The 115,343-nt window shown below is 32.8% G+C and carries 107 protein-coding genes; 62 read left to right on the top strand and 45 right to left on the bottom strand.

Annotated elements, in window-relative coordinates:
* The first annotated feature begins 140 nt into the window (after positions 1-140).
* The 11 genes from DMA14_RS05080 (at position 141) to DMA14_RS05130 (ending at position 6,650) form a co-directional block, all read left to right on the top strand.
* Positions 141-614, top strand: coding sequence for a Dps family protein (locus DMA14_RS05080; protein WP_111423674.1), 474 nt, complete (start codon positions 141-143; stop codon positions 612-614).
* 144 nt (positions 615-758) lie between these two features.
* On the top strand, positions 759-944 hold the full coding sequence (locus DMA14_RS05085) for a CsbD family protein (protein WP_095929846.1): 186 nt from the start codon (positions 759-761) through the stop codon (positions 942-944).
* Between the two features lie 158 nt (positions 945-1,102).
* Complete coding sequence (locus DMA14_RS05090; RefSeq protein WP_111365181.1) at positions 1,103-1,654, top strand: helix-turn-helix domain-containing protein; 552 nt, start codon at positions 1,103-1,105, stop codon at positions 1,652-1,654.
* A gap of 21 nt (positions 1,655-1,675) precedes the next feature.
* Entirely contained in the window at positions 1,676-2,125 is a 450-nt protein-coding gene (locus DMA14_RS05095; protein ID WP_111375939.1) for a response regulator, read from the top strand.
* Positions 2,126-2,138: 13 nt separating this feature from the next.
* Complete coding sequence (locus DMA14_RS05100; protein WP_111423676.1) at positions 2,139-3,926, top strand: sensor histidine kinase; 1,788 nt, start codon at positions 2,139-2,141, stop codon at positions 3,924-3,926.
* 242 nt (positions 3,927-4,168) lie between these two features.
* The gene (locus DMA14_RS05105) at positions 4,169-4,630 is read left to right on the top strand and encodes a DUF4142 domain-containing protein (protein ID WP_238989919.1); all 462 of its coding nucleotides are present in this window, start codon (positions 4,169-4,171) and stop codon (positions 4,628-4,630) included.
* A 32-nt stretch (positions 4,631-4,662) separates the two neighbouring features.
* Positions 4,663-5,310, top strand: a complete 648-nt coding sequence (locus DMA14_RS05110; RefSeq protein WP_111423679.1) for a porin family protein — start codon at positions 4,663-4,665, stop codon at positions 5,308-5,310.
* A gap of 36 nt (positions 5,311-5,346) precedes the next feature.
* Positions 5,347-5,499, top strand: a complete 153-nt coding sequence (locus DMA14_RS05115) for a lmo0937 family membrane protein (RefSeq protein ID WP_111365189.1) — start codon at positions 5,347-5,349, stop codon at positions 5,497-5,499.
* Positions 5,500-5,556: 57 nt separating this feature from the next.
* Positions 5,557-5,841 (top strand): YtxH domain-containing protein, encoded by a 285-nt coding sequence (locus DMA14_RS05120; protein ID WP_111423681.1) that lies wholly within the window; start codon positions 5,557-5,559, stop codon positions 5,839-5,841.
* A gap of 47 nt (positions 5,842-5,888) precedes the next feature.
* On the top strand, positions 5,889-6,248 hold the full coding sequence (locus tag DMA14_RS05125; protein ID WP_008462338.1) for a hypothetical protein: 360 nt from the start codon (positions 5,889-5,891) through the stop codon (positions 6,246-6,248).
* A gap of 27 nt (positions 6,249-6,275) precedes the next feature.
* Positions 6,276-6,650: a hypothetical protein gene (locus DMA14_RS05130; RefSeq protein WP_111423683.1), complete on the top strand. Its 375-nt coding sequence runs from the start codon at positions 6,276-6,278 to the stop codon at positions 6,648-6,650.
* A gap of 423 nt (positions 6,651-7,073) precedes the next feature.
* Here the strand turns inward: DMA14_RS05130 and prfA are convergent, their stop codons facing one another.
* On the bottom strand, positions 7,074-8,150 hold the full coding sequence (gene prfA / locus DMA14_RS05135) for a peptide chain release factor 1 (protein WP_111365195.1): 1,077 nt from the start codon (positions 8,148-8,150) through the stop codon (positions 7,074-7,076).
* 462 nt (positions 8,151-8,612) lie between these two features.
* On the opposite strand from prfA, the gene DMA14_RS05140 reads away from it, so the two are divergent.
* Positions 8,613-9,701 carry a hypothetical protein gene (locus DMA14_RS05140; RefSeq protein ID WP_111423685.1) on the top strand — a complete coding sequence of 363 codons (1,089 nt, stop codon included), beginning with the start codon at positions 8,613-8,615 and terminating at the stop codon, positions 9,699-9,701.
* Between the two features lie 241 nt (positions 9,702-9,942).
* Here DMA14_RS05140 and DMA14_RS05145 read toward each other — a convergent pair whose 3' ends face one another.
* Positions 9,943-10,056: an IS3 family transposase gene (locus DMA14_RS05145; protein ID WP_394336008.1), complete on the bottom strand. Its 114-nt coding sequence runs from the start codon at positions 10,054-10,056 to the stop codon at positions 9,943-9,945.
* Between the two features lie 190 nt (positions 10,057-10,246).
* Here DMA14_RS05145 and DMA14_RS05150 point away from each other — a divergent pair, with 190 nt between their 5' ends.
* Together DMA14_RS05150 and DMA14_RS05155 are read left to right on the top strand one after the other, a co-directional pair.
* Positions 10,247-10,756 (top strand): hypothetical protein, encoded by a 510-nt coding sequence (locus DMA14_RS05150; protein ID WP_111423688.1) that lies wholly within the window; start codon positions 10,247-10,249, stop codon positions 10,754-10,756.
* Positions 10,757-11,141: 385 nt separating this feature from the next.
* Complete coding sequence (locus DMA14_RS05155; protein ID WP_111423689.1) at positions 11,142-11,645, top strand: hypothetical protein; 504 nt, start codon at positions 11,142-11,144, stop codon at positions 11,643-11,645.
* An 89-nt stretch (positions 11,646-11,734) separates the two neighbouring features.
* Here DMA14_RS05155 and DMA14_RS05160 read toward each other — a convergent pair whose 3' ends face one another.
* Entirely contained in the window at positions 11,735-12,058 is a 324-nt protein-coding gene (locus DMA14_RS05160; protein ID WP_111423690.1) for a hypothetical protein, read from the bottom strand.
* Between the two features lie 140 nt (positions 12,059-12,198).
* Between DMA14_RS05160 and DMA14_RS05165 the strand changes: the two genes are divergently transcribed.
* The 6 genes from DMA14_RS05165 (at position 12,199) to DMA14_RS05190 (ending at position 15,685) form a co-directional block, all read left to right on the top strand.
* Complete coding sequence (locus DMA14_RS05165; RefSeq protein WP_111423692.1) at positions 12,199-12,552, top strand: hypothetical protein; 354 nt, start codon at positions 12,199-12,201, stop codon at positions 12,550-12,552.
* A gap of 124 nt (positions 12,553-12,676) precedes the next feature.
* Positions 12,677-13,171 (top strand): hypothetical protein, encoded by a 495-nt coding sequence (locus tag DMA14_RS05170; protein ID WP_111423694.1) that lies wholly within the window; start codon positions 12,677-12,679, stop codon positions 13,169-13,171.
* Between the two features lie 104 nt (positions 13,172-13,275).
* Complete coding sequence (locus DMA14_RS05175; RefSeq protein WP_111423696.1) at positions 13,276-13,656, top strand: hypothetical protein; 381 nt, start codon at positions 13,276-13,278, stop codon at positions 13,654-13,656.
* Positions 13,657-14,084: 428 nt separating this feature from the next.
* On the top strand, positions 14,085-14,900 hold the full coding sequence (locus DMA14_RS05180; RefSeq protein ID WP_111423697.1) for a DoxX family membrane protein: 816 nt from the start codon (positions 14,085-14,087) through the stop codon (positions 14,898-14,900).
* A 35-nt stretch (positions 14,901-14,935) separates the two neighbouring features.
* Complete coding sequence (locus tag DMA14_RS05185) at positions 14,936-15,430, top strand: SRPBCC family protein (protein WP_111423699.1); 495 nt, start codon at positions 14,936-14,938, stop codon at positions 15,428-15,430.
* A gap of 15 nt (positions 15,431-15,445) precedes the next feature.
* On the top strand, positions 15,446-15,685 hold the full coding sequence (locus tag DMA14_RS05190; RefSeq protein WP_111423701.1) for a hypothetical protein: 240 nt from the start codon (positions 15,446-15,448) through the stop codon (positions 15,683-15,685).
* 4 nt (positions 15,686-15,689) lie between these two features.
* On the opposite strand, the gene DMA14_RS05195 is transcribed toward DMA14_RS05190, so the two are convergent.
* From DMA14_RS05195 to DMA14_RS05205, 3 genes are all read right to left on the bottom strand, one after another.
* Entirely contained in the window at positions 15,690-16,388 is a 699-nt protein-coding gene (locus DMA14_RS05195) for a DUF5995 family protein (RefSeq protein WP_238989920.1), read from the bottom strand.
* Between the two features lie 201 nt (positions 16,389-16,589).
* Positions 16,590-17,576, bottom strand: coding sequence for a hypothetical protein (locus DMA14_RS05200; RefSeq protein WP_111423703.1), 987 nt, complete (start codon positions 17,574-17,576; stop codon positions 16,590-16,592).
* Between the two features lie 185 nt (positions 17,577-17,761).
* Positions 17,762-18,133: a GreA/GreB family elongation factor gene (locus DMA14_RS05205; RefSeq protein ID WP_111423987.1), complete on the bottom strand. Its 372-nt coding sequence runs from the start codon at positions 18,131-18,133 to the stop codon at positions 17,762-17,764.
* 417 nt (positions 18,134-18,550) lie between these two features.
* On the opposite strand from DMA14_RS05205, the gene DMA14_RS05210 reads away from it, so the two are divergent.
* The 6 genes from DMA14_RS05210 (at position 18,551) to DMA14_RS05235 (ending at position 23,949) form a co-directional block, all read left to right on the top strand.
* Positions 18,551-18,976: a copper resistance protein NlpE N-terminal domain-containing protein gene (locus tag DMA14_RS05210; protein WP_111423705.1), complete on the top strand. Its 426-nt coding sequence runs from the start codon at positions 18,551-18,553 to the stop codon at positions 18,974-18,976.
* Between the two features lie 5 nt (positions 18,977-18,981).
* The gene (locus DMA14_RS05215; RefSeq protein ID WP_111423706.1) at positions 18,982-19,398 is read left to right on the top strand and encodes a lysozyme inhibitor LprI family protein; all 417 of its coding nucleotides are present in this window, start codon (positions 18,982-18,984) and stop codon (positions 19,396-19,398) included.
* 10 nt (positions 19,399-19,408) lie between these two features.
* On the top strand, positions 19,409-19,912 hold the full coding sequence (locus DMA14_RS05220) for a hypothetical protein (protein WP_111423708.1): 504 nt from the start codon (positions 19,409-19,411) through the stop codon (positions 19,910-19,912).
* A 97-nt stretch (positions 19,913-20,009) separates the two neighbouring features.
* Positions 20,010-22,319, top strand: a complete 2,310-nt coding sequence (locus tag DMA14_RS05225; RefSeq protein ID WP_111423709.1) for a type IA DNA topoisomerase — start codon at positions 20,010-20,012, stop codon at positions 22,317-22,319.
* Between the two features lie 380 nt (positions 22,320-22,699).
* Positions 22,700-23,176: a DUF6265 family protein gene (locus DMA14_RS05230; RefSeq protein WP_111423711.1), complete on the top strand. Its 477-nt coding sequence runs from the start codon at positions 22,700-22,702 to the stop codon at positions 23,174-23,176.
* Positions 23,177-23,211: 35 nt separating this feature from the next.
* Positions 23,212-23,949 (top strand): protein phosphatase 2C domain-containing protein, encoded by a 738-nt coding sequence (locus DMA14_RS05235; protein WP_111423713.1) that lies wholly within the window; start codon positions 23,212-23,214, stop codon positions 23,947-23,949.
* A gap of 38 nt (positions 23,950-23,987) precedes the next feature.
* Here the strand turns inward: DMA14_RS05235 and DMA14_RS05240 are convergent, their stop codons facing one another.
* Positions 23,988-25,148 carry an MFS transporter gene (locus DMA14_RS05240; RefSeq protein ID WP_111423715.1) on the bottom strand — a complete coding sequence of 387 codons (1,161 nt, stop codon included), beginning with the start codon at positions 25,146-25,148 and terminating at the stop codon, positions 23,988-23,990.
* Positions 25,149-25,365: 217 nt separating this feature from the next.
* On the opposite strand from DMA14_RS05240, the gene DMA14_RS05245 reads away from it, so the two are divergent.
* The 4 genes from DMA14_RS05245 to DMA14_RS05260 all read left to right on the top strand — a co-directional run bounded on the left by DMA14_RS05245 (position 25,366) and on the right by DMA14_RS05260 (position 31,901).
* Positions 25,366-27,684, top strand: a complete 2,319-nt coding sequence (locus DMA14_RS05245) for a TonB-dependent receptor (RefSeq protein WP_111423717.1) — start codon at positions 25,366-25,368, stop codon at positions 27,682-27,684.
* Between the two features lie 145 nt (positions 27,685-27,829).
* Positions 27,830-28,555 (top strand): DUF4198 domain-containing protein, encoded by a 726-nt coding sequence (locus tag DMA14_RS05250; protein WP_111423718.1) that lies wholly within the window; start codon positions 27,830-27,832, stop codon positions 28,553-28,555.
* Between the two features lie 233 nt (positions 28,556-28,788).
* Positions 28,789-31,080 (top strand): TonB-dependent siderophore receptor, encoded by a 2,292-nt coding sequence (locus tag DMA14_RS05255; RefSeq protein WP_111423720.1) that lies wholly within the window; start codon positions 28,789-28,791, stop codon positions 31,078-31,080.
* 197 nt (positions 31,081-31,277) lie between these two features.
* Positions 31,278-31,901 (top strand): GyrI-like domain-containing protein, encoded by a 624-nt coding sequence (locus DMA14_RS05260; protein ID WP_111423722.1) that lies wholly within the window; start codon positions 31,278-31,280, stop codon positions 31,899-31,901.
* Positions 31,902-31,961: 60 nt separating this feature from the next.
* Here DMA14_RS05260 and DMA14_RS05265 read toward each other — a convergent pair whose 3' ends face one another.
* On the bottom strand, positions 31,962-34,595 hold the full coding sequence (locus DMA14_RS05265) for a valine--tRNA ligase (RefSeq protein WP_111423723.1): 2,634 nt from the start codon (positions 34,593-34,595) through the stop codon (positions 31,962-31,964).
* Between the two features lie 288 nt (positions 34,596-34,883).
* Here DMA14_RS05265 and DMA14_RS05270 point away from each other — a divergent pair, with 288 nt between their 5' ends.
* Positions 34,884-35,264 carry a DUF1573 domain-containing protein gene (locus DMA14_RS05270; protein ID WP_111423725.1) on the top strand — a complete coding sequence of 127 codons (381 nt, stop codon included), beginning with the start codon at positions 34,884-34,886 and terminating at the stop codon, positions 35,262-35,264.
* A gap of 342 nt (positions 35,265-35,606) precedes the next feature.
* Here DMA14_RS05270 and DMA14_RS05275 read toward each other — a convergent pair whose 3' ends face one another.
* The 5 genes from DMA14_RS05275 to DMA14_RS05295 all read right to left on the bottom strand — a co-directional run bounded on the left by DMA14_RS05275 (position 35,607) and on the right by DMA14_RS05295 (position 43,447).
* A complete protein-coding gene (locus DMA14_RS05275) occupies positions 35,607-36,092 on the bottom strand; it encodes a hypothetical protein (protein WP_203418266.1) in 486 nt (161 codons plus the stop codon).
* Positions 36,093-36,230: 138 nt separating this feature from the next.
* Entirely contained in the window at positions 36,231-38,360 is a 2,130-nt protein-coding gene (locus DMA14_RS05280; protein WP_111423988.1) for an OmpA family protein, read from the bottom strand.
* A gap of 10 nt (positions 38,361-38,370) precedes the next feature.
* The gene (locus DMA14_RS05285) at positions 38,371-39,297 is read right to left on the bottom strand and encodes a PorP/SprF family type IX secretion system membrane protein (protein WP_111423728.1); all 927 of its coding nucleotides are present in this window, start codon (positions 39,295-39,297) and stop codon (positions 38,371-38,373) included.
* A gap of 31 nt (positions 39,298-39,328) precedes the next feature.
* Positions 39,329-41,965: a gliding motility-associated C-terminal domain-containing protein gene (locus tag DMA14_RS05290; protein WP_111423730.1), complete on the bottom strand. Its 2,637-nt coding sequence runs from the start codon at positions 41,963-41,965 to the stop codon at positions 39,329-39,331.
* A gap of 150 nt (positions 41,966-42,115) precedes the next feature.
* Entirely contained in the window at positions 42,116-43,447 is a 1,332-nt protein-coding gene (locus DMA14_RS05295) for a PDZ domain-containing protein (RefSeq protein ID WP_111423732.1), read from the bottom strand.
* Between the two features lie 123 nt (positions 43,448-43,570).
* Here DMA14_RS05295 and DMA14_RS05300 point away from each other — a divergent pair, with 123 nt between their 5' ends.
* The 6 genes from DMA14_RS05300 (at position 43,571) to lgt (ending at position 48,995) form a co-directional block, all read left to right on the top strand.
* Complete coding sequence (locus DMA14_RS05300) at positions 43,571-44,767, top strand: pyridoxal phosphate-dependent aminotransferase (RefSeq protein ID WP_111423734.1); 1,197 nt, start codon at positions 43,571-43,573, stop codon at positions 44,765-44,767.
* Between the two features lie 204 nt (positions 44,768-44,971).
* Positions 44,972-45,643 carry a GTP cyclohydrolase I FolE gene (folE, locus tag DMA14_RS05305; RefSeq protein WP_111377955.1) on the top strand — a complete coding sequence of 224 codons (672 nt, stop codon included), beginning with the start codon at positions 44,972-44,974 and terminating at the stop codon, positions 45,641-45,643.
* Positions 45,644-45,731: 88 nt separating this feature from the next.
* Complete coding sequence (locus DMA14_RS05310) at positions 45,732-46,097, top strand: four helix bundle protein (protein ID WP_111423735.1); 366 nt, start codon at positions 45,732-45,734, stop codon at positions 46,095-46,097.
* 63 nt (positions 46,098-46,160) lie between these two features.
* Complete coding sequence (cysS, locus tag DMA14_RS05315) at positions 46,161-47,642, top strand: cysteine--tRNA ligase (RefSeq protein WP_111423737.1); 1,482 nt, start codon at positions 46,161-46,163, stop codon at positions 47,640-47,642.
* Positions 47,643-47,749: 107 nt separating this feature from the next.
* A complete protein-coding gene (gene yidD, locus DMA14_RS05320) occupies positions 47,750-47,998 on the top strand; it encodes a membrane protein insertion efficiency factor YidD (protein ID WP_008462282.1) in 249 nt (82 codons plus the stop codon).
* A gap of 64 nt (positions 47,999-48,062) precedes the next feature.
* On the top strand, positions 48,063-48,995 hold the full coding sequence (lgt, locus tag DMA14_RS05325; protein WP_111423739.1) for a prolipoprotein diacylglyceryl transferase: 933 nt from the start codon (positions 48,063-48,065) through the stop codon (positions 48,993-48,995).
* A 64-nt stretch (positions 48,996-49,059) separates the two neighbouring features.
* On the opposite strand, the gene DMA14_RS05330 is transcribed toward lgt, so the two are convergent.
* The 17 genes from DMA14_RS05330 to DMA14_RS05415 form a co-directional block, all read right to left on the bottom strand.
* Positions 49,060-49,290 carry a hypothetical protein gene (locus tag DMA14_RS05330; protein WP_111423741.1) on the bottom strand — a complete coding sequence of 77 codons (231 nt, stop codon included), beginning with the start codon at positions 49,288-49,290 and terminating at the stop codon, positions 49,060-49,062.
* 193 nt (positions 49,291-49,483) lie between these two features.
* Entirely contained in the window at positions 49,484-50,764 is a 1,281-nt protein-coding gene (locus tag DMA14_RS05335) for an SH3 domain-containing protein (RefSeq protein WP_111423743.1), read from the bottom strand.
* A complete protein-coding gene (locus DMA14_RS05340; protein WP_111423745.1) occupies positions 50,757-52,910 on the bottom strand; it encodes a DUF5675 family protein in 2,154 nt (717 codons plus the stop codon). The genes DMA14_RS05335 and DMA14_RS05340 overlap by 8 nt, the downstream gene beginning before the upstream one ends.
* Positions 52,911-52,925: 15 nt before the next feature.
* On the bottom strand, positions 52,926-53,405 hold the full coding sequence (locus DMA14_RS05345) for a DUF4280 domain-containing protein (RefSeq protein WP_111423747.1): 480 nt from the start codon (positions 53,403-53,405) through the stop codon (positions 52,926-52,928).
* Positions 53,406-53,420: 15 nt separating this feature from the next.
* Positions 53,421-54,284, bottom strand: a complete 864-nt coding sequence (locus tag DMA14_RS05350) for a hypothetical protein (RefSeq protein WP_111423748.1) — start codon at positions 54,282-54,284, stop codon at positions 53,421-53,423.
* Between the two features lie 11 nt (positions 54,285-54,295).
* The gene (locus DMA14_RS05355) at positions 54,296-55,294 is read right to left on the bottom strand and encodes a TssN family type VI secretion system protein (protein WP_111423750.1); all 999 of its coding nucleotides are present in this window, start codon (positions 55,292-55,294) and stop codon (positions 54,296-54,298) included.
* Between the two features lie 229 nt (positions 55,295-55,523).
* Positions 55,524-56,135 (bottom strand): acyloxyacyl hydrolase, encoded by a 612-nt coding sequence (locus tag DMA14_RS05360; protein WP_111423752.1) that lies wholly within the window; start codon positions 56,133-56,135, stop codon positions 55,524-55,526.
* An 86-nt stretch (positions 56,136-56,221) separates the two neighbouring features.
* Entirely contained in the window at positions 56,222-59,212 is a 2,991-nt protein-coding gene (gene secDF, locus DMA14_RS05365; RefSeq protein WP_111423753.1) for a protein translocase subunit SecDF, read from the bottom strand.
* Positions 59,213-59,437: 225 nt separating this feature from the next.
* Entirely contained in the window at positions 59,438-60,373 is a 936-nt protein-coding gene (gene mdh, locus DMA14_RS05370; RefSeq protein WP_111423755.1) for a malate dehydrogenase, read from the bottom strand.
* A 111-nt stretch (positions 60,374-60,484) separates the two neighbouring features.
* Entirely contained in the window at positions 60,485-62,425 is a 1,941-nt protein-coding gene (gene gyrB / locus DMA14_RS05375; RefSeq protein ID WP_111423756.1) for a DNA topoisomerase (ATP-hydrolyzing) subunit B, read from the bottom strand.
* Positions 62,426-62,770: 345 nt separating this feature from the next.
* A complete protein-coding gene (gene asnB / locus DMA14_RS05380) occupies positions 62,771-64,384 on the bottom strand; it encodes an asparagine synthase B (protein WP_111423758.1) in 1,614 nt (537 codons plus the stop codon).
* A gap of 310 nt (positions 64,385-64,694) precedes the next feature.
* Positions 64,695-66,371 (bottom strand): asparagine synthase B, encoded by a 1,677-nt coding sequence (asnB, locus tag DMA14_RS05385; RefSeq protein ID WP_111423760.1) that lies wholly within the window; start codon positions 66,369-66,371, stop codon positions 64,695-64,697.
* A gap of 653 nt (positions 66,372-67,024) precedes the next feature.
* Positions 67,025-67,474, bottom strand: coding sequence for a hypothetical protein (locus DMA14_RS05395; RefSeq protein ID WP_111423989.1), 450 nt, complete (start codon positions 67,472-67,474; stop codon positions 67,025-67,027).
* A 67-nt stretch (positions 67,475-67,541) separates the two neighbouring features.
* Entirely contained in the window at positions 67,542-68,072 is a 531-nt protein-coding gene (locus DMA14_RS05400; protein ID WP_111423764.1) for a GNAT family N-acetyltransferase, read from the bottom strand.
* Positions 68,073-68,203: 131 nt separating this feature from the next.
* Positions 68,204-69,955, bottom strand: a complete 1,752-nt coding sequence (locus DMA14_RS05405; RefSeq protein ID WP_111423765.1) for a TonB-dependent receptor — start codon at positions 69,953-69,955, stop codon at positions 68,204-68,206.
* A 139-nt stretch (positions 69,956-70,094) separates the two neighbouring features.
* Entirely contained in the window at positions 70,095-70,958 is an 864-nt protein-coding gene (locus tag DMA14_RS05410) for a PhzF family phenazine biosynthesis protein (RefSeq protein WP_111423767.1), read from the bottom strand.
* A gap of 83 nt (positions 70,959-71,041) precedes the next feature.
* Positions 71,042-74,056: a tetratricopeptide repeat protein gene (locus tag DMA14_RS05415; protein WP_111423768.1), complete on the bottom strand. Its 3,015-nt coding sequence runs from the start codon at positions 74,054-74,056 to the stop codon at positions 71,042-71,044.
* Between the two features lie 242 nt (positions 74,057-74,298).
* Here DMA14_RS05415 and DMA14_RS05420 point away from each other — a divergent pair, with 242 nt between their 5' ends.
* The 3 genes from DMA14_RS05420 to DMA14_RS05430 are packed head-to-tail and all read left to right on the top strand — an operon-like array spanning position 74,299 to position 76,808.
* Positions 74,299-74,982, top strand: a complete 684-nt coding sequence (locus DMA14_RS05420) for a cell division ATP-binding protein FtsE (RefSeq protein WP_111423990.1) — start codon at positions 74,299-74,301, stop codon at positions 74,980-74,982.
* Positions 74,982-75,866 carry a glycosyltransferase family 2 protein gene (locus DMA14_RS05425; protein WP_111423769.1) on the top strand — a complete coding sequence of 295 codons (885 nt, stop codon included), beginning with the start codon at positions 74,982-74,984 and terminating at the stop codon, positions 75,864-75,866. Before DMA14_RS05420 ends, DMA14_RS05425 begins: the two co-directional genes overlap by 1 nt.
* Before the next feature lie 6 nt (positions 75,867-75,872).
* Positions 75,873-76,808 carry a glycosyltransferase family 2 protein gene (locus tag DMA14_RS05430; RefSeq protein WP_111423771.1) on the top strand — a complete coding sequence of 312 codons (936 nt, stop codon included), beginning with the start codon at positions 75,873-75,875 and terminating at the stop codon, positions 76,806-76,808.
* Here DMA14_RS05430 and DMA14_RS05435 read toward each other — a convergent pair.
* Both DMA14_RS05435 and DMA14_RS05440 read right to left on the bottom strand, forming a co-directional pair.
* Positions 76,795-77,208, bottom strand: coding sequence for a sugar 3,4-ketoisomerase (locus tag DMA14_RS05435; protein WP_111423772.1), 414 nt, complete (start codon positions 77,206-77,208; stop codon positions 76,795-76,797). The genes DMA14_RS05430 and DMA14_RS05435 overlap by 14 nt on opposite strands.
* Positions 77,195-77,980 carry a glycosyltransferase family 2 protein gene (locus DMA14_RS05440; RefSeq protein WP_157957671.1) on the bottom strand — a complete coding sequence of 262 codons (786 nt, stop codon included), beginning with the start codon at positions 77,978-77,980 and terminating at the stop codon, positions 77,195-77,197. The genes DMA14_RS05435 and DMA14_RS05440 overlap by 14 nt, the downstream gene beginning before the upstream one ends.
* Positions 77,981-78,139: 159 nt before the next feature.
* Between DMA14_RS05440 and DMA14_RS05445 the strand changes: the two genes are divergently transcribed.
* Positions 78,140-79,273: a glycosyltransferase family protein gene (locus DMA14_RS05445; RefSeq protein WP_111423775.1), complete on the top strand. Its 1,134-nt coding sequence runs from the start codon at positions 78,140-78,142 to the stop codon at positions 79,271-79,273.
* Between the two features lie 7 nt (positions 79,274-79,280).
* Here DMA14_RS05445 and DMA14_RS05450 read toward each other — a convergent pair whose 3' ends face one another.
* The 8 genes from DMA14_RS05450 to DMA14_RS05485 form a co-directional block, all read right to left on the bottom strand.
* Positions 79,281-80,726: a lipopolysaccharide biosynthesis protein gene (locus tag DMA14_RS05450; protein ID WP_111423777.1), complete on the bottom strand. Its 1,446-nt coding sequence runs from the start codon at positions 80,724-80,726 to the stop codon at positions 79,281-79,283.
* Positions 80,727-80,739: 13 nt separating this feature from the next.
* Positions 80,740-82,095 (bottom strand): bifunctional cytidylyltransferase/SDR family oxidoreductase, encoded by a 1,356-nt coding sequence (locus tag DMA14_RS05455; RefSeq protein ID WP_111423778.1) that lies wholly within the window; start codon positions 82,093-82,095, stop codon positions 80,740-80,742.
* A 23-nt stretch (positions 82,096-82,118) separates the two neighbouring features.
* On the bottom strand, positions 82,119-83,435 hold the full coding sequence (locus DMA14_RS05460) for a CDP-glycerol glycerophosphotransferase family protein (protein WP_111423779.1): 1,317 nt from the start codon (positions 83,433-83,435) through the stop codon (positions 82,119-82,121).
* A gap of 15 nt (positions 83,436-83,450) precedes the next feature.
* A complete protein-coding gene (locus DMA14_RS05465; protein ID WP_111423780.1) occupies positions 83,451-84,551 on the bottom strand; it encodes a DegT/DnrJ/EryC1/StrS family aminotransferase in 1,101 nt (366 codons plus the stop codon).
* Between the two features lie 12 nt (positions 84,552-84,563).
* Complete coding sequence (locus DMA14_RS05470) at positions 84,564-85,538, bottom strand: GNAT family N-acetyltransferase (RefSeq protein WP_111423781.1); 975 nt, start codon at positions 85,536-85,538, stop codon at positions 84,564-84,566.
* Between the two features lie 2 nt (positions 85,539-85,540).
* Entirely contained in the window at positions 85,541-86,143 is a 603-nt protein-coding gene (locus DMA14_RS05475; protein WP_111365280.1) for a trimeric intracellular cation channel family protein, read from the bottom strand.
* A gap of 85 nt (positions 86,144-86,228) precedes the next feature.
* Positions 86,229-87,080: a hypothetical protein gene (locus DMA14_RS05480; protein WP_111423782.1), complete on the bottom strand. Its 852-nt coding sequence runs from the start codon at positions 87,078-87,080 to the stop codon at positions 86,229-86,231.
* A gap of 109 nt (positions 87,081-87,189) precedes the next feature.
* A complete protein-coding gene (locus tag DMA14_RS05485) occupies positions 87,190-87,933 on the bottom strand; it encodes an RDD family protein (RefSeq protein ID WP_111377933.1) in 744 nt (247 codons plus the stop codon).
* A 20-nt stretch (positions 87,934-87,953) separates the two neighbouring features.
* On the opposite strand from DMA14_RS05485, the gene DMA14_RS05490 reads away from it, so the two are divergent.
* From DMA14_RS05490 to DMA14_RS05580, 19 genes are all read left to right on the top strand, one after another.
* A complete protein-coding gene (locus tag DMA14_RS05490) occupies positions 87,954-88,931 on the top strand; it encodes a stage II sporulation protein M (RefSeq protein ID WP_111423783.1) in 978 nt (325 codons plus the stop codon).
* On the top strand, positions 88,931-89,887 hold the full coding sequence (locus DMA14_RS05495; protein WP_111423784.1) for a hypothetical protein: 957 nt from the start codon (positions 88,931-88,933) through the stop codon (positions 89,885-89,887). Before DMA14_RS05490 ends, DMA14_RS05495 begins: the two co-directional genes overlap by 1 nt.
* On the top strand, positions 89,880-90,653 hold the full coding sequence (locus tag DMA14_RS05500; RefSeq protein WP_111423785.1) for a DUF4129 domain-containing protein: 774 nt from the start codon (positions 89,880-89,882) through the stop codon (positions 90,651-90,653). The genes DMA14_RS05495 and DMA14_RS05500 overlap by 8 nt, the downstream gene beginning before the upstream one ends.
* On the top strand, positions 90,646-91,848 hold the full coding sequence (locus DMA14_RS05505) for a DUF4350 domain-containing protein (protein WP_111423786.1): 1,203 nt from the start codon (positions 90,646-90,648) through the stop codon (positions 91,846-91,848). The genes DMA14_RS05500 and DMA14_RS05505 overlap by 8 nt, the downstream gene beginning before the upstream one ends.
* 215 nt (positions 91,849-92,063) lie before the next feature.
* Entirely contained in the window at positions 92,064-93,077 is a 1,014-nt protein-coding gene (locus tag DMA14_RS05510; protein WP_111423787.1) for an AAA family ATPase, read from the top strand.
* Between the two features lie 113 nt (positions 93,078-93,190).
* Positions 93,191-93,802: a hypothetical protein gene (locus DMA14_RS05515; protein ID WP_111423788.1), complete on the top strand. Its 612-nt coding sequence runs from the start codon at positions 93,191-93,193 to the stop codon at positions 93,800-93,802.
* Between the two features lie 118 nt (positions 93,803-93,920).
* Entirely contained in the window at positions 93,921-95,156 is a 1,236-nt protein-coding gene (locus DMA14_RS05520; RefSeq protein WP_238989921.1) for a DUF58 domain-containing protein, read from the top strand.
* A 64-nt stretch (positions 95,157-95,220) separates the two neighbouring features.
* A complete protein-coding gene (locus DMA14_RS05525; RefSeq protein WP_111423790.1) occupies positions 95,221-96,366 on the top strand; it encodes a transglutaminase-like domain-containing protein in 1,146 nt (381 codons plus the stop codon).
* A gap of 113 nt (positions 96,367-96,479) precedes the next feature.
* Positions 96,480-97,565 (top strand): alkaline phosphatase family protein, encoded by a 1,086-nt coding sequence (locus DMA14_RS05530; RefSeq protein WP_111423791.1) that lies wholly within the window; start codon positions 96,480-96,482, stop codon positions 97,563-97,565.
* Positions 97,566-97,704: 139 nt separating this feature from the next.
* Positions 97,705-98,493 (top strand): TrmH family RNA methyltransferase, encoded by a 789-nt coding sequence (locus DMA14_RS05535; RefSeq protein ID WP_111423792.1) that lies wholly within the window; start codon positions 97,705-97,707, stop codon positions 98,491-98,493.
* 232 nt (positions 98,494-98,725) lie between these two features.
* A complete protein-coding gene (locus DMA14_RS05540) occupies positions 98,726-100,945 on the top strand; it encodes a RelA/SpoT family protein (protein ID WP_111423793.1) in 2,220 nt (739 codons plus the stop codon).
* An 88-nt stretch (positions 100,946-101,033) separates the two neighbouring features.
* Complete coding sequence (locus DMA14_RS05545) at positions 101,034-101,498, top strand: Fur family transcriptional regulator (protein ID WP_008462215.1); 465 nt, start codon at positions 101,034-101,036, stop codon at positions 101,496-101,498.
* Between the two features lie 97 nt (positions 101,499-101,595).
* A complete protein-coding gene (locus DMA14_RS05550; RefSeq protein ID WP_111423794.1) occupies positions 101,596-102,867 on the top strand; it encodes an adenylosuccinate synthase in 1,272 nt (423 codons plus the stop codon).
* A 50-nt stretch (positions 102,868-102,917) separates the two neighbouring features.
* A complete protein-coding gene (locus DMA14_RS05555) occupies positions 102,918-103,502 on the top strand; it encodes an NUDIX domain-containing protein (RefSeq protein WP_111423795.1) in 585 nt (194 codons plus the stop codon).
* 14 nt (positions 103,503-103,516) lie between these two features.
* Positions 103,517-104,089, top strand: a complete 573-nt coding sequence (locus DMA14_RS05560) for a hypothetical protein (RefSeq protein ID WP_111423796.1) — start codon at positions 103,517-103,519, stop codon at positions 104,087-104,089.
* 90 nt (positions 104,090-104,179) lie between these two features.
* Positions 104,180-105,064 carry a L,D-transpeptidase gene (locus DMA14_RS05565; RefSeq protein WP_111423797.1) on the top strand — a complete coding sequence of 295 codons (885 nt, stop codon included), beginning with the start codon at positions 104,180-104,182 and terminating at the stop codon, positions 105,062-105,064.
* A 297-nt stretch (positions 105,065-105,361) separates the two neighbouring features.
* Positions 105,362-105,952, top strand: a complete 591-nt coding sequence (locus tag DMA14_RS05570; protein ID WP_111423798.1) for a TetR/AcrR family transcriptional regulator — start codon at positions 105,362-105,364, stop codon at positions 105,950-105,952.
* A gap of 102 nt (positions 105,953-106,054) precedes the next feature.
* The gene (locus tag DMA14_RS05575) at positions 106,055-107,194 is read left to right on the top strand and encodes an FAD-dependent oxidoreductase (protein WP_111423799.1); all 1,140 of its coding nucleotides are present in this window, start codon (positions 106,055-106,057) and stop codon (positions 107,192-107,194) included.
* A 68-nt stretch (positions 107,195-107,262) separates the two neighbouring features.
* Entirely contained in the window at positions 107,263-107,634 is a 372-nt protein-coding gene (locus DMA14_RS05580; protein ID WP_111423800.1) for a DUF6547 family protein, read from the top strand.
* A gap of 221 nt (positions 107,635-107,855) precedes the next feature.
* On the opposite strand, the gene guaB is transcribed toward DMA14_RS05580, so the two are convergent.
* The 4 genes from guaB to DMA14_RS05600 all read right to left on the bottom strand — a co-directional run bounded on the left by guaB (position 107,856) and on the right by DMA14_RS05600 (position 112,410).
* A complete protein-coding gene (gene guaB / locus DMA14_RS05585; protein WP_111423801.1) occupies positions 107,856-109,328 on the bottom strand; it encodes an IMP dehydrogenase in 1,473 nt (490 codons plus the stop codon).
* Between the two features lie 194 nt (positions 109,329-109,522).
* Positions 109,523-110,917: a DUF5723 family protein gene (locus DMA14_RS05590; RefSeq protein ID WP_111423802.1), complete on the bottom strand. Its 1,395-nt coding sequence runs from the start codon at positions 110,915-110,917 to the stop codon at positions 109,523-109,525.
* On the bottom strand, positions 110,914-111,465 hold the full coding sequence (locus DMA14_RS05595) for a hypothetical protein (RefSeq protein ID WP_111423803.1): 552 nt from the start codon (positions 111,463-111,465) through the stop codon (positions 110,914-110,916). Before DMA14_RS05595 ends, DMA14_RS05590 begins: the two co-directional genes overlap by 4 nt.
* A 78-nt stretch (positions 111,466-111,543) precedes the next feature.
* The gene (locus DMA14_RS05600; protein ID WP_111423804.1) at positions 111,544-112,410 is read right to left on the bottom strand and encodes a hydroxymethylglutaryl-CoA lyase; all 867 of its coding nucleotides are present in this window, start codon (positions 112,408-112,410) and stop codon (positions 111,544-111,546) included.
* Between the two features lie 374 nt (positions 112,411-112,784).
* Between DMA14_RS05600 and DMA14_RS05605 the strand changes: the two genes are divergently transcribed.
* The gene (locus DMA14_RS05605; protein WP_111423805.1) at positions 112,785-113,396 is read left to right on the top strand and encodes a hypothetical protein; all 612 of its coding nucleotides are present in this window, start codon (positions 112,785-112,787) and stop codon (positions 113,394-113,396) included.
* Positions 113,393-114,100, top strand: a complete 708-nt coding sequence (locus tag DMA14_RS05610) for a DUF3307 domain-containing protein (protein WP_111423806.1) — start codon at positions 113,393-113,395, stop codon at positions 114,098-114,100. Before DMA14_RS05605 ends, DMA14_RS05610 begins: the two co-directional genes overlap by 4 nt.
* Here DMA14_RS05610 and DMA14_RS05615 read toward each other — a convergent pair.
* Complete coding sequence (locus DMA14_RS05615; RefSeq protein WP_111423807.1) at positions 114,095-115,129, bottom strand: quinone-dependent dihydroorotate dehydrogenase; 1,035 nt, start codon at positions 115,127-115,129, stop codon at positions 114,095-114,097. The two genes, DMA14_RS05610 and DMA14_RS05615, sit on opposite strands and share 6 nt — an antisense overlap.
* Positions 115,130-115,343: the final 214 nt, after the last annotated feature.

The raw sequence follows: 115,343 nt of genomic DNA on the forward strand, positions 1-115,343 counted from the left end.
CGCTTCGCTCAAGTTACATTAATCATACTTTATTCTAAATTATCTAATTAACATTGAATTCTATAACATCTATCAAAAATTGTGTAATTGAAAAATTGGAATCAAAAGTAACTTTGAAATAAACCATTAAAAAGACAATTATGAGCCCAAATATCGGAATTACACCAAAAAACTTAAAAAAGAGCGCTTCTATACTAGCTACGATTTTATCAAACGAAATGACTTTGTATGTAAAAACGAGAAAATTTCATTGGAATATTTCTGGAAACAGTTTTATGGAACTGCACAAATTATTTGAAGAGCAATACCGCGTTCTTGAAGCTCAAATTGATGAAGTTGCAGAACGCATTAATCAATTGGGAGAAAAAACAATTGGAACAATGAAGGAGTTTATTGATAATTCGACCTTGAAAGAATCTCCAAAAGAATATGCTTCACAAAAAGACATGCTTTCTGAACTTTTAGAAAATCACGAACAGCTGGTAACAGAATTTAGAAATTATATTCCGGTTTTTGAAAATGAAACCAACGATGCTGGTTCTGCCGATTTTGTTACAGGATTACTTCAAGAGCATGAAAAAATGGCTTGGATTCTGAGAAGATATCAGGTTTAGTTATGAGTTATGAGTTGCAATTCTTGACTCTTCAATTTTCATTATAAAATGAAAATTATACAACAGAAGGAAAGATAAATGTAACACGGAGCCGATTTATAATTTGCAATTTTACAATACAATAAAAAACTTAAAAGAGACATCATGAATACCACCGAGATAAAAGGAAACTGGAACGAGTTGAAAGGTAAACTGAAACAAAAGTTTGCAACGCTAACAGATGACGATTTGATGTTTGCTGAAGGAAAAGAAGACGAAATGTACGGAAGACTTCAGCAGAAACTGGGAAAAACAAAAGAGGAATTTCATCAAATCCTGTCAGAATTGTAACCCTTTGCAACTCAATCAGGGAAATACCGTCTAGTAAAAAATATTAGACGGTATTTTTTTGAAAATTTTATTTTAAAATCGTATTTTGACGTAATTCTGTGCCATTTAAAAGCAAAAACACCAAATAAATTAAGTATCTTTAACCAAATTTCTATAAAATGAAACTATTTATAAAGTTCGACATTAATACAATTTGCTCTCTTTATTTAAAACAAAATCTGGAACAAAACAATGTAAATTTTACAACTCTGGGATTTGGCGAAATTGAGATTGAAGACAATCTTGATGCCGAAGCTTTGGAGAATTTAAAAAGCAAATTGGCTCCATGCGGTTTTGAAGTAGTTGAAAATCAAAAAAGTGTATTGGTCCAAAAAATAAAAGATGCCATTATCGAGCTTGTATTTATGGACGACAACAATAATTACAAAAGTTCTGTGTTTTTGGCAGAAAAGCTAAATCACAGTTACGGATATTTATCTAATGTTTTCTCTGAAGTAACATATTCTTCTATAGAAAATTTTATTATTTTACAGAAAATTGAAAGAGCAAAACAATTGATTATTATCAATGAAATGAGTTTGACCGAAATTGCTTTTTTACTCAATTATTCGAGTGTTGCGCATTTGAGTACGCAGTTTAAAAACACAACTGGAATTACTCCTTCTGCTTTTCAGAGAATTATTAAGAAACGTAGAGAAAATTTAAAATAAAAACCCAAATACCACATTACAATGCAAAAAAACGCATTACACATTTTATTGGCCGATGATGATGAAGATGACCGTCTTTTCTTTAAAGATGCTTTTGAAGAAATAAAAATTCAAACTAATGTAAGTTTTGTTCATGACGGTATGCAACTTATGGATCATTTAATGAACACAGACAATAAACTTCCAGATATTTTGTTTCTAGATTTAAACATGCCTAAGAAAACAGGTAAAGAATGTTTGATTGAAATCAAAAAAACGGATCATTTAAAAGATATAATTATTGCCATTTATTCTACTTCTTCCTCCGAAGAAGATATCGAAGATACCTTTATTCAAGGTGCCAATATTTATATCAAAAAGCCAAGCGATTTCAATACACTCAAAAAAATAATTAATGAAGTCGTGACTGTAAATTGGCATTATCATACTTCAGGTTTAAACCGTGATAATTTCTTGCTGCGACTAAAATAAAAGCATACCAATAATGAAGTGGATACCAAATTTTAATTCTTCAAACTCTTTGAGAGTTATTTTTGTAATCGCAGTTTTCATTCTGTTATTTCTTTCTTCAATTGCTTACAAACATAACCAGGACTTGAATGAATCGAGCAAACTGGTTATGCATACGTACGAAATCAACATCCAGCTCGAACGGTTAATGTCGGCTATTAAAGATGCAGAAACGGGCCAGCGAGGATACATTATCACTCGCAATGCCCGTTTTTTGACTCCGTATATTTATTCTCGAGACAAGGTAAATACTTCTTTTATTACCTTAAAAAAACTGACTGCCGATAATCCGATACAACAAGAAAATCTCCAAAAGCTTTTTAAACTCATTACCCAGCGTTTTGTTTCTTTTGAAAACTGCCTAAAATATAGCGATCCAAAAACCTACGATAAAAGAAAACTAGACAATCATATGTTTGGCGGTCGTATTCTAATGGAAAATATCCGCTTTAAGGTCGATGAAATGAACGATATCGAGAAGGATTTCTTAAAGAAAAGACTTAAAATTTACGATTCAGAAATTTCTTTGAGTCCGTTGTTTTCGATTTCACTATTTCTGGTGGCTTTGAGTTTTATTTTATTGGCATATCGTCAAATTAGCCGCGATTTTGAACGCTTGAAAGTATTCAATAAAAAACTTCTTATTTCTACCGGTTTAATTTCTGAGTCTGAAAATATTGGTAAATTCAGCACTTGGCAATGGGATTTGGATTCTGACAAAATTGACTTTTCAGACAACCAATTCCGATTATTAGGCCTCGAGCCAAGATCCTTTGCACCTAATAAAACCACACTCATCAAATATGTTCACCCTGACGACAAAGAATCTGTCGCTAAGGCAATAGACGGAATTGTAGATAAAAAGCACCTCCCGTTTGTGTATTATAAAATTGTACGTCCAGATTTTGAAGTGCGCTATTTTAAAACTACAGGTAAATTGGTAACTGACCAGCAAGGCAGTAAAATTTTGCTCGGAATTAATTTTGACATTACAGACGAACATCTTTTGAATATCGAACTTCAGGAACGAAATAAAGAGCTGGAGAAAAGCAATAAAGAACTGGCTTCTTTTAACCATGTTGCTAGTCACGATTTACAAGAACCGCTTAGAAAAATACAGACTTTTATTTCTAGAGTTTCCAGCGCAGATAAAGAAGTTATGTCTGAAAGCGGTAAAAATTACATCACAAAAATAGAAAGCTCGGCAAAAAGAATGCGTGTTTTAATAGACGATCTTCTTTTATTTTCAAGAACGAATACAACCAAAAAGGAATTCATTAAAATGAACCTTAACGAACTTTTGGACAATGCCGAATCTGAATTGGGTGAAGTAATTGAAGAAAAGAAAGCGGTAATTCAGCGTATTGGCAAACTTCCGAAGCTTTCTGTTATTCCGTATCAGATCGAACAGCTGTTTATCAATTTAATTGGAAATTCATTAAAATATAGTCAGCCCGATGTAAATCCTGAAATTTCTATTTCGAGCGAAAAAGTATTTTCAGCCGATTATCCAGAAATACTAGAACAGTCGATAAAGAAGTTTCATAAAATCACTTTTACGGATAACGGAATGGGATTTGACCCTCAGTTTAAAGAAACCATTTTTATTCTTTTTCAGCGTCTACATTCCAAAACAGATTATCCCGGAACCGGAATCGGATTGGCAATCTGCAAGAAGATTGTAGAGAACCACAAAGGCCATATTGTAGCCGATAGTACTTTAGGAAAAGGCTCAGTATTTACGGTATTTTTACCCGATTAAACTTCATTAAAAAAGCACATAAAAAGCGTTATATAAATCCATTATGGGAATTATATAACGTTTCTTTTTTATGCTGTAAAGCAAAATCTTTCATTCGTTGCCATCTTTGTAATGTAATACTTTAGGAAGTAATAATGAAAGCAATTCCCCCCTTAAAAGCTTCAATTTTTAAAGTTCTTTTTTCATTCCTTTTAGTTTTATGCATCACGTCTTGCAGAAAAATTAATCCGATTGAAAATACTTTGAAAAACCAAGCTTTTGCAAAAAATGACAGAGAAGAAACAGAGGTTTTCTTTTTTATATCTACGGCAAATGTAAGTAAGTCCATTATTTCCAAAAGTCAAATTGCACAACAAAAAAGTTCAGATGTAATTGTTCAGGAATTAAGCAAAAGAATAGAAGTTCAAGAGAGCCAATTGCTGGAAGCAATAACCAAAATGGCCACATCAAAGCTCATTGTCATTACTGAAATAAATGCCACGCACAAAAGAGACCTGTACAACCTCATTGACGCAAGCAACAACAATTTTAACAATATCTATTTAGACGCCATGACAGAAGCGATCTGTGACCAGATTGAGCTACTCGAAACCATTTCTAGAGAAACAAATGATAAAGAAATTCTAGAGCTCGTTCTCCGCTTTCTGCCACAACAATACAGACTCTTACGCGAGACTGAACGAATAAAAAAACAAAATGAATAAACGCCTATTATCTATTAACTAATTTTTTTACTATGAAATTACAAGCCAATTTTTTATGCGCCTTAACACTTTTTTTAACAGCATCATTCGGAATGCTGCACGCTCAGGACAATAATGTAAATACCGAATACGGTGTAAAAGGAGGATTCAACATGTCTAACCTATATGGTAGCGGAGATGATGTAGATGACAACAATATTTTATACGGATTTAATGCTGGAGTTTACGCTACACTTCCTATCTCAGATTTTGTAGCCATTCAACCAGAGCTTTTGTTTACCACAAAAGGTTCAAAATTAGAGTACAATAGCGCTTTTGCAAGTGGGGATGCAAAATTTAGACTTAATTATATCGAACTGCCACTTTTAGTGAGAGTTAATGTTACTAAAAACTTTAACATCCATGCCGGTGGTTATGCGTCTTATCTAGTAAGTTCTAAAGTAAGTGGCAACGGTACTGTTGATTTTGACCAAAATATTGACACAGACGATCTAAACAAATTTGATGCAGGTTTATCTGCTGGTGTTGGAGTCGATTTTAATCCAATCAGCATCGGATTACGTTACAATTATGGTTTAACTACTGTAGGGAAAGAAAGAACCGTTGCAGGAACTACCTACACGTTTCCAGATGCCAAAAACAGTAATCTTTCATTATACCTTTCGTATAAGTTAAACTAAACGAGAAATTGATTATTAACCACTAAAATAAAAGCCATGTCAAACTTATTATATACCATCGCAGTGATTCTGGTGATACTTTGGGCTCTTGGGTTCTTTGTTTACAGTTTCGGAAGCATTATTCATATTCTGCTCGTAATTGCCATTATTGCTGTATTGCTTCGCTTAATTAAAGGTCGCGAAGTCTAAAAATCACATTTATTAAATCAACAAATTATTAAATATTAATCCATTAAATTATTTATTATGAAAACTAGTAGCACAATTTTAGGAATTTTAGGAGCCGCAGCCGCGGGAGCATTCATAGGTGTTTTATTTGCACCAGACAAAGGATCAAATACAAGAAAAAAAATCAAAGACAAATCAAGAGATTATAGCGATAACTTGAAAACAAAATTTGATGGCGTTGTAAACAAAATCACTTCAAACGGTAAAGAAATTATCGAAGAAGGAAAATCTAAACTTAACCAAGTTAAAGAAGATTACAACACGCTAAAAGACGATGTTAAAACAGTAAAATCAAACTATTAATATCAAATATTAATTAGTGAAATTTTCAAACCATAAAACCTTATATCATGGAACCAAATGCAACAACAAACGAGAATTTAAATCTTTATGAAAAGGCAGAGAACTATGCTAAAACAAGTTTAGAATTACTTAAACTAAAAACAGTATGTTCTGTTGCCGATGGTGCTTCATCATTAGCTTCAAAGATAGCGATTGGTATTGTTGTTGCATTTTTTACTTTGTTCCTGAATATCGGGATTAGTTTATGGATTGGAAAAGAACTTGGAGAGTATTACTACGGTTTTTTTATCATGGCGCTATTCTATCTTATTCTAGTAATTGTTGTGGTAAAATCACACCATAAATTGATAAAAACGCCAATTGGAAATACCATTATCTCCAGTATTCTTAAGGAAACAAAGAACTGATTTAATTCATTAATAATATAAAAGACTATGGAAGCCATTTACAATATTGATCAGTTAAATCGAAAAATTGAGGAATTAGAAATTCGCCAAGATAAAGAATGGTGCGACATAAAAGACGAAATTGACGAGATTAAGAACAATTTAAAACCCATTAATCTCATCAGAAACACAGTCGAAGAAATCAACGAAACTGTAGGCTTTAAAAGCCATATCGCTCAGTCTGCAATCAGTATCGGAATTGGTTATCTCGCCAAAAGATTTATTGTCGGAAAAGGCGATTCGATGTTCAAAGGAATCCTTGGATCTATCGTTCAGCTTATTGTAACCAATCTCGTTTCGAAACCTCATCATGAATCTTCTGAACATGAAGAAGATTCTCAATACGAACCGTCTAGAGAGTAATTTGTCTAACTTAATTTAATTATTATGGAAAAGTTTAGCGAAATAGTAATAAAAAATGGTGTATACGTTTACTCGAATCTATATAAATGTTTTGAATATACGAGAGTATTTTTAGGAGTATAGCCTTTTTTAAGGTACAAAGTCACAAAGGTTCAGAGGTGCAAAGTTTAAAAGCTTTGTGTCTCTGAATCTTTTTTTTAGCCTTTCTCACTTTTATCCCAATACTTTGCGTTCAAGCGGTTGAAACCGCTGGCTATGTTTTTTTGAGTTGCTAAGCTTCTGAGATACTAAGATTCTAAGCTTTTTCCAATCTTTTTTTTGGCACAAAAAAAGCCGAACAAATGTTCGGCTTAAATATATTGAGTTCAAAGAGAAAAAAACCTCTGAACCTTTGTAACTATGTCCCTTTGAACCTGTGTACAATTAGTACACCTCCGAAGCTTCCTTCAATTTCTCCATATTATTAACCAACTGAAGCTCAGAAACGATTTTCTGAATATCACCATTCATGATGTTTCCTAAATCGTAAAGCGTTAAACCAATACGGTGATCGGTTACACGACCTTGCGCGTAGTTGTACGTACGGATTTTTGCCGAACGGTCTCCAGAACTTACCTGAGAACTACGTTTTTTAGCATCTTCTTCCTGCTTTTTGGCCAATTCCATTTCGTACAAACGAGAACGTAATACCATCAAAGCTTTATCTTTATTCTTGTGTTGTGATTTCTCATCCTGACATTGCGCCACCAAACCTGTTGGAATGTGCGTTAAACGTACAGCCGATTTCGTCGTATTTACTGACTGTCCTCCAGGTCCCGATGAACAGAAGAAATCTACACGAACATCGTTCATATCTACCTGAACATCAAACTCCTCTGCTTCTGGCAAAACCATAACCGTTGCAGCCGATGTATGCACACGTCCTTGAGTTTCTGTCTGCGGAACACGCTGTACACGGTGAACACCCGCTTCAAACTTCAAAGTTCCGTATACATCTTCTCCAGTAACTTCAAAAATAACCTCTTTGAAACCTCCAGAAGTACCCTCATTCATATCTACAACAGATGATCTCCATCCCATAGATTCGCAATATTTCGTGTACATTCTGAATAAGTCACCTGCAAAAATACTTGCTTCGTCCCCACCCGTTCCGGCGCGGATCTCCACCATTACGTTTTTCGCGTCTTCAGGATCTTTAGGAATAAGCATAAATTTGATTTCCTCCTCCAATTCTGGCAGACGTTCTTTTGCTTCATCCAATTGCATTTTGGCCATTTCCACCATTTCAGCATCACTTCCGTCAGCAATAATTTCGTTTGCTTCGTCAATATTTGCTAAAATTATGATGTACTCTTCTCTCTTTTCAACAAGCGCTTTTATCCCTTTATATTCTTGGTTAAGCTGCTTATAACGTTTTTGATCAGAAATAACATCCGGCTGAATAATCAAATCCGAAATCTCATCGAAACGTTGCTTTACATATTGAAGTCTATCTAACATTTTCTAATTCCTTTTATTGGACGGCAAAATTACAAAATTTTTATCGAAAATTCTAGTGTTCATTTTTTGTGGAATTTAAGTTGAATATTTAGTGGAATTACATTGGTTTTTAGGAGCTGTTTCCTGCTATCCGCTATATCTTTTTAGGCAGAAAGTTTACGGTCTAATAAGCTCTTTTTTGTTTGCCTAAAAAAATTTTTTGATTTATTTATTGAGCTTACGGATTCACGTAAGGATTTTGATTTTAAACCAGTTAGTTTTGAAAAAAAAAAAAAAAAACTAATCCATTTACATAATTTATAACAGCAATAAATCAAAATTAAGAAGCAATTAAATTTAAATTCATAAAACTAAATACTTATCCGAGAAAAACAACTTTTAATTTCATTATTAACAAAAATGCTTAACAAGCCAGAGCATTGTATAAGTAGATTATTAACTTTAAAAACCAAAAACTAAAAAATGAGAAAAAAAATTAAAAATGTGCTAAAAGTAATTCTTATTTTCAGCATTGCGATGACGCTAACAAATTGTGAAAATGAAAGTACTGAAGTAAGCAATCAAGACCCCTCAGTTGTCAATGCTAAAAATTGGTTTCAACAGACCAATCCCGAGCTATCGATTCTAAAATACACCAAAAAAGTAGATTGGGAGCAAGCAATAGTTACTGATGGAGAAAAAGGAAAAGTAGTTGAAGTCCCTCTAATTTTGGAGGACAAAATTGCTGTAAAAAATAATGACGAATCACTGAAAACATATAATAGATTAGTTTTTGTCGTAGATAAAAACGATATGTATAAATTATCTCATGTTGTAATTTCAACTAACGAAAGTGATTTTGCTACAAATGATAAGAGCTTCAACTTTTATAATGTAAAATCGAATTTTGAAGGATTTATTACTGTTTTAGATTCTCAAAATAAAATTTCTTATTTTAGCATTCGCGGAAATAAAACAATATCGTCTTCAATAAGTAGCAAAATAAAACTTGAGGATGAAACTTGTCTTTATTTGGTTAAAACCTATGATGATGGTAGTTACGAGATAATATATTTGATTTCTTGTGGTGGCGGTGGCAGTGGCGATGGCAGTGGCGGCGGAGGATATGGTGGTGGTGCTGATGGAAGTGGCGCTGTAACATCAGATGGACAATTATTACAAACCATTAATGCAAGTGACCCATCGGCTTTTAGTATGACTTTTTTTGAATTAACACAAGAGCAGAAAAACCAAGTTTTGGCCAAGGCGAATTTTTATCTTCTTCCATGGGCAGGAATTACGGTCAATATAGTTCAGAATAAAAATATTGGAAAACCTTTTTCAATAGATTCGGTAACAACTGATAGTTGGGGGCTCACATTGGGTTATACTTGGCATCAAACAACGTATCGCCAAAACACTGTTGGAAATAAAACAACTATAACGCTCGAAGGTAAAATTACATATGGAACTGGTATAGAAGGAATTGGTGATGTATATGGTCAACTTGTCACTTACGAAATTGTTGTTAATAATACAAATGGACATATTGAATCGGGAATCAGGAATTAGTCATTAAAATTAAAAATTTATGGAAAAGACATTTTACGATTTTAGCTTATCAGTAGGGATTTGGCAAATCATTGTAGTTATATTTAATTTATTTATCTTGTATATGATATACTTGTTATTTAAATTTTTAAACCAAAACAAACCAAAAATAATATAAAATAGCCCCGCTTCACAAAGCGTTCAACTTAAAAACTACGCAAATGTCTCTAGGCTGCACCCAAAAGTTTGGACGAATTTATAATTAATTTTTATGATAATGAGCTCGATATTGTATCGGGCTCATTCCTTTTAAATTAAGTTTTAATCTGTCGTTGTTATAATAGACAATATATTCGATTATTTCCCTCCGCTCCACGAAGTCTTCAACTGAAAAGCTACGCAAATGTCTCTGACTTTGCGTTTTTTTGTTTCTTATAAATCCGAAAACCTCTCAAAAGTCTCCCGACTTTTTACGAATCGTTCTAAAATGATTATTTTTATAAGCACGATTGATGTAAAGTCAGAGACTTTGAGGCGTTTCTGTTTTCAAATTAACGATAGCAAAAATGGCGCAAAGTCAGAGACATTTGCGTAGCACGGGGATTGTCGATGATAACAAACTTCAAGATTCTCTGACTAATAAATATACTATTTTTTTTGTAAATGGAGATGAATTTATTAAACCTCGAAAGTTAAGCTATACTTCCTATTATCCAAGACGTGATAAAGATTGGAATGTCGTTCAAAATAAAATAAAAGATACGCTTTATTTTAAACTCGATAATGAATATGTATATCAATCAAAAGTTAACCCCAAATGGTATTTAATTAAAGATAGCAATGACAAACAACATCTATTTTTTGAAAAACAAGACATCCAAAAAGGTTCTGCAATAAACAAGTTAATTAATTTTAAAGAATTTGTTGAGTCCTCTAGATTTTATAATAAAGATAGAAAGCAAAAATTGTATGAAACCAGTTTAGTCAATTTCCTTGGCAATTATGTTGTCTACTTTGTTAAAACAGATGAACGTGAGCTCATTAAAGTAAATGTTGGCGAGGTAGTTTATGATTAACATTTTAACAATATTCTTACTGCGACGAACGCCTCGCTCGTAAACATACATTTTGAATTCAGAAGCCCCCCACTCCCCAAGGTCTTCAACTAAAAAACTGCGCAAATGTCTCTGACTTTGCGTTTTTTTTTGTTTATTATGAATCGCAAAGCCTCTCAAAAGTCTCCGACTTTTTACGAATCGTTCTAAAATGCTTATTTTTATAAGCACAAGTGATATAAAGTCAGAGGCTTTGAGACGTTTCTGTTTTCAAATTAACGATAGCAAAAATGGCGCAAAGTCAGAGACATTTGCGTAGCACGGGTTTACTAAACCTATATTAAAAACATAATTCACAACTTTTTTATTCATAAATTTGATAAATAAAAAGAGTTTTTTGCCTTTAATGAAAAATAAATTTATTCGCAGTTACCAATTAACAAAGTGGAATATCATCACTATTTGTTCTTATTTATTGCTTTCTATTTTCTTATTAAGTTATGGTGCAATAAACCAAATTCATCTAAAAGGAGTATTGTCTTTCTACGGATTCGGAACTCAATTTTTTATTTACAGTTCTCAATATCGAGCTCTTCGTAATTTCAATTATTTTTTAATTTGGACTGTAATTGGAATAATTCATTTTTGCATTTTTCTTTCTATCAAAGATTCGGTAGAATTAGCATTCGTCAATGGCCATGCTTCTCTTGGCTTAAGAAGCACATTAATTACATTATTACTTTTTCAATTTTTAAGATACTTAAGTTTAAAAATTCAAGGAAAGGAATTAGTTGTTCCTGCAAAAAACGGTAAAACCGATCTTCTAGACGAGCGAAAAATTACTGTAGCTGATACAATCTTTTTTTTTATTTTTATTGGTGTAACCATGTTTTTTCTTGTAACAAAATAAATTTCAAAAAAAGAAACCCACTTCTCTTCTAAGAGTTCATTCTAAACGTACCCAAGTGTCTCCGACTTTGTGCTCTTTTTTTATCAATACTATAGATGAAACCTACACAAATCATCCAGCAACTCCATTTCATCTTCTGGCAATAACTGCAAGGCAATTTCAAGCAAAGTCATTACATTGACATTATTGTCTTTTGTAAAACTCGACAAACCGTTTGCATCAGGATTAAGCAAAATAATACTTGCCTTTAGCAAATCTGAAACCATTAGATTTAATTCGTTATAAGAAGATACTTTTAGCGGTATTGTATACGAGTTGGTCTCTTTTGGAACTGGTTTTAGTTTGCTGAAGTAGCTTCCTTTATTTATCAATTCTAACAATTCTTCGGTTCTTTCTTTATTTTGTGTTTCCATGATTTTCTGTTTTTTATTTCAAAAACGAAATTAGAAATAACAGATTATTTTTAAGTGATTGTAAACAATCAGGCGTATACAACCGAATTTAAAACTTACATGAAATATCTTATATTTGATAAAAACTAAACCTATCTAAAATGCATAAACTAATTAAACTAAATCTTATTGGAGTGATTTTATTTCTTACTTCTTGTACTTCTATGACTCCACTTCAAGTACACAATACACTTCCTACTTTAACAAAATCAAAATATATTACGCAATCAGAAATAGAAACGAGTACTTGCAAACCCTTAACAAAAAACAGAAGCTACGTTGCTCCCATTGGAATGACACCAAAAAACGATTTGACAAATGCTGCAAAAGGAATAGATGAATGGGTTAAAATTGATGGAGGAAATGCCTATGTTTTAAGAAATTTCAATTGGGTTAATATTGACCAAGATACAAGTCAACTTCATGTTGATTTTGATACTTTGTTGTGTGAGTAAAATTGCACAAGCTTTAAAAATTCATCCAAGCGAATTGATTAAGGATTTGTAGACTGCTCCAATATTACAGATTAAAACTTAATCAAACATTCTAGTAGAAAGAATACTTAACCATTAACAAAAAATGAAAAGCATCTTACAAATGATTATTGTTATCACTGTTATTTTTAATGTAATGGCCTCTTTAATTGTAACAGTCGTAGACATTTGTTCTGATAGATATTTTGCAGAATATGAAAATATAAAAAGCTTTAAGAATAAAAAATTATACATGACTGATGATTTTTTATTTATAGAAAGTGGCACTCAAGATACAGGAGCAGATAACGGAATAGGACATTTTGTTGTCGAAGGAAGATTATTGAGTAATAATTCTAAAATAAGACTAATAGCAGGCAAAGAAGAGTATCTTGATTTAAATTTAAATAAACAACCACTTTACAAAAGTAGTTTAACCAATGACTTTTTCTTGAGAGATGCTCCTGCAGAATATTATCGAGATAAATTTATTTCTTTTTATTTAGGAATTTATTTTAAAGCATCTTTTTATCTTATAATAAGTTTTATAATTTATTTCATTTTAAGATATATAAAGATACGCAGATATCGATTATTATAACCCGATGGCAAACAACTAAGCTAATAATATCCCCCGCTAGCGCGAGCGTACCCCTCGTGCACGCAATCTTCACAAATTGAATACACTCATGAACAATGTACTAAATGAAAATAGAAATTAACAAAAAGTATCAGTCAAGTTTAATCGCAAATACTGATCTTCATGCAGGTGGTTTGTTTTTTTGTATAATCTACCAAAATCAATTGGAGTTTTTTAAGAATGGTAAAGTTGAGCTAACAAAAAAGATCGTTGATGCCTTTCGTCCTATGGATGAGCTCGATATTGAACATTTACAAAATTATAAGATTGTTGGAGATTACTCATTTAATGATAGAGGATATTTGGTTTGTACGTTTGAGGATTTATTTTGGACATTTACCGGATTGTCTACCGAAAAAGATAGTTCAATTATTCCCTTCAACATTTATGATAGTCGCTTACTAAATAGATGGGGAGAAGTTTACAAACTTGAAGAAGTTATTTAGTGACAATCCTGAGGTGGCGCGAGCGTCCTGCTCGTGAACGCAATCTAAGTAGGAAGTCTATTTTCTCATTCTATTTCCTTCTAGTTTTGTCATTTCGACGTAAGGAGAAATCTTCGCGAGTAACTCTACAAAGATTGGCAAGTATACTTTGCGGAATTTCTCGTGTGATTTGCTTCGCCAGTTCGCTAACGCTCGGGTCTCCTTACGTCGAAATGACAATACTTTGTGGTTACAATATTGAAAATTGTTGCGGAGCTACTTGCGAAGATTTCTCGTTCCTCGAAATGACAATACTGTGTGGTTACTACGCGGATAAACTGGCGAACGACAAACCGCAAAAAACCAACCCTCATTAAATCAGTATTTTAGCAATAAATTTATATATTTGGTTATACCAAAAACAAATTTACTATCTAAAACCACTATTAATGAAAGGACTTATTAAACTCGGCCGTTTATTTTACGGTATTGGCATTATTACTTTAGGAGTACATCAGCTTATTATTAAAGATTTTCGATCTGAAATTTTATCACCTTTTCCCGCTTGGGCGCATCAATATCCTGTTTTTTCTATCCTTACGGGAATTGTTTTAATATTGGCAGGAATTATTATTTCGGGAATCGTTACCATTAAATTTATTGACACCAGAAAAGTCTGTCTTTATTTAGGTTTTGCTTTTCTTGCCGCTTTTATGGTTTCTCATCTTCCGTTTATTTTCATTTTTAATACCGATAAAACCAACGCCACACAAATTTGGATCAATGCTATTGAAGAACTCACGTATAGTGGTGGAGCGTTTGTATTGGCAGGTTCCTATAGTGCGAACAAAAGCGAAAGCAAATTTGACAAATTTCTAGAAAAACTTATTCCGGTTGGGCGAATTTTCTATTCGCTTTTAATGCTTTTGTTTGGTTTAAGCCATTTTCTTTTTGCCGAGTTTGTGTCTACAATGGTTCCAAAATGGTTGCCAGGAACTATGTTTTGGACTTATTTTGTAGGCGTTGCGCTTATTTGTTCGGGCATTTCGATTATTTTTAAGCTTTGGATAAAACCTATTTCGCTACTTTTGGCTTTAATGCTTTTACTTTTTGTACTTTTCTTCCATATTCAAGATGCTGTTGCAAATCCAACTGTTGGTAGCGGAAATGAAATTGTACGTGCCATTATTGCTTTACTTTTCTGCGGAATCGCATTGGTAATTGCACTAACAAACGATTCTAAAAAACAGGTTTTGGCGAGCTGAGATAATTTAGAAAAACTAAACTAAAAATTAACCCCATGGAAAACTTCGATTGGACTTCTTTCACAAAAAAAATAGCCGTTAAAGCTCCGCTCAGCGACATTTACAACGCTTGGACAATTGCTAACGAACTGGAAAAATGGTTTCTAGAAAAGGTATCTTTTTTTGATGCTAACGAAGAACCAATCAGCAAAGATCAAAATGTTTCTGGAGGCAATGCTTATGAATGGCTTTGGTATTTGTATGATGATGCCATGAAAGGAAAAATAACTTCTGTCAACGGAAAAGACCGATTGCAGTTTACGTTTGAAGGAACGTGTCTCGTAGATATAAAATTGAGTGAAGAAAATGGTTATACAATTGTAGAACTTCGCCATCATAACATTCCAACAGATGATAATTCGAAACAATATATCAGACTAGGCTGTTCCAACGGCTGGCATTTTTACTTGACCAATCTGAAATCGGTTTACGAAGGCGGGTTGGATTTACGTAATAAAGATGAGAATTTGAATCCTATGATTAATAATTAAACTAAATCGCTTAAAATGGATCTTGAACAGATAATAGCGGGTCGTATTATTCTGGAGTTTTTAGGAGCTTCAGTACGATTTCTTGGCTACAATTTATGGACTCTTTCCAACGACAATGATTTCAGGACATTTGCAAGTTTCTGGTCACCAAGCGGAAGTAATCAGAAAAAAGATGATAATAGTAATCGAAATCATATGATTGGAGTTCTTTGCTTGGGAGGTTTCGTAATGTTGCTGATTGTTTTTAACACCTAATTCATCACGCCACAACACATTCCATGTTTTTTTCTTCCATAATCTGCATGTCTATTATTTTTTGAGCAACAGTTCCTCTTTCAAATAAACGAATGAATTTGAAAACAGCGCTGACAAAATATCCTGGATTCGAAACCAATCGCGCAATTTCTGTTATTCTCTGATCTCTTAATTGCGTACAGGCTTCTCTTTCATTTTCTGGAACTGCTACAAATTCGTTAGCAAATTTCCATGCGCCGTTTCTTGCCGTTTCCATACTGAAATCTATAAAGAAGTTGTCTACTTTGCCCGTAAACTTTAATATCCACGTAAGCGTTGGCCAAATTTTGATGAGGCATTTTTCGACACCTCCAACGAGATTGCTCAAAATGAAGTTTATTTTATCAAAATCGGCTTTTAAATCTTCGATATCTTCAACTGTAGAAACTTCTGCTGAAGCAATTCCTAAATCGAGATTAATATGTGCATTAATTCCAAGAAGCAAATGCTGTAAAACTATTGGCCAGAAATTTTCGGCTTGTTCAAAAGCAAATGCCCAACATTCAGACGGTTTTTCTTTGGCTTGATATTGATAATACGCTTTCAAATATCGATTGGCAAAAATAACATCGAGTTTTTCCATTCGCTCCCCGTTCTGGAAAGAACCTGCCAGAATGCCTTCCTTTACTCTTAAAGTAACTTCGCGATATAAAATGGCAAACAAACCTAAATTACTCTGGTCTATTTTTGATTTTTCTATTATCTGATCCCAATAACAGAATTACCTCGTCTATAGTTTCAGCTTGTTTCATACTCATTTATAATTGGTTATGCTTAAATTGAGAAGAACGAATTTAATTATTTTAACCGTTCATTGAACGGATTCTATCAACTGTGTGTATTGAAAATCAAAACGAAAAACTGCTTATTTCGGTGCAAATCGATTATGGTCGTATAGTTTTTTCTCTGTGATGTAATACAAAATAAGATTCTTTGTCTGTTCGGCCGTCAAATCCTGATTATAGTTTTTTGCAACTACAACTCCCAATCTGTTTTTTTCATCGTTTGAGAGATTTTCAAAATAAGAAAGTATTTCCTCTTTATTTTCAAGTTCGTTAATATCAAAACTTGGAATGGTTTGCTGCACAGCGATTTCTTTCTTTCTATATGAAACGTTTATTTTCTCTACTTTTTCAGCTTTATTTTCAGAGAAAGTTTTAGCAGGAGCATAATTAACCGCAACTTTAGGTTCTGGCTCAGACGGCAAATCTGCAGGATTCATTTTAGAAACTTCCATAAAAATATTTCCTAAAACTACAATCAAAACTATTTTTGGCAAAAACACAATGATATCGCTGTTAATGACTTTTACCATTTGAAGCGCCGAAACGACTCCATAAACTATAAACGAAAAACCTAAGATTTTAAAGTAGTCTTTCAAGACAATATCAATTTTTCTAAGACGGTTTCCTAAAATAATATCAATTACGATTAGCACTACACTCGATAACATTAACAGTATGGCACTCGAAATAGAACTTGCACCAAAAGAGAGTAATGCATTTGCATCGTCGGAAGAAAAATATACTTTTAATGCCTTAAAAAAAACTATCCCAACAGAATAAACTCCTATTGCTAAAAAAATGAAAGAAACATTTATTAAAGAATTCGCTTTATTGTATTGGAATGTTTTATTCAAAAGAACTTTAAGTACAATAAGAAGTCCTATCCAGATTAGATTGCTGAAAACAGAAAAACCATTGACTGTTAAACCATGAAGCCAAGTTTGGTCGACATAAATGAAATCTTTGTAAATTGAAAAAACTAGCATTAAACCAGCATATACAAATGCTAATATTGCAGCGGTATTATAAATTTTAGGCAAATTTGCTTTTGAGAAAAAGTCGTTCATAGAATGGTTAGTTTGTTAATTGGGATTGGTGGTTGTGCCGTCAAAAATATAAAAATATAATTACAAAATTGATTTAACATTTAACACATTTGAGTCTGTTTTTGGCAAAACTAATTTCATAAAAAAATCCCAAAAGAAAACTCTTTTGGGATTGTTACTAAACTTAAAACGAAACGGGATTGTACCTACTCTTCTACTTTCAAAATCTCCAATTTAAGATTTCCTTTTTTAGCAGGCCATTCAACAATATCACCTTCCTTGTAGCCTATCATTGCAATTCCTTCATCTGAAAGAACCGAAATCTTGTTTTTACTCACTTTTGCTTTTTCTGGACCAACTAGAAGAATTGTTTTTTCTTCGTTATTGATGTGGTCTTTATATGTGACTTTTCGATCTATAGAAACTACATCTTCTGGAAGATTTTTTCGCAATACCTGCGTGGCATGTTTTAGCTGCCCTAATAAAAGTTCTTCTTCTTGAGCGGTTACTTTTTTTCTTCTTACGTGATCTTTAATTAAATCGTAGGTTCCTGTAGTTAAAATTATATGTTGTGACATGACTTTCTTGTTTGCTTCATTATTTCTAAGATATGACACAACTCTACAGTGAACAGCGCGCAAAACGGCATATTCAACGATATCATATCCTGAATAAATGAGATTAAATAATAAAAATTAAATGGTAAAATATCCCCTGCCTAGAGTTGTGACAGGGCAAAAGAAATAAACTCTTTTGAGCTTTTCAAGAAAGTATCGTCATGCAAATACAGCAATGTGCACATTAAGCACATCAGACAGCTTTTTATTAAATAAAAATTTGCAGTGATCATTATAATATTAATTGTAATATGTTAGCAAGATAAGCTTATTTTCTGACAATAAAAAAATTATAACTTTACGAATATGGTTTTACGTAAGGATTTTGATTTTAAACCATTTACTTTTGAAAAAACTCTTAAACTATCCTAAAAACAAATGAAACTAATAATCACCACATTACTTTTAATTTTAAAATTAAATTTGTTTGCACAGTCCAATCAATTTGCTGGTGATTACACTCGTTCTCTTTCTAGCGAAAATCATAAACTTGAATATGCACTTACTTTAAATCAAGACGGAACATTTGAGTTTCATTACTATTCCAATATACAAGGCGGAACTCCGCAAGAAGTCAATAAATATGGAAAAGGAAAATGGAGCGAAAAAGACAATCTGATTACTTTCTCTTCTGATAAAACAACAGATTTAAACGAAAAATATACTTTAGATTTTAGCCATTCTACTGCAAGATTTGTCACTAAAAATCCGAGGGATAAAAGTGATAAAATAGTGAAGACAAAACTTCAATTTTTAGAATCGGAAATCTTATGGATGAGAAGAATTGATATTTTTAAAGTATAAATGAAATGAAAAAAATATTTGTTTTGATTTTTCTTCTTCTTCTATCAATTGTAGCATTTTCACAAACCAAAAAAGAGAATCCAATTGATGTTTTAGAATCAAAATGTCTTAATAAAGACAACATTTCTAATGCCGACATGTGCAATTGCACCATACAAGCTCGTGAATCTTGGGACAAAGAATTGAACAAATATTACAATTTACTGAAAACGAAACTCCCAAAAGAAGCCTTTGAAACTTTGAAGGAATCTCAAAAGCAATGGCTTGTTTATCGCGACAAAGAATATAGCTTTATTTCGAAATACTTTTACGAAGTAAAGCAAGGAACCATGTGGTATGCTGTTGCCGAAAATAAAAAGAAAGAAATTGTAAAAGCAAGAGCAGTCGAATTGGAAGTATATTACAAAATGTTAGAATATTAAAAAATTAGAAATGAATCATTCTCTTATAATTGTTTTAAAAAAATATACTCCAATCTTTTCTATCGTTTTCTTTTTCGTGAGTGCATTTTTGATATATTATGACATATTCTATTTTTTATTACTATTAGGTGTTTTACTCTTATCAGTATCAATCTTAGTTCTTAATTTTTTAAGTGACATTGATAAAACAGGAATCGAAATTTTCGAAAAAATCGTTGCTTACGACTCAGATGAAGATGGTCATAAAACCCCTATAATTGAGTTTCAAACTTCTGACGGAAAGTTTTTTAAAGGAACTCCACTTATTCATTCCTCATCAGACGTAGATAAATTTCGGTCGTATCAGGAAAATATAAATAAAAAAGTCAAAATACTTTACAGTGCAGATTGTCCTGAAAATTTTATTATAAAAGGAAAAACTTATATCTTTTTTTTGAACCTCGTGGCTATTGTTAGTTTGGCATTTATAATTTGTTCAATTGCAAAACTTTTGGGATATAATATAATCTTCTAAAATCATTTTTCGAATTTGCACGAACAACTTAGAATCTTAGAGCCTTTGCCCCTTTCTTCAAAATTCCTTAATTTCGCTACAAATAAGAAAAGGAAAAATGAAGGTCTGTATTGCTGAGAAACCAAGTGTAGCACGCGAAATCGCATCTGTTTTGGGCGCGAATACCAAACATGACGGATATTATGAAGGCAATGGCTACGCTGTGACCTACACTTTTGGGCATTTATGCACCTTAAAAGAACCCAACGATTATAAACCGCACTGGAAAAGCTGGGATTTGAACAATCTTCCTATGCTTCCTGAGAAATTTGAAACCAAAGTCGTTCAAAATTCCGGAATTCAGAAACAGTTTAAAATTATTAAAAGCCTTTTCGAAAAAGCCGATGTGGTTATAAACTGCGGGGATGCTGGACAAGAAGGAGAATTGATTCAGCGTTGGGTGATGAATGAAGCCCATTATAAAGGTGAAATTCAGCGCTTATGGATTTCATCGCTTACTACAGAAGCTATTAAAGAAGGGTTTGAAAACCTAAAACCTTCTTCTAATTACGATAATTTATTCTATGCTGGATTTTCTAGAGCCATTGGAGATTGGCTTTTAGGAATGAATGCAACGCGTTTGTATACCGTAAAACATGGCGGTTATAAACAGGTTTTATCGATTGGCCGTGTGCAGACACCAACGCTGGCAATGGTTGTGGATCGTTTTAGAGAAATAGAAAACTTTAAACCTCAACCGTATTGGGAATTGCAGACTTTGTACAGAGAAACGCTTTTTAGTTATGAAGAAGGTCGGTTTCTAAAGAAAGAAGACGGAGAAATTATAGCGGCAAAAGTTAAAGAAAGTGATTTTGAAATTGTTTCTGTAGATAAAAAAAACGGAAACGAATATGCTCCAAAGCTTTTTGACTTAACAGGTTTACAGGTGTATTGCAACCAGAAATTCGGATTTTCAGCAGAGGAAACGTTGAAAATTGCACAAACTTTATACGAACAGAAAGTAATTACATATCCCAGAGTAGATACGACTTTTTTACCTGGGGATATTTATCCTAAAGTGCCGGGGATTTTGCAGAAATTGACCAATTATGCCGAATTGACTCAGCCTATTTTGGAGAAAAAAATCAAGAAATCGCCAAAGGTTTTCAACGACAAAAAAGTAACCGATCACCACGCGATTATTCCAACTGGAGTTCAAAACAATCTGCCTCATAACCAACAGCAGGTTTATGATATTATTACAAGACGTTTTATTGCTGTTTTTTATGATGATTGTTTGGTTGCCAACACAACCGTAATCGGAAAAGCAGCTGATGTAACTTTTAAAGCAACAGGAAAAGAAATCTTAAAAAAAGGTTTTCGTGTTGTTTTTGAAGATCCAAATACAAAGGAAAAAGAACCCGATTTATTGCCAAGTTTTACTGTAGGCGAAAAAGGTCCGCATGAACCTTCTTTCCTTCAAAAAGAAACCAAACCGCCCAATCAGTTTACAGAAGCAACTTTATTGCGCGCCATGGAAACGGCTGGAAAACAGGTTGACGATGAGGATTTGCGCGAATTGATGAAAGAAAACGGAATCGGACGTCCCTCAACTCGTGCGAATATTATTGAGACGCTTTTCAAACGTCAGTATATTGTTCGAAATAAAAAACAGGTTTTACCAACTTTAACAGGAATTCAATTGATTGATACGATTCAGAATGAATTGGTAAAATCGGCTGAACTTACGGGAACTTGGGAAAAACAATTGAAAGATATTGAAAAAGGAACTTTCACCGCTGCGGCTTTCATTAGAAACATGAAACGCATGGTTGAAGCTTTGGTTTACGAAGTTCGAAGCGAAACCAAACATGCCAATATTTCGCATGCGGCAACGATACAAAAACCAGTTGTAAAAGCAGAAAAAGAGAAAAAGAAAGCTGCTGGAATTTCGGCAGAAACTTGTCCGAAATGCCAAAAAGGAAATATACTAAAAGGAAAATCAGCTTTTGGTTGCAGCGAATACAAATCGGGCTGTGATTTTGTACTGCCTTTTGTTTTTCATGATAAAAAAATTACGGAAAGCCAATATTTAAGATTGGTACAAAAAGGTTCTACAGTAAATATAAAAGGCTTTAAAACTGATTCTGGAACTGTTGAGGGTTTAATTCGTTTTGAAGAAAATTACAAACTGAAACTAGAGCCAAAGAAAACAGATAAAAAAGCTGAAGCAAAAGAAAGTTCGGATGCTTTGACTTGTCCGAAATGCAAAAAAGGAACGATTCTAAAAGGCAAAACGGCTTATGGCTGCGCCGAATACAAATCAGGCTGTGATTTTAAAGTAACTTTTGATGAAGTTCGTGCAAAATTAAAAGACCAAAAACCTACAAAGGAATTGGTTTATTCTATTTTGAGTGAAAGCGTTTAAAAGTTTTTTTGGCCACGAATTTCACAAATTTCCGCGAATTATTTTTTGAAAATTACTGTGTCTATAATATTTGCCACAGATTAAAATGATTAGCACAGATTTATTTTTTTTGCCACGAATTACACTAATTTATTTCACGCAGATTTTGCAGATTTGTGCAGATTAATTAGATTTTATTAATCTAAATATGCATGGATCAGCTTAAATCTTTTTAAATCTGCGTGAAATAAAAAAAGAAAACTTGTGCAAAACACACAGGAAAAAAATCATTTTAATTCTTCTAATCTGTGGCAGGCATCAAAAAATTAATTCGCGAAAATTAGTGCAATTTGTGGCAAACATTTTTTTCATACATTAGTGCTATCAAAAACCTAATAAATATGTTTCAGAAAATTACTCTTTTTGCTCTTGTATTGGCCGCAGTTTCTTGCCAGAAAAAAGAAACCGTTGAAAAAGATAAAATCAAAAAAGCCGACTGGTTAATCGGGAACTGGGAAAACAAAACTCAAGATGGAGTTTTATCTGAAAACTGGCAAAAATTAAACGATAGTACTTTTAGTGCTGTTTCTTATTTTATAAAGGGAAAAGATACCATTCATTCTGAAAGTATTATTTTGGCACAATTAGGCGAAACGTTGACTTATAAAGCAACCGTAAAAGGTCAAAACGACGATAAACCTGTTTTCTTCCCATCAACTTCTGAAACAGAACAAAAATTGGTTTTCGAGAATCCAAAACACGATTATCCTCAAAAAATTACGTATACAAAAGGTGCCAATAATACTTTGACAGCTGAGATTTCTGGAAATCTGAACGGAAAACCGAGCTCTGAGAAGTTTGTTATGACGAAGAAGTAAGCAAATAGAAATTTAGTAATCCTATTTAATATTAGATGAGAATATATTCATCGCTTCAAATTGGCGATTACCATCAAAATAATTGTGAAGATCATTTATTTGTTGGCGAATATGGTAAAAATAAAATTCTTTGCGCTGTGATGGATGGTTGTACCACTGCTTTAGAAAGTCAATTTGCTTCCTTACTAGTTGGGAAAATTCTAAAAAAAATCTGCATAGAAAAAGGTTATAAAGAATTTATTGAAAAAAAGTCAGAACCTATTCTTCCAGAAGAAAATCTAAAGCTTATTTTACAAGATTTATTAAGTGAGCTCCGTATTGTCAAAAATCAGCTGCTAATTGATGAAAAAGAATTACTGACAACGCTAATAATTCTTGTATTTGACAAAGAACAAGAAAGTGGTATTGTATTGGTAATTGGTGATGGTCTAGTAAATATAAACGGAAAAATAACGGAGTTTGAACAAGACAACAAACCCGATTATTTAGGTTTTCATCTTACTGAGGATTTTCAAACTTTTTACAATTTACAAAACCAAAAAATCACATTCAATACACTAGACGATATTAGTATTTCTACTGATGGCATTTTTACTTTCGAAAAATTGCTACCAAAGAAATCTAAAGAAGAAATTGATGTAATTCAATTTTTGACAATTGACAAAGTAAACTCTGAAAAGGATGATATGTTTGCTTTTAAACTAAAAATATTAGAAAATGAGTTCGGGTTAAAACCAACAGATGATTTCTCAATTATTAGAATAATTAAATAAATGAATTTATAAAGTATTTTTATTCGCTGCAAAAAAAATCACTCATTCTCCCCAATCTTATTCACCATAAAAATCATCAGAATACCTAAAAGCGCCATTACGAAAAAAGCCCATTTCATGCTTGAATATTCAGAGATAAAACCAACCATTGGCGGAACTAGTAAAAACCCAAGATAGCCAATTGTAGATATTGAAGTTAAAGCAGAACCACTGCTTAATTTTGAAGATCTTCCTGCAATACTAAACACTAACGGAACTACGCAAGAAACTCCAAATCCGATTAAAACATAACCGAAAATAGTTGGATACGCATAAGGCAAAATAAAACAAAGACCGAAACCAGCTGTTATTAATATTCCGCTGTAAAGCAGGATTTTTTTTGTTCCAAATTTCATTACACCATAATCTCCAAAAATACGTCCTAAAGTTACAGCCGAAGCAAAAAATACAAACGCAGCGCTGGTTAGTTTTGGTGAAGCTTTTAATATATTTTCGAAATAAATTCCGCTCCAGTCGTACATTGTATTTTCGCAAGCCATAGAAACAAAACAAATCAGAGAAAATTTTACCAGATTCTTTTCTGGCATTGAGAAGAACTTCTTTTTAACCGGAACAGGTTCGTTGTGAATGCTCATCGGGTAAAAACAAGCCGTCAACGCCAGCATAAAAACACTCACTCCCAATAAATGATGTGATGGCGCAATTTTCTGCGTTACCATTACATAACCTAATCCCGCTCCCGAAAAAACGGCAATACTCCAAACGGCATGAAAACGCGTAATAATCGATTTTGGATATAATTTCTGCACTTCTAGAGATTGTGCATTTATAGATAAATTAAAAATATTACGAGAAGCTCCAAAGAACAAAAGTATAATAACTAACTGCCAAACAAATGCTGCCAAACCTGGCAAAGAAAGCGCAACATTGAACATAACCGCACCAAGCAACATAATATAACGGCTACTGTATTTGTTTAACAGTTTTCCTGTAAAAGGCATCGTCAACATTAAACCGATTGGAAAAGCAAATAAAACAGCTCCAAATTCAGCTTCAGATAATTTTAATTGGGCTTGTATATGTGGGATTCTCGAAACCCAAGAAGAATAACCAAAACCAGAGAGAAAGAAAAAAACTGTGTTGGCAATGCGATATCCTCGAGGCGTATTTTGAATCTTTTTAAAGAATGGTAAAATCATGAAGTCGTTTTTCAGACTGCAAAATTAAGTCTTTTTAAAGTTTATGTCACTACAACTTCTAATAAGAATTTTGATTAAATGCTCTAAAATCAACATTTAACAATTTCGATACTAAATGAGAAAAAAATAAAATTGTTAAAGTTATTTTAATTTCTACATTTGCATTGTTTTTATTTATTCTAAATAAAATTAATTATAAACCAAATTCAAAATAATAATGAATTACCTCCATTTGAAAACTACGCGTTTTCTATTTTCAGTCAGTCTTCTATTTTCGTTTTTATCTGCCTTTGCACAAAACCACGGAAAAATTAAAGGAACAATCACAACATCTGATGGCGATGCCGCTGCCGGTGTCAATATTATTCTTAAAAACACAAAATATGGCACCGTTTCTAATGACGACGGTAGTTTTGAATTTAACAGAGTAAAACCAAGCACTTACATTATACAGGTATCTCTATCGGGCTACGAAACGCTTGAAAGAGAAATAATTGTCACTGAATATGAAACCATTACTACTAATTTACAATTAAAGGTCTCCAATAAGGAGCTGAATGAAGTGGTCGTAAATGGCAAGAAAAGCAACTTGTCAAAAAAGACCGATTATGTCGCTAGAATGCCATTAAAGAACCTAGAAAATCCGCAGGTTTACAATGTTATCCATAAAGAACTATTACAAGAACAAATTGCGGTAGACATAAGAAGCGCAGTTCAAAATGCTACTGGCGCAATCTCAAAAATATATCCTTCTGGCGGACTTGAAATTAGTTTTAGAGGATTCAGTACAGGTGTAAACGCACGAAACGGAATGGAAACTCTTTCTGGACGAAGCTCAATCTCAATTGATAATGCCGAGCGAATTGAAGTGCTAAAAGGTCCTTCTGGAACTTTGTTTGGTTCTTCTGTTTCTTCATTTGGAGGAGTTGTAAACCTAGTTACCAAAAAGCCTTTTGAGACTAGCAAAACAGAGATATCTTATACTGGAGGTAGCTTCGGACTGCAGCGCGTTGCGGTAGATTTTAATATGCCTTTGACTCAGAATAAAAAAGTTTTGTTTAGAATGAACGCTTCGGCAAATACAGAAAATAGTTTCTTAAATTATGGTTTTAATAAAACTGTCTTATTTGCACCAAGCCTTATTTATAAAGCAACCGACAGATTAACCCTGAGTTTAGACACCGAGATTTTCAACACCAATAACACTCGCCCTACTTACGGACGTTCTTATGCGGCAGGGCTTACCAACCCAACAGATCTAAAAGTAGATTACAGAACAAGCTTATTTGCCGATGATCTTGATGCGAAAACAAGTTCTCCTAAAATATTTGCTCAGGCAGAATATAAATTTTCTGATAATTGGAAATCTACAACGTTGTTCTCACTAGTAGACGAACGTGTAGATCATAGTTACCAATACTACACTGCATGGAAATCTCCAACAGAAGTTCAAAGAATGGTATCTCGTTTTGGCCCAATTCATAATAACTTCACCAATTTTCAAGAAAATATTAATGGTGAATTTTCTACAGGAAGCATCAAACATAAACTCTTAGCGGGTGTTAATTACAGATTTACAAAAGGCACATTTAAATATGCAACAACACAAGTTTTAAATGTAATTGATGTAACGACAGCTTTCGAACCAATTCGAAAAAGCGATGTAGACCCGAAATTGAAGGAAATGCAATTTGGCGTTCCAAATGAGCAGACTTTTAGTGTTTATGCTTCAGATGTAATTAGTTTTACAGATCGTTTATCGGCAATGTTAAGCCTTCGTCTAGATAACTTTGTTCAGAAAAAATTGGAAGATACAGATGGATACAACCAAACTGCTTTGTCTCCAAAATTAGGCTTAGTTTATGAACTGGTTAAAGAACAGGTTTCTTTATTTGGAAATTATATGAATGGTTTTCAAAATGCTGGACCTGTAAATCAACCAGATGGATCTATATTAATTTTAAAACCAATTTATGCTAATCAATATGAAGGTGGTGTAAAAGTAGAAGCATTCAATAAAAAATTAAGCACAACACTTAGCTACTACAACATTACAATTGATAATGCTACAAGAACAAATCCTGATGGTTATAGCATTCAGGACGGAAAACAAGTAAGTAAAGGAATTGATTTCGAATTTATTGCTAATCCGATAAACGGCTTAAACTTGACAGCTGGTTATGCTTATAATGACAATCGTATCGTTAAATCATCTGATGCTTCCATTGAAGGCAACAAGGCTAGCGGTGCACCAGAAAATGTTGTTAATTTTTGGGTTTCATATAAATTTCAAAACACACTAAAAAATTTAGGATTTGGTTTTGGAGGAAACTATGTAGACAAACAGTATAAATTTGAAGATGAAAGTTTTTATGCTCCTTCTTATTCAATTTACAGTGCAACTATATTTTACGACAGACCAGTATGGAGACTTGGCGTTAAATTTAACAACCTGACAAACACAAAGTATTGGGATTCTTATGGAATGGCTCAAACTCCTGCAAACTTCTTAGTAAACCTAACGATAAGACTTTAGTTTTTTTACTCAACTACTTCTAAAACCTCGAAATCTATGCATATGAAATAGGTTTCGAGGTTTTTCTAAAGTTTTTATTTTTAATTATTCTAAATAAAACTTATGTTTGTAAAAAATATCATTTTAATAATTTAAACTTGATCTTATGAAATCAAATACTTTAAAAACACTAAGCTTTTTATTTTTAATGCTTTTTGCTGCACCTCAACTTTTTGCTCATGCTCTTTGGATAGAAACTAAATCAACAGGAACAAAAGGGAAAGCTCAGGAAATTTCTGTCTACTTTGGAGAGTTCTCTGATAATGACATTACAAAAGCTGACAAATGGTTTTCTGATTTAAAGGATTTCTCTTTAGTCGTAATTTCTCCATCAAAAAAAGAGACTAAATTAACGTCTAAGGCTTTAGATAATAAATACCAAGCCTTCTTTACACCAGATGAAGATGGTGTTTACACCATTGTAATGCACCACACGGTAAAAGATGTTTATGGCACTATGAAATTAGATTACAATTCTAGTGCAACTGTTGTGGTTGGAAATAAAGCTGCAGGAAACACTATCGCTTCTAATACTAATAAAATTGCTGTATTTTCAGAAAACGCAGATGTAGCTAAAAAAGACACTAAAATTACTGGTGTTGCTTCTTATGATGGAACTATCGCAAAAGAAACTAAAATTAAAGTAATTGCACCAAATGGATGGGAAAAAGAATTATGGACAAATGATAAGGGAGAATTCTCTTTCACTCCAATCTGGTCTGGAAACTACATGATAGAATATGCTCACACAGATAAATCATCTGGTGAACATAACGGTAAAAAGTATGACGAAATCTGGAAAATGGCTACTTACCAAATTTCAGTAAAATAATGCCCTAAAATTTCATTCTTAGAGTTTAATTTCAATTTAAAATCCTTGCTGGTTAGCAAGGATTTTTTGTTACTATTTATACTAAATTAAAATAACATTAGAAAATTCTTAAGCAAATCTTAAGAAAACAATAAGTAAGTTTTAATAAAGAAAATCACTTCATAATTTCTTGTTAAAGAGTCTGTATATTTATATTTGCACTCGATAATTTTTATTGAATCTAAATAAATACCATGAAATATAATTTACTATTTGCACTTGGATTATTAAGTTTTGCTTCTTACGCTCAAGATTACTCAAGCAACGAAACTACATCTTCAGTTACTGATACTGTAAAAAATAAAAAAGGTGAAATTCTAAACGAGGTTGTAGTTACTAAAACAAAAGAGCCAAAACCAGTAACAGCAGTTCGTTCTGGATTAAAACCAATGGATAATCCGCAATCGATACAAGTTATCGGTTCTGAAGTTATCGAACAACAGCAAGCCATCAGATTAAGTGAAGTTCTTAAAAATGCCAATGGTGTTTATGTAAGTTCTGCACGTGGTGGAGCTCAGGAGTCTTTCTTCTCAAGAGGTTATGATATGTCTGCAAACAACATGTTCAAAAACGGATTCCGTTATAATTCAGGTTCTATTCCTGATGTTTCAGGTTTAGAGAAAGTAGAATTTCTAAAAGGTAGTTCTGCATTATTATTTGGAAACGTAGCGCCAGGGGGAATTTTAAACTTAGTAACCAAAACGCCTCAATTTAAAAGCGGAGGAGAAATCTCAATGCAAATGGGAAGTTATGCTTACTACAAACCAGCATTTGATTTTTATGGAGGCCTTAATAAATCAATCGCCTTTAGAATTAATGGTTCTTACGAGAATTCTGAAAGCTTTAGAGATGTGGTGAAAAACAAACGTTTTTACATTAACCCATCTTTACTTTTTATCATTAATCCAAAAACTCAAATTACAGTTCAGGGAGATTATTTAAGTGCAGATTGGACACCTGATTTCGGAACTGGAATTATCGGAAAAGAAATTTTAGATCTTCCAAGAAGTGCTTTCTACGGATCTCTTTGGTCAAATGGAACAACTAAATCTTCTAGTGCATCGGTATTATTAAATCACGATTTTAATAAAAACTGGAAATTAAACTTCAATAGTTCTTATCAAACATACGATAGAACACAAAAATCTACAGCTCAACTATCAAATTTAGATGACACTAAAATATATCCAATTCCAGGTTACTGGAACAGAGGATTAACTCAGGGACAAAACTTAGAGCAAATTTTAGGAGATCAATTGAGCATTCAGGGGAACTTTAATACTGGATCTGTAAAACATCAAATTTTTACTGGTGTAGATTGGGAAAATTCGTTTGCAACTGCTTATACTTATGCTTTTAGCGAAGAAAAAGTAAAAGTAAATGGTAAGTATGATCCAAGTCTTTATGACACTATTTATCTTTTTGATTTTGATCCGGCAACACAAAGAAATGACATTCCGAACGCAAGAGCTACTCAAATTACAAAAACAGATACAAATCGTTTTGGAGTGTATTTCCAAGATTTTATTTCTATCACAGATAAATTTAAGGTTTTGGCAGGTATAAGATGGTCTTGGCAAGAAGCTGAAGTTAGCACATACAAAGAAACTAAAACTGGCGCTGGAAATCCTCAAGATGCAGTTCCAACAGTTACTCCAAAACGTTTAGATAATGCATTTTCTCCAAAAGCTGGATTAGTGTATCAACCAACAAAAGATGTTTCGATATTCGGAAGTTACTCTACTTCTTTCACGCCAAATACAGGAACAACTGTTGATTTACAGCCTATCGAAGCTTCAATTATTGATCAATACGAAGTTGGTGTAAAAACAGATTTCTTTAAAGGTTTGTTAAGCACAAATGTTACTGTTTACCAAATTACAAATAGCAATTTGGCACAGATGGCGCCAACAAAAGCAGATGGAAGTGATAATTTTGACGCAAACATTAAAATGTTAAGTGGAGAAACTAAAAGTAAAGGTGTTGAAGTTGATGTTACAGCAAGACCTGCAGATGGTTTAAATATTATTGCTGGATATAGCTATAATGATATGCGTTACACTAAAACTTCAGGATTAAACGGAAGTTTTGTTGAAGGAGACCGTGTAGCAAGAACTCCATTAAACACAGCTAACTTAAGTTTCTTCTATACTTTACAGTCTGGATTCTTTAAAAATGTTTCTTTTGGAGCAATCGGAAACTATGTTGGTGATCGTTTAGGCGGATGGAATGATGATTATGTTTGGACAGAAAACAAACCTTCAACTAATCCAAAAACGTACACGGTTACAATCAGAGATCGCGACATTCCGTTAGAAGGCTACGTTACAATTGATGCTTCTGTAGGATATACTTGGAATAAATTCTCTATTCTTTGCAAATTATCGAACATTACAAATACATTAAATTACACAGTTCACGAAAACTACAGTGTGAACCCAATCGCTCCTCGTCAGGTTATGACAAGCTTGAGATACAAGTTCTAAAATATTGAATTAGATGTTTTTTTTTATCCCGAGATTTTCTGTTTCTCTCGAAACAGAAAATCTCGGGATTTTTGTTTTGAATCTAATTCAAATCTATACAAAAAATAATCTGCAACAAAACATCTTCAAGTCTAACTTCTACTGACATACCCTTGTCACTTTAACCTATTTAATTTGCATTATAAAACACAAAAAAGATGAGCAAATTAGATTTAACTAAAACAGACAAAACCTACTATAATGCTAAAATCAACCCTGAAATTGTCTTTATAGAAAAAGCAAATTATATATCGCTTACAGGTCAAGGTGATCCTTCTGGAAAAGATTTTTCAGAAAAAATTCAAGCGTTATACACCACCGCTTATGCCATTAAATTTATGCTGAAAGCTATGAACAACGATTTTGTTGTTCCTAAACTAGAAGCATTGTGGAGTTTTGATAATAAAAAATACGCATCCATCTCAATGGATGAAGCTCCGCTGAAAATTCCTCGTTCTGAATGGAATTATAGAATCATGATTAGAATGCCCGATTTTGTAACGAAAGAACAAACCGAAGAAGCTATTGCCATTGCCGTCAATAAAAAACAAAATGCATTAGCCAAAACAATTGAATTCTTTGAAATGGAAGAAGGCAAAGTTATTCAGGTTCTTCACATTGGTCCTTTTGAAACTGAACCTCAAACACTGAAAAAAATTCAAGAATTTAGTATAGAAAACAATCTATTACAAAATGGATTACATCACGAAATTTATCTCTCAGACTTCCGTAAAACAGCTCCAGAAAAACTAAAAACAATACTTAGAGAACCTGTAAAATAAAAAACCCGACAGATTTTCTAAATCTGTCGGGTTTTGTTTTATAATCTCTAGTCTGCTTTCTTATTTCAAACCAGCCAAACTCTGCTCGATTGTAGCAATTTTTGCTAAAGCATCGGCTTGTTTTTGTTTTTCTAAATTAAGAACTTTCTCTGGAGCTCCGTTTACGAATTTCTCGTTAGAAAGTTTTGCTTCTACAGATTTCAAGAATCCTTTTGTGTAATTTAATTCTTCTGTCAGTTTTGCAATTTCAGCCTCAACATCAATATTTCCTGTAATCGGAATGAAATATTCATTTGATTTTACACGGAAAGACAATGCGCCGTCTACTTTTTCAGAAACATATTCGAAAGCAGAAACGTTTCCTAATTTTGTTATAATTGAATCAAAATAAGTAGAAACATTTTCGCTGTTGATTCCTTTTAATTCGATTGCATCTTTAAACGGAATATTTTTATCTTTTCTGATCGTTCTAATTCCAGAAATTACTTCAATTGAATTTTCGAAATCAGCAATCAATTTAGCATCAGACGCTTTTACTTCTGGCCAAGTAGAAACAATTAAAGCCTCTTCCGGAGTTCTTTCAGCAATTAACTGCCAGATTTCCTCTGTCAAGAAAGGCATAAACGGATGCAATAACTTCAAGTTGTTTTCTAACATTTCGATCGCTTTCGCGAAAGTTACGCTGTCAATTGGCTGTTGGTAAGCTGGTTTGATCATTTCTAAGAACCAAGAACAAAAATCATCCCAAACCAATTTATAAATTGCCATCAATGAATCTGAAATTCTGTATTTCTCAAAATTATCTTCGATGTCAACTAAAGTCTGCTGTAATTTCGCTTCATACCATTCGATTGCTACTTTTGATGATTCTGGCTGTGCGATAGTTTCTGAAACTTCCCATCCTTTAATCAATTTGAAAGCATTCCAAATCTTGTTTGAAAATGCTTTTCCTTGATTGCACAATTCTTCGTCAAACATGATATCGTTTCCTGCAGAAGCACTTAAAAGCAATCCTACACGAACTCCATCTGCACTAAATTTATCGATCAAATCTAAAGGATCAGGAGAATTCCCTAATGATTTAGACATTTTACGACGTTGTTTATCACGAACTAAACCTGTCAAATATACATTTGTAAATGGTTTTTCGCCTGCATATTCGTAACCAGCAATAATCATTCTCGCCACCCAGAAAAATAAAATATCTGGACCTGTAACCAAGTCATTTGTTGGATAATAATATTTAAAATCTGGACTTTCTGGATCCATGATTCCACCAAAAACTGACATTGGCCATAACCAAGAAGAAAACCATGTATCTAAGGCATCAACATCTTGTTTCAAGTTGTCGGTTGTTAGTTGTTGGTTGTTGGTTTTTTCTTTTGCTAAAGCTAAAGCATCTTCGATATTTTCAGCAACTACGAAATCTTCTTTTCCGTCTCCATAATAATAAGCTGGAATTTGTTGTCCCCACCATAATTGACGAGAAATATTCCAATCACGAATGTTGTTTAACCAATGCGCATAAGTGTTTTCGAAACGTTTTGGATGTAATTTAATATCTCCTGTTTCTAAAACTGACTTAATTGCTGGTTTTACCAATTCTTCCATTTTCAAGAACCATTGGTCAGATAATCTTGGTTCGATTACCGCTTTAGTTCTTTCAGAAGTTCCTACTTTATTTAAGTGGATTTCTGTTTTTGCTAAAGCTCCAATTTCTTGAAGTTCTTTTTCAATTTCTTTACGAACCACAAAGCGGTCTTTTCCTTGATAGTGTAATCCGAAACTGTTTAATGTCGCATCTTCATTAAAAATATCAACAATTTCAAGGTTGTGTTTTTCACCTAATGTTTTATCGTTCATATCGTGCGCAGGCGTTACTTTCAAACATCCTGTTCCGAATTCAACATCTACATATTCGTCTTCAATAATTGGAATAACTCTTCCGCAAATTGGAACGATTGCTTTTTTACCTTTTAAATGTGTAAAACGCTCATCGTTCGGATTGATACAGATAGCAGTATCTCCAAAAATAGTTTCTGGACGTGTTGTAGCAATCGTCAAGAAATCTTCTGAACCTTCAATTTTATATTTTAAGAAAAATAATTTTCCTTGCTGTTCTTCATAAATTACTTCTTCGTCAGAAAGAGTAGTTTTTGCTTCTGGATCCCAGTTTACCATTCGGTATCCTCTGTAAATTAATCCTTTATTGTATAAATCAACAAACGATTTAATTACAGATGCAGACATATCTGGATCCATTGTAAATTTAGTGCGTTCCCAATCGCAAGAAGCACCTAATTTCTTAAGTTGCTCTAAGATTGTTCCACCGTATTTATCTGTCCATTCCCAAGCATGCTTAAGGAATTCTTCTCGGGTCAAATCGTTTTTATTGATTCCTTCTGCTTTTAATTTTGCTACTACTTTTGCTTCAGTAGCGATAGAAGCATGATCTGTTCCTGGTACCCAACAAGCGTTGAAACCTTTAAGACGCGCTCTACGAATTAAAACATCCTGAATCGTATTATTCAACATATGTCCCATGTGAAGGACTCCAGTGACGTTTGGCGGCGGAATTACAATGGTGTACGGTGTTCTATGATCTGGTTCTGAATGAAAATAGTTGTTTTTCATCCAGTAATCATACCATTTACTCTCAATCGTCTTAGCGTCAAATTGTGCTGGAATTGTCATTTACTAGGGTTGTTTAATCGTTAATTTGTTTAACCGTCTAATCGGTTTTGATCATCGAATTTCAAATTGATTTACTTTCTTGTTTATTGTTTAAAAAAATCATTTATAAATCAATCTCAACGATTAAACAAATAAACGATTAAACAGTTAAACAAAAAAATGGTTCAATTTTTGTATTTATAACTGACAGCAAAAGTAAATAATTAAGTAGACTATAAAAAGAGAAATAATAATTTGTGTGTTAATTAAAAGAATGTATATTTACTTACAATTAAAAAAAGATTTCATATGAAAAATGCAGCCTCTTTTATTGCAGTCTTATTGTTTAGTACAATAAGTTATGCGCAAAATGGCCCAAAAATTGAATTTGCAGCCCCTGATAATACAATTGATTATGGAAAAATTTCTAAAAGTGACAACGGACTTCGTTCCTTTGAATTTACCAACACTGGAGATGCTCCATTATTAATTACAGGTGCAGAATCTACAGTAAGTTCAATCATTGTAACTAAACCTGCGGCAGCAATTTTGCCGGGCAAAAAAGGAAAAATCGATGTAAAATATAATATGGTCGCAGGACCTATTCGTAAAACAATTACTGTTGAAACAAATGCAGTAAATTATCCTGACGGAAGAGTAGCTCTTAAAATTAAGGGTGAAGTTCAATAAGAATTTAAAATCTAAAAATAACAAAAATAGCTGTCTCAAATGGACGGCTATTTTTTTTTAAAAGCTTCAGAGAAGCAAAATATTTATAGAAAAAGAATAAATGATTACAACATCAAGCTCCAGAGGAGCGTCATATATTAAGTCTACAGAAAAAATATGTCGCTCCTCTGGAGCTTTATCCATTTTTGATATTACCACTTCTGTAAATATTTCACCCCGCTGGGGTTTTTACAGATCAAAAAAATGTTCTAAATATTTGTGTCCAATAAAAAAACTGTCCTTTTGAGACAGCTTCGTTTTATTTTTGAAGAGAAACATCTTGACTCTCAAATCTTTCTTCTTTTATTTCTTCTCAGCGCATTCAGCAGTATCAAATTTGTACTTTACGCTTTCAAAATCAATTGGTTTGTCTTTTACTAAATAGGTCACTCCCATTGTAGTCTGCATAGTTCCATTTCCTAAAATAAGCTGATTATTACGTTTTAAAAGCGCCATCGGATTCTTAAATGTTTTTTCTCCGTTTACATTGTCTTTAAAAGTATAATCTACAAAAAGCGTATCTCCATGAAACTCTCCTGCAACTTCTCCTGTTCTAACAGTTGAAGGTGCCACTCTCATAATCATATCTCCAGTTAATTTTCCGTTTTTTAAAGTATTCAATTTTAAATCTATCGTATCCTTTTCATAAATTGCTTTATAGCATGCAGTGCTTACTACTGTTTCACCTTCAGCTTTTGCTGCTTCAGTGGCCTTTTGTTTTTCTTCATTTTTACAGCTTTGCAATCCGATGAAGGATAAAAGCAAACAAGATAAGGTTAGATTTCTCATAATATTTTTCATTTTGTTGATATAACTATAAAATTAAAGAAAAAAGGTTTTAGCAAAAAGGTTTTGGCAAAGTTTTTCTGTAAAAATGAAACCCGACAGGTTTTAAAAACTTGTCGGGTTTACTATATTTCATAAAAATTATAAATTTTTGATTACAAATTCAGATCTTCTATTCAATTCGTGTTCTTCTTCAGAACAAGATTCATCGGTTTTACATTTTACAATTGGCACTGATTCGCCATAGCCTTTTGCAGAAACTCTTTTAGCTTCAATTCCAGATTGAATAATAAACTCCCTAGTTGAGTTTGCTCTTTTCTGAGATAAATCAGCATTGTATTTTTCATTTCCTCTTGAATCGGTATGCGATCCAATTTCGATTACCATGCTAGGATATTTTTTCATTAATTCTACAACTCTGCCTAAAATCACTTTGGATTCTTTACGAATATACCACAAATCATAATCGAAGTAAATCGGATCTGTTTTAATGATTAAACGGTCTTTATCTTTTACGACATCTTTTTCTTTCGCTAAAATCTCTTTTACTTTTTCCTGCTTTTTAACTTCAGCTGCAACAATTGCGGCTTCTTTGGCTTTTTTCTCTTTTTCTTTTAATGCAACTGCAGCCAAAGCTTCTTTTTTCTTGTTTTCTTCTTCAATAATAATTTCCTGCTTTCTCTTATTTTCAGCAATTTGTTTTTCTTCTTTTTTGATTGCTTCTAAAGACCTCAAAGCCAAAGAACCATCATTTACTCTATCTCTTGTTTTATCTAAAGTCAGTATTTTTGAGGCGTTAGTATAATTTTCTTTGAAAGCGCTAATTTTATATGAAGCCTCGCAAGCAACTGTAAAACTGAATTTTCCGTCAGCAGAAGTTGTAATTGTATTTAAGGTTTTATTTTCTGAATCTTGCAATAATACCGTCGCGTTTTCTAGAGCCAATTGTGTATCTATATCTGTAATGATTCCAGTAATAAACTGTTTGCAATCTTCTACAATCAAATCTTTTGTTTCTTTGAATTGATAAATATCATCGCTCCCCTTTCCTCCTTCTCTATTTGAAGCAAAAAAACCTTCTTTGGTACTCGAATCGATATTAAATGCAAAATCATCTAAATTAGAATTTAATGGAAGTCCAATATTTACTGGTTTTGAATAGTCATTTCCGTTTATTTCGGAAACAAAAACATCTAATGATCCGTAACCTAAATGTCCGTCTGATGAAAAATATAATTTATTATCTGCCGAGGCAAAAGGAAACTGCTCTCTCTTATCGGTATTGATTTCTGGGCCTAAATTCTTTGGAGTATCAAATGCTCCTTTATTTATGTTTACCGAATAAATATCAAATGAACCTAAAGAACCCGGCATATCTGAAGCAAAATACAATACTTTTTCATCTGCACTCAAAGCTGGATGCTCAACAGAATAATTCGGACTGTTGAATGGAAGCGATGTAATATTGGTCCATTTTCCTTCTACCCATTCTGCTTTAAAAATCTGAAGATTGGAGATTTTCTTGTCGTCTTTTTTCTTTTTGCCGTTTTTAGAATTGTTTCGCGTAAAATACATCGTTTTGCCATCTTTTGTAAAAACAGCATTCGATTCGTGCATTCCAGTTTTCAATTCTTTAGCAAAATAATGAACAATAGAATCTGCCGAATTGATGTTTTTTAAAGGAATTGAAACTAAATTCAAATAGGTTTCGTTATCCCATTTGTATTTTTTATCGAATAAACCAGGCTTCAATTTAACTCCTGCAAAAACTAGATTTTCTTTGTATTTAACTGCTCCAAATTCTGAATTTGGCGTATTTATAGCAAGGTTTTTAATTTCAAAACGCTTACCAATCGCGGTAACATTTTCTAAAGTTTTAAGCTCTTTTTCAAAATTGGCAAGATCTTCAGAATTAACAGATTTAGAATAATATTCCTTTAAATTGGCATTTGCATCATCACTACTATTTGTTGCTTTTAAAGTCTGTGCATATCTAAAATAATATTCTCGGTCTAAATTATTACTGTAACTCGAAATCAAAAGACGGTAATAGCGCTGTGCTTTTACCAAATCATTAGTATAGAAATAAGAATCAGCCAAGTTTTTAATCACTTCTTGCGAAGGTCTTTCGTCAGCTAGTTTTTGGTATAAAATAATAGCTTCACTGTAGTATGTTTTATCAAAAAAACGTTTTGCTCTAATCAATTCCTGATCCTGTGCATTTATAAACTGTATTGAAAATACGAATATAATAACGAGTAATTTTTTCATATTTTTCATTTTAGAAGAATCTTGGTGATTTATCAAATCCTTTTCCTAACAAGTCCAGATCGAACAACAGCATGATTTCGTGTGTTCCAGAATTAAACTGACCAAAGTTTGTTAATGTATAATCATAAGCATATCCTACTCTCAATGTCGACGTGACATTAATATTGAATAAAGCACTTACCGAATCATCAATTCTATAGGCAGCACCAAATTCAAACTTTTCATTATACAAAACATTAGCTGTAACGTCTAAAGTAATTGGTGCTCCTTTTACAAATTTTGACATAAATGCTGGTTTCAATTTCAATTTATCATTGACTTGAAAAACATAACCAGCCGTCAAAAAAGTGTGTATTTCTTCAGAACCAAAAGCATTAATTCCAGATTTTTCTTCAATGTATTTTGATTTCAGCAGATTGGGTGCAGATAATCCAACATACAGATTATCTCTAAAATAATAGGCTCCAACTCCAATATTTGGCTTTGTTGCATTTATATTTTCTGAAAAAGCAAAATCTGTCTGCGGATCTGTAAAACGAAATCCGTTAAAATTGGTTTGCATAGATGAAAATCCTGCTTTTAAACCTAGAGACAGTTTATTTTTTCCGCCTAATTTTAAAACATAGGCAAAATCCGCGTAGACATTATTTTCTTTTTTGGCTCCGTCTCCAATATCATCTGAAATAAAAGAGATACCAGCTTCTATTTTATCATTAATTGCTGTATGTCCAAAAAATGTAAATGTTTTTGGAGCACCATAAGCGCCTACCCATTGCGTTCTGTACAATCCACCAAAATTCATCATAGCAGGAACGCCTGTCGCGTAAGCAGGATTGACAACACTCATATTGTACATATAATGCGTGTATTCTGGATCTTGCTGAGCAGAAATGGATAAACAGAAAAGGAAATTTATAAGGAGTATTATTTTTTTCATTTGAAAATTAAATTAAAATGTAAAAAGAGATTTAGCGATTTAAATAAAGACGGCCTTGTTTTGGCGGTTTATTGTCTTTATTGAAATGCAATACATAAAAATAAACTCCGTTGGGTGCTATACCGCTGGCGATACCGCTCTTTTCATAATTTTTACCATCCCAAGCTGGTTTACTATTATCTCCTTTATACATTCCGTTTCCGTATCTATTATAAATTTCAAGTGTATAATTTGGATATAAAAATTCAATATCTTTTATCACAAATGAATCATTTATTCCATCTCCGTTTGGCGAGAATCCGTCTGGAATAAAAAACTCGTACTGAGCAACCTCGCAGTCCTGAAGCGAGACTTTTACTTCTCTATAACTTTCAGACAAACATCTTGTTGCTTCATTTAAATCATATCCATAATAAGTCGCATTATGGACTAATAATGTGGATGAAGGCAATAAATTTCCGTCTACTGCATCATACCAAGCAACTGTTGTTGGAACATTGGTTTTACTAGAAAGATCACTTATTTTCGGATTTGCCAATCCGCAAAAATCTGGTGTTTCTGTCATTTCTGGTGCTGGCGTATCGTATATAATTACCGAAACTTTAGCTGGTTCTGAAGTACAGCCCGCAGCAGAAGTTTCTCTAACGAAATAATCTTCTGTTTTTAAAACATAATTGGCTGCAAGTGGTGTTGTTGCTGTTGCAGAATTATACCATTTATATTGTGCTCCTTTTGGTTCTAAATTGGCTATTGCCGCTTCATCCACTTTACAAAACTGCTGATCTGCAACAACTGGTGCTGGCGGAATTGGATTTATTATGAAATCGTCTGCAACATTGATTAAGTCTACATCACAGTTTGTAACCGTATTGGTTAAATTTAGCAATGTGATTTTTGTTGAACCAGCATTTAAAAGCAGTTCTGCAGGAATTATAAAATCTAATTTACCATTTGTAACCGCCTTGCTGATGTTTTGCACTGCAGAAATATTACTTTCTGACAAGGCATAAGAAATATTGACATTAGTTAAAGTTTCTAATCCTGAAACTGTAACTGTAACAGGCGCATTCAAACAATAATCTTTAACAGCAGCTTTTACAGTTAATGCATTGGGTAACGGATTTATATAAAGATTTCCTGCAACATTTGCTGTATTGGTACATTGTGGTGAAGGATTAGTAATATTCGTTATGCTATAAATGGTAATTACTGATAATCCACTTCTTCTACTCAGGCTTCCTGGAACTACAAAAGATGCCTTTCCGCCAACAGACTGCATTTCTGCTGTTTCGCCAAGAGCGAGATTGTCTCCATTTATATTGTAAGAAATTCGATAATTACCATCGAGTAAATTGGGTGCAGTAATTTGAACTATTGCATCATCATTTTGACAAACTGGAATTGCAGATAATGTCGCATTAGTCAAACGTGGTAGCGGATAAATCGTTAAAATAGTTGAAAACGGATTAAAAATATTTACACACGTTCCTTTACTTGTTGTAGAAACTATCCCTGTAACTGTTATTGTATACTCGCCTACTTGCTTAAAATAAGATGATTGTATTGGAAAATTAAATACTCCATTCACAAAATTTCCCTTCACATTTTGAGATGCTGATATTCCCGGCCCAACAACACTAAAACTAATATTATATGTACCATCAGGAATAGCATTTGCTCCTTGAGTAATTTTTGCTGAATAAGTCGCTGTTGAAATTTCAGATTCGCAAATATCTTTACTGGCTTCAATTTTTGATCCTGTAAAATCAAGTCTTTTTTCGAGAGTTATATTTACTGTTGCATTTTTATTTGGACAGATACTATTACCCGGAACTGCTAAAACAGTATAGGTATAAGAATAAACTCCAGGTCCATTTGTATCAAACAATTCTTGAAGATTAATATTATGATCTGTAGGAGAAGTCAACCCCATACCTGTCCAAGTACCTCCTTTGTCCCCTGCACCTAGCTGGTCAAATAAATTTAAATTGGTGTATGCTGCTAAATCTGTATCGCCGCATAACTCCAAATCTTGTGGCTCACCAATTTTCGGAGCTATATAAATGGTTACTTGTACATTGGTCGACTTTGGATTAGGAGAACACGCAACCACTGGCGGTACAGTGTAAATGAAATTAAGCGTAGTTTTGGTTGTATATTGTCCAATCGGTATTGTAGACTGTACAGGTTCTCCTGCAGTAGTTGTAAATTTCCCATTTATATGTGGTCCCATTACTTTACTATCGAAAGCTGTAAAAAGATTAAAAAAATCACTTTCGTTACAAACTGTTGCTTGAGATCCAACTCCTACATATGCACCTATTGTAATCGTGACTACAGCCTTGTTATCTGTACAGCCCGAAGTTGCTGGAGCTGTGTAAGTATAGTGATATTCTCCTCCGCTAAGGATAAATTGAGCATTTAACATACCCGTAGAAGGATCTAGGCCTTGTAGATTATTATCATCTGTCCATGTTCCGCCTGGAACTGGAGAACCTCCTAACAAAGAAAATAAGTTTACAGATTGATAAATTGGATTAGAAACATCACAAATCAATTCGTTTGTATTATCAATGCCAGCACACTGTGCAGTTAGTTTTGAAGAAAATAGAGTAAAAAAAATAAAAAACAATACAAAATGGTGGTAGCTAATGTAGTTTTTTGCCATAGACTAATTTTTTGCTAAACATAAGAAAATATTTAACAAAAAATGTAATTTTTAGTAAACTTATTTTCACAAAAAAAACACATATCCTCAATACAACATTGTAGAACGTAGTTTTATCATAAACTAGAAAAACTGAAATTCAATATTCCTTTATAATTCATCTTCCAATTTAAATCTAAATTTTAAGACTACACTATTTCGTTCTACTTCAAGATTTATCCAAACGTCATCTTCAGATTTTAAAAGATTATTAATCTGTTGAAGAGTATATCTGTATGGTTGTGTATTATTAATACTGACAACAATATCTCCTTTACGCAATCCGCATTTTTCGGCTGCAGAATTCTTGCGCACATTTACAATTTCATAAACAGGCTTAAGAGCAAATTTATATTTAAAATTATTATTGTTTTTGTCTTTGTCTTTTTCCTGCAATTCATCCATTGAAGTAGCAACTCGTACAGTTTCTAAATGCACAGTTTCCTGTACCCATTGGAGACCATTGTGCTGAATCGTAATTCCGCTCTTATTATATGTAAATGGTTCTCCATATTTACTGTTTTTTTTCAGGTACAGCTTTTTCCCTTTATAATCCAAAACCAAAGTAAATCTTTTTAAGACTTCACCTCCTACAGATCCGATACGTCCTGGAACCATCTTAACGTTACGAATTGAAGCAGAATCAGGAAAAGACACAATCGGTTTTTTGAAATCAAATTCATCAATTGAGAATTTATCAATTTTGGCACGATGCCCTTCAATGTCTCCGCTAAATCCTTTTCCTAAAAAGTCTGGAAAGTTTTTGTTTGGAAGTTTAATTTTATCATTTTCAAAAATCCAAAAAGCATCACTATTTCCAATATCAATTAAAAGCTTTGCCGGAATTTCTTCATTATTTACAGTTGCGGTTGTCATGATATAGGGCTTTGCTTTTTCTACTGTTATCGGAATCATCCTAAATTGCTTGTTTAGTTTTTCCTCATATTTATCACTTTTAGCATGAACTATTATTTTCTTTTTCTGATAATTGACTTCGACATAGTTATTTCTAAAGAATTTATGACCGATAATTCCGTTAACAGGAATTCCGATATGAGAAGATAAATTGAAGCTTTGATCTAAAATAATAAAAACCATATGGTCGTTTGATTTAAGACCATGCGTTTCTAAAATATTTTTTGTCGATTTTAGACCTTCTATTTCTTCTTCACTTCCTAAGCCACGAAGTTTGATTTTTTCAACATTGTTAAAACTCACTTCCTGCTTTTCTTCCATACTAAACAGAATTGTTTCTTCAACTCCAGAATCTAAAAGGAAATTTAACTCAACTCCATTTACTTTTATAGGAATAAAAACGAGGTTATTTATCAATTTAAAAGGTATTGTAGCCTTTGTTGCATTGTTTTCCAATAAAAAATCGCCTTGTCCAAAAAGCAAAAAAGGTAAGAATAACCCAAAAAACAATACTATATATTTTTTCATTGACAATATTTTATTATAAAATTAGTAAATATATTTATTATTGTTACATTTTCGCAAGTCCTTGTATTGTTTACGTTAAATTGGAAAAAAAAATGCAAATTTGCACTTCAATAATTTATACTCATGCCGACAATTTCACTCAAGGGAAAAAACATGCCCGAATCTCCGATACGCAAGCTGGCTCCTTTTGCTGATTTAGCAAAGAAAAAAGGACACAAGGTGTATCATTTAAACATTGGTCAACCGGATATCAAGACACCGGAAGTGGCCATCGAGGCGGTAAAAAATATTGATTTGAGTATTATAGAATACAGTCCGTCTGCCGGATGTGAAAGCTATAGAAAAAAATTAGCTCATTTTTACCAGCGCCAAAATGTAAACGTTAACACAGAAGACATCATTGTAACTACTGGTGGTTCTGAAGCCTTACTTTTTGCACTGGCCACAATTACAGATCCTGGAGATGAAATCATTATCCCAGAACCTTTTTATGCTAATTATCACGCGTTTGCTTCTTCTACAAGTGCAACTGTAGTGCCTCTTGTTTCTACAATTGAGACTGGATTTGCTTTACCAAGTATTGACGAAGTTGAAAAACTAATAACACCAAAAACAAAAGCCATTCTGATTTGCAACCCTGGAAATCCGACTGGATATTTATATTCTGAAGCCGAAATTAAACAGTTGGCTCATTTAATCAAAAAACACGATTTATACTTAATCGCTGATGAAGTTTATCGTGAGTTTTTATACGATGGAGATGATGTGCATTTTTCTGTAATGAATTTAGAAGATGTAAAGCAAAATGTAATCATGGTCGATTCTGTTTCTAAACGCTACAGTATGTGTGGTGCTAGAATTGGCTGTCTTGTGACTAAAAACAAAGACGTCTTAGCAACTGTAATGAAGTTTGCTCAAGCACGTTTGAGTCCGCCAACAATCGAACAAATTGCTTGCGAGGCCGCAATAGACACACCTCAAAGTTATTTTGATGAAGTAATTGGTGAATATAAAGAGCGTCGCAATACTTTAATCGCTGAATTAAACAAGATTGATGGTGTTATTGTAACAAAACCAAAAGGTGCTTTTTATTGCATTGCCGAGCTTCCTATAGAAGATTCGGATGATTTTGCACAATGGCTTTTAGAAAGTTATGATTTAAATGGCGAAACGGTAATGATTGCTCCAGCTAAAGGTTTCTATTCGACACCTGGAATGGGATTAAATCAGGTTCGTATAGCTTATGTTTTAAACAAAAAAGATTTGATTACAGCTGTAAACATTTTAAAGGAAGCTTTATTAGTTTACAACAACAGATAATCAATTCATTATAACACACTTTAAAAAGACAATAACGTTTTTCGTTGTTGTCTTTTTTGTTTTTAATAACAGTATTTCTCATCAAAATTTAAATTATATCCAAAAAGGAGTAATTAAATCCTAAAAACCATAGAAAAGGTTTCCTATTTATTAATTATCTTTACCGCCTTAAATGAGGAATACACATACTAATAGTAGTTTTTAATGATAAACAACGAAGAATTTTTAGACGAAATAGGAGATAATCATTTCAGCAGTAATGCAAAAAACCCTCTAAGAGCGGATGCTTTTGACATCACTGATGAAGAAAAAATAGAAAAAATTAAAAAAGATGTTGAAAACATTCTACAAACTCTAGGAATGGATTTGACAGATGACAGCATTAAAGGAACTCCAAACCGAGTTGCAAAGATGTTTGTAAAAGAAATTTTTGGAGGTCTTAACCCTGCAAAACAGCCAAAAGCTTCTACTTTTGACAATAATTACAAATATGGCGAAATGCTTGTAGAAAAAAACATCACAGTTTATTCTACTTGCGAACACCATTTACTGCCAATTATCGGGCGTGCTCACGTTGCTTATATCTCAAGCGGACGCGTGATCGGTTTATCAAAAATGAATCGTATTGTTGAGTATTATGCAAAAAGACCTCAAGTACAAGAGCGTCTAACTATGCAGATTGTTCAAGAACTTCAAAAAGCTTTAGGGACAGAAGATGTTGCCTGCGTGATCGATGCAAAACACCTTTGCGTGAACTCTCGCGGTATTAAAGATATCGAAAGCAGCACGGTTACTTCTGAGTTTGGAGGGAAATTCAAAGACGCTCAAACGAAAAGAGAATTCCTTGACTACATTAAGTTAGATACTCAGTTCTAAATATTTGGGTTAACCGTTTATTTGTTTAATCGTTTAATCGAAAAAAACAGTTAAACAAATAAACGGTTAAACGATTAAACTAAAAGACATGTACATTTTTTCTTTTGAGAAACTTGAAGTGTGGCAAAATGCAAGAATGTTCATTTTGGATATTTATAAATTGACTAGTAAATTTCCATCAAATGAATTATTCGGAATAACATCTCAAATAAAAAGAAGTGCATCTTCGATTGCAACAAACATTGCTGAAGGAACTTCAAGAAATACGAGCAAGGACAAAGCTTATTTTCTAACTATATCCTATTCATCTGCAATGGAAACTTTAAATCATTTGATCATTTCAAAAGATTTAAATTATGTTTCAGAAACAGATTATATAGTATCAAGAGAGAAAATTGAAAAAATTTGCAATCAAATAAATAATCTAAAAAAATATTATCTTTCGCAACAATAAATCCGATAATCCGAATTAAACAAAATTAACGGTTAAACGGTTAAACGATTAAACAAAAATACTATGCCACTATATAGCAGTCAGCCTTTAAAAATATACAATTCACTTTCGGGTGAAAAAGAAGATTTCAAACCAATCCATGAAGGAAACGTTGGAATGTATGTTTGTGGACCTACCGTATATAGCAATGTTCACTTAGGAAACGTAAGAACTTTTATGTCTTTTGATGTAATTTTTAGATATTTTCTTCATTTAGATTATAAAGTTCGTTATGTTAGAAACATTACCGATGTTGGGCATATCGTAGATGATGTTGATGAAGGTGAAGATAAAATCGCTAAAAAAGCACGTTTAGAACAATTGGAACCTATGGAAGTAGTACAGCGTTACACTGTTGACTTTCATAACATTCTAAAGGCATTCAACTTTTTACCTCCAAGCATAGAGCCTACAGCAACAGGACATATTATTGAGCAAATTGAAATCATCAAAAAAATTATCGATAAAGGCATCGCTTATGTAGCTAATGGATCGGTATATTTTGATGTTGTAAAATATAACGAGACTAATAATTACGGTATCTTAAGCGGTAGAAATATTGATGATATGCTGGCTAATACGCGTGATCTTGACGGACAGTCAGACAAGAGAAATCCGCAAGATTTTGCACTATGGAAAAAAGCAGAGCCAGAACATATCATGAGATGGCCTTCTCCTTGGAGTGATGGTTTTCCTGGATGGCACTTGGAATGTACTGCAATGAGCACTAAATATCTTGGTAATCATTTTGACATTCACGGCGGCGGAATGGATTTAAAATTCCCACACCACGAATGTGAAATCGCTCAAAACGAAGCTTGCACAGGTCAAGCCCCAGTAAATTACTGGATGCACGCCAACATGCTTACCTTAAATGGAAAGAAAATGGCAAAATCAACTGGAAACAATATTCTTCCAGGCGAAATTCTTAGCGGAGACAACAACATCTTAAGCAAACCATTTTCTGCTTCTGTAACTCGTTTCTTCATGCTTCAAGCACATTATAGAAGTATTTTAGATTTCTCTGATGATGCCATTGTAGCTGCCGAAAAAGGATATAAAAGATTAATGGAAGCACTTGATGCTTTACCAAATATTACTGCAGGGAATTCTAGCTCAATAGATTTCGCAGCATGGAAACAGCTTTGCTACGATGCAATGAATGATGATTTCAACACGCCAATTCTAATTGCGCAGTTGTTTGAAGCCGTTCGATACATCAACTTATTAAAGGATGGTAAAGAAACAATTTCCACTGAAGATTTAGCCGATTTCAAAACAGCTGTAAACGCTTTTGTTTTTGATGTTTTAGGACTAAGTGACGACAAAGCTGCCGATGGCGATAGCGACAAACTAGATGGCGTGGTAAACATGCTTATTGAAATGAGAAATCAGGCGAGAGTAGATAAAAACTTTGCTCTTTCTGACCAGATTCGCGATCAACTAATCGGTTTAGGAATTCAGCTTAAAGACGGAAAAGAAGGAACTACTTTTAGCATTCAATAAAAAAAGTGATCAGTGTTCAGTTTTTTAGTGATCAGATTCAAACTTTGAACTGACTGAACACTAAAAAACTGACCACTGACCACTATAAGCTAACTTATACAAAAAATATGTTTTCAAAAATTCTAATATATCCATTTGTATTGTTAGTCCGTTTTTATCAGACTGCCATCTCGCCTTTTACTCCAGCTGCTTGTAGATTTGAACCTACTTGTTCTACTTATATGATTCAGGCTTTGCAAATTCATGGATTATTTTATGGCGGATTTTTAGGTATCAAACGCATCTTAAGCTGTCATCCTTGGGGAAGAAGCGGCTATGATCCTGTACCAGAAAAGAAATGTAACCACAAACATTAACTTTTTAGAAAGCGGTACTTTACATTAAATATTTATTTTTACAGCTATATAAAAACATTTATACATGACACACGCCTTAAATTTAGTTTGGAATCCTTCTGAGGGAATCAACTTAGGATTTTTTATGATTCGCTATTACAGCTTAATGTTTGTAATTGCTTTTGGTTTAGGATGGTTCCTAATGAAAAAGATGTTCGAAAGAGAAAACGAATCGATTGAAAAACTAGATTCTCTATTTGTTTGGACCGTTCTAGCAACTTTAATTGGTGCTCGTTTAGGTCATGTTTTCTTTTATGATTGGGAATACTTCAGAAATCATTTACTTGAGATTTTCTTGCCATTTAAATTTGAGCCTGAATTCCAATTTACAGGTTTCCAAGGATTAGCAAGTCATGGCGCAGCAATTGCAATCATTGTTGCGATGTATTACTACAGTAAAAAAATCTTAAAACGCCCATTATTATGGATTTTAGACCGTGTTGTAATTCCAGTGGCAAGCGGCGCTATATTTGTTCGTTTAGGGAATTTCTTCAACTCAGAAATTATTGGAAACGAAACTGACTCTGCATTCGGAATCCGTTTCCTTCACGATAAATTCAGCAAAGCGGAAGCAGTTCAAAAAACAGGAATAGCCGACCCAAAAGAAGCTTATAATGCTATTGCTTCAGATCCAAGATTTGCAAACATATTAGCTGAAGTACCTTCAAGACATCCTACACAGCTTTATGAAGCAATCTGCTACGTTTTTGTTTTTGCTATCTTATACTTTTTATACTGGAAAACAAATGCAAGACTTAAATCCGGCCTTTTATTTGGGCTGTTTTTAGTTCTTTTATTCGTTGTACGTTTCATCGTGGAGTTTGTAAAAGAAAGCCAAGGCGGTTTTGAGAGCGAATTAGGCTTGTTTTCGACAGGACAATGGTTGAGTATACCATTTATCATTATCGGACTCTTCTTTGTCATTAGAGCGCAAAGAAATCCTTTAGCTGAATCATAAAACATAATTCCTTTTAATAAAAATGCCCAATATTTGAAATATTGGGCATTTTCTTTTTATAGCTTTAATTTACATCCAGATATGGATTTAAAGTTTCAGCTAGTTCATTGAGCCAATAGAAACTGTCTCTTAATTTGGTTTCTTGCTGGATGTTTTCTTGTTCGCTCATCACATTTAGTGCGAGAGTAAAATTGACCTGTCTTAGTGCTTTCGCCATAGAATGCGCGTCAATTCTGTCGTTGAAGAAATTCATCAGCCTGATTTCGGCTTCTTTTGAAAGGGTTTTGGTACTCATAACTTTACTTTAAGGAAATATAAAACCCATGTAGCTAAAGGTGTCCTACGCTGTAAAGTGAGCGTTGCGGTTGTTTCCAATACCACCACCATACCACATGGGCAAACTTTTTTTCTGAAATCATAACTTTACTTTAAGGACTGCAAATATATTAAAAATGGAAGGCATTATTAAGTAAGAAAAATAATGTTTTTTACTCCTCTTTTATCTTAGTTTTATAAACATAACCTTTTTTACCTTCCTTAGTTTGTATCAACCACCAGTCTCCTGAATTATCCAATACTTGAACCTCAGAACCAGTATTTATTTTTTGAAGAATTTCAGAAGATGTATTTTTCTCTTTTCTTAAATTAGTATATCCATCTGGATCTGTTATTTTTGCTGTCTGTCTTAGATATTGAGTGTAATTTTGATAGTTAAAGTTTTTTAAGGCAATTTTGTTTTTAGGGATTATAGTATTCTTATAGAAGTTATTAGATGTTAAATCTGAATTGACAGTATTGACTTCATTTAATATAAAATCAATATTATTATTCAAAAAAGCATATCTTATTTTTATAAGATTTGAATCAATAATTTTAAGTTGAGTAAAACTTAAAATATTATTCTTGAAACTTAAATCACTATAAGATTCTTCTCCTCCAGTTCCTCCAGTACATTTTAAACAAGGAATTACATTATGGCTTTTAAATTTTAAAGAATAATTATTATTACCGATGTTAAAAAGAATCATAAATAAGCGTGATTCGTTATTTTTAAATTCCTCTTTATGTGACAATACTATTATTTTATCTAAAAGATTATCTTGATTAATATTAACAGATAGACTATCAAGTACTAAATAATTTTTTGGGATAAAATCATTTAAAAATTTTAATTTATTTGTTTTGCTTTCATCTACAACTTCTGAAACAAGATTTTCTTTTTGAATTATTTTTAACTGCTTTTCGAGTGAAATAAAAACATTCCCGCATTCATTTTTTAAAGACTGTAAGTAATCAGGAACAGAAGTTAAAGGCTGGGGAGAGTCCAAATAGAAATACCAAAAACTATCTATATCATCAGGTCTACGATTCTTTAAAAGATTGCAGACAAGGCTAGGATTTTTCGTGAATAGTTTTTCAATATTAAACTTAAAATAATTCACTCCATCAGCTTGATATTTGCCATCTATGCCGATATCAATAATTGATGTAAGAGATTTATTGGTTTTGTCTTTAGATAATATTGCAAAAAATCGGTCTATATAATCTTTACTTTCATTGTATAGAGTATATGAGGTATCTAAATTATCATTCCAACCAAAATCTTTTACAAACTGGTCATAGTCTTTTGGGAAGTTTTGGAAAAAGGCTTTATCATCATTTTTCTTAAAGGCTGTTTTTAAGTTGTTTATTCTTATCTCTTTGCTTTGTGATTTTGATGAGCAAGAAACTAAAAATGATAATATTATTGTAATGATAAATTTATTCATATTCTTCAGTTATAATGATTTTGGCATTCTCAATTCCAATTGAGTTTATATAGTTGTTAATTTCATCTAATTTATCCTTACTTTTTGATACCCAATCGGTACTTCGTGAAGAACCGGGCAACAAACAACCTTTGGTGTCTTCTGCAGAATTTCCTGAATGAATTAAAATTGCCCTATCAATACTAACATCTTTATTGTACAATTTTAAAACATTTTCAAACTTTGATCCATTATGCCAAACAAGATTATATGTACCGATAGGGATTCTTTGCTCTTTTCCTGATATAACTGTATCTGGCCCTTTTTCCTCAAGCATAAATCCAACAATATCAGAGTTATCTATAGTGAATTCACCTATCGTCGATTTGTTTGTCTGCCATCTTCTAATCAATCTAATAAAAACTTCTTCATTTTCAGAATTGCCTATATTCTTGCACTCTCCCAAACGATATACGTCTTTTGCTTTAATAAAAGATTTTCTTCGCTTTTCGTAATGACTCGCATCTAGATTTTTGTTTATAATTTTAGTAATAGAGTCAACATTTGATCTATTAAATCCAAGATCTGCTTTTGAATTTAGATCATTATTAATCCAATAGCTAAAAGCAGACATTGCAGCATATTTTGGTTCTTCTAGAAGTTCAGGACTTTTAACTAAATCTCCTTTGTTTGGAAAAGCCTTTATAAAATCTTTATTTATTTGAGTATAATTATATTTCCCTGTAAGCTGAATTAAGCCACGCCCAATATATTTATAACCTTCTTCTTTATTCTCATTTCCTAAATCATTGCAATTTCCTCCAGGAGATAAAGAACAAGAGACGATATCTTCTTCTTTGTCAACTTTTCTTAAGCCATAAGCTCTCACTGCAATTTCATATAAATTTCCTTGGTATGTTTCTGCTTCTTTAGGATGTCTTTTAAAATAACCAAATAGACTTGTAAGTGTTTTAGTGCTATACCCATCAATTCCTTCAATTAATGTATTAAAGCCAGTTTCAGAACCAAATTGATTTATTAGATGTGCTTTTCTTAAACATGTATTTACTTCATATTCTGCTCGCAATATATTAATTTCAGAAATTAATTTTTCTGCCAAAGTTTTATTTTTAGAGGCAGAAGGAAATATTTTTGCAATGTCATTATAGTTAAAATCTTCATCGCATCTTGGACATTTGTTATTTGATTTACTTTTGTTATTTCCCCATAATTTACTATCCCCAACATTTACCATCAGCAAACTATTTATAAATTCCTGCTGCGGGTTGTAAACAACAGTTGGCTGCACATCAATTTTCTGTTCCTGATAATCATGCGCTTTTCCATCTGCTTTCACTATTCCTCTAGTTTCTTTTTTAGAAGGACCTTTTTGTTCTGCGGGAGATGTTTTTTGGGTTTCTGTTTCAGATGGTTTAGAAGCAGAAGTTTTTGAAAGTATATCTATTTTATAGTCAGGATTGATGACATTAATGTCTTGGGTAGGTTTCGAAACTTTTTTGTAAAACTCAGCGGTTACATAATATTCATGAAATGCGCCTTCGTTAGATTCATTCGGTGCCGTTTTTGCATTGGCAAGCCATACTTTGCTGGGGTCAAAAGTAAATTTGACATCGGCTATTCCATTTAATACATTGGCTTCTTTCGTCTCAATGCTAATGTCAGAAAGGTCTTTTTTGCCTCCGTCATTTTCCCATAAAGTGACATTTATGCGAAATTTTTCCATATTAAGGCAATGTACGCGAGCTGTAATGGTTTCGCCATAGCTAAATAGTTTTGTGGGCTTTTTTCCGTTGCTGTCAAGAATTTCGACTTGGAGTATTTTACTTTCTGCATTTTCTTTGGTTTTTATATCCAAAACTGCTTTTTCACCATTAGCATCAACAAGCATTCTGATTCCTTTGCGCTTAAGACTAACTTGGGTAAATGTATAGTCTACTGTTGCACCTGTCTTATTGTTTTTGGTCATTTTTACCCATTCCTTTCCTAATAATATCCAGACACTCCATTTGATATTTTCGTCAGGTGTTTTTTGCAGTGGCTCTATGAATTTTGATGGAGCTGAACTGCTAAAAAAATCATGTATCGAGTAATACTCTTTTATGCCTATTACAGGATTGGGATTGCCATATATTTTTACTTTGCTCATAGTTTCAAACTTTTTTTAATAACAATCAGAAAGCTGGTCTTCTAACTCATCAGGATTTAACAAAGGATTAATCTGTTTTAAGACATCAGGATCTGCTTTTTTCATCTGCTGGCTTCCTACTTCGGCTATCTGTCCATGCTTAAAAATTTCTATACATTTTGGTCCGCCTATAGGACATCCCGCTTTACTGTCTTCTGTCAAAATTTTGCCTTGATTGCTCAGTGTTACTTTCTCATAAGGATCATACCACTGAGGTATTGTTGCCACGCAGGGCTTATTGCCACTAGAAGTAGGCTGTAAGGTACATTTGCCAAAAGTGCCATTCTTCAAGGTTTGATTAATATCTTTAGTTGTGGCTATCAATTTTTTATTGGCTCCTTTGTCATTGGCAAAATGTTTTTTTTGAGATTTTACCTGCAGAATATCTACGGCATCTTGGTCTTCACTAAACTTGCATTTGCAGCTGGCACCATCTACAACAACATGTTTCTCCATAATCTATATTTTATATTATACTAAAAGTGAGATCTTGCTATCTACTATAATTTTGCTCTCGTCTAAGTTTTTAACTTCAATTGTAATTTTTCTTTTCATATCTATTAAATCGCATTCCAAATGCAGTTCTTCAATGAGATAATTATTAGGATTCAAAAAATATTGGGCGTGGTAATATTCTTCAACATTTTCATTTTCAGATTTTCCGCTTTGCGTTATTTCAATCTGGTTTAGATCGTTGAGATACGGATTCACCTTTTCAGAAATTAAAAACTCCAAATCTTCGGTTTGGGCAATTACAGGAAAATATAATTTTCGTTCCGTTTCAAAACTTTGAGTGTAAGCTCTGTATATTCCGTTAAAATAAGCCCTCAAAAACCAATTTCCCGAGATCTGCTTTACTAATAAGCTGTTATCTTCAATTGCACTTTCAATGTTTTTAGCCAGCTGCATAAATGTTTTCCCATCAAACAATTCCTTAATGCCGTCTTTTTGTTTTTCCCAGCGTTCTTTTAGTTTGTCATAACTATTTAAATCTATCCATTTGCCGTACTTATTTACAACTATTCGTAAAGGAAACAGAAGTTCTGCAGTCTTTTCTGCGACTGAATATGCTCTAGTATTAATTGGCTCTCCGTCTATTAATAGTTTTGAAGTTTTATTTATCTCAACAAAATGATAATCATTTTGTTGAGTATCGGGCTTCAATCTTAATAGACTGAAATTTTGTTCGAGAGTCTGTTTTTTTCCGTCCTTTTCAATAGTGTACAATACCGAAAAGTTACGATTGAGTTCAAAAGGGTTAAAAGGAAGGACATTATCTTGACTTACAAATAAAACGGGTTCTTTCTTCTTTTCTTTATCATCTTCTTTTTTCATATGCTATCCATTTATTTTATAGGTCCTTCTTCCTCAGGTTCTTTTAATTCATTAATCTTTTTCTGTTCTAAATCTTCGTTGTGCGAATCAGTGTTGTATATTTTAGCATCGGGTGTTTTCTTTATTTCTGGAGGAGCATTTTTCTCCGTTTTACGCTCACATACTATTACTGAGTTTTCGCTAATTAAATTAGATTCCATGTCCTTTAAAGCATCGACATATTTTGTTTTTTCATACCATTTGGATTGAGGATAGAAAACCCAATTGTAATTTTGTTTATTTGGCATCATTACTTCAATCTGATTTTCTGTATTACTTTGGTTATATCCATTTACTGCAAGAAAAAACAAACGTCCAAATTTGACGCCCACAGGAGCTTTTGCTCTTATGGAAATATATTTTTCGTGACTGTATTGTTTTTTTATTAAGAGTGTAATCAATAAAAGATCTTTCATTTCATTGCTCTCAATTGTTTTATAAGATTTCTCGGGTGTCCATGTAGTGATTTTTTTTGGAGGTATCAGCATCATAAAACAAAATGCTTTATCAATGGCAGTGGGAACTACGAATAGTATAAAATGGCCGCACATTATAAAAGTAAAATTTATGCCGTTTAAGGCTGTATAAATAATAGCAAACAGCAGGCTAGAGTATAATGGGGTAACAGATGCGAAAAGGAGTTCTACAACAAAACTCTTTTGCTTAAATTCCTGAAAATAATTGCGATAAATCCAAACATGAAAAATCCCAAACACTAAAGATACTATCTGATAAAAAAGAAGTTCTTGACTAAGGTTTGTAAATTGCTTATTATGGCCTAAAAATGCAATAAGCGCATAAATCAATGCCAATATCAAAGCATAGGCATAGAATTTCTTTTTATACTCTTTTGAAAAGTCTTTTATTTTATCATTAATAAGTAAGGTAAGGATCCCGCTAAGCGCAATTATCACAATTAAATATATTATGAAACTGGTATCTATTAGATTTATTAAGTTCTTTTTAATCATTATAGTATGATTTTAATCATTCTTAAAAATCAGTTATTTACTGTTTTTAAGATCATTTTTTCGGAACTAATGTAGTCTTTTTATTTCATTTTAAAATTAAAAAAATAAAAATTTTCTTTCATTTTTATTTTTATAAACAAAAAAAAAGGAATAAATCCTTTTAAGCTTTTTATAATTAATTATTATTTCAATAAATCAAGATAAATATATTAACCTCAAATAAAATTCTTTATAACTGGTACGAAATACCAAATTCGATATTCTTAGTATTATATCCTGCATTACTACTTCCTAAACTGGCATTAGAAACATGCCTCACACTAGGACGGACATCAAATCGGAATTTATTGTAATCAACACTAAAGCCAAGCGCAAAAACATCGGCAAAGGCAAAACCCTTAGACATTCTTTCTGTTTCCGTATCTGTAATCATTGGTCCAATACTTCCTAAAACATAAAACGCACACACTTTACCGATAGGTCTACGAACTAGAAATCCACAATTAAGCACATATTCTCGAACATCTTTTAGACGCGTATATTCATCTCTTTTTTGCTGATAATTTGGGGTTTCGGGCTTAACAAAATAGAAGTTCAATAATTGATGTTTTCCAAAATTGATTTCAGGTTGGACTAGAATTTCATATTTAAAATTCCTAGTCTCTTTTATCTCGTAATAGAACTGCACTTTATAAAAATGATTCTCAAAACTATAATCAGTATTACTAAATTCACTTCCAAAACCATAGTTCAAACCTAGAGAAAAACGCGAATTATGTTCCTGTGCTGTCATTTTTAGAACCAAAAGAAGCAGTATGCCCAAAAGTAATTTTCCTTTCATAAATCGTATTAAAATTCCATTTAAATATAGCACAAAAAAAAAAGATCCAGCTTTCGCTGGATCTTTTTATATAATTAAAACAATAATTATGCTTTATTGTGTTTGTCTTCGATTGTGTGTTTTTCATCACTTGAAATCGTATCTACCAATACTGGTGTAGCGATAAATAATGAAGAGTAAGTACCAACAATAATACCAATTAACATTGCGAAGATAAATCCTCTGATAGATTCTCCACCAAAGATAAACATCGTTAATAACACGATAATCATCATTAATGAAGTATTCAATGTTCTAGATAATGTAGTATTAATAGAAGCGTTTACGATATCTTCGAAGCTACCTTTACGGTTTCCGATGATAAACTCTCTCACCCTGTCAAATACAATTACCGTATCGTTCATAGAGTAACCAATTACAGTCAAAATCGCAGCGATAAAGTGCTGATCCATTTCCATGTGGAATGGCATGAATTTGTAGCATAATGAGTAAACTCCTAATACAAAGATTACGTCGTGCGCAACAGCTGCAATCGCACCTAATGAATATTGCCATTTACGGAAAGATACCATTAAGTATAAGAAAATAACTGCCATTGCCCCAAGAACTGCCCAGTAAGAGTTAGTTTTGATATCCTCAGAAATAGAAGCTCCAACTTTAGAAGCTTGCAACACACCTACTTTTTTACCATCAAATGAGTTGATGAATTTATCGTAAGTTGTATTTGGGAAATATTTCTGTAAAGCAGTGTATAATTTTTGGTTTACTTCTTCGTCAATTGCTACACCATCTTCTTTAATTTTATATTTAGTAGTGATTTTCAATTGATCATCATCACCTAAAATTTTAGCCTCAACTGGTGTACCAAAAGCAGCAGATAATTCATCTGAAACTGCAGTAGCATCAACTGGTTTCTCAAATTTAACTTGGAAAGTTCTTCCTCCAACAAAATCAACACCTTCATCTAATCCGTTAACGAAGAAGATAGAAACTAAACTTACTACAACTACAATAGAAGAGAAGATGTAAGTGAATTTTTTGATTTTGATGAAATCAAAGTGGAAGTTTGTAAACCAGTTTTTAGTAATATTTGTAGAGAAAATTAAATCACCTTTTCCTGCAATGTTTCTGTCAATGAAAATTCTAGCAATAAAGATAGAAGTAAACAATGAAGTTACGATACCAATTAATAATGTCAATGCGAAACCTTTAATAGGACCTGTTCCGAAAATAAATAAGATAGCTCCAGTTAAAACGTGAGTAACGTTAGCATCAATAATAGAACGCATTGCACCATGCCATCCGTAAGAAGCTTGAACTGCCTCAGAAAGTGATTTTCCTTCACGCAACTCCTCTTTCGCTCTTTCGTAGATAATAATGTTAGCATCTACCGCTGTACCTAATGTAAGTACGATACCTGCAATACCTGGTAATGTTAATACAAAACCAAAACTTGCCATAATTCCGAATAAGAATAGTAAGTTTAATAATAACGCAAGGTTTGCATACCAACCAGCTTTACCATAATAGAATACCATCCAAACACAAACTAATAAGAAACCTAATACAGAAGAAATTGTACCCGCATCAATAGCTGCTTGTCCTAAAGATGGACCTACAACAGTTGATTGGATAATATCTGCAGAAGCTGGTAATTTACCTGCATTTAATACGTTAGCTAAATCTTTAGTTTCAGCCACATCAAATGAACCTGTAATCTCAGATCTTCCTCCAGCAATAGGACCGCTTGTTACACCTGGAGCAGAATATACGATATCATCTAATACAATAGCAATGTAGCTTTTTTGAGCAAATGCTCTTCCTGTTAATTCTTCCCAAACTTTAGCACCTTGGCTGTTCATTTGCATAGAAACAGCTGGTTTACCCATTTGGTCAAAAGTATCTTTTGCATCAGTTACAACACCACCGCTCATTGCTGGGTTATTGTCTCTGTTTCCTTTTAAAGCGTATAATTCAACCGCTTCAATATCTGCAGCGCTTTTTACGTCTTTAGCTTTAGGATCTTTTATTGTTGTTGGCTTGCTCCATACAAATTTTGCATAGTGTTGGTCAGCAGCCAATAATACTCTAATTTCTGGTCTTTTGAAATAATCATTGATAGCTGCAGTATCTTTAGGAGCGAAGTAACCTAAAACTGGTCCACCACCTTGAACGATCATTTTATCAAATAAAGGATTGTTTCCTTTTTTAACATCAGAAGAATCTTTAGCATCTGTTAATAATGCATTTAATGAATCTTTAGCAACTGTTTTAGTTTCAGTCTTTTTAACTTCAGTTTTCTTTAAAGCTTCGTTTGCAGATACTAAGAAATTTCCAATTTCTTCAATTTTGAAAGTTTCCCAAAACTCTAATTGAGCTTTTCCACCTAATAATTTTTTAATTCTATCAACATCCTTAGCACCTGGAAGCTCTACTAAGATTCTTCCTGTTTCTCCTAATTTTTGGATGTTTGGCTGTGTAACACCAAATTTGTCGATACGCTCTCTTAATACTTTAAAAGCACTTTCTACAGACTCATCAACTTTTCTTTTGATAACTTTTTGAACTTGTGCGTCAGACATTTGAAAGTCTACTCCACCTTCTCCTTGAAGACTTCTGTTAGCAAAAATATCTGGAGATGCTAATTTTACAGTTCCTTTTGAATTTGCATCAAAAGCTTCAAAAAACTTATTTAAATATGTTTTGTTTCCTTCTAAATTTGCAGATGCATCAGCTAATGATTTATTAAAAACTGGATTTTTAGAATTATTAGCCAAACCTTTTAATACATCTTTAATAGAAATCTGAAGAATTACGTTGATTCCTCCTTCTAAGTCAAGACCTTTATTAAGCTGCTTGTTTTTCACTTCATTGTAAGTGAAATCAGTAAAACCAAGATTTAATACTTTTTCTTTACCAATAGAATCTAAATATTTCAGCTCTTTATCAGGATTATCTCCTGCAAAAGCTTTAGCTTCACTTTTGACACCATTTGCCACAAAAGTGAATGATAGTTGGTAAATACTTACCAATGCAAATAGAATTGCGAAAAATTTAATAAGTCCTTTATTCTGCATTATTACTAAAAATTAATTATGTTTTATTTTTGATTTTGTTTTAAAGTCCCATAAAATAAGCCCTGACATGATTTTTTAAAACAAAAAAACGAGATCACGAATTACCAATTTTTTTTTAAACCGAGCAAATATATAATTAACGAAAATATTAACCAATTTATTTATTAATTAATCTCAAAAAAAAAGCTGCAAAAGTGCAGCTTCTTTTCTTTTTTCCTGTTTTTATTATACTAAAATCGTTTTTAGGGCATCATTCATGCTACGAACTGCATCTGCACTTTTAGCAAATAAAGCCTTCTCCTGATCGTTCAAGTTTATATCTAGAATTTCTTCCACACCGTTTCTACCAATTATACACGGTACTCCAATACAGATATCATTTTGACCATACTCTCCTTCTACAAAAACAGAACATGCAATCATTTTCTTTTGATCATTCAAAATACTATCAACTAAATATGCTACAGAAGCTCCTGGCGCATACCAAGCAGAAGTCCCAAGAAGCCCTGTAAGGGTCGCTCCTCCTACCATAGTATCTGCTGCAACTTTTTGCAATACTTCTTCTGAAAGAAACTGAGATACCGGAATACCATTATAAGATGCTAAACGTGTTAACGGAATCATAGTTGTATCTCCATGACCTCCAATTACCATTGCCGAAATATCATTTGCTGGTTTATCCAGAGCCAATGAAAGATACGTTCTAAAACGAGAACTATCCAAAGCTCCACCCATACCTATAATTCTGTTTTTTGGAAGACCTGTAGCTTTTAAAGCCAAATACGTCATCGTATCCATCGGATTTGAAACTACGACAATAATTGTATTAGGCGAATACTTTAGTACATTCTCAGCAACTGTCTTAACAATTCCTGCATTGATACCTATTAATTCTTCTCTTGTCATTCCTGGTTTTCTCGGAATTCCTGATGTAATTACTACTACATCGCTTCCTGCAGTTTTAGAATAATCGTTGGTAACTCCAGAAACTTTGGTATTAAAACCTGTGTTTGTGGCGCACTGTGTTATATCAAGCGCTTTCCCTTCTGCAAAACCCTCTTTAATATCCAACAATACTACTTCGCTAGCAATTCCTCTATAAGAAATAACATCTGCACATGTAGCTCCAACATTTCCTGCTCCTACAATGGTAACTTTCATATTTTATACTTTATCGGTTATTAATTTTTGTCTATTCTTTAAAAAGACAATTCGTTTAATTGTCTAGTAAATTTAAACAATTAAACGAATTGAAATTATTAATTTTTTATTTTATGCGTCAATATTTGCATAAACTGCATTTTTCTCGATAAACTCTCTACGAGGAGGCACTTCATCCCCCATTAACATAGAGAAAACCTGATCAGCTTCTGCAAGACTATCAATATTTACTTGGCGCAAAGTTCTGAAATTCGGATCCATCGTAGTTTCCCATAATTGCTCCGCGTTCATCTCTCCAAGACCTTTATAACGCTGAATGTTAGCACTTCCTCCCATTCTTTCGTTAGCTTGATCACGCTGAACATCATTCCAAGCATATTCTTTTTTGTTTCCTTTTTTAACTAAGTATAAAGGCGGTGCTGCAATGTAAACGTGACCTTCTTCGATAAGCTCTTTCATGAAACGGAAAAAGAACGTTAATATTAAGGTAGAAATGTGGCTACCATCGACATCGGCATCACACATGATGATTACCTTGTGATATCTTAATTTTTCAAGATTTAATGCTTTACTATCTTCTGCAGTTCCTACAGTTACTCCCAAAGCTGTAAAGATATTCCTAATCTCTTCGTTTTCGAATACTTTATGATGCATCGCTTTTTCAACGTTCAAGATTTTACCACGTAATGGAAGAATGGCTTGAAAGTTACGATCACGTCCTTGTTTTGCTGTTCCACCAGCCGAATCTCCCTCGACAAGGTAAACTTCACATCTTGCAGGATCTTGCTCAGAACAGTCAGATAATTTCCCTGGCAATCCTCCACCGCCCATAACGGTTTTACGCTGCACCATTTCACGTGCTTTTTTCGCTGCGTGACGTGCCTGAGCTGCCAAGATTACTTTCTGAATGATTACTTTAGCATCATTTGGATTTTCTTCCAAATAATTTTCAAGCATTTCTCCTACTGCCTGAGAAACCGGAGAAACTACTTCTCTATTTCCTAGCTTCGTCTTAGTTTGCCCTTCGAACTGAGGTTCAGATACTTTTACCGAAATAATTGCTGTTAATCCTTCACGGAAGTCATCTCCAGAAATTTCGAATTTTAATTTATCTAATAAACCAGAAGCATCAGCATATTTTTTAAGCGTTCTTGTCAAACCACTTCTAAAACCTTGTAAGTGCGTTCCTCCTTCGTGAGTATTGATATTATTTACGTAAGAAAAAATATTCTCCGTATAACTTGTATTATAAATTAAGGCAACCTCAACTGGAATTTCACCTTTATCATTATCCATGCTGATAACGTGAGAAACAATTGGTTCACGATTACCATCTAAGTAACGAATGTATTCTTTAAGACCTTCATCAGAATGAAATACTTCACTTCTAAATTCGCCTTTTTCATCCACTTCTCTCTTATCTGTAAATGTGATTGTAATTCCTTTATTCAAGAAAGAAAGCTCACGCATACGTGCTGAAAGCGTATCGTATGAAAACTCAGTAGTTTGAGTAAAGATCGTGTCATCAGGATAAAAAGTCTGACGTGTACCTCTTTTATCTGTTTCTCCAATTTGTTTAACTGGATATAATGATTTTCCTCTTTCGTATTCCTGCTCATAAATCTTACCTTCTCTAAATACAGTAGATTTCATGTGAACAGAAAGAGCGTTTACTACAGAAACCCCTACCCCGTGCAAACCTCCAGAAACTTTATATGAATCTTTGTCGAATTTACCTCCGGCACCAATTTTAGTCATTACAACTTCAAGTGCAGAAACACCTTCTTTTTTATGTAAATCAACTGGAATACCACGTCCGTTATCTTCAACTGTAACAGAACCATCTTCGTTTATTGAAACACCAATTGTGTCGCAATGCCCTCCCATGGCCTCATCAATAGAGTTATCTACAACCTCATAAACTAAATGATGCAGTCCTCGAACCCCTACATCTCCAATATACATTGATGGACGCATTCTTACGTGCTCCATTCCTTCTAATGCCTGAATACTATCTGCTGAATAATTGTTCTTCTTGATTTCTTCGCTCATATAATTTATTCTAAAAATGTATTTACTGTCTAACACGCAAATATATAAAAACGCGAGCTATATACCCAGTAAATTACGACTTAAAGCACTTAAGTTATCAACACAATTGTCTGAAAAACCTAAAAATAGAGTTAAAAATGAAATTAATTTCTAATTTTCTTAAATTCCAAATTCTAAAAATGGAAATAACGTAAAAAATGGACTCTTTTTGAAATTCCATTTTTTTGAAATTCCAAATTCCAAAACATACATTAAATCAAAAAGCCGAAATAATATTCTTATTTCAGCTTTTCTATATCTGCTCCCAAATTGGAATTTGGAATTTCAAAAATTTGGAATTTTCTTTTAAGCAATCACAGTAGTTTTTACAGTTTCAAAATTACCATTCAAATGAGCCGCATTTGCTCTTCCGCTTGGATCTTGGTTTTCCTGCCATTTTGGAATCCACTTACGAACAGTTTGTGCCGCGCTGACCTGTGGATAGTATTTATGGAAAATTGATCTATACAAGTACGCTTCTTTAGTTGTTGGCGAGTTATACGGAAATTCTGTGCTTGCTCCTGCCAATTGCTCATCTGTAACTTGCGAAGCACAATATTCAATCAACTCATCAACCCAATTATATCCCACTCCATCAGAAAACTGCTCTTTCTGACGCCATAAAACTTCCGAAGGCAAATATGGGTCTTCCGTATCAAAAGCTTTTCTTAAAATGTATTTTTCAACGCCATCATACGTTTTTGGCTGTTTCTCTTCTGTTTTAATTCGAATGGCTACATCTAAAAATTCTGTATCCAAAAACGGAATTCTCACTTCTAGACCATTTGCCATTGTCGTTTTATCTGCGCGCAACAAATCGGCTGTAAATAGCTTCTGAACTCGTTCTATAGTTTCATCTTGAAATTCTTCTTCTGAAGGCGCATTTCTAAAATACAGATGCCCTCCAAAAACCTCATCTGCACCTTCGCCAGACAAGATCACTTTTATTCCCTGATCTGCTATCGCTTTAGAAAGCAAATACATAGGAACACCAGATCTAACCGAAATGATATCATACGTCTCAATATGATAAATTACTTTTTCTAAAACTTTAACTCCTTCTTCAACCGAAAAATGAATTTCATGATGTTCAGTTCCTAAAAATTCAGCGGCTTTTCTTGCCATAACATTATCGGGAGCATCAGCGTCCAATCCGATAGAAAAAGAATGCAATTTTTCGCCTTTCTCTTTTAGCAATCTCGAAGTGATGGCCGAAATCAATGAAGTATCTAAACCTCCTGATAGCACAACTCCTAAAGGCACTTCTGCCAATAGACGTTTGCGTGTTGCCTGAATCAAACTCTCACGAATCAATTCTAAATCTAACGGATGAGTTGCATTTTTATGGTCTTCATATTCTGGGCGATAGTATTTTACAAAACCTGTTTTTGCTGTATAATAATGTCCTGGCGGAAAAGTAGAAAACGATTTGCATTGATCTGCAATAGATTTCATTTCTGATGAAAAATAAATTCTTCCTCTTTCATCTAAACCATAATATAAAGGTTTCACCCCAATTGGGTCACGACCTGCAATATATTTATCTCCATCAATTACAACAAACGCAAAATCTCCATCCAATTTATTACAGAAATCATAGCCGAATTCTTCATAAAGATGCACAATAACTTCTGAATCTGATTCAGTTCTGAACGTATGGTCCTTTAAAACTGTATTTTTAAGCTCTTGATAATTATAAATCTCTCCATCATGAACCATCCATGCTTTGTTCGTTCCCTGAATAGGCTGTTTTCCTGAATTAAGATCAATTATAGACAGACTTTCATGACAAAGTATACTGCCATTTTCCATAATATGAATATCGCTCTCATCAGGTCCGCGATGTGACATTCTCTCAGAAAGTTCTTTTACAAGCTTGGGGTCTTTTCCTTTACCAATAACGGCTAACAATCCAGACATACTATTTTATTTTTTATTTTTATTCTGATGTACCAGCCTCAAATAAGCTGTACATTAAAAAATCATTAAAATTTCCGCTTAAAAGCAAAACTAAATATTATTTTCTGCTTTCCTACATTTTACATCCTAAAATTTCAGTGTTTAACTTTTATTTCGACGAAACTCAAACATAAAACAAAATTTAATCGATTACCAAAATTTTTTATTTTAACATATTGAAATACAGAAACTTTTTTAGACAAGAAAGACGCTCTCATAAAAGAACGTCTTTCGGCAATATATATACTAATTCTAAAAATTAAACTCTTAATTAGGCTTTCACATAAGCATCATCATGAACATTAGCTACCGCTCTTCCTGATGGATCGTTTAAGTTTTTGAAAGCTTCATCCCACTCCAAAGCAATTTTAGTACTACAAGCCACACTTGCTTCCTGAGGAACGCATAATGCTGCAGCATCGCTTGGGAAATGTTCTGTAAAAATTGAACGGTAGTAATACTCTTCTTTAGAAGTTGGAGTTTGCAATGGGAATTTGAATCTTGCGTTTGCCAATTGCTCATCTGAAACCTCTCTAGCTACTACTTCTTTCAAAGTATCAATCCAGCTGTATCCTACTCCATCAGAAAACTGTTCTTTTTGTCTCCAAGCAACACTTTCTGGAAGCATATCTTCAAAAGCTTTACGAACAACCCATTTTTCCATTGGGTGCTCTTTGTTAATCATTTTATCTTGTGGGTTGATGCGCATGGCAACGTCCATAAATTCTTTATCTAAGAATGGTACACGTCCTTCTATTCCCCAAGCTGCTAAACTTTTGTTTGCACGTAAACAATCGTACATGTGAAGTTTTCCTAATTTACGAACGTTTTCTTCGTGGAATTCTTTAGCATTTGGCGCTTTGTGGAAATATAAATATCCTCCAAACAACTCATCTGCTCCTTCTCCTGAAAGAACCATTTTGATTCCCATAGATTTGATCACTCTAGCCATTAACCACATTGGAGTCGAAGCTCTAACTGTAGTTACGTCGTAAGTTTCAAGGTTGTAAATTACATCACGAACAGCATCTAAACCTTCTTGGATTGTAAATTTGATTTCGTGGTGAATAGTTCCAATATGATCTGCTACTTTTCTTGCCGCAGCTAAATCTGGAGACCCTTCTAATCCAACAGAGAAAGAGTGCAATTGCGGATACCAAGCATCTGTAGTATCATCTGATTCAATTCTTTTTTGAGCAAATTTTTTAGCCACAGCCGAAGTAATAGAAGAATCTAAACCTCCAGAAAGTAAAACTCCGTAAGGAACGTCACTCATTAATTGTCTGTGAACCGCAGCTTCCAATGCTTTTCTGATTTCTGGAATGCTAGTTTCGTTGTCTTTTACTGCATCATATTCTGTCCAGTCTCTTTTGTACCATTGTACAAATTCGCCATCTTTGCTTGATAAATAATGCCCTGGAGGGAATAATTCGATTTTTGTGCAATATCCTTCTAAAGCTTTTAACTCAGAAGCTACATAAAAAGTCCCGTGTTGATCCCAACCAATATACAATGGAATAATTCCCATATGGTCACGAGCTACGAAATACTCATCTTTATCCACATCATAGATTGCGAATCCGAAGATTCCGTTTAACTCATCAACGAAATCTGCTCCTTTTTCTCTGTAAAGTGCTAAAATAACTTCACAGTCACTCTCTGTCTGAAAGTTATATTTACCCGCAAATTGTTTACGAAGGTCTCTGTGGTTGTAAATTTCACCATTCGCAGCCAAAACCAATTTTTTATCTTCTGTAAATAAAGGTTGTTTTCCTGACGCTGGATCTACAATCGCCAAACGCTCGTGAGAAAGAATCGCTTTATCATTGCTAAAGATACCGCTCCAGTCTGGTCCACGGTGACGAATGATTTTTGACATTTCTAATACTTGAGGTCTTAACGCTTCGGCTTTTTGTTTAAGATCAAAGGCACATACAATTCCACACATAATTTTATATTTTTATTTTGTAAATTTTATTTTGATAGGGCAAAGATGGAGTATTAGTTACAATTGACAAACACAAACCTTAATATCAATTACAATTATCAATCAAAAAAATCAATTTACACACAAAATGTAAAATTTTAGCATTAAAAAAAGACCTAAACTTTAAATCCTTAATTTTAAGTACAAAACTGCTTTCAAATTTAAAGTTTAAAGCGGTTTTTTGAATTAAATTACAAGTTATTCCTATTACAAATGGAAGATTCGTAAAGAAGAGATAAAAAGTTGTTCTGGAATTATTGTTTATCTAGTATTATCTAGATTTTGAGTCTTACTTGTCATCTTGACGAAGGAAAGATCACACAAGTAATTCCACATGCTAGTTCGCCAATCTGTATCGAGTTTCTAGTGTGATCCTTCCTTCGTCAGGATGACAAACTGTATGGTTAAGGCAGTGCTTTAAAAAAATAAACGATTCCCATAATTACTAAAATTCCTAGTAACAGCCAATGCTTAAAACTTGTGGCTTTTATTTGAAACTTATAAAGTTTATCATTTTCCGTAACATCTTTTTTCCATAATTTATGAATCTTATAAAAGGCATAAGAAGCTCCAAAGAATGAAAAACTACATATTAAGTGCATAAAATTCATATACTAGCTAATTTCTTCAATAGTATAATGCGTCTTATTTATTTCAAACTGAAAACCTGCTTTATTTCCCATTAAATGATTTCCCAAAGGAGATTGTGGAGAAAGCGCAATCACATTAATTCCGTCAATTGTAATTTTAGGAAGCGCAACACTAACATACAAATAGATTCCGTTTGCTTTTACTAAACTTCCTAGAACAATATTTTCTGTCGTTTTTAGCGGATCTATCTTGTCTAAAATTGCTTTTTGCTCTAAAGCTTCTTTTAATTTATTTGTCAATTTTTCTTGCTCGATATGCATCATCGACAAAGCCGTTTCATGCTTATCGCCTGCAGAACCTTTGGCATCATTTTTTGAATCTTCTGTCAAACCCGAAATCATGTCTTTAAAAACATCAATTCGATCTTGAACCATTTGAGTGTAGTGAGAATATATTTTTTCTTTGAAAGTCATTTTTTTTAAAAGGTACTGAGGTTCTGAGGCACAAAGGTGCAAAGGTTTTTTTTCTTGGTCTAAATTTTTATTCGAAAAAAGCACTTGGATAAACCACTTCTCCACTTATTCCTTTTAAACCATCATCTGCTAATTCAATAATCATGCAGTTTTCAGCTGGAACATCAAAAGGCATTTTGATATTGTATTTTTCGCAGAGTTCATATCCAAACCTGGGGTAATAATCTTGATGTCCTAATAAAATAACCGATTTATAACCTAAACTTTGTGCGATTTCATGTCCACGCAAAATCAACTTTGAACCAATTCCTTTTCCTTGGAATTCAGGTAAAACCGAAACTGGAGCAAGTGCTAGTGACGGAAAGGTTTGCGTTTCATTTTTTATCTGCAGTTTGGTAAATAAAATATGACCTACAATATGATTATCAATTTCGGCAACAATAGACAGTTCTGGAATAAAAGCATCCGATTTTCTTAATCTTTCTACCAAAAACTGTTCTTTATGGTCGCTGTATTCTTCCTTTTCGAAAGCTTTTTCTATCAAATGAAAAACACTTTCAAAATCATTTTTATTTTCTTGACGTAATATAATTTCCATTTTATAAAATTAAAAAAACAGCCACGAATTCACGAATCTACTCCAAAAAATTCATGAGCTCATGGCTGAAAAAAAAAGGCACATTCATTTAAAATGTTTTTGTGCCTAAGCATCTTTATGGCAAAGATTTCTTAAAAATCAAATTTATAGTTTGCGCCTCCTAAAACCTGGAATCCTTGTACAGGATAATTCAACCATTTTTCGTAAGCTTGATTTCCAATATTATTCAATTTCAAGAAAAATGTCAATCTTTCGTTGAATTTATAACCTACATGAGCATTTGCATCAAAATAGCTTTTTAAAGTAATTGGTGTAGCATCGATTCCTAAAGAAGTATTTACCTGCATATCTTTTCTTTCGCCAACATAAAACACATTCAATCCTGCATACCATTGCTTTGTAATATTAACGTCTAAAGTCGAACTTAATTTCATTGTTGGTAAATTCCATGCTTCAACCACATTGTCAGTATTGTAACTATTAAAAGTTCCGTTGATTCCGAAAGTTACATTTTGAGAGAAATCGGCTTTTAATTCTCCGTAGAAACGAAACGTTCTAATATCTTCATACACTACTCCAAATGAGTTCCCGAAAGCGTAATCTTCATTTGTAATTACTTCTGTGTAATCATTTGCTTTAAACAGCGCTTTGTCTTTTTCATTCAAGTAAGAAGCAGTCACATTATAATTTACATTGTTCGCCAATTTTCCTTTTAATCCAGCAAAAACATTGTATTGCGTACTTGACGGACGCATGTTTAAAGTCGGAGATAAAAACGGATTCTCGGTCACAAAATCAGCATAAGAATTCTGATTTAAACCTCCGTTTACTCCCGTATAGAAAATCATTAAATCGCCAACCAGTTTGTAGGAAGCATTTACTTTTGGATAGAAATAGAATTTATTTCCGCTATTTTCAGAATCTGCACTGTAATAGATTCCAGCTCCTAATTCTAATGTCCACTCATTTTCATTAATTACAAAACTTGGCTCGATTCCAACATTGGTAAAACTGTATTTTAAAGCTTCTGTATTATCTTGGAAATAGTTGTTTTTGAAAGAACCGCTTACGTGATCTACAATTACATTGGTTTTAATTGCCTGATCCATTACATCAACTGTAAAAGTCGGCTTTACATAAAACCTATTTTCTGAAGAAGAATAACTATCTGAAAAATGCGTGAATTTCGCAGAAAGTTTACTAAAAATACTTTCTGAAAATTCAGCATTTCCGCCAACCCAAATTGTATTATATGAATGATCCGGATTAATGCTGTTTACCAAATCATAACGCTGATCCGGAATTGTAGAGCCAAAATCTGATGGAAGTCCATACCAATTGTAAATCTGGTTCTGGTAACCTAAATCAACTCCCCAAGTATTATCTCTATTGTTTTGACCATAACCAACATTAATTGAAGTATCATAAAATTCATCGTTCAATTCTACATCTTTAATTCCGCCTTGAGAAGAGTGATGGCGAAACATTCCTGCTACATAATCATTATTGCCTAAATCTTGGTTTACGAATAATTCACCATTTAAAGTGCTGTAATTTCCAAGCCCTAAAGTTGCATAATTATTAAACAATTTTTCTCTTTTAGCTTTCTCAACACCTTCTGCTTTTCCTTTAGAAGGCGTAAAAGTAGATGCGACAGGAACAGACAGAATACTGTATTTAATAACTTCTTTCGGCTGATTGCCGCTATCGTCCAGCGAAGGCGTTTCTTTCACTTTAAAAGCATCTGAAATAGTCGGCGAATAAGGTTTTACCACGTTTACAGTTTCGGTTCCAATCGTTTCATTTTTCTTTTGCGCAATCGAAAACTGAGCAGTAAATAACACTAACAAAATGATTATTTTATGTCGGCAGTTTAATTTCATATTTCTTTTTTTTAAGAGTATAGAGAAAAGAGTATAGAAAATAGACTTATACTATTTCTTAATTCTTACGCTAAAAACTCTTTGTTCTCTTTCTATATTCTAAAATCTTTGTTCTATTTTCTATTTTCTATTTTCTTGCTTAAGCTTCCCACTCACCTTTAGCTACAAACTGAGCTTTTCCTCCTATTCTAATATCAAAAAGATCTGCGTTTAATTTTCCATCAAAATAAATTTCAGACGGGCGCCCGATGTAATCTCCCTGATGATTTGTCAATTTAAATTCAGGTTTGTGGTATTTTAATAAAAAAGCCTGCAAACAAGTACTAGCACTGCCTGTTGCTGCATCTTCTACCAACTGATTATGCTCAACACATAACATTCTGCTGAACAGTTTTTCTCCTTCCAAATAATAGAAATACAAACCTCTATGATCTGTTTTGCAGTGCTGTTTCATCCATTCATCAGCTTTATCTTTATCCAAAACCAAATTTTCAAGAGCTCTTTTACTGCTTAATCCGACCATCACAAAAGCACTTCCTGTTGTCACTTCCTGAATAGGAAATTGATTTTCGAAATCGCTTACTTGCAGGTTACTAAAAAAGGTGAAATCTATTTTCGAAAAAGTGTCCCAAAACTTTGGCTGAGCTGCTTTTAGCCAAATCAAATCTTCGGTTTTATTAATTGCAATTGGTCCAATCGGAACTTCTAATTTTATTTCGTTAGGCGAATTTTCAAAAACCTTATTCATCAAAACCCAAGAAGTCCCAATAATCGGATGACCCGCAAATTGCATTTCGTGAGCTGGTGTAAAAATCCTAATTTCTGCTTTATTATTGGCTTTATCCAGTTTGGTTACAAATGTGCTTTCCGCAAAATTAATCTCGCGTGCCATCTGCTGCATTTGTTCTGTACTTAGATTTTCTGCATCCATAAAAACCGCCAGCTGATTTCCAGCATATTTTTTATCGGCAAAAACATCAACTATGTAAAAAGGTAAACTCATTTCTTTCTTCTTTTCTTTTAGAAGCAAGAGAAAAGACTTTATCTAAAAATCTTGCTTCTTGTCTTTTTCTTCTATTATTCTCTCTATCTATTAATCGACGAATTTGTTTTAGACTCTTCCGCTTTAATAGCTCCTAATTCTTTTTTCGCTTCTTCAACAACATCTGGATAATCTGTAAAGTTGTTGATTACGTTATCTAAAATATATGTCGCTTGATAACTGTCTTTTAACCCGTAGAAGTTTTTCGCCATCAATACCAAACCTTTTGCTCCGTAATATTTGTAAGCCGAATAGCTTTTTGCTAATTTCTGAACTGCAGTATTCGAAGCATCAAATTTTCCTTCTTTCGTTTTAAAGTACGCATCATAATATAAAGCTTCAGCTGCCAATTCTCCTTTTGAAGTCGACAATAATTTAGCGTAAGCTGTTTTAGCTTTATCTTCATTTCCTGTTTGAATCGCCGCTCTTGCAACAATGATTTGAGCATCGGCTTTTACTCCTGCATCAGATTTTGCATTTTCTAAAACTTTTTCAGCAGCAGTAACCGAATTGTCATAATCTTTTTTGTCATAATAGCATTTCATCAAGTTTGCCTGCGCGAAAGTTTTGTTCTGCGGATAATCTGCTTCACTTTCTAAACGTTTTAAAACCGGAATTGCTTTATCACAATCTTTTGCTTTTAAGTAAATCTGAGCCAATCTATTTAAAGCCTGTTCTGTAAATTCATTTCTAGGCTGATCAATCACATATTGATAATTTGATGTAGATTTTGTTTCAGAACCTTCAGCGTAATATAGTTGCGCCAAATAGAAATTAGCCTCTAAAGCGTGTAATCCCGCTGGGAATTTGCTCACGTAACCACCAAAACCTGTAATCGCAGCTTTGCTGTTATTTTGGCTATATTGTTTGAAAGCAGCATCGTAAGTGTCGTTGTCTAATTCAGCATCTGAAACTTCAACAAAATCTAAAGTACGAACCCAAGTTGCATATTCGTCTACTTTTCCTGAATCAACATAAATTAATCTTGCTGTTGCTACTGCTTCTAAAGCCTCTGGTGTTTTTGGGAATTCTGCAGCAACTTTTTTAAATTTCGTTAAAGCCTGTTCATCGCGATCAGAATTATAATAAATCAAACCTTGTTTTAGAATTGCTTTTGAAGTAAAAGATCCGTTTTGGAATTCTGAAATTAATTGGTCATACGTTTTCAAGGCTTGATCGTTTTTCTTTTCTGCAACATAAGTATTTCCTAATTCAAACAAGGCATCATCTCTGTAAGACGATTTTTTGTACATCTGAAGAAAATTATTCAATTCATCAACTTTCTTAGCATTATTTGACAAAAACCCGTAAGAAAGTGCTTTTTGAAACTGCGCATAATCTGCATCTACACCTTTTGCGGCAATTGCTTTTGCATAAGCCTCGTTTGCAGCGCTATATTTTGAAGTTACAAAACGACAGTCACCCAAACGCAAATAAGAATCATTTAAACGAACTTTATCTGAAGGTGAATTATCGATCTGCGCTTGAAATGAATTTGCAGCCTGATCGTAATCTTTCAATTTAAAATACGTGTAACCAATATTATAATTAATGTTTTTATATTCATCTGTAGATTTTGCAGCAGCCATTCCAGCAAATTGCTTGTAAGTCAATAAAGCATTTTGCATATCATCATTCAGATATTCTGTTTCTGCTTTCCAGAAAGTGGCACGAGCCGCAAACTCAGGAGTTTTTTGTTCGCTGATAGCATTTTTGAACATTTTACCCGCTTCTTGGTAATTATTTTCATTGTACAATTCCAATCCGCGATAAAAAAGCACTTTTTGGTACGCTGCTTTATTTTCAGCAGTTCTATTTTTTTCTAATAAAACCAGTGCTTCTTTGTAATTTTTAGAAGAAATATAAGAATCAACCAACAGTTTTTCTACCTCAGCACGGCTTGAATTATTTGGATATTTTTTAAGAAAATCTAGTAAAATACCTGGAACAGCTTGATAGGCATTTCCGATATCATAACTCAATTTAGCGTAATTTAAAGCGGCATCTTCTTGAATTTGTGCGTTAAAATCCATTTCAGAAGCATTCTTGAAAGCATTTAAAGCTTCTTGCTTTTTACCCGTATTTAAATAACTTAAACCTAAATGGTAATATGCATTCTGCGCAACAAAATCTTTTCCTTCAATAATTTTATTAAACTGAGAAATTGCTTTTTCGTAGTCTTTCTGTTCATAATATGCGTATCCTAATTGATAAAAATCGGTGTTGTTCCATTTTCCTTTTTTACCCGCATATTGTTCCAAATACGGAATTGCTTTTCCGTATTGCTTTAAGTTGAAATAACTCTCTCCAATAATTTTATTCAGTTCCGATTTTTCAATATCGTTCGATTTGTTCATGGCAACCAATCCTAAATCAATCGCTTTTTGGAAATTTCCTAATTTGAAATTCATATCGGCTTGATAATACGACAGTTTTTCTTTGTATTTTTCTTCGCCCGAAACCTCATCAAAATATTTTGTTGCCTCTTTATAATCGTCGCCTTCATAAGCCATAAAACCTAAGTAATATTTGGCTTGAGAACCATATTCTTTAGAATTGACAACTTTATTAAAATAATTGGTGGCTTCTTTTTTCTTTTTAGCATTAAAATAGCTGTAGCCTTTCATGAAGTTAAACTTATCCGATTCGGTTTTACTCATGTAGCTTTCGTCTACTTTATCAAACCATTGCAATGCTTTTGGGTAATTTCCCTGCTCGAAGAAAAATTGAGCAGCCTCGATATAAGCCTGGTTTTGTTTGGTGCTTGTCGGATAATCATTTACAAATTGTTCCACCAAAGCATCAGCATTTGCTTTGTTTGTTCTTATAGCACAATTGGCAATGTAGAAAGCACAATCAGATTGCACTTCTTCGTTTGTGGCATTGTATTTTACTTTTTCAAAAATCAATTGAGCCGAAGCATATTGTTTATCATTATATAAAGCCAGTGCTTTGTCAAAATCCTTTAATTCGTAAGTATAAATAGCCGATTTCTGTGCCGAAACTATTGTCGAAGTAAGGAGAATTTGGAATATAAAGAACCTGGATAGTTTACGCATTTTGATTAATATTTAGGTATTCAAAAGTATCATTTTATACGCTTTATAACGAAACGTTTTTAGGTTTTATTATAAACAAATTAATAATCGTTTATGATTTTAAGGTTTAATAAACTTCAATTTATTGGTTCTCAAACTTTCTAAAACATTTCATTTTTTAAACTTTTTCCTAAGAAATGATTGAAATTTATTTTGAATACAAACGTTATCTTATTACTTTTACCATTCAAACCAATTTTATTATGTCACAAACCGTACTGTCTCTAAAAGAAGTCACTATATATCAAGAAGGAAGAAAAATTATATCTCACATTAATTTGGATGTTAATCATGGTGAGTTTATCTACATTATCGGGAAAACTGGTTCTGGAAAAAGTAGTTTTCTAAAAACTTTATATGCTGACTTACCTTTAATTGAAGGTGAAGGACATATTGTTGAATTTGATTTGGCTACTTTAAAAGAAAAAGATATTCCGTATTTGAGACGTAAAATCGGAATTGTATTTCAGGATTTCAAACTGCTTCCTGACCGTTCTATAAAAGACAATATGCTTTTTGTTCTAAAAGCAACTGGCTGGGTAGAAAAAGAAGCAATGGAACATAAAATTGATGAAGTTTTGGACAAAGTAGGCATGAAAGATTTTGTAAACAAAATGCCTCATCAGCTTTCTGGCGGAGAACAGCAACGTGTTGCTATTGCAAGAGCATTGCTTAACGATCCTGAATTTATTTTGGCCGACGAACCAACAGGAAACCTTGATCCTCAAACAAGTTCTGAAGTATTAGAAGTATTAAAAGCAATCAATGCCGCTGGTAAAACTATCATTATGGCAACTCACGATTATGCTTTATTAATGAAATTCCCATCTAAGACTTTGAAATGTGAAGATGAAAGAATCTTCGAAGTGGTGCAAAGAAGCGTATAATGCTTTCTATTTTAATTCCGGTTTACAATTATGATGTTTCTAAACTTGTTTTAGAACTTAAACATCAGGCTGATGATTTAGGAATTATATATGAAATCATTGTTCAGGATGATAGCAGCAGGAAATTTGTCGAAGAAAACAATCAGATAAATTCTTTAGAAAACTGCCTTTTTTCTATTAATAACGAAAATTTAGGAAGAGGCAGAAACATCAATTCTTTATGCTCTAAATCAAAATATAATTATGTTTTGATTATGGAAGCCGATGCCTTTCCAGAAAGTAAATCATATCTTAAAAATTATATTGATTTGTTATCAAAAGCGCCAGATGTCATTTTTGGAGGCGTTAAATACTCAGACAGCATTCCTTCGCAAGAAAAAATACTTCGATGGAAATATGGAAGAAATAGAGAAATTAGATCTTTGAGTCAAAGACTTCAAAACAATTATGATTTCGTTTTTACATGGAATCTACTTTTAAAAAGAGAAATTCTTCTACAATATCCTTTTCCTGAGTTTATTAACGAATATGGTTATGAAGATCTTGTTTTTATAAAAAAACTTCGATTAAACTCAGTTCCTATTACTCATATTGAAAATTTACTAATTCATTGTAATGATGAAAATAGCGTAGACTTTCTCAATAAAACCGAAAAGGCCGTTAGAAATCTTTACAACTTAATTTGTTCTGGAAAAATTGATTCAAAAGACGTTAAACTAACTAAGGTTTATCTAATTTTAGAAAAGCTTCATTTAGACGGAATTTTCAAAGCAATTTACAAAGCAAATAAAAAACAGATAATCAATAATTTAACTTCAAAAAATCCTAGTTTGCATGTGTTAGATTTTTATAAATTGGGTTATTATTGCGATTTAAAACAATAAATTGTTATGGCTTTCTTTTCTGTTGTTATTCCTTTATTCAATAAAGCAAATCATATCGAAACCACAATAAAAAGTATTCTCAGCCAGAGTTTTACTGATTATGAAATTATTGTAATAAACGATGGATCGACTGACAATGGCGAAGCTTTAGTACGTGGTTTTAATGATGACAGAATACAAGTTTACAATCAAAAAAATCAAGGCGTTTCTATTGCACGAAATCTCGGAATAGAAAAATCAAAAGGCAGACTGATTGCATTTATGGATGCAGACGATTTTTGGTTTCCAGATCATTTACAGGAACTAGCTAATTTATTTCAAGACTTTCCTGATTGTGGCATTTATTGTTCGCGTCATAAAATCAGAATTTCAAAAAAACATTTTAAAATTCCTGTTTATAATGGGATCAATGAATCTTTTAGAGGAATTGTTCCTGATTATTTTTTCTCAAACAGACCTTTTAGAATTACGTGGACTTCATCTCTGGCAATTCCAAAGGAAATAATAGAAAAAATTGGAGGATTTACACCAAATGTAACAAATGGTCAGGATTTAGAATTATGGACTAAAATTGGGATAAAATATCCTGTTGCCATCACAAATAAAACAACAGCTATTTATAATTTCGACATTCCAAATAGTGTTACCAAAAATCACGTAAACTCAATGAAGTTAATGGATTTTGAACAATTTAAACGTTCAGAAAAAGAAAATCCTTCTCTTAAGAGCTTTCTCGATTTATACCGAATTGAATATGGTCTGCGCTATTATATTTTTGGAAATAAAGAAAAAGCAAGCTTTTATTTAAAAGATGTTGACCCGCAAAATATTAGTTTAAAAATTCAGCTTTTATTAAAAATGCCTTCTGTTTTTCTACGCTTATTTTTAAAATCAAAAAACACTTTAAAAAGAATTGGGTTTGATTTTTCTATCTACGATTAGCATATTCTACAAATTCATCAAAATCCCGAATGTAGTCCTCTTCAATATACACTTCCGAAGCTACAACCAAACAAATCGAACCTGATGAAAAATTTCTAAGTTCTCTCCAAATCCCAGATTTAATCAAGAGACCTTCATAAGGTTTGTTTAAAGTAATAATTGTTTCTTCTTTCCCGTCATTTAAAACCACATCAAAACTACCACTTAGAGCGACTAGAAACTGTTGCAAATCTTTATGCGCATGTCCGCCTCGCTCCGATCCCGTTGGCACATCATATAAATAATAAACCCTCTTAATTTCAAAAGGAACTGTACCATTCTCTATTACAGATAAATTTCCTCTTCGCTCCTCAATTTTAGGGATTGAGATAATTTGTATTCCGTTATTATTTATTTTCATCCTGGATTTGTTCAAATTTTATATGCCCTTTTTTTGCAATTGTCAGAAGGCTTTTGATGTTTTTAAATTTAATATTGTTTTGTTTTAAATCAAAAAAGAGTTTGATATACAGCCAAAAAAGATATTTCTTTTTAAAGATTCTCGAAAACAAAGCGCCTTGTATGTAATATTTATCATTGATGCTTTTCTTTTCTGAAGAAGTCTGGTTTTTATGGATTACAATTATTTGAGGTTCAAAAACAAGCTGTTTCTGTTTTGCTTTCAAATCAGATAAAAAAATAGCTTCTTCTCCCATTTCAAAAACGGCTCCTAAGCCAAAATTTTCATCAAATGAAACTTTCGATTCATTAATAATCTTTTTATTCAAAGTCATTTCTATTGAACTTGAATTCAGAATATCAAAAATATTCAAATTGGCTTTAGAATCTGAAGGGTATTTTTTAATTAAATTTCCATCTAAATTTTCCGCTTCAAAATTTATTACAGCCGCTTTAGAGAATTTATTATATGCATCAATTATTTTAACTGCAAATCCCTCTTTATAAACAACATCATCATCAGCAATGACAAGAATTTTTCCGACAGCATTTTCGAGAGCTAGATTTCGGCTTTTTGCCAATCCTTTTTCAAAAGAATTTACAACTCTGACATTAGCATAATCAGAAGTTAAGATTTTCTCTTTTTGGGTTTGATTTATAATTAAAATAGAAAAATTAGAAAAATGCGAATATGGAAACATCGGAACTAAAAAATCCAATGAATTCTGATTCATTGTTGAAATTAAAATTTCGATGTCTGTTATGTTGTAAATCTCTTTCAAATGTTTTTCATCTTAAACAAATGTAATTTTTTTTTACCCTCTACAAAATGTAATTCTGTTTTGTTTTTTAATTGTTTTACATTTACTTTTTCTTTTTAACTAACACAGTTTATGCGCATTTTACTGATTGGCGAATACAGCCTTTTACATAACTCTTTAAAGAAAGGGCTAGCAGAATTAGGACATGAAGTTATTCTGATAGGAAATAGCAATGGCTATAGATGTTATCCTGTTGATTATGATTATGAGGCTAAGTTTTTTAAAAAAGAAATTTTCAATATTCCTAGAAAAATCATATTCAAACTCTTCAAATTTGATTTAGTTAGTTTAGAATATGGCATTCGTTTTTACCTATTTTTATCTCCATTACAAGATTTTGATGTTGTGCAATTTGTTAATGAAGCTTCTATAAAAACAACCAAAAGATTCGAGCTTTACTTAATACAGAAAATAGTAAAAAATAATAAATCCTTTTTTTTATTATCATGCGGATTAGATTCTATGACTCTTAAGTTTTACACTGAAAACAAAGACTATAAATCTATCTATCAACCTTCTATCAAAAATCCTTCTAAAGAATTCAACTGGTTTTCCGATTATTTTAAAAAAGGACATATTAAAATTCACAAATACATGATGAGCAATTTCAATGGACTAATTGCCACTGATTTTGATTATGTTGATGCTGTAAAAAATTATCCTATTTTTTCTGATTTTATTCCTTATCCAATAGATTTAGCCAAATTAACTTTTAAGGAATTAATAATTAAAGATAAAATAATTATTTTTTTAGGCATTAACAAATACAGCTATTATCAAAAGGGAATAATTTATTTTGAAAAAGCGCTAAAGCATATACAGGAAAAATATCAAGACAAAGTAGAAATCATAATTACAAATACAGTTCCTTACCCTATTTATATTGATTTATACAATAAAGCTCATATTCTCCTAGATCAAACCTTTAGTAGAGATCAGGGTTATAATGCGCTAGAAGCAATGGCAAAAGGAAAAGTGGTATTTACTGGTGCTGAAAACGATTTTACAGAATACTACAAAATTACCGAAAGAGTCTGCGTAAATGCTCTGCCAGATGTTCATTATCTGGTTCAGGAGTTGTCCTTTTTAATTGAGAACCCAGATGAAATAATAGCTATGGGAAAACGAGCGCGAGCTTTTGTAGAGAAAGAACACAATTATTTAGAGATTGCTCAAAAATATCTTGATGTTTGGAAAGAGAACTAAACTAATTTTATTTTCTTTTTAACTTTAAAAATAAAATCCATAATTCTTTTAATTCTTCCAGCTTTAACAAATGACAAAGTAGCAAATAAGTTGTCCCCCCAAACATACATCCTAACAGTAATTGAACTATTAAATTATCTACAAAGCAAGTTATGGCATATACTAAAATTGCCATTCCTATTGCAGCTCCAAAAAAGGGAACCATATCTTTTAACTGTTTCATTGCTCCATAACCATAAAATTTTCCTGGCAAATAGGCATTTATTAAAAATGATATGGCGGAGGTAATTACATGACCAATTATAATAGCTTTGACGCCTAACGGAATTGTGATTACCAATGCTAATAAAGTTAAGGGTAATTTAGAAATGTCAACTTTTAAGTATAAATCTGAGCGCCCAATTGCATTTAATAAATTCATATTAACGGCACTCATTGGAAGAAAAACACGAGCAAAAACCATCCATTGCAAAAGCGGAATTAAAGAAATCCATTTTTCGGTAAGTAATACTATAACTATAGGTTTTGCAAGTAAAGCAATAAGTGTCATAAGCGGAATAATCAAAAAAGCCGACATACGAATCATTCGGCTATATATAGAAACTAACCTTTCTCTATCATTTTGAACTGTAGTGAGAACAGGAAATGTCGCCTGTTGAATTACACTAACAATTGTTCCTGCTGATAAATCAGCAAAACTTTTAGCTCTTGTATAATAACCCAATGAAGCTGTTGGATAAAACTTTCCCAAACAAATATTGTAAACATTATTTAGCAGCTGCGCATACAAACCCGCCATTAAAAGTTTGGATCCGTAACCGAATAAAGACTTAAAAGATTTTTTTGAAAACAATACAGAAGGACTCCAACTACTTAAAAACCAAAGACAAACCGATGAAGCAAAAGCTCCAACAAGACTTTGAATAACTAGAGACCAAACACCATAATTATTTAAAGCTGCAACGACACCGCATAACCCGCCTGCGAATACCGACAGTACGTTACTTTTAGCAATTGATTTGAAATCGACTGCAATTGTTAGTTTTGTTTTTTGGACTATCGCTGCAGCATTCAAAAACAAACTTAAACCTAATACCCGCACTAGGTTTATTAATTGAGGCTGATTAAAAAAAACAGCTATTAAAGGTGCAGAAAAAAACAGTAGTAAATAGAAAAAAACACTTACTGCTAAATTGAATACGAATACAGTGGAAAAATCAACATCTGTTCGATCTTGACGCTGAATTAGTCCTACTCCTAAACCACTTTCAATAAAAGTTTGCGACAAAGCCATAAAAATAGCCAGCATTCCTATAAGTCCAAAATCCTCTGGCAGTAAAATTCGCGCAAGTACAATACTGACTACAAATTGCCCAATCTGAACGGCAAATTTATCAACCGCAGACCAAAAAATGCCTTTCGCTACTATTGTCTTTAGAGAGGAATTTTGCATTTATCTTTTAGCCTTAAAGTCGCACATCTACCACTTGCCCTGTATTATTTGACAAAAGGGTCTGAATACATCTTAAAGCAACTGTTTCGGGCTTTAATAATGTTTCTTCTGGTTCGTTACCAAAGTTTTTTACGCGCATTGGGGTTTGCGTACGCTCTGGATTCATACAATTTACCTTAATGCCCAATGTTTCCCATTCTTGCGATATAGCTTGCACAAAATTAACTGTAGCGGCTTTACTTGAAGAATAAATACTATAAAATGCTCGCCCTCTGGTATAAGAACTAGAAGTAAAAAATAAAATATGTCCTTTTGATTCTTTTAAATACGGAAGTGACGCAAGAGCAATATTAACCATTCCAGTATAGTTCACATTTATTGAATTTAGAATGTATTCATAATTCATAGTTTCCAAAGGTTCTTTATGTAAAACTCCAGCTGTGTTAATTATAAAATCAATTTTACACTCCTTTTCAAACACCTTTTCTAAAGCTTTTTTAACTAATTCAATATTAGAAACATCAACATTATTTTCACTTCGCGAAAAACTATAAACCTTAACTCCATTCTGTTCTGCCAGGTCTACAATACTTTTTCCTATTCCGTAAGAACCGCCAAAAACAACCATAACTTTATCAGATAGAATTTCTCTTGACAATTCTATATCCTGAATCTCAACCGATCGTAATTGAAATAGCTTATCTAATAAGTAAGTATCTTCAGGATAAGTCAATTTCATATTAACTTCTTCCCCATTTACAACATAAATATCTTCATGAGGTAAATATTTTTTAACCACTCCACAATCATCAGTCGCTTTAAAATTTCCGTCTTTTAGCGCCAATTCATAGGCTTTTGCTATGACTTCCTGTTTAAAACCTTGAGGAGTTTGTCCTCTTCTCATTTTTATTCGTTCAGGAATAGCTGTTATAATATCATTTTCAACTTCAATAATGGTATCTGCTGAATTTATTGCAACATCAACTGCTTTATAGTTACCCAAAGCTTTTATAACATCATTAATAATTCTTTGACTTATCAAAGGCCGGGCTGCATCGTGAAAAATTAAATTAGAATCATTAAATTCATTATAAGATTTTATAGCAGCAAGACTTGATTGATATCTTTCTTCGCCCCCTATCAAAACTCGTTTTACTTTTTTCCATTCGTTTTTAATAATCATATCTTCTATCATAAAGAGATAATGGTTATTAATTACAATGGCTATTTCATCAATGAATTCATTTTTTTCAAATGCATCAACAGCATGTTCGATGATCATTTTTCCGGCAACTTTAAAAAATTGTTTCGGCAATGATTTCTCTAATCGTATTCCTATTCCTCCTGCTAATATGACAGCTATGTTCATATAATTTTTTTGTTGATTCAAAATTATCCAAAAATCTGAGTTTCCAGATAATTCATAATGTTTTGTGATGCCGTTACATTGTTCTTTTGTATTAAATTTTGCTGAACAAACTCATCCCGCTTCTCTTTCATCCAATCATTTTCATTCAACACCACATTTTCGATAAAATTAATTAATTCTTCTTTTGTTCTGGATTGATAATGTACCTCAACAGCTTTTTCTCCAAATTCACTCCATTCTTTCATAACTGCTTCATTTCTTATCATAAAAAGAGAAGGTTTTCCTGTAATGAGATACTCCGCCATAAAAGAACCACAGTCATGAATAAGAGCATCTGAGGTTAAAAACAAATCTCCATATTCTGCATTTTCAAACTGGCCATTTTCAAGGTTCATCCACTCAGCATAGTAAGCTTCTGTTTTTTCTTTACCCCAATTCAGCTCACTTTCCAATTTAATTCTTAACAAAGGATGTGGTTTAAAAGCTATTTGTAATTGCTCTTTATATTGATTTGCTATTTCCAAAAAAACATCAAAATATTCCAAAAAATTAGACACTTTGTTGAGTTCATGCATTGAATGATGCGGTGCCCAAATAATTTTCTTTAAAGTTCTATGCTGTTTTTTCCAAACTCCATTATTAGGATTTTTATTTATCAGAAGTTGATCGAATCCAGGATATCCGGTTACCACATTATTAATTCCTTTATTTTTTTGTTTTTGAAAGGCTATGTTTTTATGAATTGGTGTTTCTGAAAAAATTCGCCATACAAGATTATGAAATTTTGAATCATAAAAAGCATCATAATTTGTAGTCATAATAGCGTACGGCACATAGCAGGTTAAAATATTTGAAAACTCTTTTATGTAATATCTATAATCAACTAAACCTTGATACGGATTGGTAAAAAAAATAATATCAGGTGAAAATACTTTTTTAATATCTAAATATTCTCCTGTAGTATGATCATAAGTTTTAATAACATTATGTCCTTTCTTTTTAAATGCTTCAAAAGATTTGTTCATTTCGAAAAGCATATTTTCTTTACCAAAATTTACAACAGGGCAAACAAATAATACAGGTTCAAATTTGGAATGCTGTACCATTAAATCGAATAGAACATCATATTTCCAAACCGATTCGTGAATCAAAAAAAAGGCAACTTTTATCTTTTCTTTTTTTCTAACAATCTCAAGAGCTTCCTGATGTTTTTTAGGCGCTCGCTTGATTTCATATGACTCATATAGCGTTCGTAATTTTGCAAAATTATAAACTTTGATAAGCGAAATCCATATGGTTTCAGGAACGTATTTTTTAAGAGTTAATTTTAATTCTTTCATTTTATCAAACTAAAATTAATATCTATTTAAAACCTCAACAATAGAATCAATTTCAAAACCCTCCAAAACTGGACTTATCGGTAGACTTAAAACTTCATTATGAATTTTCTCTGTTATTGGAAAAGATAAATGATTCCATTCTTGAAAAGCACTTTGTTTGTGTGGCGGTACAGGATAATGAATAACGGTTTGAATATTATTTTTCGTTAAATAATCCTGTAAATCTTTTCTGTCTTCTGTTCGAATAACAAACAAATGAAAAACATGATTATTTGAAAAATCCCAATTGGGAAGTATAATTTTTTTGTTTTTTATTTCAGCTAAATATCGTTTCGCAATATCTCTTCTTTTCTTATTATCGGCATCTAAATTGGGTAATTTTAGATTTAAGAAACTTGCCTGCAATTCATCTAGTCTAGAGTTTACACCAATATACTCATTATAATATTTCTTTTCAGAACCATAATTACGAAGCGAGAAAAGGACTTTTGCCAATTGCTCGTCATTTGTTGTAATCGCTCCGCCGTCGCCAAGACAACCAAGATTTTTTCCTGGATAAAAACTGTAAGCGATTGCAGATTTTAAATTGTAGATTGTAGATTGTAGATTTTTCTCTACGCCGTGAGCTTGTGCTGCATCTTCTACGACAATCAAATCATGTTTTTTTGCAATCTCATTTATTGCCTGCATCTCAGCTAATTGTCCATACAAATGAACCGCTAAAATGGCTTTTGTTTTTGAAGTAATTTTTTTTGGAATTAATTCTGGATTTACATTGTAGGTTTCTAATTTCGGCTCAACCAAAACGGGAACTAAATCGGCTTGTAAAATAGCCAGAATACTAGCAATATAAGTATTTGCAGGGACAATAATTTCGTCTCCTTTTTTGAGTTTCCCTAGTTCGATATAACCTTTAAAAATTAAAACCAAAGCATCAAAACCATTCCCTACTCCTACGCAATATTGGGTTTGGCAATATTTAGCAAAAGCCTTTTCAAATGTTTCTAATTCTTTTCCTAAAATATACCAGCCATTATCTAAAACCGTTTTCAGTTTTTCCTGAAAGGCAGTTTCATACGGTCGATTTATTTTTTTTAAATCAAGAAATGAAATCATAAGTTGTGGTTTTTAAACAAAAATACCATTTAACTTAGTATAATTTGAAGTTTCTACTTCATAAAAATCATGAATGATAGTACTTGCTCCAAAACTTTCTTTCCAATAGATTAATCCTTCGTTTAAACTTTTCCCCTGATTTTCATTTGAAATTCCAAAATCAAAAAAACGTTTATTAGCAAACCTTTCGTGCACTAAAAAATGAAATAAAAAATCTAAGCTTCCCAAATCTTCTGCATTCGTTTTTTTAGATATATATTGGCAATGTGCAGTTGTTTTGGTTTCAAAAATTGTAGTTCCGCCTACAATCTTATCTTCAAAATAAACATTAAACTGATGAATATTTTCTGGGAATAGAGATTTTAAATAGTTCATTTCTTCTACTGAATGAACTGGTTTTGTTTGATGTCTATTATTTAAATTCGGAATTAAAATTTCATTCCAAAACAATTCAAAATCTACTTCCTCTTTAATAGTCAGTTTATTTGAAAGTGCTTTTTTCACACCTCTTTTTCTAATTTTTGAAATTGATTTTTCTTGTAATAAATCAATAACAGAAAGAGAATCTCTACGAATGAGTTTTGCCTCTGCCAGAAATAAACCGTATAAAATTTCTTCGGATGGTTTAAGATTATAAATTGAAGGAATGTTTTTTAAGTATAATTTTTCAAAATGATTTCCACTCAAAAAAGACAAAAGAGCTTGAAAAACCTCAATCACGGCAACCTGTCTAGTTTCTTCTTTATAAACCAATCCGCCATAAGTAAGTCCTTGATGCGAATAAACAGTATTTTCTTTTTTATTGGCAGGAAGAATGGCGCGCAATTTTGCACCTTCAAAAACTAAAAGAGAAAAATCCTCAAAACGATCTTTGTGGTATTCCATAAAATCGCGATGAAATAAAAATGTAGCATTTTTAGACTGGGCGACAAAATCATTCCAGATCGAATAATCATCTTGAGAATACTTTCTTATAGTGTATTTCATATCTACTTATGATCAAATGCTTTTAAATGCCACTTATATTTAACCGCCATTAATCTAACCACAATAATCACAAGAGAAGTAACTAAATATATAATATCGTCATTTAAATTTAGCTTCCTTAATCCAAAAAATACCATCCCGCCCAAAATACAAATCGTTGCATAGATTTCTTCTCGAAAAAGGTTTGGAATTTCATTACATAAAATATCACGAATTACACCGCCAAAACAAGCCGTCATAGTTCCTAATGCAATACAAATTGCTGGATGAAGTCCAGTTACAATTCCTCTTTCTAAACCAATTAAAGTAAAAACTCCGAGCCCAATTGTATCAAATAGAAACAACGAAGTTCGAAGTTTGTCGAATCTTTTTCTGAAAAGAATTGCTAGAAAAAATCCTAAAATAATCACATATACGTATTGCATGTCGCGCATCCAGCCAACAGGAGTTCTTCCGATTAAGACATCGCGAAGTGTTCCGCCTCCAACGGCAGTAACAAATGCAATAATAAAAACCCCGAACGGATCTAGTTTTTTGTGCATTGCGGTCAAGGCGCCTGACATTGCAAACGCCATTGTCCCAATAATATCAAGTAAGTGAAACATTTTTTTTGAGTTACAAAGATGCAAAGGGTCAAAGTTACAAAGTTGTGACGAATAATCTTAACAACTCTCGCTCATAAAACACTCCTTATTTTTTCACGTAAATCGGACTTCTTTTTAGTAAATAAGAAATAGAATCCATCCAACCGTCTTTTACAGCCAACAAAGGTTTACGGGTTTGTGAGTATATCTTATCGGTGTTTTTGTACATGTCAAAATAAACCGTATAGTAGTAATATGTCTGATTGTTTGCTGTTGTTGTAGAAATGTCGTTTGTAGTTACTTTTTTGTTGTTATTGCTAACTTTCGCATTTCCGCTGTTGTAAGTAGTAGCTGTAGAACCCGTTCCAATAGTATATGAAACTTTTGCCGCAACAATATTATCAACTCCTAGTATTTTTTCAAGATCTTCTATTGGCGTTTCGTCAATGTTATTATGGTCAATTCCTGCTTTGTGCAATAAACTATTTGTTGTTCTTAAATCCTGAACCGTTAACGGAAAAATGTTCGAAGATTTATCTAACAATTTATTATACAAATCATTTTGAGCAAATTTTGCCATATCCTCAGAACCTTGCTGATTATCTGCATTTACATAAGGAACTGGCAATACCGCTATTGTATTGTGCTTCATATCTGCACTTGCTACATTTTGAGAGTCATTCTGAACTGGAGCGCTTGTGCTAGAAGAAACATCAAAGGTTTGAGATCTTCCGCTTGCAAAATCAATTTTGGCAATCTGAGAAACATCTAGCGAAATCTGAACGGTTTCACCTGGAAGTGAATATTCTACTGTTTTGTCAGACATTTTTAAAACAGTACATTCAATAATCTGGTAATCTCTTTTTATAATTTTATCTAATTTTTTTCCGCTTTGGGCAAAACTCACAAAAGCAGACAACAATACTAATAAGTACAAAAATGGCTTAGTAATTTTCATTGGATTGGAAATTTTATGAATTAATTATGTATATATAAATTTACGAATAAATTTTAAAAAATTATCAGTAAAAACCAGAAAAACCAAACAATTATTCAAAGAAAAAAAATTACATATTCTGTGTATAGAAATTATAATCTTTTAAAATTACACGGATAAAATCTCCATTGTTTCCAGATTGATTTTTAATGCCTGTCACACTTTCTATTTTTGCAACCAATTTGTAAATAACCTCGTGGTCGTTTTTAGCCGCTGCTTTTTGATAGGTTTCCTTTATAATACGCATATCATTGTCTGAAAGCTTAATTACGAGAGGATATGTAGGCACATAAGCTTCGCCAATGTCCTCCAAAATAGTATGGCTAATGTTGATTTTATTCTTTAAAGTAATCACTGCAGTGCCTGCTGCCATGTCGCCTAATCGCTGCGATTTCTGGCTTGTAATAACAGCAATAAGTCCCGGAAGTCCGACAAAACTAAAAAAATCAATTACCCTAAAAAACCATCGAATTAAATAGTCTCCAAAACCCGCTTGATAGCCGTCAATTTTTACCACTTTAATTTTCAGTAATTTTTTGCCAAGTGACTGCCCTTCAAAAACACTTTCTAAAACCAACGAATACACTATAACAGGCGAATACAATAATAAAAAAATCGCACCGCGTGACCAGCCATCCAAATTGACCATCAATCTATCGAGCTGCAGCCAGTCAAAAAGTATTATTGAAAGCGCTGTTATATAACAGATTATGATAAACAAATCTATAAAAAAAGCACCTAGCCTTTCGCCTACAGAAGCAGCGATAAAATTTATTTTGACATTTTGTGTCGTATTAATAGATAATTCTGACATATTTCATATTTTAGCCTGCAATGAGAGAAATCGCCTTTATAAAACAAAACAGAGAAAAATGGCTCGAGTTTGAGCTGGCAATTTTTGGTAAAGCTAAAAAAAATCCTGATGAATTAGCAAATTTGTACATTCAAATGATGAATGATTTGTCGTATGCTCAAACGTATTATCCTAAAAGTAAAACGGTTGTATATCTCAATCATCTTGCCTCTCAGATTTATCAAAAAATTTACAAAACCAAACGTACCGATCAGAATCGTCTTGTAGATTTCTTCAAAATCGAGGTTCCTTTATTGGTTTATGAATACAGGAGGTATTTGGTTTATGCATTTGCCTTATTTTTTGTTACTGTTTCTATCGGAGTTCTTTCTGCCCGCTATGACCGTGATTTTGTGCGTCTCATTTTAGGTGACGATTATGTAAATATGACTCTAGAAAACATCAAAAAAGGCAATCCGTTGGCCGTGTATGGTTCGGGCAGCAATTGGGGAAGTTTTATTGGCATTACGGTCAATAATCTCTTTGTAGGTGCAAGATGCTATTTCTATGGCATTTTTGCAGGAATCGGAACTTTTAACGTTTTCCTTCAAAACTGTATTATGCTGGGGTCTTTTCAATATTTTTTCTACGAACAGGGCGTTTTCTGGAAAAGCGTTCGTGGCATATGGATTCACGGTTCTATGGAAATTTTTGCCATTGTTATTGAAACTACAGCTGGATTTATTTTAGGAGCTTCTATCCTATTTCCTAAAACTTTTTCTAGATTAAATTCTTTTAAAATCGGTTTCAAAAACAGCTTTAAAATATTCTTAAGCACTTTTCCTTTCACGATAAGCGCAGGATTTTTAGAAGGTTTTATTACACGATATTCTATCGATATGCCCAATTGGCTAAGCAGTTTTATTATCTTATTGACATTGGCAATAATTTCATTTTACTACTTGATATACCCTTTTATTGTACACAAAAAAATAACTTCAAAACCAATTCATTTATAATGTTCGAGCTTTACAGAAAAAGACAATTAGGTGATAATCTAGGCGATACTTTTACTTTTTTTAAAAATTACGGAAAAAACTTTTTCAAGATTTTTTTTATTGTGAATGGAGCATTTTTACTTCTTTTCGCAATAGTAATTTATACACTTCTTAAAGTTAATTTTGAACATATTCAAGATTCTGGTATTGAAAACAATCAATTAAAAAGCGATCTTCTAGAATACTTCAATCATAATGAAGGATTAGTCGTTGCACTAATGTTTATCTGCATTCTTTTATTCTTTATTATATCATTGTTTAATTATGCCTATCCCGTTTTATACTTAAAAATGATCGGCGCAGGCAAAGAAGATTTTGAGTTGAATGATGTCCTGTCTAATTTTTTAAAGGTTCTTTTTAAACTGATAAAATTCAGCATAGGCTATTTGTTTTTAGTTTTTCCAGTCTTAATAATTGCACTAATTATCATATTTTTTCTGTGCTTCATTATTATCGGGATTCCGTTGCTTATGATTGCGCTGCCAGCATTGTTTACCTTTTTAAACCTACATTTTTACAGTTATCTAACAGAAGAAAAACGCTTTTTTGAATCTCTAAAACATGCCTACTATTTAATAAAAGTAGATTTTTGGAATTCAATTGGAACAACTTTTATTGTTATGATGATAATGCAGTTTGTTCAGTTTGCTATAACAATGTGTTTATACTTTGTGGGTATGTTTATCGCTTTGGCCTATTTAATTGGAAATTCTGCTTCAAATCATACAAATTCTATAGAACCCTCGCCATTGTTAATCGGTTTTATAACGATTGTTGTAATTGTGCTAATTATTCTTGGCAACATTTTCAACAACATCATTATAGTTAATCAAGGAATGATTTATTATAGTTTAGAGTCAGGAGACAAACAAGAATCTAAAGCAATTGATTTAATTGGAGATACTACAAATGAATAGGTTTGTTATTATTTTATATTTTCTTTTCTGTCTGAGCCCATTATGTGCCCAAGACACTCTGGTTAAAGAAGACCCTCCAAAAATCGTCGGAATTAAGTATACCGAAAAAGATATCATGGTAGATTCTGGAGCTGTAGAAGCCAGACATTTTGAAAAGAACTTCAAGAAAAAATATACCGATAAGGACTTTGTTTACGAATACAAAGAACCCGAAAAAAACTGGTGGGATCATTTTAAGCATTGGCTCGCTAGACAAATTGCCAACTTATTTAATTTTAGCAGCGTAAAAACGTCTCTAGATTTTGTTTCTATTCTATTTAGAATAATTGCCATTCTAGTAGTTATTACCTTGATTTATTTTATCGTCAAAGCATTAATCAAACGAGAAGGAAGATGGATTTTTGGAAAGAATGCCGACAAAAGAGCTTTGTTTTATTCTGATGCCGAAAAAAACATCCATCTTTTAGATTTTGAAAAACTTATTAAAGAAAGTGTCGAGGCTGGAGAAAAAAGAATTGCCGTGCGATATTATTATTTATGGCTTTTGAAAGTAATGGCACAGCATCATTATATCGAATGGGATATCGAAAAAACCAATTCCGATTATTTGTACGAACTGTATAATCCTGCTCATAAAGAAGAGTTTACATATCTTTCTTATCTATACAATTATATTTGGTATGGTGAATTTGAAATTGATGATTCAACATTCAGAAAGACTGAAAATAGATTTAAAAAAGCATTAAAAACCTTTGGTAATGGATAATAAAGTTAAAATATACATTGCTATTCTGGTTTTAATTTTCGGAATAACATTACTCGTAGACAAAGGACAGCCAAAACCTATTGATTGGACGCCGACCTATTCTGTTGAAGATAAAATCCCATTCGGATTATACGTTTTCGACCAAGAAGCTGATGGAATTTTTAAGCAGAAAATAGAAAGAATTTCTACGCAGACTCCTTATGAATATCTGGACTCTCAATATGATTCTAGAGAAAATGTAGAAAAATATAAAATTAAAGGTTCTTTCATGAATATTTCGGAAGTCGATAATATTGACGAAGGATCAATGAGAGAAATTCTATATTTTGTTTCTCACGGAAACAATGCTTTTTTAAGTATGAAAGTATTTCCAAAAGCACTGCTAGATTCTTTAAAAATCGAATTAAAAACCGATTTTATGCCCAATGATAGCATTTCAGTTTGGATGGCAAACAAAAAAGTAAATGCAAAAAAATATACTTTTAATACCGGATTAAGTGATTATTTTTCAAAAATAGATACTTTAAATACAAAAGTTCTGGGATATCAAATGAACCGTAAGAACGAAAAGCAAGTCAATTTTATTGAAGTTCCTTATAAAAATGGCTATCTGTATCTGCACACGCAGCCAGTGGCTTTTACCAATTACAACCTGCTTAAAAAAGATTATTATCAGTATGCTGAAAACGTTCTTTCTTATATCCCGAAAGGAAATATTTTCTGGTACAACAAAACTTTTAACGACAAGCGAATTTCAAGCTCTCCGATGCGATATATATGGAGTCAGCCCGCTTTAAAATCGGCTTGGTACTTAGGCTTACTTGGAATTCTTATTTTTATGATTTTTAATGCTAAACGTAAACAGCGAGTCGTGCCAATCATAAAACCATTGCAGAATCTAACAGTTGATTTTACCAAAACGATTGGAAATTTATATTATCAGGAAGGCGATCATACCAATATTATAGATAAAAAGATCATTTACTTTTTAGAAAAAATCAGGACTGATTATCTGCTTGACACCACCAAACTCGATGACGATTTTATAACCAAATTACATTATAAAACAGGAAAAGACGAAAAAGATATTCGCGATGTAGTTCAGTTAATTAATGACCATCGAAACAGTTATCACGGAAGTCTTGAAGAAGATTTGATTAAAATAAACACAGCAATAGAAAAGATTTTACATTAATTTATTAGCCACAGATTAAAAGGATTACCACAGATTAGTTTTTAAATAAAATCATTTTAATCCTTTAATCTGTGGCAAAAAAAAATACAGCAATAGAAAAAGTTTTACATTAATTTATTAGCCACAGATTAAAAAAGATTAGCACAGATTAGTTTTTAAATAAAATCATTTTAATCCTTCAATCCGTGGCAAAAAAATAAAAAAACATACCAATTATGGACGATATCAATACAACATCTAACGAAATCACAAATGAAAATGTGAATTTTGAAACAAGAATCAATTTAGGACCTCTTTTAGACCACGTAAACACGATCAAAAAAGAGATTGAAACAGTAATCGTAGGACAACACAAAATGGTAGATCAGCTTTTGGTTGCTATTTTGTCAAATGGTCATGTACTTTTAGAAGGTGTTCCTGGAGTTGCCAAAACAATTACAGCAAAATTATTGGCTAAAACTTTAAATATCGGTTTCAGCAGAATTCAGTTTACCCCTGATTTAATGCCTTCTGATATTTTGGGAACTTCTATTTTTAATCTGAAAAACTCCGAATTCGAATTCAAAAAAGGACCAATTTTTTCTAATTTGATTTTAATTGATGAAATCAACCGTGCTCCAGCAAAAACACAGGCAGCGCTTTTTGAAGTAATGGAAGAACGCCAGATTACAATTGACGGTTCTGCTTATCAATTGGAAGCGCCATTTTTAGTAATTGCTACTCAAAACCCTGTTGAACAAGAAGGAACTTATCGTTTGCCAGAAGCGCAATTAGACCGTTTTCTTTTTAAAATCACAATTGATTATCCAAAACTGAATGAAGAAATTTTGATCATTCAGAGAGAACATTCGTTGCAAGATCATGGAAAACTAGATGCCATCAAAACCATTCTTTCCGCTGAAGAAATCAAAGAATATCAAGGTTTGGTAAAACAAATCAGAGTAGAACAAAACTTATTAGAATACATTGCTAGAATTGTGGTAAACACACGCGAAAATGCCTTTTTATATTTAGGAGCTTCGCCTCGTGCTTCAATCGCTATTTTGAATGCTTCGAAAGGTTTTGCCGCAATCCGCGGACGTGATTTCGTAACGCCAGAAGATATCAAAGAGGCTGCAATTCCAGTTTTACAGCACCGAGTTATCGTAGCGCCAGAACGTGAAATGGAAGGTCTTACAAGCTCAGAAATTATTAAACAGATTATTGAAACGGTAGAAATTCCGAGGTAATTATTAATTGTGAATTGTTAATGGTGGAAAACATAAAGCGCTTCAACTCTGCTCATCCTGACAAAGAAGAGTAAACTTGGAACCTGAAACCTAAAACTTAAAACTATAAAAAATTGAAACCGTCTAAACTTCTTATATCATTCTCTCTACTATTACTGATTGCTTTTCAGCCATCTAATGCTGCTTTTTTAAAAAACAAAAAAGACTCTTTTTATTTCAAAAATGACAAACAGGAAATTGAAACTTTAGTAAAGAAACTGTACGAATGGGTAGAAACTAAAAACAGCAATAATGACTTCAATCCAATTTCAAACAAAAAGGGAGATAAATATATTGGGCTAGATTTAAACTCACATAAAAAAAGACTGGAAGAACTGAAGAAAACCAATTTCTTTTCGCAACAGTTTTTAGACAATTACAACAAAATCGCTTTAAGAATAGACTCTAATCTTAAAACTAAAAAAATAGAATGGTTTGAAGGAGATTTACCTCCTTTCGGAAATGATTCTAATCCTTGGTGCAATTGTCAAGACAATCCAGAAAATTTTTGGAAAACAATGACGATTAATCATTTGAAGATTGAAAACGACAAAGCTTCTTTTGATTGGACTTGGTCGTGGAAAGGCGATTTTAAATACAAAGTGAAAACCATCAAAGAAAACGGAACTTGGAAAATTGCTTCTTTAGAAGGCTTTGATTTTAATGAGTTCACCAAAATTTATTAGAAAAACATAAAACCAAGAAAACTTGAAATTCATAAAAAGTCTATATCTGAACAATTTCTTTTTCTATGTGCTCATTGGCATTATAGGATTGTTTATCTGCGCTTTTATTTTTCCGAATATGTACTACGCAGTTTGGCTACTAGTTTTAGGTTTAATTACTTTTTTAGGGCTTGACATTTTGCTTTTGTACTTGGCAAGAACTGGGCTTGAGGCCGAAAGAATAACACCCGAAAAATTATCAAATGGAGATTTAAATCCTATAAAGATTAACATAAAAAACCATTATACTTTTCCCATTTCGGCTAAAATTATTGATGAAATTCCATTTCAATTTCAAGTTCGAGACTTCAAAATTGTAAAAACAATAAAAGCGGCAATACAAAAAGAAATTGGCTATGATCTCCGCCCGACAGAACGTGGAGAATATCATTTCGGCTCTTTAAATATTTATGTTTCATCTCCATTAAGATTGATTTCTAGAAGATTTACTTTTGATAAAGATCAGATGGTTCCAACATATCCTTCTTACATTCAATTAAGAAAATATGATTTGATTGCTTTTTCGAATAATTTATTTCAATACGGAATCAAAAAAATACGCCGAATTGGACATACAATGGAATTTGAGCAGATTAAAGAATATGTTCAGGGCGACGATTTACGAACTTTAAACTGGAAAGCAACAGCCAAAAGAAATTCGCTGATGGTAAATCAGTTTCAAGACGAAAAATCACAATCTGTTTATATGGCAATCGACAAAGGGCGTGTTATGCAAATGCCTTTTGATGGATTAAGTTTGTTAGATTATGCGATTAATTCATCTTTGGTTTTATCGAATGTCATTCTAAAAAAACAAGATAAAGCAGGACTTTTTTCTTTTTCTAAAAAAGTAGAAAACAGAGTTTTTGCAGAAAGAAGAGGCTCGCAAATGCAGAAAATTCTTGAAACGCTGTACAATGTAAAAACCGATTTCTTCGAAAGTGATTACAGCCGATTGTATGTTGATATAAAGAAAAACATCAATCAGAGAAGTTTAATTATTCTGTACACGAATTTTGAAACCATGGACGGTTTAAACCGCCAATTACCTTATTTAAAAGGAATTGCCAAAAGTCACTTATTGGTTGTGGTTTTCTTTAGCAATACAGAATTAAACGGTATCATCAATAAAAAAACAACTACAATTCAGGAAGTTTATGACAAAGTAATTGCCGAAAAATTCATGTTTGAAAAACGTTTAATTGTAAATGAATTGAAGAAATATGGAATCCATTCGGTTTTGACACAGCCTGAAAATCTTACGCTTGACGCGATTAATAAATATTTAGAGATTAAGTCGAGAGGGATTTTGTAGCTTATTCATCTTCAAGTTTGTTGCATTTCAATCAAAATACTATTCTCAATCAAAAATCAAAATAATGAAATCAAAAATCACTCTTCTCCTATTTTTTATCTTTTTTGCGCAATTAGCTACAAGCCAGCAAAATATTCCAACAATAAAAGCAATATCAAAAAAACTTGATATTAGAGATGGTAAAACATACAAAAAACAATCTTGGAATATTTCTCCTCAACTAAATCCAGACGTATACGAAACATCATCATTAGGAAAAAAAGTCACTTTTATTACTGATAAAGATTCTATCTCAGTAAAAATTAAAAAAAACACACAATTTGATTTCGTGATTTTACTTAATGATTCTGTAAAAGCCTATACACAAATCAAGTATAATGCCGCTACATCTCGCTTAGAAATACTAAAAAAAGCTGCTAAATATAATTATTCAGACAATAGATTTATTCCTGAATTTACTTATCAGTCAATGGAGAATCCAAATCTAATGAAAATCAGAAAAGATTTAAAATTGGATTCAATTGCTGGAACTGGAAGTGAAACTTCTCAAATTCTTAATTTACTTCATTGGGTGCATAAAATAATTAGACATGATGGAAGCAGCTATAATCCAGCTCTAAAAAATGCAATCGATTTAATAAAAATATGTAAAACCGAAAATCGTGGTCTTAATTGTAGAATGATGGCAACAATTCTTAATGAATGTTATTTAGCTATGGGGATAAAATCTAGATATATTACCTGTATGCCAAAAGAAACTGATTTTGATGATTGTCACGTAATTAACATGGTCTACAGTAATGAATTTAAAAAATGGATTTGGATTGATCCTACTTTTGATGCTTATGTTATGAATGAGAAAGGAGAATTACTTGGAATTCAAGAAGTAAGGGAAAGATTGATTAACGGCAAAACATTAATTTTAAATCCCGAAGCAAATTGGAATAACAAAGCCACACAGACTAAAGAATACTATCTAGAAACTTATATGGCTAAAAATTTATACCGACTAAAAACTCCTGTTTATAGTGAATATGACACTGAAACCGTGAAAGATGGAAAAGAAATTGCATATGTTGAACTATTGCCGTTAGACGGAATTGAACAAACTCCACAAAAAACAGAGTCTACGAATACTAAAACAAATGTAAAAACTATAAGCTACAAGACAAATAATCCGAATTTGTTTTGGGCTAAGCCAACGAAATAAATCTTTTACAAGCCTTTTTATCTATGTATTAATTTATAGTTACATTCTCTTATCTAGCAAAAATCGTTTTATTAAATTACTTAGTTTTGAATCGTATTTCAAATTTATCTGCAATGAAAAAAACAATTCTAATTCTGTTCGTTTTATTAGGTATCCAATCTCAAGCGCAAAAAACAGAAAACATCATCATCATTACTACAGACGGTTTTAGATGGCAAGAAGTTTTTAAAGGACTTGATCCTGCAATTGCCAACGATAAAAAATTCAATCAGGGAGACAGCGCTTACATTTATAAAAAATATAGCAGTGCTAATGTCAAAGAAGCACGTAAAAAACTAATGCCATTTTTCTGGTCTGAAATTGCTTCAAAAGGTCAGATTTATGGAAATCGTGATCTAGGAAACAAAGTCGATGTTGCCAATCCGTATTGGTTTAGTTATCCTGGCTATAGCGAAATCATGACTGGAAATGTAGATGTAAAAGTCAACTCAAACGGCTACAAAGCCAATCCAAACGTAAATGTTCTGGAATTTTTAAATAAACAGTCTAAACTGAAAGGAAAAGTTGCCGCTTTTGGCGCATGGGATGCTTTCGACAGAATCTTAAATGAAGAAAGAAGCGGGTTTCCTGTAATTTCAGCTTTTGACAAAGTAGGCGGAAATAAACCAACAGCAGCTCAGAACTTATTAAATGAAATGCGTGACAATTCATATAAACCATTTCACATGGATGAATGTTTAGATGTTTTTACGCATTATCAAGCTTTAGACGAGCTAAAAAATAAAAAACCAAAAGTACTTTATATCGCTTATGGTGAAACTGACGAATGGGCACATCATGCACAATATCGTTCGTATCTGGATGCAGCCAATCAAGTCGATAAATGGATTCAGGAAATCTGGAATTTTGTTCAAAACGATCCGCAATACAAAAACAAAACAACGCTTTTCATAACCGTCGATCACGGACGTGGAGACAAAGTAAAAGCACAATGGACAGATCACGGCTCTGATATTCCGGGTGCTTCAGAAATTTGGTTTGCTGCAATGGGACCAGAAATTACTCCAAAAGGCGAAATCAAAACAGAATCTCAGTTCTACCAAAAACAATTTGCTCAAACATTAGCAAAAATAATGGGATATGATTTCAAAACCAATCATCCAGTTGAAACTGAGATTAAAGAAATTTTCGAGATATAGTTTTTAGCCACGAATTCACGAATTAATGATTTTAAAAAAAAAATATTTAAAATTCGTGAATTCGTGGCTATTTTAAATTCTTGCGAGAAGAAAAAACTCTGTACCTTTGCCTCTCTGCAACTTTGAGCCTTAAAAAAAAATGAAACAAATTACTTCAGTTCAAAATCCGTTTATCAAATCTTTGGTTTTACTTCAAGAAAAAGCCAAAGCCAGAAAACAAACCGGGACGTTTTTGATTGAAGGACAACGCGAAATTTCATTAGCCATAAAAGGCGGTTACGAAATCGAAACGGTTTTATTCTTACCAGAATTAGTTTCAGAATCAGAAATCAATAAGCTGATTCAGAATCCGTTTCAGATTATCGAAATCAATAAAGAAGTTTACCAAAAACTGGCGTATCGCGATACTACAGAAGGTATTTTAGCTGTAGCAAAAACCAAATCTTTAAAATTATCTGATTTAAAATTATCTGATAATCCATTAATTCTGGTTGTTGAATCTTTAGAAAAACCAGGCAATATTGGTGCTGTTTTGCGAACTGCCGATGCTGCCAATTTAGATGCTGTTTTGATCGCCAATCCGAAAAGCGATTTATACAATCCGAATATTGTTCGTTCTAGTGTTGGATGCCTTTTTACCAATCAAATCGCAACTGGAACAACAGAAGAAATTATTGCTTTTTTGAAAGAAAAAAAGATCAATTTCTATAGTGCCACTTTACAGAATTCAACTTCATATCATACACAAAATTTCACTACTCCAACCGCTTTGGTCGTAGGCACGGAAGCAACTGGTTTAACCCAGCAATGGCGTGACGAAGCAACTCAAAACATTATTATCCCAATGCAGGGAGAAATCGACAGTATGAATGTTTCTGTCGCAGCTGCCATTTTAATTTTTGAAGCAAAAAGACAGAGAGGGTTCTAATTTTAAAGGTTCTGAGGTTCTGAGGTTCTGAGGTTCAAATTAAAAGTCTTCAACTTTTAATTTTTAATCTTTAATTTTTAATTTAAAAACGATTGCTTCCATGTCAGGCTGAGCTGAGTCGAAGCCTTATTCCTATATAGGAAAATCCAAAATCTACACTCTAAAATCAACAATCTAAAATCTTGTGTATGTTCAAACTAATTCTTATTTTTAGTACTTGAACTATGCCGTTATGACAGAAATAGATATAGAAAAAGAAAACAAAGCTATTGCGCAGGAATACAAGGAATTACTTCGAATAAGTTACCAAACTTTAAGCCCTACTGACAAGAAATTAATTAGAAAAGCTTTTGATGTTGCCGTTGATGCTCACAAAGATCAGAGACGTAAATCTGGCGAAGCTTATATCTTTCATCCTATTGCAGTTGCAAAAATTGTTGCCTCAGAAATTGGTCTGGGCGCGACCTCTATCGCTGCGGCTTTAATGCACGATGTTGTAGAGGATACACCAATGACTGTAGAAGATATTGAGCGTTTATTCAATCCGAAAGTGGCTCAGCTAGTTGAGGGGCTTACGAAAATCTCATTGGTTCAAAAAGACTTGAATGCTTCAATGCAAGCGGAGAACTTCAGAAAAATGATTCTGACGCTGAATGATGATGTTCGTGTAATTTTAATTAAGCTTGCCGATCGTCTTCATAACATGCAGACTATGGATTCAATGGCGGAATACAAACAAACCAAAATCGCATCTGAAACTTTATACATTTATGCTCCCCTTGCCCATCGTTTGGGATTGTATAACATTAAAACCAAACTAGAGGATTTAGGATTAAAATATACTGAACCTGCAGTTTACGATGACATTGTAAGCAAAATTCGTGAAACTAAAGAACAGCAAGACGCTTATATCAAAGATATTTCAGATGTTTTGAAAAAATCTTTAGATAACGAAGGCATAGATTATATTATCAAAGGGCGACCAAAATCTATCTACTCTATTCGTCGAAAAATGCGTGCGCAAAACGTAACCTTTGATGAAGTCTACGACAAGTTCGCGCTTAGAATTGTTTACAAAGCCGATCCGCATGAAGAAAAATTTATTGCCTGGAAAATATATTCAATCGTAACAGATCATTACAGACCGAGCCCGAGCCGTTTACGTGACTGGATTTCATCTCCAAAATCAACTGGTTATGAAGCCCTTCACATTACGGTAATGGGACCAAAAGGACGCTGGGTCGAAGTTCAGGTTCGAAGCGAACGTATGGACGAAATCGCCGAAAAAGGATATGCTGCACATTACAAATACAAAAATGGCGCAACAGAAGAAAGCGGTCTTGACACTTGGCTGAATCTTCTTCGCGAAGCCCTTGAAAATCCAGAAACCAATGCGGTTGATTTTGTGGAAGATTTTAAAATGAATTTATATTCTAAAGAAATCTTCGTCTTTACTCCAAAAGGAGAAATCAAATCGTTGCCAAAAGGCGCAACTTCATTAGATTTTGCATTTAGCATTCACTCTGAAATCGGAATTAAAACACGCGGAACTCGTGTAAACGGGCGTCTAGTGCCGTTAAATTACGAATTAAAAAGCGGTGATCAAGTTGAAGTAATTACTTCTCCAAACCAGAAACCAACTGTAAACTGGCTGGAATACGTAACAACTTCGAGAGCTAAAAATAAAATCAAAAACGTTCTTAACGAGAACACCAAAAAAATTGCAGAAGAAGGAAAAGAATTACTTGTTAGAAAATTAAAACATTTAAAAGTTACGTTCAACGAACAAGTAACAAATGAGTTAGTTAATTTCTTCAAATTAAAAACAAGTTTAGATTTATTTTACCGAGTTGGAATTGGTGCAATTGAAAATCAGCAGTTAAAAGATTATGCTGCACAGAAAAGCAATTCGTTTATCAATTTCTTCAAAAATAAAATTAAACGGACGAAAGATACTGCAGATGAGGATATTCACAAACCAGTCATCAGCAGCAATTATGACATGCTGGTTTTTGGAACTGAGCATGACAAGTTAGATTATAAACTTTCGCAATGCTGTAACCCAATTCCTGGTGACGATGTTTTTGGTTTTGTTACCATTAATGAAGGAATAAAAGTGCATAAAAAAGATTGTCCGAATGCAATCGGAATGCAGTCTAATTATGCTTACAGAATCATGAGTGCCAAATGGATTGACTCTTCGCAAGAAGAATTCAAAGCCATTATCAATATTACAGGAATGGATGTTTTAGGACTTACCAACCAATTGACAAAGGTAATTTCGAACAATATGAGCGTAAACATTCAGAGTATTTCTCTAAGTACGGATGCTGGAATTTTCCACGGACAAGTTGCTGTAATTGTTAAAAACAATACGATTTTGAAAAAAATGATTAGCGCTATCAAGAAAATTGACGGGGTCGATAAGGTTACTAGAGAGTACAGAACCTAACTTTTTAGGGAAACTATAAGAATTTTGTAACGAAACTTTAAACCCGAAACTTTTATTCATTAAAAATAAAAAATTATCTTTGCCGGATATGACACTTATTTCAACTGACAACACTAAGAATCAAGAAATTGTAAAAAATGTTTTTACACTATATCTTGAACAAAAAGGGCATCGCAAAACTCCTGAGCGTTATGCTATACTTCAGGAAATTTACGATAGCGAGGAGCATTTTGATATCGAAAACCTTTATATCAAGATGAAAAACAAGAACTATCGTGTGAGTAGAGCTACTTTATACAACACGATAGAGTTATTGTTGGACTGCGCTTTGGTTAGAAAACATCAATTTGGACAAAATCAGGCTTACTACGAAAAATCATATTTTGATAAACAGCATGATCACATCATTATGACAGATTCGGGTGAAGTAATTGAATTTTGCGATCCAAGAATTCAAACTATCAAAAAAACTATCGAAGAAATTTTTGATATTGAAATCACTAATCACTCGCTTTATTTCTACGGAAATAAAAAGCAAAATTCAAATTCATAGTCTATTCAATTAGACTTTTTCAAAAAAAATAAAAAAAGAAAATTAACTACATAATCAGTAGGACAACTTAGATTGTCCCAACGCAAATTAAAAGAGAATGACCGTAGATTTATTACTAGGATTACAATGGGGAGATGAAGGTAAAGGAAAAATTGTTGACGTACTTACCTCAAATTATGATATTATTGCACGTTTTCAAGGAGGACCAAACGCAGGACATACATTAGAATTTGACGGAATTAAACACGTACTTAGAACGATTCCTTCTGGAATTTTTCATAAAAATTCAGTAAATATCATCGGAAATGGAGTTGTAATTGATCCTGTAGTTTTCCAAAAAGAAATTGAAGGTTTAGAGAAATTCAACCTTGACATCAAAAAGAAATTAATCATTTCTAGAAAAGCACATTTAATTTTACCTACTCACCGTTTGCTTGATGCAGCTTCTGAAGCTTCAAAAGGAAAAGCAAAAATTGGTTCTACTCTTAAAGGAATTGGACCAACTTATATGGACAAAACGGGTAGAAATGGTTTACGTGTTGGAGATATCGAATTAGAAGATTTCAAAGATCGTTACAGAGCTTTAGCTGACAAACATGAAGCAATGATTGCTTTCTACGATGTTAACATTCAATACAACTTAGCTGAATTAGAAAAAGAATTCTTTGAAGCTATTGAAGAACTTAAAAAATTAGATTTTATTGACAGTGAAGAATACATGCACCAAGCTCAAAAAGCAGGAAAATCTATTCTTTGTGAAGGTGCTCAAGGATCTTTATTAGATGTTGATTTCGGAACTTATCCTTTCGTAACTTCATCAAACACCACTGCTGCTGGAGCTTGTACAGGTTTAGGAATTGCTCCTAACAAAATCAAAGAAGTTTACGGAATTTTTAAAGCTTACGTTACACGTGTAGGTAGCGGACCTTTCCCAACTGAACTTTTTGATGAAGTTGGTGCTACAATGGCAAAAGTGGGTAACGAATTTGGTTCTGTAACAGGAAGACAAAGACGTTGCGGATGGTTAGACCTTGTTGCTTTAAAATATGCAGTTCAAGTTAACGGAGTTACTCAATTAATGATGATGAAAGGTGACGTTCTTTCTGGTTTTGAAACTTTAAAAGTTTGTACAGAATACAACTACAAAGGACAAAACATTTCTCACTTCCCTTACAACATTGAACCAGAAAATGTTACTCCGGTTTACAAAGAGTTTAAAGGATGGAAGCAAGATTTAACTGGATTGACAACTTACGATCAATTGCCAATTGAGCTAAAAGAATATATTGAGTTTATTGAAAAAGAAATCGAAGTGCCAATCAAAATTGTATCGGTTGGACCAGATAGAAAACAAACAATAACAAAATAATACATTTAAACGCTCTGATTTTCAGAGCGTTTTTTTTGACTATTACTGACATGAGAAAAAATCCTGAAATCGAGATTACAGAAACCAAACTATTATCAGACAATTGGTACATCTTAAATAAAGTTACTTTTAACTATACAAAAGAAAATGAAAAAGTAGAATCACATATTCGTGAAGTGTATGACCGCGGAAATGGTGCTGGTATTTTACTATATAATTCAACAAAAAAAACAGTTATTCTAACCAGACAATTTCGTTTACCAACCTATCTTAACGGAAATAAATCTGGAATGATGATTGAAGTTTGCGCTGGACTTTTAGACAAAGACAATGCCGAACAAGCTATTATTCGCGAAACAGAAGAAGAAACTGGTTATCGCTTAAGCAAAGTTCAAAAAGTAATCGAAACTTATATGTCACCTGGTTCTGTAACAGAAATTCTATATCTTTTTGTTGGCGAATACGACGAAAACATGAAAGTAAGCGAAGGCGGCGGATTAGATGCTGAACAAGAAAATATTGAGGTTTTAGAATTCACTTTTGATCAAGCTTACGCCATGATCGAATCTGGAGAAATTACTGATGCCAAAACTATTATGCTTTTGCAGCATGCTAAAATTAAAGGCTTGATTTAATTACAATAATTTATATGCACCAAAAAAATGATAGCAAAATAAATATTTGGAAAGAATTTGCAAATAAAACAAACGGAATTTTTAAGGAAGGCTATTCTTGGCAGTCAGATTCTGTTGTTATTACATATAAAAACTGGAAAATTATATTTGATAATTACACACTTTGGTCTGGAAAATACAGTACCGAAATGACAAGAATTATTGTTCCCATTAATTCAAATAATGATTTTAGATTTGAAATATATAAGGAAGGACTTATTCGTAAGATTGAAAAATTATTTGGAGCACAAGATATTCAAATTGGATCTGAGGATTTTGACAAAGCATTCATCATTAAAAGTAATAATGAATTAAAAATTAAATCCTTATTACGAAGCACAGTAATTCGTTCTCTTTTTTTTGACATCAAAGACGTAAATATTCAAATTTCTGATCAGAAAGGAATTTGGGAACAAAAACTCCCTGAAAATCAATTTGAACTATCTTTTTATCTTGACGGAAAAACTGCAGATTTACAGAAACTAAATCAAATATTAGAACTCTTTAAAATAATTTTGAATGAGTTACATCAAATGAGTATTATTTGATAAAATGAAAATCCCGAAACCTATTTCAAAAATTATGTAACCCTTTTCAGCTATCAGATGTATAACTTTATATTCATAAAAATTCGACGTATGAAAAAGTTATATTACACAGCAAACATACTACTAATCTTGATGTTGGTTTTATTAGGTTCTTGCAAAAAAACCGATACTATAACATTGACTGAAAATAAAAAAGAGAAAAAAAAGGTAATTGAACACAAAAAGCCTGAAACGATTGCGTATCAAATAGAAAAAACCAAAGAATGGCTAAAGCTTAATGAAGCCGACAGCTCAAAAATGGATATTGTTTATGCCTTAAACCGAACAGATAAAGCTAATTTCAAGAAACTTGATTCTGTTATAATTCCAGCAGATTTTAGCGGAGATTTGGTTTACTATCTTCCGTTTCCGTTACATGTTTCGGCTTTAGAAGAAGTTTCAAAAATTATTCTTTTTTCATATCCAACACAAGCTTTTGCTGCTTATGAAAACGGCGAATTAGTTCGTACCGGTCCTACCAATATGGGAAGAAAAAAAGATCCTACTCCTACTGGATTGTTTTTCACCAATTGGAAAGCCGAACAAACCACAAGTACATTTAATGACGAATGGGATTTAAAATGGAATTTTAATATCGAAAATAAATTGGGAGTTGGTTTTCATCAATATGCGCTTCCAGGATATCCAGCATCACATTCTTGCTTACGCCTATTAGAAAAAGACGCTAAATATCTTTATAAATTTGCCGACGAATGGATTTTAAAAGATAGAGAAAATGTAAAAGTAAAAGGAACTCCTGTGGTTGTTTTTGGAAGTTACAATTTTGATGGACCAAAGCCTTGGTTGCAATTAGCATCAGATCCAGAAGCTTTAAATATCTCTGAAGGCGATATTGAAACTACTGTAAGTCCTTATTTAAAAGAAATATTAGAAAACCAAAATCTAAGAGAAGCCGAGCCAACAAAAACTTTATAAAATATACTCTAAATACAGAATCAGCTGAGATGATAGAATATCGTTTCAGCTTTTTTTTGTTTGCGTTTAAACATAAAATTTGGCTAAAGCCCTTCTCTTTGCCCTTTTTTCAACCTCCAGCTAAAGTTAGAGGCAATCCATTTCCAAACCTTAAAAACCTTTGTCTCTTTGAACCTTTGAACCTAAAAAACTTAGCACCTCAGAACCTCAGAATCTTAGAACCTTCAAAAAAACCCATAAATAAGCGATCGTTCATTTATTATTTTTTATATCTTTGCACCATAATCAATTAGAAATATGAGAACTAGAGATGTAAATAAAGAGGAAATTGTAAAACAAAAAGCAATAGAAATGATTGTTACGCAAGGCGTAGAAGGTTTCGGAATGAATCGTCTTGCTAAAGAATGCGGTATTTCTGTTGCGACACTTTATATCTATTATTCAGACAAAGAAGATTTGATTCGTAAAATTGGAATTGAAATTGGCCAAAATTTCTTTGAAAAAATGTTTGATGGCTTCTCTACAGATATGTCTTTTAGAGATGGATTATGCAATCAATGGGAAAATCGCATTTATTTTAATCTAAATTTTGCTCAACAAGCGACCTGTTTTGAACTTTTAAGACATTCTACTCACGGCGATGCAATCATACAAGAAGTAACAGGAAAGTACAAACAAATGATGACTGAATTTATGCTTTTGGCCATTGAGCGAAAAGAACTCATTTCTGTCCCTTATGAAGTATTTTGGAGTATTGCTTACGGCTCACTTTATTCGCTTCTAGAGTTTCATAGAGATGGAAAATCTATGTCTGGAAAATCTTTCGTTCTTAATGACGAGATTAAAAATGAAGCTTTTAATCTGGTTTTAAAAGCACTTACTCCATAAATAAATTCCACTTTCTAAATCTCAAATTCCAAATAATTTGTCACTCTGAGCGAAGTCGAAGAGCAGTTCCAAAAATCAATTTTAATGCAATATCAAAACACAATGAAAACTTCAATTATAGAAAATAAAAAAATAGCCATTATTGGCGGTGGGCCAGTTGGCCTGACTACAGCTAGAATTTTACAAATTAATGGCGCTGATGTTACGGTTTACGAAAGAGATAGTAATGCACAAGCCAGAACATCAGGAGGAACTCTCGATATTCACTCCGATTCTGGTCAATATGCGATTCAGAAAGCAGGTTTAATGGATGAATTTTACCAATATGCGAGACCAACTGGAGAAAAAATGGCTGACATAGATGGAAATATTACTTCTGATGAAATGCCAAACGAAACCAATGCCTTTTCACGTCCAGAAATTGATCGAAATGATCTTAGAAAAATTATGCTGGACAATCTTAAAGAAAATACCGTTGTCTGGGACTGTCAATTGATTAATCTCGAAAAACATGAAAACCAATATATTTTGGAATTCAAAAACGGTACAAAAACAACTGCAGATTTTGTTATTGTAGCAAATGGAGGAAGATCAAACGCCAGAAAATTTGTGAGCGATCAGGAACCACAACTTTCAGGAACATATATTATTCAAGGCGAAATTGTAAATCCGGATCAAGATTATCCTGAATTTAAACCGAAATACGGAAACGGAAATGTTATGGCAATGGGCGAACATAAAATGTTTTACACACATACTATGCGTGATGGTTCTGTTCATTTTGGAGTTTCTTTTAAAGCAGATGAAGATTGGGTTTCGAACCACGGAATTAATTTTGAAGACGATCAATCTGTAATTTCTTTTTTAAACGAAACTTTCGAGAATTGGGGTGACGATTATAAAAAATTCTTTGCTGTTTCTACTGAATTTTCTGGTTTGCCTTTAAGATTATTTTCTTTAGAAGAACCTTGGAAAGAACATTCAAATATTACGCTTGTTGGCGACGCAGCTCACTTAATGCCACCATTTGCCGGTGAAGGCGTAAATATGGGACTATTTGATGCTTTTCATTTAACCGAAAATCTAACCAACGGAAAATTTGAAACCATTGACGAAGCAATTGCTGATTACGAAAAGAAAATGTTTGGTTACGCATTAGAAGCGCAACGTATGACAAAGAAAATGGAAGATTTACTGCATTCCGATATTGTTGCCGAAGATATTTTGAATAGTAGGTTTTAGCGATTACTAAAACTAATTTGAGTATTTTTTTTCAATATCTTTGAAAGATTAAAACTACAATTAAAATTATGGAGTCAAAACAATCGCTTGATATTTTTGGAGAATTCTTAGTTAAAAATCTAAGAGACAAAGGAATTGAGAATACCGAAACTCTTTTAAACCATAAATCTAAAGCACCATCAAATTTAAAATTGCAAACTGAAATTAGTCAATTTAATGAATCACAAAAAGAACTAATCAAAGAAATTGTCATTAAAAGTATTGATGTAGCAATTCATGATTTTCTTTTTTCATTACAAGAATTAGCTGATTTTCAAAACAATATTCAAATATCTGTAAATGGCGAAAATATTGTTGAACTTAGCGATGGAATTCATGGAGAATCTTATTCAGAAAATGGATGGAATGCTAAATTTAGTAAGTATGGATCAAAAGAATAAATTCAAAAGCACATAACGAAAAGGTATAAGAATTTTAAGTACGATAAATGGAAAAGCTCCAGTCGAGCGACATAATCAGATCTAAGATAATATGTCGCTCCGCTGGAGCTTTATATTGTAAACGTCTCATTTTCTCTATAAATATTTCGCTTCTCCAAAGCTTATAAAAAAAGGAGTTGTCTTTTTGAAACAACTCCTTTTTATTTATGGTACACCCTAAATTATCTAGAATAATTTGGAGCTTCTTTTGTAATTGTTACGTTATGTGGGTGGCTTTCAGTGATTCCGCTTGAAGTGATTCTCACGAAACGTCCTGTCTCCTGTAAAGTAGGAATATCTTTTGAACCACAGTATCCCATTCCTGCGCGAAGACCTCCAATAAATTGAAGCATACTTTCGTTTAATTCTCCTTTGTAAGGAACACGTCCAACAATTCCTTCTGGAACTAATTTCTTAACGTCGTCTTCAACATCTTGGAAATAACGGTCTTTAGATCCTGTTTGCATTGCTTCAACAGATCCCATTCCGCGGTATGATTTGAATTTTCTTCCTTCAAAAATGATAGTTTCTCCTGGAGATTCTTTTGTTCCTGCTAATAATGAACCTAACATTACACAGTCAGCACCTGCAGCGATTGCTTTAGGAATATCTCCTGTATAACGAATTCCACCATCAGCGATAACTGGAACTCCAGTTCCTTTGATAGCCGCAGCAACTTCTAAAACTGCAGAGAATTGTGGAAAACCAACACCGGCAACGATACGTGTAGTACAGATAGAACCTGGTCCGATTCCAACTTTTACTCCGTCAGCACCATTTTCTACTAAATATTTAGCAGCTTCTGGCGTTGCAATGTTTCCAACCACTACGTCTATTTGAGGGAATTTTGATTTTACTTCTTTCAGTACATTCACAACACCTTCAGTATGTCCGTGAGCTGTATCAATAATAATTGCATCTACACCAGCAGCAACCAAAGCTTCAGCTCTTTGAACTGCGTCTCCAGTAACTCCAATTGCAGCAGCAACTCTTAAACGACCAAAGCTATCTTTATTAGCGATTGGTTTTTGAGTTAATTTTGTAATATCTCTAAAAGTAATTAAACCAACTAATTCATTTTGAGCATTTACAACTGGTAATTTTTCGATTTTATGGCCTTGCAAAACCACTTCTGCTTGTTCAAGTGAAGTTCCTTCAGCAACAGTTACTAAGTTTTGGCTTGTCATAACCTCTGCAATAGGTCTTGCTCCGTTTTTTTCGAAACGTAAATCACGGTTTGTAACAATACCTTTTAAGATTTTGTTTTCGTCAACGATTGGAATACCACCGATTCCGAATTCTTTCATAGCGTTTTTAGCGTCAGCAATTGTAGAGTTCATTGGTAATGTTACCGGATCGATAATCATACCTGCTTCAGCACGTTTTACTTTTCGAACTTTTCCTGCTTGCTGTTCGATAGTCATATTTTTATGTAAAACACCAATACCGCCTTCTTGTGCCATAGCGATTGCCATTGCACTTTCTGTAACTGTATCCATCGCAGCTGATACAATTGGAACGTTTAATGTAATGTTTCTTGAGAATCTTGATTTAATGCTCACTTCGCGAGGAAGCACATTCGAGTAGTTAGGTACTAATAATACATCGTCGTAAGTTAAACCTTCGCCGATAATCTTGGAGTTGTGTGCTATCATGGTGCAATTTCTAGTTGAATTGCGTGCAAATATAGGGAATAAATTGCTAACTTGAATACTAACTTATTCATAAATTTAACTTTACAGGAAAAGTCTTTCAAATTAAATTCCAATTTTTTAAATTCCAAATTCCAAGTTAGATCGAAAAAAAAGCTTCGCTTTTTAGGAGTTTGGAATTTGGAATTTATCTATTTTCATTCTTTGTCTTGAAAAACAAAGTTGATTCCGAGCTGAAAGGCCGCACTACTAGCTTTGGAGATATCTTTATATTCTAAAACATTATTGACCAGAGCATAAATATTTACGGGACCAATTGTTCCTGCAAGCCCTAAACCAATATTTGTACTTGAAAAAGTGTCTAAAGTATAAGTTGCTTTAAAATCTAATTTCTTAAAAATATTTCTTCTGTAAAAAGCCGTTAATGCAAATAAGGGTGTTCTAGGCGCAGACATTGCAAAAAGCTGTGCTCCTACTGCATTTTTATAATATGTATTAACTTTTCCATGACAATTACATTCGTCATCAGGGCGCGCTTCACCAAACGAATATTGAATGGAAGAATAAAACTTTGTTGGACGCCAAGTGGTATACTTATTATAAAGTGTATCTCTTGGTATTGCTTTGTCAAATTCGTCAAATACATTTTCCGGATCATCTGAACCTAAGAAATCAGGATTAGCACCATTGTATTGGTAAGTTCCTTTATAGGTAAGGGTTTCTATGTCTTTAGTCTGCCTTACAAAACCTAGATCTATAATACTCGCCGTTAGCTGCAAATTGTCTTTTATATAATAGGTAATTCCTGCATCGACGCCAAAACCTAAGCTTCCTTTAAAAAAAGTATTATTGGCAATATCACGCGCTATATTTCCTTCGTACTCATCTTTGGTAAAACTTGCAATTCCAGAGGTTTTTAGTTCTAAATTGGAAGAAATAACCTGATTGTAAAGGTTTGGAGTTCCGGACTCTTGTCCTGTATAAATGTATCCCGAATTTTTTGTTGAAGTAGCATTTGCACCGCTTGAATAGATTTTGGCGCGTCCTCCGTAAACAAATTTATCATTGACTTTTTTGTGGAAACCTACATGAAATACAGAAAGCACTTCGGCTTTCATGTTTAAATCACCCAAATTAAATGATTTTCCGATATAATCCCTATTTCCGTTTAAGGCCAGTAAGGCTAAATCTTTTGGAACAAACATAAAGAAATCAAATTCCTGATACAAGCCAAAAGAAACATATGAACGGCTTTCTCTTCCTCCAATTCTAAATCCGCCAGAAAATATTTCAAGCTGCTGATTGGTCACTACTTTATCATTGCTAGAAGATTTATTGACAACATCTCTCACTTTTTGATTAAAATCGACTCCATTATTTGAAAACAAATCATAAGCTGAGAAACTGCTAGAACCTACATTTGCCGAAATTCCAGATAAAACTGGAAATCCGAAATAATATTTATACGAAACATCAGCTCCCGGATTTACAAGTGAAGATTGCGGAATTGAAGTGAAATTATATAACAGCTCTCTGTTTTGAGCAAAACAAAAAAGATGAAAAAACAAGCAAAGGATTAGCGTTTTTCTCATTCAATTTCTAAATAAGCAGTTGCACTTGATCTTAATTTTAAATTTCCTACACTTCCACTATTCAATGGAGGTCCGGCAGTAATTATTACTACAAAGCCAATTTTTTGTGTCTGTTTTAAAAGATCTAATCGCGCGTTTTCGAAAACTTCTGTAGGGTATTTTATAACATTTGGCGTTCCTTTATAAGATGGAACTGTAAAAGATATCGTTTGTAAAATCTGATTTTTTTCGTTCAGTAAAAGCATATTTAAGACGAAAGCACGGTCTATACTGTTTTCAATTTCAAAATCAAACTCTGCTTTTTTAAGACGTTCAGTAAAAAACTTATTCTTAAAAATGTCAAAATCTCTATAATCGTACCCAATATTGGTACCACCATCGTCTACAAGTCGGTTTGCCGGAATATCAAAATAAGCAAGATTTGCCACAAATACAGGCTCTAGCTTAAAATCGTTTATCTGATCAAAATCTAAATCACTTGAGCAGGAAAACAATAAAAAGACTGAAAATAATATACTTGAAATTCTACTTAGCGAACTTAATCTCATAAGAAATGTTATATCAATACTAAATGTAACGCATTTGTGTTTACATTCACGATCTAAGGTAAGAAAAATAACTATTTTTTAATGAAACTTTCCAAACAATTTTGAAGCTTCGTTGTAAGCGCTTTCGAAGCTAAGAGAATTAAGTCCTGTTATTTTTTTATTTGCAGTAAAATAAGAAACGAGCTTTTCTGTCGGCATATTTCCTGTAAGTTTATCGGTTGCCATTGGACAGCCTCCAAAACCTTGAATAGCGCCGTCAAAACGAGTACAGCCTGCTTTTGCAGCCGCATCGATTTTTTCGAACCAGCTTTCTGGCGTTGTATGTAAATGAGCACCAAATTCAATTTCAGGATATTTCGCAATTAAATCTGAAAATAAATACGTGATTACTTCTGGCGTAGAAGTTCCCACAGTATCAGAAAGTGATAGGATTTTCACGCCCATTCCTGCCAATTTCTCGGTCCACTCGCCTACAATTTCAACATTCCACGGGTCTCCGTACGGATTTCCAAACCCCATTGAAAGATATGTTACTACTTCTTTGTTTTTCTTATCAGCTACTTCAAGAATTTCTTCAAGCGTAACTAAAGATTCTGCAATGGTTTTGTGCGTATTACGCATCTGAAAGTTCTCAGAAATAGAAAATGGAAAACCTAGATACTGAATCTGTTCGTAGTTTGCAGCTGTTATCGCACCTTGTGTGTTGGCAATAATAGAAAGCAGTTTGCTTGTTGTCTGCGAAAGGTCTAATTGCGCCAAAACCTCAGCTGTATCCTGCATCTGCGGAATAGCTTTTGGGGAAACAAAACTTCCAAAATCAATGGTATCAAAGCCCACTCGCAGCAAAGCTTGTATGTAGGTAACTTTATTTTTTGTTGGAATAAAATCCTTAATGCCTTGCATGGCATCTCGAGGGCATTCGATGATTTTGATTTCTTTACTCAAAGCTTATTCTTTTGTAAAGGCTAAGTTAGTTTCTTTTTTAATGAAATAAAAATTATGTTTTTTTTTAAAACCATATAAGTCATATAAGTTCATTTAATAGCATTCTAAAATCTGCCGTTCAAGATTACACATTCTGAATTGTAGAGACGCACTGTAGTGCGTCTACACAAAGGGAATCCGCAATGCTGAAAATACTGGACATGAGACGCACTGCAGTGCGCCTCTACAATCTATCATAAAACTGCACAAAAATCGAAACGTAAAATTATTACCGAAAAATGTAATACTTTAAATTATTACCGAAAAACGTAATAATTATTTTTATTCCTTATATTTGTAATAGAAAGTTTATTGTTTTTAATTATATTTGATTTATGACTAGTGTAATTACAGGTGACATAATTGGTTCAAGACAACAATCTGAACATTGGGTTGAAGATTTAAAAAAAATCTTGGCTCCCTTTGGTCATACGCCAAGTCAGTGGGAGATTTATCGTGGAGACGAATTTCAAGTTGAAGTCAGTAATCCCGAAGATGCTTTGTTAACTGCTATTTTGGTAAAAGCACATTTAAGAGCCATTAAATCTGATGCCCGAATGAGCATTGGTTTTGGAGATAAAACGCACAATGCTGAAAGAATTTCTGAAAGCAATGGTGCTGCTTTTGTACACTCGGGAGAACTTTTTGAAACTTTAAAAAAGCAGAAAATCACATTAGCCCTTCGAACAGGAAATGCTGATTTTGATGAAAAAATAAACTTAATGCTACAGCTAGCATTGACCTTTATGGACAATTGGCTGGTACAATCGGCAGAATTTGTTGCTGTTGCAATTGAAAATCCAACTTTGTCTCAAGAAGAATTAGGAAAAAAATTAGGCATTAATCAAGCTGCTGTCAGCCGAAGACAAAAACGCGCTCAGTTTGATTTAGTAATGAATTTAGATCAATATTTTAGAAAACAAATAAAACAACTTACAGCCCCATGATTTTATTTATAAAACTGTTTCTCGCTCATTTGTTAGGTGACTTTATCTGGCAACCCAATTCTTGGGTCACTAATAAAGAAATCAAAAAGCATAAAAGTGTTTACTTATACATTCATATTTTACTGCACGGAGTTTTAGCAGCAATCTTAGCTGGAGAAATAAATTTTATTCCTTATGCTGTTTTAATTGCTTTTACGCACGGTATTATCGATTTAATCAAACTGAATTTTCAGAAAGACAAAACCAAACGCACTTGGTTTGTTCTAGATCAAATTGCGCATATTCTTGTTTTAATTGGTATCGTGTTGCTTTATGAAAACAAAACCATAATCAACTTTTGGCAAAACAATACCTTCTGGATTCTCATTACCGCAATTTTATTGCTAACTAAACCTACTTCAATTTTTATAAAAACCATAATTTCAATATGGGCTCCAGAAAGCAAAAACAGCCATCAGGATAATTCTCTGATAGCTGCTGGAAATTATATTGGTATTTTAGAACGCTTATTTGTTTTCGGTTTTATTTTAACCGGACATTTTGAGGCGATCGGATTTCTATTGGCCGCCAAATCTATTTTCAGATTCGGAGATTTAAAAGAAGCCAAAGACAGAAAATTGACCGAATATGTAATGATTGGAACCTTAATCAGTTTTGGAATTGCAATACTTGTCGGATTAGCTGTTCAAGCGTTGCTTTTATAATTGCTCTAAAACTTTCTTGTTGATTGCTTTTATCAAAGCTGGCCCTTCATAGATAAAACCGGTGTATAATTGCACCAAACTTGCCCCTGCATTTAGTTTTTCAATTGCATCATCGGCAGAATGAATTCCTCCTACTCCAATAATAGGAAATGCTTTATTGCTTTTTTCTGAAAGAAAACGAATTACTTCTGTAGAACGTTTTGTCAATGGTTTTCCAGACAAACCTCCCATTTCTGTTTGGTTAGTAGATTGCAAACCTTTTCTAGAAATAGTGGTGTTTGTAGCAATTACACCTGCAATTTGAGTTGTTTTTACAATATCAATAATATCCAATAATTGCTCATCTGTTAAGTCTGGAGCAATTTTTAAAAGAATTGGTTTTACTTTTTGAGTACTAGTTTTTTGCTTTTCGACATTTCTATTTTGTAAAGTCTGCAATAAAGCTGTTAGAGGTTCTTTGTCTTGTAAAGCTCTCAAATTTGGTGTATTTGGCGAACTCACATTCACTACAAAATAATCTACATGATTAAATAAAGCATCAAAACAAATGATATAGTCTTTTACAGCATCTTCGTTATCGGTCACTTTATTTTTTCCGATATTTCCTCCAATCAAAACGCCTGAGTTCTTTTTCAGACGTTCTACAGCTTCTAGAACTCCTCCATTATTAAAACCCATTCGGTTAATAATTGCTTGGTCTTCTTTTAGACGGAATAAACGTTTTTTGGGATTTCCTTCTTGTCCAACTGGCGTTACAGTTCCAATTTCGATAAAACCAAAACCAAAATCACCAAGTTCTTTGTACAGCTTTGCGTCTTTGTCAAAACCAGCCGCAAGTCCAACTGGATTTTTAAATTTAATTCCGAAAACTTCTCTTTCTAGTCGAGTGTCTTTTACTTCATAAATTGATCTTATAATTGCCGAAACTCCAGGAATTTTTGAAATGAATTTTACAAATGAGAAAGTAAAGTAATGTACTTTTTCAGGATCAAAACAAAAAAGTATCGGACGAATTATCAATTTATACATAAGAGTTGTGTTGTTGTTATTTTGGCTGCAAATTTAAATATTATAGTTTAAAAAGGTGCTTTTTTACAAAAAACAAATAATTTCATTTTTGTTTAATTATTTCATTCATAATTAAAACAATTCCAAAAACTAGTCAGAACAGCACTCCAAAACCCTTTTTTTGTGTTTCAAGTTATAAAATGAAACAAGTTAAATCTGTTCAAAACACCATTCC

The organism is Flavobacterium sharifuzzamanii, assembly GCF_003254585.1.
Lineage (GTDB): Bacteria > Bacteroidota > Bacteroidia > Flavobacteriales > Flavobacteriaceae > Flavobacterium > Flavobacterium sharifuzzamanii.

Excerpts from the sequence above, each read along its gene's own strand:
- DMA14_RS05080 (WP_111423674.1), top strand. The coding sequence starts at position 141 with ATGAGCCCAAATATCGGAATTACACCAAAAAACTTAAAAAAGAGCGCT.
- DMA14_RS05085 (WP_095929846.1), top strand. The coding sequence starts at position 759 with ATGAATACCACCGAGATAAAAGGAAACTGGAACGAGTTGAAAGGTAAA.
- DMA14_RS05090 (WP_111365181.1), top strand. The coding sequence starts at position 1,103 with ATGAAACTATTTATAAAGTTCGACATTAATACAATTTGCTCTCTTTAT.
- DMA14_RS05095 (WP_111375939.1), top strand. The coding sequence starts at position 1,676 with ATGCAAAAAAACGCATTACACATTTTATTGGCCGATGATGATGAAGAT.
- DMA14_RS05100 (WP_111423676.1), top strand. The coding sequence starts at position 2,139 with ATGAAGTGGATACCAAATTTTAATTCTTCAAACTCTTTGAGAGTTATT.
- DMA14_RS05110 (WP_111423679.1), top strand. The coding sequence starts at position 4,663 with ATGAAATTACAAGCCAATTTTTTATGCGCCTTAACACTTTTTTTAACA.
- DMA14_RS05115 (WP_111365189.1), top strand. The coding sequence starts at position 5,347 with ATGTCAAACTTATTATATACCATCGCAGTGATTCTGGTGATACTTTGG.
- DMA14_RS05120 (WP_111423681.1), top strand. The coding sequence starts at position 5,557 with ATGAAAACTAGTAGCACAATTTTAGGAATTTTAGGAGCCGCAGCCGCG.
- DMA14_RS05125 (WP_008462338.1), top strand. The coding sequence starts at position 5,889 with ATGGAACCAAATGCAACAACAAACGAGAATTTAAATCTTTATGAAAAG.
- DMA14_RS05130 (WP_111423683.1), top strand. The coding sequence starts at position 6,276 with ATGGAAGCCATTTACAATATTGATCAGTTAAATCGAAAAATTGAGGAA.
- prfA (WP_111365195.1), bottom strand. The coding sequence starts at position 8,150 with ATGTTAGATAGACTTCAATATGTAAAGCAACGTTTCGATGAGATTTCG.
- DMA14_RS05140 (WP_111423685.1), top strand. The coding sequence starts at position 8,613 with ATGAGAAAAAAAATTAAAAATGTGCTAAAAGTAATTCTTATTTTCAGC.
- DMA14_RS05150 (WP_111423688.1), top strand. The coding sequence starts at position 10,247 with ATGGCGCAAAGTCAGAGACATTTGCGTAGCACGGGGATTGTCGATGAT.
- DMA14_RS05155 (WP_111423689.1), top strand. The coding sequence starts at position 11,142 with ATGAAAAATAAATTTATTCGCAGTTACCAATTAACAAAGTGGAATATC.
- DMA14_RS05160 (WP_111423690.1), bottom strand. The coding sequence starts at position 12,058 with ATGGAAACACAAAATAAAGAAAGAACCGAAGAATTGTTAGAATTGATA.
- DMA14_RS05165 (WP_111423692.1), top strand. The coding sequence starts at position 12,199 with ATGCATAAACTAATTAAACTAAATCTTATTGGAGTGATTTTATTTCTT.
- DMA14_RS05170 (WP_111423694.1), top strand. The coding sequence starts at position 12,677 with ATGAAAAGCATCTTACAAATGATTATTGTTATCACTGTTATTTTTAAT.
- DMA14_RS05175 (WP_111423696.1), top strand. The coding sequence starts at position 13,276 with ATGAAAATAGAAATTAACAAAAAGTATCAGTCAAGTTTAATCGCAAAT.
- DMA14_RS05180 (WP_111423697.1), top strand. The coding sequence starts at position 14,085 with ATGAAAGGACTTATTAAACTCGGCCGTTTATTTTACGGTATTGGCATT.
- DMA14_RS05185 (WP_111423699.1), top strand. The coding sequence starts at position 14,936 with ATGGAAAACTTCGATTGGACTTCTTTCACAAAAAAAATAGCCGTTAAA.
- DMA14_RS05190 (WP_111423701.1), top strand. The coding sequence starts at position 15,446 with ATGGATCTTGAACAGATAATAGCGGGTCGTATTATTCTGGAGTTTTTA.
- DMA14_RS05200 (WP_111423703.1), bottom strand. The coding sequence starts at position 17,576 with ATGAACGACTTTTTCTCAAAAGCAAATTTGCCTAAAATTTATAATACC.
- DMA14_RS05205 (WP_111423987.1), bottom strand. The coding sequence starts at position 18,133 with ATGTCACAACATATAATTTTAACTACAGGAACCTACGATTTAATTAAA.
- DMA14_RS05210 (WP_111423705.1), top strand. The coding sequence starts at position 18,551 with ATGAAACTAATAATCACCACATTACTTTTAATTTTAAAATTAAATTTG.
- DMA14_RS05215 (WP_111423706.1), top strand. The coding sequence starts at position 18,982 with ATGAAAAAAATATTTGTTTTGATTTTTCTTCTTCTTCTATCAATTGTA.
- DMA14_RS05220 (WP_111423708.1), top strand. The coding sequence starts at position 19,409 with ATGAATCATTCTCTTATAATTGTTTTAAAAAAATATACTCCAATCTTT.
- DMA14_RS05225 (WP_111423709.1), top strand. The coding sequence starts at position 20,010 with ATGAAGGTCTGTATTGCTGAGAAACCAAGTGTAGCACGCGAAATCGCA.
- DMA14_RS05230 (WP_111423711.1), top strand. The coding sequence starts at position 22,700 with ATGTTTCAGAAAATTACTCTTTTTGCTCTTGTATTGGCCGCAGTTTCT.
- DMA14_RS05235 (WP_111423713.1), top strand. The coding sequence starts at position 23,212 with ATGAGAATATATTCATCGCTTCAAATTGGCGATTACCATCAAAATAAT.
- DMA14_RS05240 (WP_111423715.1), bottom strand. The coding sequence starts at position 25,148 with ATGATTTTACCATTCTTTAAAAAGATTCAAAATACGCCTCGAGGATAT.
- DMA14_RS05245 (WP_111423717.1), top strand. The coding sequence starts at position 25,366 with ATGAATTACCTCCATTTGAAAACTACGCGTTTTCTATTTTCAGTCAGT.
- DMA14_RS05250 (WP_111423718.1), top strand. The coding sequence starts at position 27,830 with ATGAAATCAAATACTTTAAAAACACTAAGCTTTTTATTTTTAATGCTT.
- DMA14_RS05255 (WP_111423720.1), top strand. The coding sequence starts at position 28,789 with ATGAAATATAATTTACTATTTGCACTTGGATTATTAAGTTTTGCTTCT.
- DMA14_RS05260 (WP_111423722.1), top strand. The coding sequence starts at position 31,278 with ATGAGCAAATTAGATTTAACTAAAACAGACAAAACCTACTATAATGCT.
- DMA14_RS05265 (WP_111423723.1), bottom strand. The coding sequence starts at position 34,595 with ATGACAATTCCAGCACAATTTGACGCTAAGACGATTGAGAGTAAATGG.
- DMA14_RS05270 (WP_111423725.1), top strand. The coding sequence starts at position 34,884 with ATGAAAAATGCAGCCTCTTTTATTGCAGTCTTATTGTTTAGTACAATA.
- DMA14_RS05275 (WP_203418266.1), bottom strand. The coding sequence starts at position 36,092 with ATGAGAAATCTAACCTTATCTTGTTTGCTTTTATCCTTCATCGGATTG.
- DMA14_RS05280 (WP_111423988.1), bottom strand. The coding sequence starts at position 38,360 with ATGAAAAAATTACTCGTTATTATATTCGTATTTTCAATACAGTTTATA.
- DMA14_RS05285 (WP_111423728.1), bottom strand. The coding sequence starts at position 39,297 with ATGAAAAAAATAATACTCCTTATAAATTTCCTTTTCTGTTTATCCATT.
- DMA14_RS05290 (WP_111423730.1), bottom strand. The coding sequence starts at position 41,965 with ATGGCAAAAAACTACATTAGCTACCACCATTTTGTATTGTTTTTTATT.
- DMA14_RS05295 (WP_111423732.1), bottom strand. The coding sequence starts at position 43,447 with ATGAAAAAATATATAGTATTGTTTTTTGGGTTATTCTTACCTTTTTTG.
- DMA14_RS05300 (WP_111423734.1), top strand. The coding sequence starts at position 43,571 with ATGCCGACAATTTCACTCAAGGGAAAAAACATGCCCGAATCTCCGATA.
- folE (WP_111377955.1), top strand. The coding sequence starts at position 44,972 with ATGATAAACAACGAAGAATTTTTAGACGAAATAGGAGATAATCATTTC.
- DMA14_RS05310 (WP_111423735.1), top strand. The coding sequence starts at position 45,732 with ATGTACATTTTTTCTTTTGAGAAACTTGAAGTGTGGCAAAATGCAAGA.
- cysS (WP_111423737.1), top strand. The coding sequence starts at position 46,161 with ATGCCACTATATAGCAGTCAGCCTTTAAAAATATACAATTCACTTTCG.
- yidD (WP_008462282.1), top strand. The coding sequence starts at position 47,750 with ATGTTTTCAAAAATTCTAATATATCCATTTGTATTGTTAGTCCGTTTT.
- lgt (WP_111423739.1), top strand. The coding sequence starts at position 48,063 with ATGACACACGCCTTAAATTTAGTTTGGAATCCTTCTGAGGGAATCAAC.
- DMA14_RS05330 (WP_111423741.1), bottom strand. The coding sequence starts at position 49,290 with ATGAGTACCAAAACCCTTTCAAAAGAAGCCGAAATCAGGCTGATGAAT.
- DMA14_RS05335 (WP_111423743.1), bottom strand. The coding sequence starts at position 50,764 with ATGAATAAATTTATCATTACAATAATATTATCATTTTTAGTTTCTTGC.
- DMA14_RS05340 (WP_111423745.1), bottom strand. The coding sequence starts at position 52,910 with ATGAGCAAAGTAAAAATATATGGCAATCCCAATCCTGTAATAGGCATA.
- DMA14_RS05345 (WP_111423747.1), bottom strand. The coding sequence starts at position 53,405 with ATGGAGAAACATGTTGTTGTAGATGGTGCCAGCTGCAAATGCAAGTTT.
- DMA14_RS05350 (WP_111423748.1), bottom strand. The coding sequence starts at position 54,284 with ATGAAAAAAGAAGATGATAAAGAAAAGAAGAAAGAACCCGTTTTATTT.
- DMA14_RS05355 (WP_111423750.1), bottom strand. The coding sequence starts at position 55,294 with ATGATTAAAAAGAACTTAATAAATCTAATAGATACCAGTTTCATAATA.
- DMA14_RS05360 (WP_111423752.1), bottom strand. The coding sequence starts at position 56,135 with ATGAAAGGAAAATTACTTTTGGGCATACTGCTTCTTTTGGTTCTAAAA.
- secDF (WP_111423753.1), bottom strand. The coding sequence starts at position 59,212 with ATGCAGAATAAAGGACTTATTAAATTTTTCGCAATTCTATTTGCATTG.
- mdh (WP_111423755.1), bottom strand. The coding sequence starts at position 60,373 with ATGAAAGTTACCATTGTAGGAGCAGGAAATGTTGGAGCTACATGTGCA.
- gyrB (WP_111423756.1), bottom strand. The coding sequence starts at position 62,425 with ATGAGCGAAGAAATCAAGAAGAACAATTATTCAGCAGATAGTATTCAG.
- asnB (WP_111423758.1), bottom strand. The coding sequence starts at position 64,384 with ATGTCTGGATTGTTAGCCGTTATTGGTAAAGGAAAAGACCCCAAGCTT.
- asnB (WP_111423760.1), bottom strand. The coding sequence starts at position 66,371 with ATGTGTGGAATTGTATGTGCCTTTGATCTTAAACAAAAAGCCGAAGCG.
- DMA14_RS05395 (WP_111423989.1), bottom strand. The coding sequence starts at position 67,474 with ATGACTTTCAAAGAAAAAATATATTCTCACTACACTCAAATGGTTCAA.
- DMA14_RS05400 (WP_111423764.1), bottom strand. The coding sequence starts at position 68,072 with ATGGAAATTATATTACGTCAAGAAAATAAAAATGATTTTGAAAGTGTT.
- DMA14_RS05405 (WP_111423765.1), bottom strand. The coding sequence starts at position 69,955 with ATGAAATTAAACTGCCGACATAAAATAATCATTTTGTTAGTGTTATTT.
- DMA14_RS05410 (WP_111423767.1), bottom strand. The coding sequence starts at position 70,958 with ATGAGTTTACCTTTTTACATAGTTGATGTTTTTGCCGATAAAAAATAT.
- DMA14_RS05415 (WP_111423768.1), bottom strand. The coding sequence starts at position 74,056 with ATGCGTAAACTATCCAGGTTCTTTATATTCCAAATTCTCCTTACTTCG.
- DMA14_RS05420 (WP_111423990.1), top strand. The coding sequence starts at position 74,299 with ATGTCACAAACCGTACTGTCTCTAAAAGAAGTCACTATATATCAAGAA.
- DMA14_RS05425 (WP_111423769.1), top strand. The coding sequence starts at position 74,982 with ATGCTTTCTATTTTAATTCCGGTTTACAATTATGATGTTTCTAAACTT.
- DMA14_RS05430 (WP_111423771.1), top strand. The coding sequence starts at position 75,873 with ATGGCTTTCTTTTCTGTTGTTATTCCTTTATTCAATAAAGCAAATCAT.
- DMA14_RS05435 (WP_111423772.1), bottom strand. The coding sequence starts at position 77,208 with ATGAAAATAAATAATAACGGAATACAAATTATCTCAATCCCTAAAATT.
- DMA14_RS05440 (WP_157957671.1), bottom strand. The coding sequence starts at position 77,980 with ATGAATCAGAATTCATTGGATTTTTTAGTTCCGATGTTTCCATATTCG.
- DMA14_RS05445 (WP_111423775.1), top strand. The coding sequence starts at position 78,140 with ATGCGCATTTTACTGATTGGCGAATACAGCCTTTTACATAACTCTTTA.
- DMA14_RS05450 (WP_111423777.1), bottom strand. The coding sequence starts at position 80,726 with ATGCAAAATTCCTCTCTAAAGACAATAGTAGCGAAAGGCATTTTTTGG.
- DMA14_RS05455 (WP_111423778.1), bottom strand. The coding sequence starts at position 82,095 with ATGAACATAGCTGTCATATTAGCAGGAGGAATAGGAATACGATTAGAG.
- DMA14_RS05460 (WP_111423779.1), bottom strand. The coding sequence starts at position 83,435 with ATGAAAGAATTAAAATTAACTCTTAAAAAATACGTTCCTGAAACCATA.
- DMA14_RS05465 (WP_111423780.1), bottom strand. The coding sequence starts at position 84,551 with ATGATTTCATTTCTTGATTTAAAAAAAATAAATCGACCGTATGAAACT.
- DMA14_RS05470 (WP_111423781.1), bottom strand. The coding sequence starts at position 85,538 with ATGAAATACACTATAAGAAAGTATTCTCAAGATGATTATTCGATCTGG.
- DMA14_RS05475 (WP_111365280.1), bottom strand. The coding sequence starts at position 86,143 with ATGTTTCACTTACTTGATATTATTGGGACAATGGCGTTTGCAATGTCA.
- DMA14_RS05480 (WP_111423782.1), bottom strand. The coding sequence starts at position 87,080 with ATGAAAATTACTAAGCCATTTTTGTACTTATTAGTATTGTTGTCTGCT.
- DMA14_RS05485 (WP_111377933.1), bottom strand. The coding sequence starts at position 87,933 with ATGTCAGAATTATCTATTAATACGACACAAAATGTCAAAATAAATTTT.
- DMA14_RS05490 (WP_111423783.1), top strand. The coding sequence starts at position 87,954 with ATGAGAGAAATCGCCTTTATAAAACAAAACAGAGAAAAATGGCTCGAG.
- DMA14_RS05495 (WP_111423784.1), top strand. The coding sequence starts at position 88,931 with ATGTTCGAGCTTTACAGAAAAAGACAATTAGGTGATAATCTAGGCGAT.
- DMA14_RS05500 (WP_111423785.1), top strand. The coding sequence starts at position 89,880 with ATGAATAGGTTTGTTATTATTTTATATTTTCTTTTCTGTCTGAGCCCA.
- DMA14_RS05505 (WP_111423786.1), top strand. The coding sequence starts at position 90,646 with ATGGATAATAAAGTTAAAATATACATTGCTATTCTGGTTTTAATTTTC.
- DMA14_RS05510 (WP_111423787.1), top strand. The coding sequence starts at position 92,064 with ATGGACGATATCAATACAACATCTAACGAAATCACAAATGAAAATGTG.
- DMA14_RS05520 (WP_238989921.1), top strand. The coding sequence starts at position 93,921 with ATGTACTACGCAGTTTGGCTACTAGTTTTAGGTTTAATTACTTTTTTA.
- DMA14_RS05525 (WP_111423790.1), top strand. The coding sequence starts at position 95,221 with ATGAAATCAAAAATCACTCTTCTCCTATTTTTTATCTTTTTTGCGCAA.
- DMA14_RS05530 (WP_111423791.1), top strand. The coding sequence starts at position 96,480 with ATGAAAAAAACAATTCTAATTCTGTTCGTTTTATTAGGTATCCAATCT.
- DMA14_RS05535 (WP_111423792.1), top strand. The coding sequence starts at position 97,705 with ATGAAACAAATTACTTCAGTTCAAAATCCGTTTATCAAATCTTTGGTT.
- DMA14_RS05540 (WP_111423793.1), top strand. The coding sequence starts at position 98,726 with ATGACAGAAATAGATATAGAAAAAGAAAACAAAGCTATTGCGCAGGAA.
- DMA14_RS05545 (WP_008462215.1), top strand. The coding sequence starts at position 101,034 with ATGACACTTATTTCAACTGACAACACTAAGAATCAAGAAATTGTAAAA.
- DMA14_RS05550 (WP_111423794.1), top strand. The coding sequence starts at position 101,596 with ATGACCGTAGATTTATTACTAGGATTACAATGGGGAGATGAAGGTAAA.
- DMA14_RS05555 (WP_111423795.1), top strand. The coding sequence starts at position 102,918 with ATGAGAAAAAATCCTGAAATCGAGATTACAGAAACCAAACTATTATCA.
- DMA14_RS05560 (WP_111423796.1), top strand. The coding sequence starts at position 103,517 with ATGCACCAAAAAAATGATAGCAAAATAAATATTTGGAAAGAATTTGCA.
- DMA14_RS05565 (WP_111423797.1), top strand. The coding sequence starts at position 104,180 with ATGAAAAAGTTATATTACACAGCAAACATACTACTAATCTTGATGTTG.
- DMA14_RS05570 (WP_111423798.1), top strand. The coding sequence starts at position 105,362 with ATGAGAACTAGAGATGTAAATAAAGAGGAAATTGTAAAACAAAAAGCA.
- DMA14_RS05575 (WP_111423799.1), top strand. The coding sequence starts at position 106,055 with ATGAAAACTTCAATTATAGAAAATAAAAAAATAGCCATTATTGGCGGT.
- DMA14_RS05580 (WP_111423800.1), top strand. The coding sequence starts at position 107,263 with ATGGAGTCAAAACAATCGCTTGATATTTTTGGAGAATTCTTAGTTAAA.
- guaB (WP_111423801.1), bottom strand. The coding sequence starts at position 109,328 with ATGATAGCACACAACTCCAAGATTATCGGCGAAGGTTTAACTTACGAC.
- DMA14_RS05590 (WP_111423802.1), bottom strand. The coding sequence starts at position 110,917 with ATGAGAAAAACGCTAATCCTTTGCTTGTTTTTTCATCTTTTTTGTTTT.
- DMA14_RS05595 (WP_111423803.1), bottom strand. The coding sequence starts at position 111,465 with ATGAGATTAAGTTCGCTAAGTAGAATTTCAAGTATATTATTTTCAGTC.
- DMA14_RS05605 (WP_111423805.1), top strand. The coding sequence starts at position 112,785 with ATGACTAGTGTAATTACAGGTGACATAATTGGTTCAAGACAACAATCT.
- DMA14_RS05610 (WP_111423806.1), top strand. The coding sequence starts at position 113,393 with ATGATTTTATTTATAAAACTGTTTCTCGCTCATTTGTTAGGTGACTTT.
- DMA14_RS05615 (WP_111423807.1), bottom strand. The coding sequence starts at position 115,129 with ATGTATAAATTGATAATTCGTCCGATACTTTTTTGTTTTGATCCTGAA.